Origin of the sequence: Pseudomonas sp. NGC7, assembly GCF_047159675.1 — a bacterium.
In the GTDB taxonomy this organism is placed as follows: Bacteria; Pseudomonadota; Gammaproteobacteria; order Pseudomonadales; family Pseudomonadaceae; genus Aquipseudomonas; species Aquipseudomonas kermanshahensis.
On sequence record NZ_BAAFZY010000001.1, the window covers coordinates 5,356,782 to 5,472,124 of the forward strand.

95 protein-coding genes, 6 tRNA genes and 1 other RNA gene (2 of these 102 cut by a window edge) are annotated in these 115,343 nt (G+C 61.5%); 39 read left to right on the plus strand and 63 right to left on the minus strand.

The features are described from left to right. The 6 genes in view from ACMCNM_RS23940 to ACMCNM_RS23965 are tightly spaced (at most 30 nt apart) and all read left to right on the plus strand, a layout consistent with a single transcriptional unit that may run on beyond the window. Nucleotides 1-201 carry the end of a CDP-alcohol phosphatidyltransferase family protein gene (locus ACMCNM_RS23940; protein ID WP_027595449.1) on the plus strand. 405 nt of this gene lie to the left of the window's left edge, so only the last 201 of its 606 coding nucleotides appear in the window; its start codon lies off the left edge, out of view; its stop codon occupies nt 199-201. 30 nt (nt 202-231) lie between these two features. Continuing rightward, complete coding sequence (locus ACMCNM_RS23945; protein ID WP_085273923.1) at nt 232-1,989, plus strand: bifunctional alpha/beta hydrolase/class I SAM-dependent methyltransferase; 1,758 nt, start codon at nt 232-234, stop codon at nt 1,987-1,989. After that, nucleotides 1,986-3,308: a phosphatase PAP2/dual specificity phosphatase family protein gene (locus tag ACMCNM_RS23950; protein WP_412765551.1), complete on the plus strand. Its 1,323-nt coding sequence runs from the start codon at nt 1,986-1,988 to the stop codon at nt 3,306-3,308. The genes ACMCNM_RS23945 and ACMCNM_RS23950 overlap by 4 nt, the downstream gene beginning before the upstream one ends. Further along, nucleotides 3,305-3,736, plus strand: a complete 432-nt coding sequence (locus ACMCNM_RS23955; RefSeq protein WP_099455317.1) for a hypothetical protein — start codon at nt 3,305-3,307, stop codon at nt 3,734-3,736. The genes ACMCNM_RS23950 and ACMCNM_RS23955 overlap by 4 nt, the downstream gene beginning before the upstream one ends. 10 nt (nt 3,737-3,746) lie before the next feature. Next, on the plus strand, nt 3,747-4,370 hold the full coding sequence (locus ACMCNM_RS23960; protein WP_027595452.1) for a lysophospholipid acyltransferase family protein: 624 nt from the start codon (nt 3,747-3,749) through the stop codon (nt 4,368-4,370). Nucleotide 4,371: 1 nt separating this feature from the next. After that, nucleotides 4,372-5,304: a phosphatidate cytidylyltransferase gene (locus ACMCNM_RS23965; protein ID WP_027595453.1), complete on the plus strand. Its 933-nt coding sequence runs from the start codon at nt 4,372-4,374 to the stop codon at nt 5,302-5,304. Between the two features lie 277 nt (nt 5,305-5,581). On the opposite strand, the gene ACMCNM_RS23970 is transcribed toward ACMCNM_RS23965, so the two are convergent. Beyond that, complete coding sequence (locus ACMCNM_RS23970; protein ID WP_081717523.1) at nt 5,582-5,752, minus strand: DUF3077 domain-containing protein; 171 nt, start codon at nt 5,750-5,752, stop codon at nt 5,582-5,584. Between the two features lie 66 nt (nt 5,753-5,818). On the opposite strand from ACMCNM_RS23970, the gene ACMCNM_RS23975 reads away from it, so the two are divergent. After that, nucleotides 5,819-6,163: a cupin domain-containing protein gene (locus ACMCNM_RS23975; protein WP_003251579.1), complete on the plus strand. Its 345-nt coding sequence runs from the start codon at nt 5,819-5,821 to the stop codon at nt 6,161-6,163. A gap of 230 nt (nt 6,164-6,393) precedes the next feature. On the opposite strand, the gene mmsB is transcribed toward ACMCNM_RS23975, so the two are convergent. Then, a complete protein-coding gene (gene mmsB / locus ACMCNM_RS23980; RefSeq protein ID WP_027595454.1) occupies nt 6,394-7,281 on the minus strand; it encodes a 3-hydroxyisobutyrate dehydrogenase in 888 nt (295 codons plus the stop codon). Between the two features lie 10 nt (nt 7,282-7,291). Next, entirely contained in the window at nt 7,292-8,818 is a 1,527-nt protein-coding gene (locus ACMCNM_RS23985; protein WP_085273919.1) for a CoA-acylating methylmalonate-semialdehyde dehydrogenase, read from the minus strand. A 132-nt stretch (nt 8,819-8,950) separates the two neighbouring features. Between ACMCNM_RS23985 and ACMCNM_RS23990 the strand changes: the two genes are divergently transcribed. Beyond that, the gene (locus tag ACMCNM_RS23990) at nt 8,951-9,901 is read left to right on the plus strand and encodes a LysR family transcriptional regulator (protein WP_027595456.1); all 951 of its coding nucleotides are present in this window, start codon (nt 8,951-8,953) and stop codon (nt 9,899-9,901) included. 237 nt (nt 9,902-10,138) lie between these two features. Here the strand turns inward: ACMCNM_RS23990 and ACMCNM_RS23995 are convergent, their stop codons facing one another. From ACMCNM_RS23995 to mrcB, 19 genes are all read right to left on the minus strand, one after another. After that, nucleotides 10,139-10,627 carry an OmpA family protein gene (locus tag ACMCNM_RS23995; protein WP_412765552.1) on the minus strand — a complete coding sequence of 163 codons (489 nt, stop codon included), beginning with the start codon at nt 10,625-10,627 and terminating at the stop codon, nt 10,139-10,141. A 4-nt stretch (nt 10,628-10,631) separates the two neighbouring features. Further along, a complete protein-coding gene (locus tag ACMCNM_RS24000) occupies nt 10,632-11,900 on the minus strand; it encodes a diguanylate cyclase domain-containing protein (RefSeq protein WP_186677973.1) in 1,269 nt (422 codons plus the stop codon). After that, nucleotides 11,897-12,463: a YfiR family protein gene (locus ACMCNM_RS24005; protein WP_412765553.1), complete on the minus strand. Its 567-nt coding sequence runs from the start codon at nt 12,461-12,463 to the stop codon at nt 11,897-11,899. The genes ACMCNM_RS24000 and ACMCNM_RS24005 overlap by 4 nt, the downstream gene beginning before the upstream one ends. Nucleotides 12,464-12,541: 78 nt before the next feature. Further along, nucleotides 12,542-14,617: an exodeoxyribonuclease V subunit alpha gene (gene recD / locus ACMCNM_RS24010; protein ID WP_412765554.1), complete on the minus strand. Its 2,076-nt coding sequence runs from the start codon at nt 14,615-14,617 to the stop codon at nt 12,542-12,544. Then, nucleotides 14,614-18,291, minus strand: coding sequence for an exodeoxyribonuclease V subunit beta (gene recB / locus ACMCNM_RS24015; RefSeq protein ID WP_412765555.1), 3,678 nt, complete (start codon nt 18,289-18,291; stop codon nt 14,614-14,616). Before recB ends, recD begins: the two co-directional genes overlap by 4 nt. After that, a complete protein-coding gene (gene recC, locus ACMCNM_RS24020) occupies nt 18,288-21,770 on the minus strand; it encodes an exodeoxyribonuclease V subunit gamma (RefSeq protein ID WP_412765556.1) in 3,483 nt (1,160 codons plus the stop codon). The genes recB and recC overlap by 4 nt, the downstream gene beginning before the upstream one ends. 344 nt (nt 21,771-22,114) lie before the next feature. Then, a tRNA-Ala gene (locus ACMCNM_RS24025) sits at nt 22,115-22,190 on the minus strand. A 6-nt stretch (nt 22,191-22,196) separates the two neighbouring features. Beyond that, nucleotides 22,197-22,273: transfer RNA gene (locus ACMCNM_RS24030), tRNA-Ile, on the minus strand. A gap of 467 nt (nt 22,274-22,740) precedes the next feature. Next, a tRNA-Ala gene (locus tag ACMCNM_RS24035) sits at nt 22,741-22,816 on the minus strand. A 24-nt stretch (nt 22,817-22,840) separates the two neighbouring features. Continuing rightward, nucleotides 22,841-22,917, minus strand: a tRNA-Ile gene (locus ACMCNM_RS24040). Between the two features lie 401 nt (nt 22,918-23,318). Further along, nucleotides 23,319-23,930 (minus strand): protein-methionine-sulfoxide reductase heme-binding subunit MsrQ, encoded by a 612-nt coding sequence (msrQ, locus tag ACMCNM_RS24045; protein ID WP_412765557.1) that lies wholly within the window; start codon nt 23,928-23,930, stop codon nt 23,319-23,321. Continuing rightward, nucleotides 23,930-24,943, minus strand: coding sequence for a protein-methionine-sulfoxide reductase catalytic subunit MsrP (msrP, locus tag ACMCNM_RS24050; protein WP_412765558.1), 1,014 nt, complete (start codon nt 24,941-24,943; stop codon nt 23,930-23,932). Before msrP ends, msrQ begins: the two co-directional genes overlap by 1 nt. 79 nt (nt 24,944-25,022) lie before the next feature. Next, nucleotides 25,023-25,874: a CDP-diacylglycerol--serine O-phosphatidyltransferase gene (gene pssA / locus ACMCNM_RS24055; protein ID WP_027594991.1), complete on the minus strand. Its 852-nt coding sequence runs from the start codon at nt 25,872-25,874 to the stop codon at nt 25,023-25,025. A 149-nt stretch (nt 25,875-26,023) separates the two neighbouring features. After that, entirely contained in the window at nt 26,024-27,040 is a 1,017-nt protein-coding gene (gene ilvC / locus ACMCNM_RS24060) for a ketol-acid reductoisomerase (RefSeq protein WP_027594992.1), read from the minus strand. 55 nt (nt 27,041-27,095) lie between these two features. Continuing rightward, nucleotides 27,096-27,587, minus strand: coding sequence for an acetolactate synthase small subunit (gene ilvN / locus ACMCNM_RS24065; protein ID WP_003250040.1), 492 nt, complete (start codon nt 27,585-27,587; stop codon nt 27,096-27,098). A 1-nt stretch (nt 27,588) separates the two neighbouring features. Next, nucleotides 27,589-29,313 (minus strand): acetolactate synthase 3 large subunit, encoded by a 1,725-nt coding sequence (locus ACMCNM_RS24070; protein ID WP_027594993.1) that lies wholly within the window; start codon nt 29,311-29,313, stop codon nt 27,589-27,591. Between the two features lie 408 nt (nt 29,314-29,721). After that, on the minus strand, nt 29,722-30,054 hold the full coding sequence (locus ACMCNM_RS24075; RefSeq protein WP_186683293.1) for a YqcC family protein: 333 nt from the start codon (nt 30,052-30,054) through the stop codon (nt 29,722-29,724). Then, nucleotides 30,054-30,842: a tetratricopeptide repeat protein gene (locus tag ACMCNM_RS24080; protein WP_412765559.1), complete on the minus strand. Its 789-nt coding sequence runs from the start codon at nt 30,840-30,842 to the stop codon at nt 30,054-30,056. Before ACMCNM_RS24080 ends, ACMCNM_RS24075 begins: the two co-directional genes overlap by 1 nt. A 15-nt stretch (nt 30,843-30,857) precedes the next feature. Continuing rightward, nucleotides 30,858-33,179: a penicillin-binding protein 1B gene (gene mrcB / locus ACMCNM_RS24085; protein ID WP_027594996.1), complete on the minus strand. Its 2,322-nt coding sequence runs from the start codon at nt 33,177-33,179 to the stop codon at nt 30,858-30,860. A 116-nt stretch (nt 33,180-33,295) separates the two neighbouring features. Between mrcB and ACMCNM_RS24090 the strand changes: the two genes are divergently transcribed. After that, nucleotides 33,296-34,858, plus strand: a complete 1,563-nt coding sequence (locus ACMCNM_RS24090) for an AAA family ATPase (protein ID WP_412765560.1) — start codon at nt 33,296-33,298, stop codon at nt 34,856-34,858. Nucleotides 34,859-35,094: 236 nt separating this feature from the next. After that, nucleotides 35,095-35,373, plus strand: a complete 279-nt coding sequence (locus ACMCNM_RS24095; RefSeq protein ID WP_027594998.1) for a TfoX/Sxy family protein — start codon at nt 35,095-35,097, stop codon at nt 35,371-35,373. A 213-nt stretch (nt 35,374-35,586) separates the two neighbouring features. Here ACMCNM_RS24095 and ACMCNM_RS24100 read toward each other — a convergent pair whose 3' ends face one another. From ACMCNM_RS24100 to ACMCNM_RS24115, 4 genes are read right to left on the minus strand one after another with little or no spacing between them, the layout of a single operon-like run. Then, nucleotides 35,587-36,474, minus strand: coding sequence for a ChaN family lipoprotein (locus ACMCNM_RS24100; protein WP_412765561.1), 888 nt, complete (start codon nt 36,472-36,474; stop codon nt 35,587-35,589). 12 nt (nt 36,475-36,486) lie between these two features. Continuing rightward, nucleotides 36,487-37,254 carry a heme ABC transporter ATP-binding protein gene (locus tag ACMCNM_RS24105; RefSeq protein ID WP_099430469.1) on the minus strand — a complete coding sequence of 256 codons (768 nt, stop codon included), beginning with the start codon at nt 37,252-37,254 and terminating at the stop codon, nt 36,487-36,489. Further along, nucleotides 37,254-38,237, minus strand: coding sequence for a FecCD family ABC transporter permease (locus tag ACMCNM_RS24110; RefSeq protein ID WP_412765957.1), 984 nt, complete (start codon nt 38,235-38,237; stop codon nt 37,254-37,256). The genes ACMCNM_RS24105 and ACMCNM_RS24110 overlap by 1 nt, the downstream gene beginning before the upstream one ends. Nucleotides 38,238-38,287: 50 nt before the next feature. Then, on the minus strand, nt 38,288-39,172 hold the full coding sequence (locus ACMCNM_RS24115) for a heme/hemin ABC transporter substrate-binding protein (protein ID WP_412765562.1): 885 nt from the start codon (nt 39,170-39,172) through the stop codon (nt 38,288-38,290). 149 nt (nt 39,173-39,321) lie between these two features. Here ACMCNM_RS24115 and ACMCNM_RS24120 point away from each other — a divergent pair, with 149 nt between their 5' ends. After that, nucleotides 39,322-39,639, plus strand: a complete 318-nt coding sequence (locus tag ACMCNM_RS24120) for a Rieske (2Fe-2S) protein (protein WP_186683304.1) — start codon at nt 39,322-39,324, stop codon at nt 39,637-39,639. On the opposite strand, the gene sfsA is transcribed toward ACMCNM_RS24120, so the two are convergent. After that, nucleotides 39,629-40,342: a DNA/RNA nuclease SfsA gene (gene sfsA / locus ACMCNM_RS24125; RefSeq protein WP_099455337.1), complete on the minus strand. Its 714-nt coding sequence runs from the start codon at nt 40,340-40,342 to the stop codon at nt 39,629-39,631. The two genes, ACMCNM_RS24120 and sfsA, sit on opposite strands and share 11 nt — an antisense overlap. Then, the gene (locus ACMCNM_RS24130; protein ID WP_027595005.1) at nt 40,342-41,514 is read right to left on the minus strand and encodes a pyridoxal phosphate-dependent aminotransferase; all 1,173 of its coding nucleotides are present in this window, start codon (nt 41,512-41,514) and stop codon (nt 40,342-40,344) included. The genes sfsA and ACMCNM_RS24130 overlap by 1 nt, the downstream gene beginning before the upstream one ends. 210 nt (nt 41,515-41,724) lie before the next feature. Here ACMCNM_RS24130 and dksA point away from each other — a divergent pair, with 210 nt between their 5' ends. The 13 genes from dksA (at nt 41,725) to ACMCNM_RS24195 (ending at nt 60,432) form a co-directional block, all read left to right on the plus strand. Further along, nucleotides 41,725-42,171 carry an RNA polymerase-binding protein DksA gene (gene dksA, locus ACMCNM_RS24135; RefSeq protein ID WP_027595006.1) on the plus strand — a complete coding sequence of 149 codons (447 nt, stop codon included), beginning with the start codon at nt 41,725-41,727 and terminating at the stop codon, nt 42,169-42,171. Nucleotides 42,172-42,234: 63 nt separating this feature from the next. Then, nucleotides 42,235-43,122: a tRNA glutamyl-Q(34) synthetase GluQRS gene (gene gluQRS / locus ACMCNM_RS24140; RefSeq protein ID WP_412765563.1), complete on the plus strand. Its 888-nt coding sequence runs from the start codon at nt 42,235-42,237 to the stop codon at nt 43,120-43,122. 224 nt (nt 43,123-43,346) lie between these two features. Then, nucleotides 43,347-43,523, plus strand: a complete 177-nt coding sequence (locus ACMCNM_RS24145) for a hypothetical protein (RefSeq protein WP_003250005.1) — start codon at nt 43,347-43,349, stop codon at nt 43,521-43,523. After that, nucleotides 43,507-46,482 carry a sensor histidine kinase gene (locus tag ACMCNM_RS24150; protein ID WP_027595008.1) on the plus strand — a complete coding sequence of 992 codons (2,976 nt, stop codon included), beginning with the start codon at nt 43,507-43,509 and terminating at the stop codon, nt 46,480-46,482. Before ACMCNM_RS24145 ends, ACMCNM_RS24150 begins: the two co-directional genes overlap by 17 nt. A 4-nt stretch (nt 46,483-46,486) precedes the next feature. Beyond that, complete coding sequence (locus ACMCNM_RS24155; RefSeq protein WP_027595009.1) at nt 46,487-47,926, plus strand: sigma-54-dependent transcriptional regulator; 1,440 nt, start codon at nt 46,487-46,489, stop codon at nt 47,924-47,926. A gap of 808 nt (nt 47,927-48,734) precedes the next feature. Next, nucleotides 48,735-50,123: a polynucleotide adenylyltransferase PcnB gene (locus ACMCNM_RS24160; RefSeq protein ID WP_027595010.1), complete on the plus strand. Its 1,389-nt coding sequence runs from the start codon at nt 48,735-48,737 to the stop codon at nt 50,121-50,123. Continuing rightward, complete coding sequence (gene folK, locus ACMCNM_RS24165) at nt 50,120-50,599, plus strand: 2-amino-4-hydroxy-6-hydroxymethyldihydropteridine diphosphokinase (RefSeq protein ID WP_412765564.1); 480 nt, start codon at nt 50,120-50,122, stop codon at nt 50,597-50,599. The genes ACMCNM_RS24160 and folK overlap by 4 nt, the downstream gene beginning before the upstream one ends. A gap of 250 nt (nt 50,600-50,849) precedes the next feature. Then, nucleotides 50,850-51,650, plus strand: a complete 801-nt coding sequence (gene panB, locus ACMCNM_RS24170; protein WP_099455340.1) for a 3-methyl-2-oxobutanoate hydroxymethyltransferase — start codon at nt 50,850-50,852, stop codon at nt 51,648-51,650. Continuing rightward, entirely contained in the window at nt 51,647-52,510 is an 864-nt protein-coding gene (gene panC / locus ACMCNM_RS24175) for a pantoate--beta-alanine ligase (protein ID WP_412765565.1), read from the plus strand. Before panB ends, panC begins: the two co-directional genes overlap by 4 nt. Before the next feature lie 143 nt (nt 52,511-52,653). Beyond that, a complete protein-coding gene (pgi, locus tag ACMCNM_RS24180) occupies nt 52,654-54,318 on the plus strand; it encodes a glucose-6-phosphate isomerase (RefSeq protein ID WP_027595014.1) in 1,665 nt (554 codons plus the stop codon). A 259-nt stretch (nt 54,319-54,577) separates the two neighbouring features. Then, nucleotides 54,578-56,512 carry an acetate--CoA ligase gene (gene acs, locus ACMCNM_RS24185; protein ID WP_412765566.1) on the plus strand — a complete coding sequence of 645 codons (1,935 nt, stop codon included), beginning with the start codon at nt 54,578-54,580 and terminating at the stop codon, nt 56,510-56,512. Nucleotides 56,513-56,553: 41 nt separating this feature from the next. Next, nucleotides 56,554-57,423 (plus strand): oxygenase MpaB family protein, encoded by an 870-nt coding sequence (locus ACMCNM_RS24190; RefSeq protein ID WP_412765567.1) that lies wholly within the window; start codon nt 56,554-56,556, stop codon nt 57,421-57,423. Nucleotides 57,424-57,501: 78 nt separating this feature from the next. Further along, the gene (locus ACMCNM_RS24195) at nt 57,502-60,432 is read left to right on the plus strand and encodes a DUF748 domain-containing protein (RefSeq protein ID WP_186683022.1); all 2,931 of its coding nucleotides are present in this window, start codon (nt 57,502-57,504) and stop codon (nt 60,430-60,432) included. Nucleotides 60,433-60,561: 129 nt separating this feature from the next. Here ACMCNM_RS24195 and ACMCNM_RS24200 read toward each other — a convergent pair whose 3' ends face one another. Continuing rightward, complete coding sequence (locus ACMCNM_RS24200; RefSeq protein ID WP_027595018.1) at nt 60,562-60,975, minus strand: VOC family protein; 414 nt, start codon at nt 60,973-60,975, stop codon at nt 60,562-60,564. Nucleotides 60,976-61,035: 60 nt separating this feature from the next. Between ACMCNM_RS24200 and ACMCNM_RS24205 the strand changes: the two genes are divergently transcribed. Further along, on the plus strand, nt 61,036-61,338 hold the full coding sequence (locus tag ACMCNM_RS24205) for a putative quinol monooxygenase (protein ID WP_027595019.1): 303 nt from the start codon (nt 61,036-61,038) through the stop codon (nt 61,336-61,338). A 79-nt stretch (nt 61,339-61,417) separates the two neighbouring features. On the opposite strand, the gene ACMCNM_RS24210 is transcribed toward ACMCNM_RS24205, so the two are convergent. From ACMCNM_RS24210 to rlmE, 16 genes are all read right to left on the minus strand, one after another. Then, a complete protein-coding gene (locus ACMCNM_RS24210; protein ID WP_012274238.1) occupies nt 61,418-61,768 on the minus strand; it encodes a BON domain-containing protein in 351 nt (116 codons plus the stop codon). Between the two features lie 263 nt (nt 61,769-62,031). Next, nucleotides 62,032-64,137, minus strand: a complete 2,106-nt coding sequence (gene pnp, locus ACMCNM_RS24215; RefSeq protein WP_027595020.1) for a polyribonucleotide nucleotidyltransferase — start codon at nt 64,135-64,137, stop codon at nt 62,032-62,034. Between the two features lie 247 nt (nt 64,138-64,384). Further along, a complete protein-coding gene (gene rpsO / locus ACMCNM_RS24220; RefSeq protein WP_012274241.1) occupies nt 64,385-64,654 on the minus strand; it encodes a 30S ribosomal protein S15 in 270 nt (89 codons plus the stop codon). Between the two features lie 147 nt (nt 64,655-64,801). Then, nucleotides 64,802-65,719, minus strand: a complete 918-nt coding sequence (gene truB / locus ACMCNM_RS24225; protein WP_027595021.1) for a tRNA pseudouridine(55) synthase TruB — start codon at nt 65,717-65,719, stop codon at nt 64,802-64,804. A 3-nt stretch (nt 65,720-65,722) separates the two neighbouring features. Next, nucleotides 65,723-66,121, minus strand: a complete 399-nt coding sequence (rbfA, locus tag ACMCNM_RS24230) for a 30S ribosome-binding factor RbfA (protein WP_027595022.1) — start codon at nt 66,119-66,121, stop codon at nt 65,723-65,725. A 116-nt stretch (nt 66,122-66,237) separates the two neighbouring features. Next, entirely contained in the window at nt 66,238-68,766 is a 2,529-nt protein-coding gene (infB, locus tag ACMCNM_RS24235) for a translation initiation factor IF-2 (RefSeq protein ID WP_027595023.1), read from the minus strand. Nucleotides 68,767-68,793: 27 nt separating this feature from the next. Further along, nucleotides 68,794-70,275, minus strand: a complete 1,482-nt coding sequence (gene nusA, locus ACMCNM_RS24240; protein ID WP_027595024.1) for a transcription termination factor NusA — start codon at nt 70,273-70,275, stop codon at nt 68,794-68,796. Nucleotides 70,276-70,334: 59 nt separating this feature from the next. Then, nucleotides 70,335-70,793 (minus strand): ribosome maturation factor RimP, encoded by a 459-nt coding sequence (rimP, locus tag ACMCNM_RS24245; protein WP_033694237.1) that lies wholly within the window; start codon nt 70,791-70,793, stop codon nt 70,335-70,337. 130 nt (nt 70,794-70,923) lie between these two features. Next, nucleotides 70,924-71,000, minus strand: a tRNA-Met gene (locus ACMCNM_RS24250). Nucleotides 71,001-71,099: 99 nt separating this feature from the next. Next, nucleotides 71,100-71,185 (minus strand) — tRNA-Leu (locus ACMCNM_RS24255). Nucleotides 71,186-71,205: 20 nt separating this feature from the next. Further along, nucleotides 71,206-71,601 (minus strand): preprotein translocase subunit SecG, encoded by a 396-nt coding sequence (gene secG / locus ACMCNM_RS24260; protein WP_412765568.1) that lies wholly within the window; start codon nt 71,599-71,601, stop codon nt 71,206-71,208. Between the two features lie 4 nt (nt 71,602-71,605). Then, entirely contained in the window at nt 71,606-72,361 is a 756-nt protein-coding gene (tpiA, locus tag ACMCNM_RS24265; RefSeq protein WP_027595027.1) for a triose-phosphate isomerase, read from the minus strand. Nucleotides 72,362-72,426: 65 nt separating this feature from the next. Continuing rightward, nucleotides 72,427-73,767: a phosphoglucosamine mutase gene (gene glmM / locus ACMCNM_RS24270; RefSeq protein WP_027595028.1), complete on the minus strand. Its 1,341-nt coding sequence runs from the start codon at nt 73,765-73,767 to the stop codon at nt 72,427-72,429. A 16-nt stretch (nt 73,768-73,783) separates the two neighbouring features. Then, nucleotides 73,784-74,635: a dihydropteroate synthase gene (gene folP, locus ACMCNM_RS24275; protein ID WP_027595029.1), complete on the minus strand. Its 852-nt coding sequence runs from the start codon at nt 74,633-74,635 to the stop codon at nt 73,784-73,786. An 8-nt stretch (nt 74,636-74,643) separates the two neighbouring features. Next, nucleotides 74,644-76,548 carry an ATP-dependent zinc metalloprotease FtsH gene (ftsH, locus tag ACMCNM_RS24280; RefSeq protein WP_027595030.1) on the minus strand — a complete coding sequence of 635 codons (1,905 nt, stop codon included), beginning with the start codon at nt 76,546-76,548 and terminating at the stop codon, nt 74,644-74,646. A 203-nt stretch (nt 76,549-76,751) separates the two neighbouring features. Continuing rightward, nucleotides 76,752-77,378, minus strand: a complete 627-nt coding sequence (gene rlmE / locus ACMCNM_RS24285; protein WP_027595031.1) for a 23S rRNA (uridine(2552)-2'-O)-methyltransferase RlmE — start codon at nt 77,376-77,378, stop codon at nt 76,752-76,754. A 102-nt stretch (nt 77,379-77,480) separates the two neighbouring features. On the opposite strand from rlmE, the gene ACMCNM_RS24290 reads away from it, so the two are divergent. Continuing rightward, complete coding sequence (locus ACMCNM_RS24290; RefSeq protein ID WP_027595032.1) at nt 77,481-77,789, plus strand: YhbY family RNA-binding protein; 309 nt, start codon at nt 77,481-77,483, stop codon at nt 77,787-77,789. A gap of 12 nt (nt 77,790-77,801) precedes the next feature. Here ACMCNM_RS24290 and ACMCNM_RS24295 read toward each other — a convergent pair whose 3' ends face one another. The 8 genes from ACMCNM_RS24295 to grpE all read right to left on the minus strand — a co-directional run bounded on the left by ACMCNM_RS24295 (nt 77,802) and on the right by grpE (nt 88,222). Then, nucleotides 77,802-78,251 (minus strand): MFS transporter, encoded by a 450-nt coding sequence (locus ACMCNM_RS24295; protein ID WP_081717511.1) that lies wholly within the window; start codon nt 78,249-78,251, stop codon nt 77,802-77,804. Further along, complete coding sequence (greA, locus tag ACMCNM_RS24300) at nt 78,229-78,711, minus strand: transcription elongation factor GreA (RefSeq protein WP_008098898.1); 483 nt, start codon at nt 78,709-78,711, stop codon at nt 78,229-78,231. Before greA ends, ACMCNM_RS24295 begins: the two co-directional genes overlap by 23 nt. After that, nucleotides 78,708-81,929 carry a carbamoyl-phosphate synthase large subunit gene (gene carB / locus ACMCNM_RS24305; protein WP_027595035.1) on the minus strand — a complete coding sequence of 1,074 codons (3,222 nt, stop codon included), beginning with the start codon at nt 81,927-81,929 and terminating at the stop codon, nt 78,708-78,710. Before carB ends, greA begins: the two co-directional genes overlap by 4 nt. 106 nt (nt 81,930-82,035) lie before the next feature. Next, nucleotides 82,036-83,172 carry a glutamine-hydrolyzing carbamoyl-phosphate synthase small subunit gene (carA, locus tag ACMCNM_RS24310; RefSeq protein ID WP_027595036.1) on the minus strand — a complete coding sequence of 379 codons (1,137 nt, stop codon included), beginning with the start codon at nt 83,170-83,172 and terminating at the stop codon, nt 82,036-82,038. A gap of 323 nt (nt 83,173-83,495) precedes the next feature. Beyond that, the gene (gene dapB, locus ACMCNM_RS24315) at nt 83,496-84,299 is read right to left on the minus strand and encodes a 4-hydroxy-tetrahydrodipicolinate reductase (RefSeq protein WP_027595037.1); all 804 of its coding nucleotides are present in this window, start codon (nt 84,297-84,299) and stop codon (nt 83,496-83,498) included. A 13-nt stretch (nt 84,300-84,312) separates the two neighbouring features. Continuing rightward, entirely contained in the window at nt 84,313-85,443 is a 1,131-nt protein-coding gene (dnaJ, locus tag ACMCNM_RS24320) for a molecular chaperone DnaJ (RefSeq protein ID WP_027595038.1), read from the minus strand. Between the two features lie 197 nt (nt 85,444-85,640). Beyond that, on the minus strand, nt 85,641-87,566 hold the full coding sequence (gene dnaK / locus ACMCNM_RS24325) for a molecular chaperone DnaK (RefSeq protein WP_085274240.1): 1,926 nt from the start codon (nt 87,564-87,566) through the stop codon (nt 85,641-85,643). 101 nt (nt 87,567-87,667) lie between these two features. After that, entirely contained in the window at nt 87,668-88,222 is a 555-nt protein-coding gene (gene grpE / locus ACMCNM_RS24330; RefSeq protein WP_186683017.1) for a nucleotide exchange factor GrpE, read from the minus strand. 193 nt (nt 88,223-88,415) lie between these two features. Between grpE and recN the strand changes: the two genes are divergently transcribed. Further along, nucleotides 88,416-90,089, plus strand: coding sequence for a DNA repair protein RecN (gene recN, locus ACMCNM_RS24335; RefSeq protein ID WP_099455350.1), 1,674 nt, complete (start codon nt 88,416-88,418; stop codon nt 90,087-90,089). Nucleotides 90,090-90,159: 70 nt separating this feature from the next. Here recN and fur read toward each other — a convergent pair whose 3' ends face one another. Beyond that, a complete protein-coding gene (gene fur / locus ACMCNM_RS24340; protein WP_027595042.1) occupies nt 90,160-90,564 on the minus strand; it encodes a ferric iron uptake transcriptional regulator in 405 nt (134 codons plus the stop codon). A 97-nt stretch (nt 90,565-90,661) separates the two neighbouring features. Here fur and ACMCNM_RS24345 point away from each other — a divergent pair, with 97 nt between their 5' ends. Beyond that, complete coding sequence (locus tag ACMCNM_RS24345) at nt 90,662-91,195, plus strand: outer membrane protein assembly factor BamE (protein ID WP_412765569.1); 534 nt, start codon at nt 90,662-90,664, stop codon at nt 91,193-91,195. A 57-nt stretch (nt 91,196-91,252) separates the two neighbouring features. Here ACMCNM_RS24345 and ACMCNM_RS24350 read toward each other — a convergent pair whose 3' ends face one another. After that, on the minus strand, nt 91,253-91,687 hold the full coding sequence (locus tag ACMCNM_RS24350; protein ID WP_027595044.1) for a type II toxin-antitoxin system RatA family toxin: 435 nt from the start codon (nt 91,685-91,687) through the stop codon (nt 91,253-91,255). Nucleotides 91,688-91,850: 163 nt separating this feature from the next. Between ACMCNM_RS24350 and smpB the strand changes: the two genes are divergently transcribed. Next, nucleotides 91,851-92,333 (plus strand): SsrA-binding protein SmpB, encoded by a 483-nt coding sequence (gene smpB, locus ACMCNM_RS24355; RefSeq protein WP_012312633.1) that lies wholly within the window; start codon nt 91,851-91,853, stop codon nt 92,331-92,333. 134 nt (nt 92,334-92,467) lie between these two features. Here smpB and ACMCNM_RS24360 read toward each other — a convergent pair whose 3' ends face one another. Next, a complete protein-coding gene (locus ACMCNM_RS24360) occupies nt 92,468-93,235 on the minus strand; it encodes an FCD domain-containing protein (protein ID WP_099455351.1) in 768 nt (255 codons plus the stop codon). Between the two features lie 254 nt (nt 93,236-93,489). On the opposite strand from ACMCNM_RS24360, the gene ACMCNM_RS24365 reads away from it, so the two are divergent. The 3 genes from ACMCNM_RS24365 to ACMCNM_RS24375 all read left to right on the plus strand — a co-directional run bounded on the left by ACMCNM_RS24365 (nt 93,490) and on the right by ACMCNM_RS24375 (nt 99,257). Beyond that, nucleotides 93,490-95,160 (plus strand): lactate permease LctP family transporter, encoded by a 1,671-nt coding sequence (locus ACMCNM_RS24365; RefSeq protein WP_085274242.1) that lies wholly within the window; start codon nt 93,490-93,492, stop codon nt 95,158-95,160. Between the two features lie 63 nt (nt 95,161-95,223). Next, nucleotides 95,224-96,369: an FMN-dependent L-lactate dehydrogenase LldD gene (gene lldD, locus ACMCNM_RS24370; protein ID WP_027595047.1), complete on the plus strand. Its 1,146-nt coding sequence runs from the start codon at nt 95,224-95,226 to the stop codon at nt 96,367-96,369. A 77-nt stretch (nt 96,370-96,446) separates the two neighbouring features. Beyond that, the gene (locus ACMCNM_RS24375) at nt 96,447-99,257 is read left to right on the plus strand and encodes an FAD-binding and (Fe-S)-binding domain-containing protein (protein ID WP_412765570.1); all 2,811 of its coding nucleotides are present in this window, start codon (nt 96,447-96,449) and stop codon (nt 99,255-99,257) included. A gap of 425 nt (nt 99,258-99,682) precedes the next feature. Here ACMCNM_RS24375 and ACMCNM_RS24380 read toward each other — a convergent pair whose 3' ends face one another. Further along, the gene (locus ACMCNM_RS24380) at nt 99,683-99,931 is read right to left on the minus strand and encodes a hypothetical protein (protein WP_412765571.1); all 249 of its coding nucleotides are present in this window, start codon (nt 99,929-99,931) and stop codon (nt 99,683-99,685) included. A 419-nt stretch (nt 99,932-100,350) separates the two neighbouring features. On the opposite strand from ACMCNM_RS24380, the gene ACMCNM_RS24385 reads away from it, so the two are divergent. The 4 genes from ACMCNM_RS24385 (at nt 100,351) to ACMCNM_RS24400 (ending at nt 103,106) form a co-directional block, all read left to right on the plus strand. Beyond that, complete coding sequence (locus ACMCNM_RS24385) at nt 100,351-100,635, plus strand: hypothetical protein (protein WP_085274245.1); 285 nt, start codon at nt 100,351-100,353, stop codon at nt 100,633-100,635. Between the two features lie 97 nt (nt 100,636-100,732). Continuing rightward, nucleotides 100,733-101,124: a transfer-messenger RNA gene (gene ssrA / locus ACMCNM_RS24390) on the plus strand. Between the two features lie 244 nt (nt 101,125-101,368). Next, a complete protein-coding gene (locus tag ACMCNM_RS24395; protein ID WP_412765572.1) occupies nt 101,369-101,614 on the plus strand; it encodes a helix-turn-helix transcriptional regulator in 246 nt (81 codons plus the stop codon). A 103-nt stretch (nt 101,615-101,717) separates the two neighbouring features. Next, the gene (locus ACMCNM_RS24400) at nt 101,718-103,106 is read left to right on the plus strand and encodes a YfjI family protein (protein ID WP_412765573.1); all 1,389 of its coding nucleotides are present in this window, start codon (nt 101,718-101,720) and stop codon (nt 103,104-103,106) included. A gap of 169 nt (nt 103,107-103,275) precedes the next feature. Here ACMCNM_RS24400 and ACMCNM_RS24405 read toward each other — a convergent pair whose 3' ends face one another. From ACMCNM_RS24405 to ACMCNM_RS24420, 4 genes are read right to left on the minus strand one after another with little or no spacing between them, the layout of a single operon-like run. Further along, the gene (locus ACMCNM_RS24405) at nt 103,276-104,187 is read right to left on the minus strand and encodes a restriction endonuclease (protein ID WP_412765574.1); all 912 of its coding nucleotides are present in this window, start codon (nt 104,185-104,187) and stop codon (nt 103,276-103,278) included. Between the two features lie 28 nt (nt 104,188-104,215). Next, on the minus strand, nt 104,216-107,401 hold the full coding sequence (locus ACMCNM_RS24410; RefSeq protein ID WP_412765575.1) for a type I restriction endonuclease subunit R: 3,186 nt from the start codon (nt 107,399-107,401) through the stop codon (nt 104,216-104,218). Next, nucleotides 107,401-108,753 carry a hypothetical protein gene (locus ACMCNM_RS24415; RefSeq protein WP_412765576.1) on the minus strand — a complete coding sequence of 451 codons (1,353 nt, stop codon included), beginning with the start codon at nt 108,751-108,753 and terminating at the stop codon, nt 107,401-107,403. The genes ACMCNM_RS24410 and ACMCNM_RS24415 overlap by 1 nt, the downstream gene beginning before the upstream one ends. After that, nucleotides 108,750-110,726, minus strand: coding sequence for a type I restriction-modification system subunit M (locus ACMCNM_RS24420; RefSeq protein WP_412765577.1), 1,977 nt, complete (start codon nt 110,724-110,726; stop codon nt 108,750-108,752). Before ACMCNM_RS24420 ends, ACMCNM_RS24415 begins: the two co-directional genes overlap by 4 nt. 1,270 nt (nt 110,727-111,996) lie before the next feature. Between ACMCNM_RS24420 and ACMCNM_RS24425 the strand changes: the two genes are divergently transcribed. Next, the gene (locus ACMCNM_RS24425) at nt 111,997-112,341 is read left to right on the plus strand and encodes a hypothetical protein (protein WP_412765578.1); all 345 of its coding nucleotides are present in this window, start codon (nt 111,997-111,999) and stop codon (nt 112,339-112,341) included. 21 nt (nt 112,342-112,362) lie between these two features. Here the strand turns inward: ACMCNM_RS24425 and ACMCNM_RS24430 are convergent, their stop codons facing one another. Further along, entirely contained in the window at nt 112,363-112,992 is a 630-nt protein-coding gene (locus ACMCNM_RS24430) for a recombinase family protein (RefSeq protein ID WP_412765579.1), read from the minus strand. A gap of 172 nt (nt 112,993-113,164) precedes the next feature. Next, nucleotides 113,165-113,857, minus strand: coding sequence for a hypothetical protein (locus ACMCNM_RS24435; protein ID WP_412765580.1), 693 nt, complete (start codon nt 113,855-113,857; stop codon nt 113,165-113,167). Nucleotides 113,858-114,142: 285 nt separating this feature from the next. On the opposite strand from ACMCNM_RS24435, the gene ACMCNM_RS24440 reads away from it, so the two are divergent. Further along, entirely contained in the window at nt 114,143-114,508 is a 366-nt protein-coding gene (locus ACMCNM_RS24440) for a hypothetical protein (RefSeq protein WP_412765581.1), read from the plus strand. Nucleotides 114,509-114,948: 440 nt separating this feature from the next. Next, nucleotides 114,949-115,343, plus strand: the start of a protein-coding gene (locus ACMCNM_RS24445) for a tyrosine-type recombinase/integrase (RefSeq protein ID WP_412765582.1). Its footprint extends 778 nt past the window's final position; only the first 395 of its 1,173 coding nucleotides appear in the window; the start codon lies at nt 114,949-114,951; the stop codon falls past the right edge of the window.

Consider the following 115,343-nt stretch of genomic DNA (forward strand, 5'->3'; position numbering starts at 1 on the left):
CCGCTGGCAGGCGCCTCGCGCCGCTACGACGGGCCGATGGGCAAGAGCGACCGGGCATTCGCCTTTGGCGTGCTGGGCACCGGCGTTGCGTTCGGCCTGCTCAACGCCACCTGGCTCAACGGCCTCTTGCTGGTCATCTTCGCGCTCTCGCTCTATACCCTCTACAACCGGGTTCGCCAAGGGCTGGTCGAAGCCCGCTGAGCCCATCGCCGCCGGACAAGGATTCTCGCCATGCGCCAAGCGCAATCGCTGCATTTCTCTACCCATGACGGTGTCGAGTTGCACTACCGTCATTGGCCCGCGACACGCAATGAACACCAGCCGCGCCGCGCCGTGGTGATGTTCCACCGTGGCCACGAACACGGCGGGCGCATGGCCCACCTGGCCGACGAACTGGACATGCCGGGCTACGATTTCTTCGCCTGGGATGCCCGCGGCCACGGCCAGTCGCCGGGCGCCCGCGGCGACAGCCCAGGGTTTGCCACCAGCGTGCGCGACGTGCAGACCTTCATCGAGCATCTGCAGACCGTGCACGGCATCGCCGAGCACGACATGGTGGTGCTGGCGCAAAGCGTCGGCGCCGTGCTGATCGCCACCTGGGCCCACGACTACGCGCCCAAGGTACGCTGCCTGGTGCTGGCCTCGCCGGCGTTCAAGGTCAAGCTGTATGTGCCCTTCGCACGGCCCGGCCTGAAGCTGCTCAAGGCCGTGCGCGGCAACTTCTTCGTCAACAGTTACGTCAAGCCGCGCCTGCTTACCCATGACCCCGAGCGGGTCATGTCGTACGTGGCCGACCCGCTGATCAGCCGGCCGATTTCGGTGACCATGCTGCTGGGCCTGTACGAAGCCGCCGACCGTGTGGTGGCTGACGCCCAGGCTATTCAGGTACCGACGCAGTTGCTGGTCTCTGGCGCGGACCTTGTGGTCGAGCGCAAACCGCAGGAGCGCTTTTTCGAGCGCCTGGGCAGTGCACGTAAAGAAATGCACATCCTCCCGGGCTTTTTCCATGACACCCTCGGTGAACGCGACCGCGCCCATGCGCTGAAGCGCATCGAGCGCTTCGTCGCACATTGCTTCGACAGCCCTGTTACCGCGCCTTCTCTGCTCGATGCCGACAAGGTCGGCGCCAGCTGCGCCGAAGCCGAAAGCCTGGCCGCGCCCTTGCCACGCAACTCGCCGCGCGACCTCTACTGGCGCGCCACCCGTGCCAGCCTGCGCCTGGGCAAAGGGCTGGCCGAGGGCGTGAAGCTGGGGTTCGACACCGGCTTCGACTCTGGCAGCACCCTCGACTACGTCTACCGCAACCAACCGACGGGCAAAGGCAAGCTGGGCCGCATGGTCGACCAGAACTACCTCAACGCCATCGGCTGGCGCGGCATTCGTCAGCGCAAACTGCACGTCGAAGAACTGCTGCGCGAGGCCATTGCCCGCCTGCGCGCCGAGCAGCGGCCGGTGCATATCGTCGACATCGCCGCCGGCCACGGCCGTTACATCCTCGAAGCCTTGGAGGAACTCGAACAACGGCCGGACTCCATCCTGCTGCGCGACTACAGCGAACTGAACGTGCAACAAGGCAGCGCATTGATCGCCGAAAAAGGCCTGGCCGAGGTTGCTCGCTTCGTCCAGGGCGATGCCTTCGACCGCGCAAGCCTCGCCGCGCTGCAGCCTGGGCCTACGCTGGCCGTGGTGTCTGGCCTGTACGAACTGTTCCCCAGCAACGCGTTGGTGAGCAATTCCCTGGCCGGCCTTGCCGATGCCGTCGAAGCAGGCGGTTACCTGGTCTACACAGGCCAACCTTGGCACCCTCAACTGGAGATGATCGCGCGTGCCCTGACCAGCCATCGTGGCGGCGAGGCGTGGGTGATGCGCCGGCGCAGCCAGGCAGAGATGGACCAACTGGTCGAGGCAGCGGGCTTCCGCAAGCTGGCCCAGCGCATCGACGAATGGGGCATCTTCAGCGTCAGCCTGGCGCAACGGGTGCGTGAATGAACCCAACGCGTGAGCCCGGGCTGATTCGGCGGGGCGTGTTCTGGCTGTTGCTGCTGGGGCCGTTCTTCTTCCTCAGCTATGGGCTGGTGAACACTCACACCGCCAGCCGCAGTGATGTCGGCAGCCTGGTGTTCGGCTGGGAGCACGGCATGCCGCTGTGGCCCTGGACGATCATCCCGTACTGGTCGATCGACCTGCTGTACGGGTTGTCCTTCCTGCTGCCACGCACGCGCCAAGAGATGGACCGGCATGCCCTGGCGCTGCTCACGGCACAGGTGATCAGCGTCAGTTGCTTCCTGCTCTGGCCGCTGCGGTTCACCTTCGAACGGCCAGAAATGGCTGGGCTGTTCGGCTGGCTGTTCGATGTGCTGATGGGCTTCGACAAGCCTTACAACCAGGCACCTTCGCTGCACATCGCGTTGCTGGTGATCATCTGGACGATGTTCGCCCGGCACGTGCAGCGCCAGCCCTGGCGCTGGGTGATGCATGGCTGGATGGCGTTGATCGGCGTGTCGGTGCTGACCACTTGGCAGCATCACTTCATCGACGTGCCCACTGGGGCATTGGCAGGGTTTGTCTGCTTATGGCTATGGCCGTGGCAAGGTCGCCTGCCATGGCAGCAGGCCCGCCTTGCGCACGATGGCAAATGCCAGCGGCTGGCGCTGTGTTATGGCGTTGGGGCCTTGCTGTGCGCGGGGCTGGCGTACGCGGTGGGCGGTGCCGGGTTGTGGCTGTCTTGGCCAGCCGTGGCGCTGTTGTGGGTGGCACTGAATTACGGTTTGTTCGGCGCGGGTGGTTTTCAGAAGGGCGCCGATGGGCGCTTGTCCAGCGCCGCGACCTGGCTGCTGCTGCCCTATCTGATCGGGGCGTGGATCAATTCCAGGGTCTGGACACGGCGCCATCCGCAGGCGGATGAGGTGTGTGACAGGGTATTCCTGGGGCGGATTCCTGGCCGTGGTGAGGGCGCGCAGTTCGCTGCCATCGTCGACCTTTGCGCCGAACTGCCGTGCCGCACTGGGGCCGCTCTCACCGCTCAGAACTACCGCTCGCTTCCCACCCTGGACCTGATCGTGCCCGACAGCAACCTGTTGCACGAAGCTGCAAACGCTATCGAGCAGTTACGCCAGCAAGGCCCTCTGCTGGTCTGTTGCGCTCTGGGATATTCGCGCAGCGCCAGCGCCGTGGCGGCCTGGCTGGTACTCACGGGGCGCTGCGCCGATGCTGACCAAGCTGAACAGCGGATACGCAGCGCACGCGCTGGCGTGGTCTTGCACGCGGCCCATCGACAGGCCTTGCAACAACTTGGCGCACAGCGATGAACCTGCATCTGACTGCCAGCCTACTGGCCCGGGGCCGCCAGCTGGAGCGCCTGTCGGACGGCATCACGCTGCTCGCCCTGGGCGTTGGCCTGGCGCCCTTGCTGGGCGCCGCGCTGCCGCCACTGGGCAGCCTGCTGTGCGCGCTGCTGCTGGCGCTCGGCGTGCTGCACAAGTACTGGGCCATCCGCGTGGCCCTGGACGCCGAACTGTTCGCCCACCTTGGCGCCAGCCAAGACCTACCTGCAGACACGCAAGCGCTGGACCGTGCCTTGTTCGACCTCAACCTGAAACCGCACGCCAAGGATAGCCGCGACTGGCCCGCTCGCAGCCAAGCCGCATTAGCCCTGCTGCGCCGCCAAGCCATGTGCCTGGGCCTACAACTGTTGCTGGCCTTGGCTACCCTGCTGACATTGCCCTTTACCGGATGACCACCGCCCCATGCTTGCGACCTTGACCGCTTTCGTCATCACTTCGGCCGCCCGGCTGATCACTGGCGCCCGTGCGTTATGGCTCGGCTGCACACCGCAGCCGGTGCAACGCCTGTACTTCGCCAACCACAGCAGCCACGGCGACTTCGTGCTGCTCTGGGCCTCGCTGCCAGAACCCTTGCGCAGGCGCACCCGCCCGGTGGCCGGGGCCGACTACTGGGCGAAGCCCGGTATTCGCGACTTTCTCATCCGCAAGGTGTTCAACGGCGTCTTGATCGACCGCCAGCGCGCAGAAGGCCAAGGCAGCCCCCTGCAGCCGATTCTTGAGGCCGTGGCCCAGGGCGATTCGTTGATCTTCTTCCCGGAAGGCACCCGCAACCTGGGCGATGAGCCGCTCATGCCATTCAGAAGCGGCCTGTACCATTTGGCTGCGGCCAACCCCGACGTCGAGCTGGTGCCGGTGTGGATCGCCAACCTCAACCGGGTCATGCCCAAGGGCCGCGCCCTGCCATTGCCGCTGCTGTGCACGCTGAGCTTTGGCGAACCTCTCCACCTGCTGGCTGATGAAAACAAGCAGGCCTTTCTCGAGCGGGCCAGCCAGGCCCTGCTGAACCTGGCGCCGAAGGATGCCTGACATGGACGACAATACCCTTTCGCTGTTCGCCGGCATCGGCGCCCTGCTGCTGCTCGCCAGCGTGATCGGCCGCCTGCTCAAGTGGCGTGCCGGCCCCGCGCCGCATGCGGTGATCGACAACCTCAACGCCCGCATCAACGCCTGGTGGGTGATGGTGCTGGTGATCGGCATCGCCTTCCTGTTCGGCAAGTACGGCGTGATCGTGCTGTTCTACGGCGTGTCGTTCTATGCGCTGCGCGAGTTCATGACCCTCACCCCCACCCGGCGCAGCGACTACCCGGCGTTGGTGGCGGCGTTCTATGTGGCGCTGCCGGTGCAGTACGTGCTGATCGCCATGGACTGGTATGGCTTGTTCAGTATTTTCATCCCGGTTTATCTGTTTTTGCTGCTGCCGATCCTTGCCAGTTTCGGCGGCGACACCACGCGCTTTCTCGAGCGCGCATCAAAGGTGCAATGGGGGCTGATGATCGCGGTGTATTGCGTGTCTTCGGTGCCCGCGCTGATGACCCTCGACATCCCCGGGTTCGAGGGCCGCAACCTGCTGCTGATCGCCTGGCTGATCCTCGTGGTGCAAATCAGCGACGTGCTGCAATACGTGTGCGGCAAGCTGTTCGGCAAACGCAAGGTGGCGCCCAACCTATCGCCCTCGAAAACCCTCGAAGGCCTCGTCGGTGGCGTGGCACTGGCCACACTGATCGGCGCCCTGCTGTGCTGGATTACCCCGTTCAACTTCTGGCAGGCGGCACTGATGGCCCTGACCGTGAACGCCATGGGCTTCTTCGGCGGGCTGGTCATGTCGGCGATCAAGCGTGACCGCGGGGTGAAAGACTGGGGGCACATGATCGAAGGCCACGGCGGCATGCTCGACCGGATGGACTCGGTGTGCTTTGCGGCGCCGGTGTTTTTCCACTTTGTGCGGTATTGGTGGGCTTGAGAAAGATGCGCCTCTTAGCAGGTAAACCTGCCCCCACAGGTGCAACGCCAATCCCTGTGGGAGATTCTATGGTTTTCAGCAAGCCGGTTTGCTCGCTTTGGTGACATATTCGTCCTGATTTTTCATCAGGGCGAATGCTACGCGAGGTGGGGCGATGTCTCCCACGGTCTGTACTGCTGCGAACAGTCAGAATCGGGCATTTAGTCCCACCACCCCTTCAAGTCTAACCATACAAGCGGGTTTACCCGCGAAGAGGCCGGCCCAACCGACACATAGCTCAGCCTTCTAACCCCTGCGCCGCATCATCCAGCAATGCTTTGGCCATACCACTCAGGTAGTGCGCCGCCCACATCAAGCTGCCCCCGCCCTGCTCCGCCAGGGCCGACTCCAGTGTCAGAGCTGCCGCTGATCCACATAGCGCAGTCAGGCACCTGGACGTCGAGCCCAGGCAACTGCGGCGCGGCCAATGGCCCTATGGTGTCGAGTCATTCAGCCAGTCACCAGGAGTTGTGCCATGTCCGATTTCATCACCGTCCTGCGCGAAACCTGCCCGACGCCGGTCGTGGACGCCACCAAGTGGAAGCGCATCGGCGGCGATCCGCACACCGTCAACCTGAACGCCTACCTGTCGGCCGACGGCAGCAAAATCATGGGTACCTGGATCTGCACCCCGGGCAAGTTCGAGGTCAACTATGACAAGTGGGAATTCTGCCACTTCCTCGACGGCTACTGCATCATCACCCCAGAAGGCGAAGAGCCGAAGCACCTGAAAGCCGGTGATGTATTCGTGATCGAACCTGGGATGAAAGGCACCTGGGAAGTGGTCGAAACCGTGCGCAAGTACTTCGTGTTCGCCTGATTCCTTAGGCTACACATCCCCCTGTAGGAGCAGCCTTGCGCTGCGAAAGGGCCAAACCAGGCATAGCAATTGTGTTGCCTTGGCTGGCCTCTTCGCAGCACAAGGCTGCTCCTACAAGAGGCTTCACCAGCACGTTCGGGCAAAAAAAATCGCGGATCAGGTGCCCTTCCCTCTGGTGCGCAGTTACAGAGGGAAGGCCGCCTGGCCCGCGATGAAATACACCTCGCTCGTCAATCCTGCTTGCGGTACCCCTCGACGATGGCCGAGAAGTCTTTGCCACCCTCCCCGCGCAGGCTCATTGCCTGATACAGCTGCTGTGCCACGGCACCCAGAATCACCGGTTGGTGCGCCTGGCGTGCAGCTTCGGTAGCCAGCCCCAAGTCTTTGAGCATCAATTCGGCGCCAAAGCCGCCGGTGTAACCGCGTGAGGCCGGTGCGGTCTCGATGATGCCGGGCCACGGGTTGTACGTGTCTGAACTCCAGCAACGCCCGGTCGAGCTGTTGATGATGCCGGCCAGCACCTTGGTGTCGATGCCCAGTGCGTTACCCAGGGCCATGGCCTCTGACACGCCGATCATCGAGATGCCCAGCAGCAGGTTGTTGCAGATCTTGGCAATCTGCCCTGTGCCGACCTCACCACAGTGCACGATGTTGCGGCCCATCTGCTCCAGCACCGGTTTGAGCGTGGCAAACAGCTCGGCACTGGCACCGACCATGAAGGTCAGGGTGCCGGCCGCCGCGCCGCCCGTACCACCGGACACCGGCGCATCGCCCATGTCGACGCCCTTGGCCGCTGCAGCCTTGGACACCTCGCGGGCGGTCTGCGGGTCGATGGTGCTGCAGTCCACGGTCGGCGTGCCGGGGCGTATGCCCGCCAGCACGCCATCATCGTTCAGGTAGACGCTGCGCACATGGGCTGCGGCCGGCAGCATGGTGATCACCAGCTCACTGTTGGCCGCCGCTTCCTTGGGCGATGGGCTGACCTGCCCGCCCAGTTCAGCGAGCTCGGCCAGCACGGTCTTGTTCAGGTCAAACAGGTTCAGCTGATGCCCGGCCTTGATCAGGTTGCGGGCCATGGGCGCGCCCATGTTGCCCAGGCCGATGAATGCAATACGCATGGCGAACTCCTTAGCGCAGGCTGATGGTGGTGTTCACACCGTCATTGACGCTGTCGTCATCGAACCAGCGGGCGGTGACGGTCTTGGTCTGAGTGTAGAACTGCACCACTTGCTTGCCGTAAGGGCCGAGATCACCCAGCTTGGAGCCGCGCGAGCCGGTGAAGCTGAAGAACGGTACCGGTACCGGGATCGGGATGTTGATGCCGACCTGGCCGATGTCGATCTCGCTCTGGAACTTGCGCGCAGCCGCGCCGCTCTGGGTGAACAGGCCGGTGCCGTTGCCGAACGGGTTGCTGTTGACCAGCGCGATGGCTTCATCGAGGGTGTCGACTTCCAAGGTCACCAGCACCGGGCCGAAGATTTCCTGGGTGTAGACCTGCATGTCGGTTTTCACCCCAGAGAACAGGGTCGGGCCAACGAAGTTGCCTTGCTCATAGCCCGGCACCGTGACGCCGCGGCCATCGAGTTCGAGCTTGGCGCCTTCCTTGATGCCGCTTTCGATCAAGCCCAGTACCCGCTCCTTGGCCCGCTTGGACACCACCGGCCCGACATCGGTGCCCGGCTCAGAGCCGGCATTGACCTTGAGCTTGCTCGCGGCCTCTTTGATGTCCGGCAGCCACTCGCGGGCCTTGCCCACCAGCACCGCCACGGAGGTTGCCATGCAGCGCTGGCCGGCAGCGCCAAAGGCCGCGCCGACCAAGGCGTTGACGGTTTGGGTGCGGTTAGCGTCAGGCAGCACCACGGCGTGGTTCTTCGCGCCCATCATCGACTGCACGCGCTTGCCGTGCTGGCTGCCCAGGTTGTAGACGTGGGTGCCGACTTCGGTAGAGCCGACGAACGAGATCGCCTTGATGTCTTGATGGGTGCAGATCGCATCCACTACCTGCTTGCCGCCATGCACCACGTTGAGCACACCGGCCGGCACGCCGGCTTCCAGCGCCAGCTCCACCAGCATCATGGTCGACAGCGGGTCCTGCTCGGAAGGTTTGAGCACGAAAGTGTTGCCGCAGACGATGGCCATGGGGAACATCCACAGCGGGATCATGGCCGGGAAGTTGAACGGGGTGATGCCCGCGCACACGCCAATCGGCTGGCGCAGGGTGTAGGTGTCGACGCCGCCGGCAACGTTCTCGGCGAACTCGCCCATCTGCAGGGTGCCGATCGAAGCGGCGTGCTCGACCACTTCCAGGCCGCGGAAGATGTCGCCTTCGGCATCGGCGAGGGTTTTGCCCTGCTCGGCGCTGAGGGTTTGGGCGATGCGTTTGGTGTGTTCGCGGATCAGCGCCTGCAGCTTGAGCATGATGCGCATACGCGCGCCGATTGGGGTGTCACGCCAGGTCTTGAAGGCGCGATGGGCAGCGGCCACGGCAGCGTCGACTTCCTCGACGGTGGCGAAGGGCACCCGCGCCAACACTTCTTGGGTGGCCGGGTTGACGATGTCGCGCCATTCGGTGGTCTTGGATTCGACCCATTGGCCATCGATCAGCAGCTTGACCTGCGCGACCTTGGTCTGGTCGGGGGATTGAGGTGCGTTCATCTGGGTTCTCCTTGGAATTATTGTCGGGTCGAGATCGCCAGCGCCGTGCAAACGCGAGGTGGCGTTCTGGGGCTTTTTTCGAGTATAGATGTGCAAACATCCAACAAGAACGCACAAAAAAACCGGATCATCATGCAAAAAGACCTCACATCCCTGAGCGCGCTCAACTGGGACGACCTGAAGTTCTTCCTCGAAGTGGCCCGCACCCGCAAAGCCAGTAGCGCCGCCAAGCGCCTGAGCGTCGACTACACCACGGTGTCACGGCGCATCACCTCGCTGGAGGGTGCGCTGGGCACGTTGTTGTTCGAAAAATCCCGGACCAACGGCTTCGTCCTGACCGCCGAAGGCCAGCGCCTGCTGGGTTATGCCGAGTCGATCGAAAGCACTTTGCACATGGCGTGCGAGCAGGTTTCGGGGTCGGGCGTGGCGTTGTCGGGGCATGTGCGCATGGGCTGCACCGAAGGCTTTGGCAGCTTCTTCGTCACGCCGCAATTAAGCCACTTCGTCGATGCGTATCCGGCCATTTCGGTGGATATCTTGCCGTTGCCGCACTTCATCAGCCTGTCCAAGCGCGAGGCGGATATCGTCATCGCCCTGGAACGCCCTGAACACGGCCCCTATGTGTGCTGCAAGCTGTGCGACTACCGGCTGCGGCTGTACGCAACCCAGACATACCTGGATAACCACGCGCCGATTCGGCAGGTCGGGGACTTGGCGAAGCACCCGTTCATTAGTTATGTGGATGACCTGGCGTTCAGTTCGGAGCTGTTGTACCTGGCCAACCTGATTCCCAATGCCAATGCGCATTTGCGCAGTACCAGCGTGATTGCCCAGTACACCGCGGCATTGCAGGGGCGTGGGCTGGCAATCTTGCCGTGTTTTCTGGCGGCGCAGGACCCGCGGCTGGTGACGGTGTTACCGGCGGAGATCGAGGTGACGCGGCAGTTCTGGATGTATTGCCGGGAGGACTTGAGGAAGCTGAAGCGGATAACCCTGTTGTGGGATTACATTCGCGAGGTGACCGAGGCGAATGCGCCGTTGTTGATGGGCGAGACGCGCGAGATGCGGTTTGCTCAGGGGTAGATCGACAAGGAGTCAGGGTGCCCCATCCTAACCAGTATTAGGCTCTGTACGAACGTTTTGTGGGAGCGGGCTTGCCCCGCGATGGAGTGCGAAGCGCTCCTATACCCGATATCAAATAGTGCAAAGACGCCGCGAATTCAGGCTTTGCTGCCGCGTTGCGGCAGATCGCGGGGCAAGCCCACTCCCACAACGACGGATGACCATACTTTTCGTACAAAACCTACAGGGGGGGTCTGTTCAGTAGGACGCCACGATGATCGATACGCGTCGATTTTCGGTGCGCCCGGCGGCGCTGCGGTTGTCCGCCACCGGCTGGGTGCTGCCCAGGCCGCGGGTCTGGATGTTCTGCGCGGGCATGCCGACGCCGATCAGCGTTCTGGCCACGCTCTGTGCGCGGCGCTCGGACAATTGCTGGTTATAGGTGGCCCTGCCCGACGCATCCGCGTGGCCATCCACCCGCACGCGTTGGAGACCTACGCCCAGCAACGCTTTGCCAATTCGCTCGACGATCGCCTGGCTCTGGCCATTGAGGCTGTCCAGGTCACTGCCGAACAGTACCTTGCCGGACAGGTCAAAGGCCCAACCTTCATCAGTCGGGGCAAAGCCTTCACGCTTGAGCACGGCGATTTGATCGGCAGTCAGCCCCTTGGGTGTGGTCTGGCAACCGGTAAGCGCCAGCATGGCAAGCAGCAACGCCCAAAGGGGAAAACGCAAACGATGAATCACGGGTTCAACTCCTGTTCTTGATTTCGGTGGCGGACCGTTCCGTCTGCGCCACTTGCCAATGGCCACGGTGCTTACGCTTGGCCTGGTACATTGCCGCATCGGCGGCGTCCAGAAGGCTGGCAGGGTCAGTGCCATCCTGGGGGTAAAAGGCGATGCCGACACTCAGCGAGGTGGCAATGCTGCTGCCACTGTCCAGCTGTACCGGCAGTTTCATGCTGGCGACGATTTTCTCGGCGATGAGTTCGGCGTCTGAGCGCGACTGCAGCGGCGTCAGCAACACCGCGAACTCGTCGCCGCCCAGGCGCGCCACCAGGTCATGCTCACGCAGTTGGGCGCGAATGCGGTCGGCCACGCTGATCAGCACTTCATCGCCCACGGCATGGCCGAGGCTGTCGTTAATCTGCTTGAAGTGGTCACTGTCGAGGAACAGCAGCGCCAGATGATCTTGCTGCCGCGCAGCGTTGCGCAGGCTGCGGCTGAGGCGGCCTTCGAAAAAGGCGCGGTTGGGCAGGCCGGTCAAGCTGTCGTGGCTGGCCTGGTGAGCAAGGGTCTGGTTTTCGCTCTGCAGGTGGCTGTGCCACACCTCCAGTTCATCGAGCAAGGCGTTGAAGTCGTTACTCAGCTCGTTAAGCTCGGCAATCGGGGCTTCTGGCACACGGCGGTCGAAACGACGTTCACGGCGGGCAGCATGGGCAACGCTGGCCAGGGCACGCAATGGGCGAACGATGTTGCCGAGCAGGCGCCGCGACAAGTACAGGGCGATGACGGCGCTGAGTACCATGCACAACAGGATCCCGCCCAACCCGCCGAGCAGGAACAACAACAGGCTACGGCCTTGGCCAATCAGTTCGATATGCCCGACCTTTTGCTGCTGGTGAATGATCGGCAGGTTGGCCGGCTCGTCCAGCAGCGCGGTGGCGACCTGGGTTTCCAGGTGCGCAAGCATGCCGCTGTCGTTGCGTTGCCAGTGGGCCAGTTGCTCGCCTTCATTGTTGAAGACCTTGGCGTCGGCCACCTCTTCGGTACTGGCAATCAGTGCCAGCGCCTCACTGGCCGCAACGCTGTCGTCGAATACCACGGCGGCTTCGACGGTGTAGGTGATCGAGCGGGCGATCAGGTGCAGGTTGTGGTTGGCATAGACCTGCAAGGCAAGCACGCCCAGCACGGTCAGCGAAATACCGACCAGGCCCACGGCGAGCAGGGCGACACTGAGGTGGCCACGGCCGAGCACTGAACGCAAGGTCGGGCGAATACGCCTGTTGGTCGTTTTCATGGCTGCGCACCTCGGCGCCGCGACAATTGCAGCACGCTGGGGTGGATGCGTACGCCGGAACGGGCCACGGAATCGAGGTTCACTTCAAAGGCGACCTGCTGGTCGCTGACCCGCAGGCAGAACAGGCTGCCGACCGTACACGGGTCGTCGGCCTCGCTGATGCTCAGCACTGGATGGCCGCTGACACGCTGGAACAAGCGGTCGCGCTGGCCCTGATCGAGTTTACCGATGTAGATGGCATCACAGGCCTGGGCAACCTGCGCATCGTCAGCCAGCAGCCGACGCACCTGCAGCGGCCGCCCGGACTCCTGCACGTGACCCTTGATCAGGTCGTCTGCGTATTCGGTGGGGCCGATCAGGCACAGGCGCAGGGGCACAGGCTCGATGGGCCAGCGGGCGTAACTGAAGATCCCCAACACCACTTGGGTAACAGCCTTGGCACGTTGCTGTGCCTGCACAGCGGTTGCTGAGGTTTCCGCCCAGGCAGGGCCTGCCAGTAGTAACAGGACCGCCAGCAACAGCGAAAGCGTACAGCGCGTCACTCGCCTTCCGGCCACGGTCATGTGGGAAATCTCTCGAAGTCCTTTCAGATGTTGGCGCAACGATAGCACATGGCCGCCAATCGTACCTGACGGCCAGTGTCAGACCTGTTCGAGCATCAGGCCGGAAATGCGCCGCACCTTGCGCGACACCGCCTCCTCGAAGATGCCCTGCCGTGGTTCGATCAGACTGAAGCAATGCTTGGCCCGGGTGATGCCGGTGTACACAAGCTCTTTGGTCAGCACCGGGTTAAGGGCGTCCGGCAGCACCAGGGCGGTATGGCTGAACTCCGAGCCCTGGGACTTGTGCACCGTCATGGCGAACACGGTTTCCACTTCGTTGAGCCGGCTTGGCAAGACGAAACGTACCCCACCGTTGCCATCGTTACGCGGGAAGGCAACCCGTAGCAGGGGCTCGCCCCGCTCGTCGGGCAGGCGCAAGGCGATGCCGATGTCGCCGTTCATCAGGCCCAGGCCATAATCATTGCGGGTCACCAGCACCGGACGGCCCTCATACCAAGGCTGCTGAGCGTCGATCAGCCCGGCGTTGTGCAGCACCCGCGCCACCCGTTCGTTAAGGCCTTCGACACCCCATGCGCCCCTGCGTACCGCGCAGAGCAGCTGGAAGTCCTCGAAACTGTGCAGCACCTTGCTTGCCCATTGTTCCCAGAGCGGGTCATCGAACGCGGTTGCCGGAGCCGGCCGATAGCGGCCCAGGGTCCGCAGGTAGCTGCGATAGCCTTGAGGCCCTTCTGCGCCGCGGTTGAGGCCGTCGAGCAGTAGACGGTCGAAGGCGCGATCGTGTTCGTTCTTCAGCGCCAGGCCGTTGACATCCGGCGGTGGCATCGCGAGCAGATTGCGCGCCGCATGGGATTCCTGACGGTTGACCAGCCGCGCCAACTGGCCAATCCCGCTGCCTTCGCCGAAGCGCCGGGAGAAACGCAGCATCACTACCTGCTGGGCCAGCGGATTGCGCTGCGCATCACCGGGTTTGAGACCACTGCCTTCCAGCGACTGGCCACCAATCTGCTCCAGCCACGCCTGGGTCGCGGGTGAGTAACAGCCGTCTTCGGCATCCCGGCACAGGTCACCCAATACCGCCCCCGCCTCGACCGAGGCCAACTGGTCTTTGTCACCCAGCAGGATCAGCCGTGCGCGGGGTGGCAGGGCGTCGAGGAGGTTGGCCATCATCTCCAGGTCGATCATCGAGGCTTCGTCGACCACCAGCACGTCCAATGGCAACGGGTTGCCCGCGTGATGACGGAAATGCCGCGACCCGGGGCGGCTGCCCAGTAGCCGGTGCACGGTGCTGACCTCGGTGGGGATCTGCCCGCGCACGGCGGCACTGACGTGCAGGCGCTCGACCTGCTGGCCAATGGATTCGGTCAAGCGCGCAGCGGCCTTGCCGGTCGGCGCGGCCAGGCGAATACGCAGAGGCCTGCCCTGCTCCACCGCCGGTGCCTGCAGCAAGGCCAGCAGGCGCACCACCGTGGTGGTCTTGCCGGTGCCAGGGCCGCCGGTGATGATGCTGAAGCCGGCGCGGGTCGCCAGGGCGCACGCCAGCTTTTGCCAATCAACCTGACCGGCCAGGGCACCCGCGTCGAACAGCTGTGCCAGGCGCGCCGGCAAGTCAGCCGGTGCGGCTTCATCCTGGCTCAGGCGCTGGCGCAAGTTCTGGTCGATGCGCCGTTCGTAGTTCCAGTAGCGGCGCAGGTACAGGCGCTCGCCGCTGAGCACCAGCGGCCGTGTCTGCTGGCCTGGCGTGTCGCCAGCGGCCACCAGTGAGCTGGCAGCGATGCGCTGGCGCCAGGCCTGAAGGTCCAGGTCTGCAAGCAATTGCGAAGGCAGCAGCAAGGGGCCGATCAAGGCGTCGCCTTCTGGCGGCAGCGACAGCGCAAAGTCCGGTTCGGCCAGGGTTTGCTGCAAGTCCAGGCAGACATGGCCGTGGCCCAGCTGATGGCTCGCCAGGGCAGCCGCCAGCAACAGCAAGGGGTCGCTGCCCGGGGCGCGTTCTTCGAGAAACGACACGAACGCGCGGTCGAGGGCTCGCAGCCAGCCACGCTCGACCCAACGGTCCAGCAGTTGCAGCAGGTCAGCGCTGACACGCTGCGGCGCCAGGGCCAGCAGGTGTTCGGCGTGCAGCGGCGTGGGCAGCAGGTCGGTGAGGGTTCGGCTCATGGTGCGGCTCCGGCAAACAGGTCCTGCTGTGCGGGTGCATGCTCGCCACGGAACAGCGCATCGAGGGCTTCGATCAGTGCCCGCGGCGGCTTGACGAAGTACACGCCATGACCGCTGCTGTTGGCACCGCGCAGGAAGATGAACAGGGCGCCGCCGACATGGCGGTCGTAATCGTAGTCAGGCAGGCGGGCGCGCAGTTGGCGGTGCAGGGCCAGCAGGTAGAGCACGTACTGCAGGTCGTAACGATGCTCGAGGATGGCCTTTTCCATGGCCTGGCTGTCGTAGGACTGGATGTCCGGGCCCAGCCAGTTGGATTTGTAATCGGCCACGTAATAGCGCCCGTCCAGCTCGAAGGCCAGGTCGATGAAGCCCTTGAACATGCCGTTGAGCAGCGTCGGCTGTGCCGCCGGCCGCGCCTGGCCTGGGTGCGTATAACGCGCCACCAGTTGATCGAGCTGTTCGGCGTCGACCTGATGGCTGGCGAACCAGAACTCCATTTCGATCTGGTAGTGACGCAGGTCCGCCAGGGTGAGGCTTACGTCGTGGGCCAGTACAGGCAGCGGTTCGTTCAGCAACTGGCGCAGCCACGGCGTCAGCGTCGGGATCCAGCCGGTCCAGTCACGGCGGTTGCAGCGCTGGCCGACCGTGCGCTCGATCAGCTCGGGGTTGCCGCTGACCTCCGCGAAGCCTTCTCGGCCGGCCCATTCCAGCAGGCCATGCAGGAAGGTGCCGGGGTTTGGCCCGCGTGGGAAGCGGTGGATATCCCCCCCTTCAGCCGGCACCTCACGCAGCAGCTGGGCGTCGAGGACTTCGTCATCCAGTAGTTGCTGAGCCTGTGAGCTGTCGGCACCGAGGGTCTGGTCCCCGACGCGCAAGGCACTATAGGACGCAATCCACCAGTGCTCGGCGGCAGCTCGCCGGGGCTTGCGCGCAGGCAGCAGCTCACGTTCGGCGTGCGGCGTGCGGTACAGCTGATCGTCGGCCAGCGGCAGCGGTGGGCACTCAATGTACGGGCAGCTTGATGCCAACGCCTGCAGCCAGTCCGCCAATTGCCCAGAGCCCGGCAACGCAAGGCCACCGCCAAGCAGGTAACCGAGGGCTGAACGGTGCAGTTGCGAGCTCTTCTGGTTGCCGCGCTTGAGGTCGGCGACGCCAAGCCAGCAGGCATGCTGGGCGCGGGTCAGGGCCACGTAGAGCAGACGCAGGTCCTCGGCCAGGCGCTCGTCGTCGGCGCGTGCGATCTGCTCCTGATCAGGGGTTAACGTCAGGTGCGCGTTGCCTTGGCTGTCATGCCAGGCCAAGGGCAGACGGGTACCGTCCACGGGCTTGCTGGTGCAGATGAACGGCAAGTAGACCAAGGGGTATTCGAGGCCCTTGGACTTGTGGATGGTCACCACTTTGACCAGTTGCTCGTCGCTCTCCAGCCGCAGGATCTGTTCTTCACCGGCCTGACCGGAACTGGCCAGGTGTTCGGCCAGGTGACGGATCAACGCTTGCTCGCCATCGAGCTCGCCCGCCGCCTGTTGCAGCAGCTCGGCCAGGTGTAGCAGGTTGGTCAGCACACGCTCGCCGTCACTGCGGGCGATGAGCGTGCGCGGCAGCTGGAAGTCGTGCAGCAAGTGGCGCAGCATCGGCAGCACGCCTTGGCGCTGCCAGGTATCGCGATAGCGCCGAAAACGCATGACCCAGTCTTCCCACACCCGTTCGTCCTGGTTCAGCTTGTCCAGCGCCGCCAGTGACAGGTCGAGGGTAAGGCTGGCCAGCGCGGCCTTGAGCAGGCGCTCCGAATCCGGCTCGGCGCAGGCCTTGAGCCAGGCCAGCAGGTCATGCGCCTCTTGGGCGGCGAACACCGAGTCCTTGTCGGACAGGTACACGCTGCGCACCTCACGCGCGGCCAGTTCGGCACGGATCATCTGTGCCTCGTGGCCGTCGCGCACGAGAATGGCGATATCCGAAGGCAGGAAGGGGCGCAGTTCACCTTCGCCGTTGCGGAAACCCGCCGTACCCTGCTGCCCACCGTTGAGCAAGGCGACAATATGGCTGGCGCAGCTGGCAGCCAGGTGCTGGCGGTAAAGGCTGCTCGATACCGGCTCTTCGCTCTGCAGGTGCCAGCATTGCAGGGCTGCGCTTGGCTGGCCGTCCACCAGCAGGTGCTCGCTACGGCCTTTGGCGCGGACCTCGATGAAGGGCAACGGGTTGTCTTGCGCTTCACGGAACAGAAACGCCCCTCGCCCCTGGCTTCTGGCCTCGGCCTGGAGAAACACCTGGTTGACCGCCGCGACCATGGCCTGGCTCGAACGGTAGTTGGTGTCCAGGCTGTGCAGACGCCCGGTGGTGGCGCGCCGGGCAGCGAGGTAGGTATAGATGTCGGCACCGCGGAAGGCATAGATCGCCTGCTTGGGGTCGCCAATCATGAACAGCCCGGTTTCAGGGCGGTTCTCGCTGATCTGGTAGATCCGCTCGAAAATCCCGTACTGGACCGGGTCGGTGTCCTGGAATTCGTCGATCAGCGCTACCGGGAACTGCTCACGAATCAACCCGGCCAGGCGCTCGCCGGCCTCACTGGCCAAGGCATGTTGCAGCCGCAGCAGCATGTCGTCGAAGCCCATCTCGGCGCGCCGGCGCTTTTCCACTTCGAAGCGCGCCGACACCCAGCCAGCAGCGTGTTCAAGCAACTGCGCATCCGGGCTGGCGAGGGCCTGCAACTGTTGCTGCAGCGTTTGCATGGCGTGCAGCCCGGGGTGATCGGGTGGCTCGCCAGACTTCCAGGCCTCGGCCATGCCCGCTGGCGTCAGGCGGGTGAAGCCGGTGCCAAGATCGAGCTCCACGGCCTGCTCGTCGCCGGCCCAGGCGCACAGCTTGTCGAACCAGGGTTCAAAATAGCGTGCCTGCATCTTGCGCCCGTCGGCCTGCTTGGCGGCCACGGCATCGCGGCAGATCTGCCGCAGTTCCTCGGCCCATTGTGCCCAGGGCGCCTTGAGTGCAGCCAACTGCTCGGTACGTTGCCCAAGCGCGTTTTGAATCAACGCTTCGGGCGCTTGCCCGTCCTGCTGTGCCCGTACCCGGCCGAACAGCGGGCGAATCCGCGGCAACAGCGCGTCGGGGCTGCCCCAATGCCCACGCACCCAGGCCAGGGCCTCACCTTGCATGCCATAGCAGAACCGGCGCCAGTAATCGCGCATGACCTGGCCCAGCAAATCGCTGTGATCGGTCTCGAGTGTCTGGGTGAACAGGCTGCCGCTGTCGAACGCGTGCTCGCGAAGCATGCGCTGGCACCAACCGTGGATGGTCGACACTGCGGCTTCGTCCATCCATTGCACGGCGATTTCCAGGCGGCTGGCGCAACGTGGCCAAGCCTCTTGCGGGTAATCGTCGCGCAACTGGTGCAGCAGTGGGTCGGCAGCGTCAAGCTCGCCACGGAAGAACCGCGCCGCCTCGGCCAAGCGGGCGCGGATACGTTCGCGCAGCTCTTTGGTGGCGGCGTCGGTAAAGGTCACCACCAGAATCTGCGGGGGCAGCAGTTCACGGCCGAAGGCCTGTTCGCCCCCGTGCCCGAGGATGAGCCGCAGGTACAGCGCCGAGATGGTAAACGTCTTGCCGGTACCGGCACTTGCTTCGATCAGCTGGCTGCCGTGCAAGGGGAAACTCAGTGCCAGGGGACGGTCCTGGGTCATGCGCCACTCTCCGGGTTGCCCAGGGCCTGCCAGGGTGCGTTGAACAAGGGCCGGTACAGGGTTTCGCACCAACCTTCAAAGGTTTCGTCGGCGGTGAGCGCGGCGAAGTCACGGAACTGCCGCGCCAGGGCGATGCTCTCGCTGCGCTCGCCAAAACTGTTGCGCTCATCGCCTTCATAGGCGCGAGCAGCCGCGGCCAGCGCTTTGTCGGCATCGTCCTGGGCCAGCCAGGCGAAGGCCGTTTTGGCGGCCACCGGCAGCGGCGCATTCATGGCGGCCTGGCGTGCAACCAACAGGTCGCCGAGCAATTGCGCCGCCTGGTCTTGCGGTAAAGGTGCCAGGAGCAAGGTCAGGTCACTGGCCACCAGCGCACTGTTCAGCGGATAACCCGCAGCGCAGGCAGCCAGGTGCATGACCCAGGGTGCGATCAACCGGTGCCATTTATAGTTGTTGCGCCCGGCACTGATGGTGTTCGGGACGGTGGTGATGCTTAGCAGGCTTTGATCATCAGCCTGGTACACCCGGCCTAGCCAGCCTTCCAGCCGGTGCGTGCCCTGTTCGTAATGCACAGGCAATGCGCCTTCGACCAGGTGTGGCCAACGCTGCAACAACTGACGATGGCGTTGCAGCAGGTCTGGCAGCGGCTGAATCAGATCGGCCTGCAACAGTGCGCCAAAACCGGCAAGCGGCAACACGCCACACGCTTGCAGGCGGCGCGCCTGCACCTGCAAGGCCTGCTCGGCATTCGCCGGGTCGGCCAGCGCGGCATTCAATAGGGTTTCACTGGCGCTGTAGCGTTGCAGGGTGTCGAGGACGAACGGCTCTTCATCCGGCGTCGGCGCCTCCAGGGCCTCGAAGAACACCTTCAGGCGCTGGCTGAAGAAGTGCCGCACCGGGTGGCGAAGAAAATCGTTCAGCTGCGTCAGGCTCAGTGCTTCGTCGTCGACGTAAGGAGGCAAAGCCGGCTCGACCTGGGTGGCGTCCTGCCCTTGCCGATGCAGCAGCTGCCATTCATGGGCGAAGCTGAACAACGGGCTGCCCTTCTGGAAGTAGCGCGGGCTGAACGGCTGCAGCGGGTGCTCCTGGGTCAAGGCGTGCAGCAAGCGCTCATCCGGCCCTTGGCCTGGCGCGTCATCTGCACCGGCCAAACGCCAGCCGGCAGCCACATGATCACGCAACTGGCCGATCAGCACCGAGGCGGGGCGCTCGCTGTTGTCGCGGATGCTGCGTCCGACCCAACTGACATAAAGCTGATCCCGTGCCGACAGCAGCGCTTCAAGCAACAGGTAACGGTCATCTTCACGGCGCGAGCGATCACCGGGGCGGTAGTCGCTGGCCATCAGGTCGAAGTCCAGCGGCTGCTGGGCGCGGGGGTAGTCGCCATCGTTCATGCCCAGCAGGCAGACCACGCGGAACGGGATGGCGCGCATGGGCATGAGGGTGCAGAAGTTCACCGAACCCGCCAGAAAACGCTGTGACAGCTTGCCTTGGTCAAGCCCCGACAACAACGCTTCTCGGACCACCGTCAGCGGTAGCGCATCTTGCAGGCCGACGGTTTCGCACACTTCCTGCCAGGCGTCGCGCAGGTCCTGCAACTGCATCAGCAGAAACTCATCGTGCTCACCCTCAGCCAGGAAAAACACCTGCAGCAAGGCATTCAAGCGCTCGCCCCAGTCCCCGACGGTCGCCGGCTGTGCCAGTGCCTGGCAGGCCACCTCAAGGGCGTCCAGCAGGGCTACCAAAGGGCCTATCAGTGCCGCATCGAGGCCACCGATTTCGTCATAGGGCTCAATGCCATCACACCCCTCCCCCACACCTACGGCATAACCCAACAACATGCGCCGCAGGCCGAAACGCCAGCTGTTCTGTTCCAGGCCTTCAGGCAGGCCGAGGCTGGCCCGTTGCTCGGCGTTCAGGCCCCAGCGGATACCGGCACCTTCAATCCAGCGATGAAGCGTGGGCAAATCGCTTTCACGGATACCGAAGCGGGCCCGTACTGCCGGCACGTCCAGCAGGTCGAGCACTTCACTGACCGCAAAGCGGCTGTCTGGCAGCTTGAGCAGGTGCTCCAGGGCAATCAGCAAGGGCTCGCGACCGCGCTGGCCTTGGTCGGTTAGGGTGAATGGGATGTAGCGCGGGTCGTTGCGCTGCAATTGGCCGAACACGGCGCGGATATGGGGTGCATAAGCGTCGATTGCCGGCAGCATCACGATCACATCGCGCGGGCGCAGCGTAGGGTCGGCGCTGAAGCGGGCCAGTAACTGGTCGTGGAGAATTTCCACCTCGCGTTGCGGGCTGTGCGCGACATGGAAGCGCATCGAACGGTCCTGCGCCAGGTCGACTTGCGGCCAGCGTTCGCGGGTTTCGGCCAGTGGGCGCAGTTCGAGGATGTCATCTTGCAGTTGGTTGAGCAGCGTGGTCGGCGAAGCTTCGCTGAACAGGTCGATGCGCCCTTCGCTGAATACGCCGCGGTAGCTGCCGGGGTCGTCATAGCTGTCGAGCAGGTTGATGTAATCACGACCCTGCTTGCCCCAGGCGGCCAGCAGCGGATGGGCATGCTGGTGTAGCGATTGGTCATCCAGCAGAAGCGGCATGCCTTGCTTGCGTTGTTGACGTTTGTACTGATGCCGCAGCAGGTCTTTGTCGGCGACGATATCGGCCCAGTGATGGCGACACGGGTTGTGAACGCAAAGCAGTACCTGGCTGAACCGGGCAAGCCCCGCCAAAGCCTCCAATGCTTGCGCTGGCAGGGAGGAGATACCGAACACGATCACGCGCGATGGCAGGCCGACAGGTGCCTGCTCCAGGCTGTTGATACGCTCGATGAACCGTTGATGCACACCTGCACGGCTTTGCGCCATGCCCTGCTCGCCGACATCGTCCAGCAGCGCCCGCCACAATTCGGCCTGCCAGCGATTGCCAGGGGGCAAAGGTTTACGCTCGCCACGGGCGGTATTAAGGATGTGCTCGCCGGCAGCCCAGTCCTTGAGCCAATCGGCTCGGTAGACTTGGTACTGGTCGAACAGGTCGGCCAGGCGCTCGGCAAGCTGGTAACGCTTGCGCAGGTCGCTATCGTCGGTGAGAAAACGGCGCAGGGGCTCGAAATGCGGGCGCTCGATCAACGCCGGAAGCAAGCGCATGAGGCGCCAGGTCAACGGTGCTTTGTCGAGCAGGGAAACTTCGGGGATCTCATCGCGGCCCAGCACTCGCCGGTAAAGCTGCCACATGAAGCTACCAGGTAGCTGCACATCGATCGCGGCGGCAATACCACAGCCGCCTAGGTCCCCTTCTTCAGGGTCTTCAGCCAGCGCCAGTTTTAGCCACTGGGCGATGCCGTTGCTCTGCACCAGGGCGATTTCGTTTTCCAGTGGCGCTAACGGGTAACGCCGCATCCAGCTCACCACCAAGCTGCGCAAATCGTCGAGGCGGTTGCCATGTACGATCATGAAGCCGGGATGGAGGGCGGTGGTGTTGACCATTGAGCATTCCCTGGAAGCGGTGGGTTCTGATGCGGAACCATATCACGGGGCATGCCCGGGGTTATGGCGGGCATGGCGACAAATCTTTTCCAGCCCAAAAGACAAAACCCCTACCTGCTCGCGCAGATAGGGGTTTTGCGAAATGAATCTTGACGATGACCTACTCTCACATGGGGAAACCCCACACTACAAATTTTACCTTAGCCTGATCCACTACCAGTGAAAGTAGTGTTCAGTCTATTTCTATCACATATCCGAATTTTTAAAGAACGATCTGACAAAAGCCAGAAATCAACATTCGAAGCGAATGCTCATTTCTGAGTTTGATCAAAGTACTGCAAGAGTGGTGGAGCCAAGCGGGATCGAACCGCTGACCTCCTGCGTGCAAGGCAGGCGCTCTCCCAGCTGAGCTATGGCCCCAAATACTGGTAGGTCTGGGCAGATTTGAACTGCCGACCTCACCCTTATCAGGGGTGCGCTCTAACCAACTGAGCTACAGACCTATATAGGGTCTTGATCGTCTTCGACAATGAATCAAGCAATTCGTGTGGGAGCTCATCAGCAGGCTGATGTCGTCGATTAAGGAGGTGATCCAGCCGCAGGTTCCCCTACGGCTACCTGTCTATTTCTATCACATATCCGAATTTTTAAAGAACGATCTGACAAAAGTCAGAAATCAACATTCATCAACGAATGTTCATTTCTAAGTTCTGATCAAGAACAAAGATTAGACCTATATAAGGCCTTGATCGTCTTCAACAATGAATCAAGCAATTCGTGTGGGAGCTCATCAGCAGGCTGATGTCGTCGATTAAGGAGGTGATCCAGCCGCAGGTTCCCCTACGGCTACCTGTCTATTTCTATCACATATCCGAATTTTTAAAGAACGATCTGACAAAAGTCAGAAATCAACATTCATCAACGAATGTTCATTTCTAAGTTCTGACAAGCGACTGCATACTGCGAAAAATGGTGGAGCCAAGCGGGATCGAACCGCTGACCTCCTGCGTGCAAGGCAGGCGCTCTCCCAGCTGAGCTATGGCCCCGTATTCTACGGCTGAACCATGTAATGGTAGGTCTGGGCAGATTTGAACTGCCGACCTCACCCTTATCAGGGGTGCGCTCTAACCAACTGAGCTACAGACCTATAACAGGGTCGCGTTACAGCATCGTCTTTATACAAGTGAATCAAGCAATTCGTGTGGGAGCTCATCAGCAGGCTGATGTCGTCGATTAAGGAGGTGATCCAGCCGCAGGTTCCCCTACGGCTACCTTGTTTTATTTTGAAGTTTTTCGCGAGAAACTCGTTTAGCTTCAAACACTTGACTCGCTGCGATCTCTCGTAGCGGGAGGCGAATCATACAGCGTTTAGTAGCGCTGTCAACCACCTTTTCAACCGCTGACGATCTTTCGATCGAAGCCCTTACAACACTACCTGAATTGATTAACTCGTTGATACTCAAAGAGTTTCTCGTTCCAATCACGCTGGAAGTGGGGCGCATTATAAGGGGATTCGAAACCCCGTCAACCCTTTATTTCAACAATGTTTCAAACCACCCTCCCCCGCTTGCTGATCACCCGAGGAACACGCCGTGCGACTGCAGGAATACGCAGCGCCATCAACACGGCACCAATGCCGGCATAGATCGCCCACTCACGCAGGTCCGAGCGCACGATCCACAGGAAATGCAGCAGCCCCAAGCCGAGAATCACGTACACGAGCTTATGCAGCTTCTTCCACCGCGCACCCAGCCGGCGCTGGCTATACCGGTTGGAGGTTACCGCCAGCGCCAACAACCCGAGGAAGCCAAGCGCCCCCACAATAATGTAGGGCCGCTTGCGCAGCTCGACAGCAAACTGCCCCCAGTCCAGCCCCAGAATAAAGAAGAGGTAACAGAGGATGTGCAGCACGATGTAGGCAAAACACCACAACCCTAGCTGGCGGCGCACGACGATCCAGCCCGACCACCCTGTCAGCCGCTGCAGCGGCGTCATGCTCAAGGTCACCAGCAGGAACGTCAGCGCACCCAACCCCAGCCGGTCCATCAGGATCTTCCCTGGGTCCGGCCCCAGCAGGTTCATCGCAGCTTCATACAACCACCAGAGTGGCAGCACACACCCCACTATAAAGATGGCCAGGCGCAACCAGGGATAGCGCATCAATAGTTCTTCCGCAGGTCGAGGCCGGCATACAGCGACGCCACTTCGTCAGCGTAGCCGTTGAACATTTGCGTTGGGCGTACGTTGGGGCTGAACAGGCCACTTGGCAGGCGCCGCTCACGCGCTTGGGTCCAGCGCGGGTGATCGACCTCGGGGTTCACGTTGGCATAGAAGCCATACTCATCTGGCGCCAGCCCCTCCCAGGTTGTTTGCGGGCGCTCGGCCACCAGGCTGATCCGCACGATCGACTTGATGCTCTTGAACCCGTACTTCCATGGCACCACCAAGCGCAACGGCGCGCCATTCTGGTTGGCCAGCTCGCGGCCATACATACCCACCGCCAGAATCGCCAACGGGTGCATGGCCTCATCTAAGCGCAGCCCTTCTCTATAGGGCCAGTCGATCAAGGCGAAGCCTGAGCGTTGCCCTGGCATATGCTGTGGGTCTTTCAATGTTTCGAAGCGCACGTAGCGCGCGTTGGATGTCGGCTCCACTTGCTTGAGTACTTGCGCCAGCGGGAAGCCAAGCCAGGGGATGACCATCGACCACGCCTCGACACAGCGCAGCCGGTAGATGCGCTCTTCGAGCTGATAAGGTTTAACGAAGTCTTCCAGGGCATAGCGCCCGGGTTTGCCGACCTCGCCATCGATCACTACAGACCAAGGCTCAGTCTGCAAGCTGCCGCCATTGGCAGCCGGGTCCCCCTTGTCGGGCCCGAACTCATAGAAGTTGTTGTAGTGGGTCGCGTCCTTGAAGGGCGTAATCGCCTCATCCTTGACCGTTACCGCCTGCCATTGCGTCGCCGCAAGCTTGTCACTGAACCAGGCGAGTGCAGCGCCCGCCTCGACATCGGCGTAGCGGCTGGCCTCGGCGGCATGCCCCAGGCTCGGTAGCGCGCCCAGGGCAAGGCCCGCCAGCGAGCCACCGAGCACGGTGCGACGAGAAAGATAGAGACCTTCGGGCGTGATCTCCGACGCCTTGCATTCGGATGACCTGGGAAGCTTGATGAGCATGGACGGCTCCATAGCACTGGATAACGGATGTACCAGTAAGACTATGGAGCCGGAGGGTTATTCCATCATTAAATCATTGTCACGACTTGCGACGGCGAGACCGCAGCAAGAACTGAATCGGCCCCGAAGCCGCGTAGGCAAGGAAGATCAGCAGCAGGATGCGGGGCGGGTCGCTGAATACCACCGCGAACACCAGGACCACCGCCAGGATGGCCACGAACGGCACACGCCCTTTGAGGTCAAGCTCCTTGAAGCTGTTGTACTTGATGTTGCTGACCATCAACATGCCAGCCGCCGCCACCAGCAGCGCCACCAGGAACGACAGCTTGGAGCCCTGGATACCGTAGTCACTGAAGGCCCACACGGTGCCCGCAACCACACCAGCCGCCGCCGGGCTGGCCAGGCCGATGAAGTAACGCTTGTCGGCGGTGCCCACCTGGGTGTTGAAGCGCGCCAGGCGCAAGGCAGCGCCCGCCACATAGATGAAGGCAACCATCCAGCCGACCTTGCCCATGTCACCCAACGCCCAGCCAAAGGCCAGCAACGCCGGGGCAACACCAAAGGCGACCATGTCCGACAGCGAGTCGTACTCGGCCCCGAAGGCGCTTTGGGTATTGGTCATGCGAGCCACACGGCCATCCAGGCCATCGAGCACCATGGCGACGAAGATGGCGATGGCGGCAAAGGCGAAGTACTTGCTTGCCTCGCGCGGGTCGCCAGCACTCAACGCGCTCTGCGCGCTCATCGAGTTGATGATGGAGTAGAAGCCGGCGAACAGGTTGGCGGTGGTGAACAGGTTAGGAAGCAGATAGATGCCGCGATGCCGGACCTTGCGCCCTTCGGCGTCATGGCCCTCTTCAATGTGCTCATCGACAGGTAGCAGGCTTTCGGCGTCGGAGGGCTTGTTCGGCTCTTCGGGACGTTCGCTCATGTAGGGTACCTTGCAACAGGGTGGAATATGTTCGACACGGGCCTGCGAAACAGGTTCTGACGGCAGGCCACTGGTCTGCTTTATACCAGATGCCGGCTGCCTAAACGAAAAAACGCGGCCGAAGCCGCGTTTTTCATGTTGCAAGAAACTTAGTTCTTGGCTTTGTCGACGATCTTGTTCGCCGAGATCCAAGGCATCATCGAACGCAGTTGCTCGCCGATGATTTCGATGCCGTGGGCAGCGTTGTTACGACGCTTGGCGGTCATCGATGGGTAGTTGGTAGCACCTTCGGAGATGAACATCTTCGCGTACTCGCCGTCTTGGATGCGCTTCAGAGCGTTGCGCATGGCCTTGCGGGATTCTTCGTTGATAACTTCTGGGCCGGTGACGTACTCACCGTACTCGGCGTTGTTGGAGATCGAGTAGTTCATGTTGGCGATACCGCCTTCGTACATGAGGTCAACGATCAACTTCAGCTCGTGCAGGCACTCGAAGTAGGCCATTTCTGGCGCGTAGCCCGCTTCAACCAGGGTTTCGAAACCGGCTTTGACCAGCTCGACGGTACCGCCGCACAGAACAGCCTGCTCGCCGAACAGGTCAGTTTCAGTCTCGTCCTTGAAGGTGGTTTCGATGATGCCGGTACGGCCGCCACCCACGCCTGCGGCGTAGGACAGCGCAACGTTTTTGGCGTTGCCCGAAGCGTCCTGGTAGATAGCGATCAGGTCAGGGATGCCGCCGCCCTTGACGAACTCGGAGCGCACGGTGTGGCCCGGGGCTTTCGGCGCGATCATGATCACGTCGAGGTCGGCACGTGGCACGACTTGGTTGTAGTGGATCGAGAAGCCGTGGGAGAAGGCCAGGGTTGCGCCTTTCTTGATGTTCGGCTCGATCTCGTTCTTGTACAGAGCGCCTTGGAACTCGTCCGGAGTCAGGATCATGACCAGGTCGGCAGCAGCGACAGCGGTAGCCACGTCGGCCACTTTCAGGCCGTGGGCTTCTGCCTTGGCAACGGTGGCCGAGCCTTTACGCAGACCGACGGTAACGTCTACACCGGAGTCTTTCAGGTTGCACGCCTGGGCGTGGCCTTGGGAACCGTAACCGATGATGGCGACTTTCTTACCCTGGATGATGGAAAGGTCGCAGTCTTTATCGTAGAAAACTTTCATGAAAATACCCCTGGTTATATCTCGGCCCCTGCGGAGCCATTGCTAATTTTTGAATTTAGATGCTGAGCACTTTGTCGCCACGGGCAATGCCGGTGACGCCACTGCGCACGGTTTCGAGAATCGATGCGGTGCCGATGGCTTGGATGAAGCTGTCCAGTTTGTCGCTGGTGCCGCTCAGTTGCACGGTGTACACACTGGCGGTCACATCGACGATCTGGCCACGGAAAATGTCCGTGGTGCGCTTGATCTCGGCCCGCTGGGCTCCGGTGGCCTTGACCTTGACCAGCATCAGTTCACGCTCGATGTGAGCACTTTCCGACAGGTCGACAAGCTTTACCACTTCGACAAGCTTGTTCAGGTTCTTGGTGATCTGTTCGATCACTTCGTCATGGCCAACGGTGGTCAGCGTCAGACGCGACAAGGTCGGGTCTTCGGTCGGCGCCACGGTCAGGCTTTCAATGTTGTAGTTACGCTGGGAGAACAGGCCAACGACGCGAGACAAGGCACCGGGTTCGTTTTCCAGCAGCAAGGAAATGATGTGCCGCATATCAGGTACGCTCCGTCTTGCTCAGCCACATGTCACGCATCGAGCCATCCTTGATCTGCATCGGATAGACGTGCTCGGTACGGTCAACCGCGATGTCGATGAACACCAGACGGTCTTTCATCGCGAATGCCTCTTCCAGCTTCGGCTTGAGGTCTTTCAGGCTGGTGATGCGGATACCCACATGACCATAGGCCTCGGCCAGCTTGATGAAGTCAGGCAGCGACTCGACATAGGAGTGCGAGTGACGGCCGTTGTACGCCATGTCCTGCCACTGGCGGACCATGCCCAGCACGCCGTTGTTCAGGTTGACGATTTTCACCGGCAGGCCGTACTGCATGCAGGTGGACAGTTCCTGGATGTTCATCTGGATACTGCCTTCGCCGGTCACGCACGCCACGTCCTGGTCCGGGAAGTTGAGCTTGACGCCCATCGCCGCCGGGAAACCGAAGCCCATGGTGCCCAGGCCACCGGAGTTGATCCAGCGGTTCGGCTTGTTGAAGCGGTAGTACTGCGCCGCGAACATCTGGTGCTGGCCCACGTCGGAGGTAACAAAGGCATCGCCTTTGGTCACTTCGCACAGGGTTTCGATCACGGTCTGCGGCTTGATGACGCTGCCATCCCCCTTGTTGTAAGGGAACAGGTCGCCGTCGCCACGCCATTCATCGATCTGCTTCCACCAGGCCTCTGCGGCGGCCTTGTCAGGCTGCTCGCCGATTTCCTTGAGGATGCCGAGCATCTCGGTCAAGACGCTGTCGACTGGGCCAACGATAGGCACGTCGGCCTTGATCATCTTGGAAATCGACGCCGGGTCGATGTCGATGTGGATGATCTTGGCATTCGGGCAGAACTTGGCCGGGCCGTTGACCACACGGTCATCGAAGCGCGCACCGACGGCAAAGATGACGTCAGCATTGTGCATGGCCATGTTGGCCGTGAAGCTGCCGTGCATGCCGAGCATGCCGAGGAACTGACGGTCAGTACCCGGGAAGCCACCCAGACCCATGAGGGTGTTGGTAACCGGCAGGTTCAGCGACTTGGCGATTTCGGTCAGGGCTTCGGAGCCGCCACCCAGAATCACGCCGCCGCCGGCGTAAACGATCGGGCGCTTGGCAGCCAGCAGCATCTCGGCGGCCTTGCGGATCTGGCCGGAGTGGCCACGGACCGCCGGGCTATAGGAGCGCAGCTTGACCTTCTTCGGGTAGACGTATTCGAACTTCTCGGCCGGGTTGGTCATATCTTTTGGAATGTCGACCACGACCGGGCCAGGACGGCCGGATTGCGCCAGGTAGAAGGCTTTTTTCAGAACTTCTGGGATCTCGGTGGCGTTTTTGATCATGAAGCTGTGCTTCACGATCGGCCGCGAGATGCCAATCATGTCGGTTTCCTGGAAGGCATCGGTACCCACCATGGTGCTAGGCACCTGGCCGGACAGAATGACCATCGGAATCGAATCCATGTAGGCGGTGGCAATGCCGGTAATGGCATTGGTCGCACCCGGGCCGGAGGTTACCAGCACCACACCGGCCTTGCCGGTGGCACGGGCGTAGCCGTCCGCCATATGGGTTGCAGCCTGTTCGTGACGAACCAGGATGTGTTCGACTTCCGGTTCCTTGAACAGGGCATCGTAAACATGAAGGAGAGCACCGCCAGGGTACCCGTAGATGTGCTTAACGCCTTCGTCACGCAAGAAGCGGACGACCATCTCAGCGCCAGATAAAAGCTCCACGTTGTTCACCTCTAAAACGCCAGAATACCGTCCCTAGTGGACGGGTCTTAATAGGTTTACTGCCAAGCAGAGCATGAGCGAACGTCAGCACTGACTGAGCAAGTATTGGGAGCGCCCCAGAGTGTTGCGGGGTTTTCCCACCCAGCGCGAGGTAACGCGTTGCGGGGTGTAACAGGTCGGCGCGGGTGTGCGCCTCATGATCTGCTTAGCGGGTCTGCTTCTGGCAGTCCCTCTACAGCGGAAGTTGGATTCTTGTGATTTGGCGGCTACAAGTCAAGAAAAATTATTGCCAATTTTTCCTCAAGATGAATTCCTGCCACCACTAAAAAGGATAGCAGCAGCAGAATTAAGAAGATTTCCATAAAAAAGGGCCACAATCTGCGGCCCTTGAAGGAAAAAGAGAAGAAATCAGGCTCCAGAAGCGATCAATTGATCGAACTCTGCTAGCAGGCGCCGTAGCTCGCGACTCTGCTCCGGGCGATCGGTGAACACCGTTTCAGCCATCATCAGGATGCCCGAGGCACTGGGCAGCGGGTGGCCAAGCTCGATGATGATCTTCATGCGGGGCAGGAAGATCCATTGCAGCCACTGCTCCAGGGTCATCGTATCGACCGCGAAGGGCACGGTGCTTTCCAGCGCTTCATCGCTGGGCGGCTCATCGTCCCACCAGCCTTGCACCTTCAACTCACGCTCGATCAGCAGTAGGTGGTCGGCGATGTCCAGAATGCGTTGCTCGATCATCAGGAATTCACTCGGGCCTTCTGCCGCGCCAGCGCCGCACCGGCACTGTCACCTTGTTTTTCACGGCACTGGGCAATGGTGTTCCACAGTTCGGCCTGCAGGTCGGGGCGGCCATTGGAGTAGGTCAGGGCGCGGCGAGCCAACTGCTCGGCCTGCGCTGCATCGCCCTGGGACAAGCGCACCTGCGCCAGGCGGAACAGCACCTGCGGCTCGCGCGGGGCGATACGCTGGGCACGCTCCAGGCTAGACGAGGCACCGTTGAAATCACCACTGACCTGCTGTTGCTGGGCAGTCGTCAACAGCGCCAGTACAGGCCCATCAAGCTGCTCGTCGGCCGACAGGCCGCCAGATGCGCCACCGCTGCGCGGGATGCCGGTCGGCGCACTGCTGGCTTTTGGCGTGCTGTTCATCGAGGCGATATCGAACGGCTCGTCGGCGATCGGATTCGGGTTGGTGGTGATCGGCCCGGTCGAGATCGGGCCCGGGGTAATCGGTGCGGTACTGATCGGCGCCGCCCCATTACCGGCTGGGAACGTCTGGATGCTCGAAGCACCGGCGCCCTGCGGGATCATCACCGTCACGCCCGAATCCTCAGGCAGCGACTGCGCTTGTGAGGTGCCGCTGTTCATGCCAGCCGCCGAGCGGTTGGCCGTTACGCGTTCACTGTTGGACACGCGGGTGCTCGAGTCGACCACCGGGATATTGCCACGCTGGACGCTGGAGCAACCCTGGAGCACAACCAACGCCGTCAAGGCAGGAAACAGCCACTTATTCACTTCACACCTCATCAATGCAGCTCGTGCTTAATTCATCCAGCCTTTGACCCAGTCCATGACCGATTCTGCCGGATTCTGCTCACCGCCACAGGCTGCGCCGGCGGGCGGTTCGCTTCCGCGAATATACGGCATCTGCACGGCTCCCGGACAGCTACCGTCAGAGCCTTGGCCGCTGTACGGGTCGATCCAGGCTTGCACGACGTTGTCCGGTTGCGGCATGTCCAGCGGCAGCGGGTCGGCCTTCTTCATGAAGCTGGTCCAGACCTGCAAGGCGCCAGTGGCACCGGTGAACGGCGTTTTACCGTTATCGTCGCGGCCCATCCAAACCACGGCCAGCAGGTCCTGGCTAAAGCCGGAGAACCAGCTGTCGCGCGAGTCGTTACTGGTACCGGTCTTGCCGGCCAGGGTCAGCGAACGCGGCAACACGTTGTACACCGAACGGCCGGTACCTTCGCGCATCACCCGCTGCATGGCGTTCTGCACCAGGTAGATGGACCCTGGGTCGAAGGTCTGCTGGATCTGGAACGGGTAGCGCTTGAGCGGCTCACCCTCGGCCGTCAACACGCTGCGGATACCGCGCATCGGCGTGTTGAAGCCACCATTGGCAATGGTCTGGTACATGGTCGCGACCTGCATCGGCGACATGCCACCTGCCCCCAGCAGCATCGCTGGGAAGGCTGGCCAGTCGACATTCACCCCCAGCCGACCGATGGTCTTGATCACGTTGGGCACGCCCACTTCCAGGCCGAGCTTGGCGGTCGACAGGTTGTAGGAGTTGGCCAGGCCTTGATACAGGTAAATGGTGCCATGCGGACGACGGTCGTAGTTTTGCGGGCGCCAGATCTGGCCGTTGGCGCCTTTGACCGAGAACGGCTCGTCCTGCACCCAGCTGGTCAGGGTGTACTTGCTCGGCTGTTCCAGCGCGGTCAGGTACACCGCCGGCTTGACCAGCGAGCCAATCGGCCGTACCGCGTCGATGGCCCGGTTGAAGCCGGCAAAGCCCGACTGGCGGCTGCCGATCAGCGCTTGCACCTCGCCGGTTTCCGGGTTGGTCACGACCATCGCCGACTCGACCTCGTCAGCGCCCTTGCGCCCGGCCAGGCGCTTGAACGTCTCGTTCATGGAGGTTTCGGCCTTCATCTGCAGGATCGGGTCGAAACTGGTGAAGATGCGCAGGCCTTCTTCGGTCAAGTCTTCGTCGCGGTAGTCTTGGCGCAGCTGGCGTTTGACCAAGTCGAGGAAGGCTGGGAACGAGCTGTCCGCCAGGCTGCCGCGCTTGGTCACACCCAACGGCATCTTCTTCGCCGCCTCGATCACGTCCTTGCTCGCCACGCCCTGCTCGGCCAGCAGGTCGAGCACCAGGTTACGGCGGGCCAGGGCGCGGTCAGGATAACGCCGCGGGTTGTAGTAGGACGGCCCCTTGACCATGCCCACCAGCAAGGCGATCTGGTGCAGCTTGAGCTCCGACAGCGGCTGGCTGAAGAAGAACTGGCTGGCCAGGCCGAAGCCATGCACCGCGCGTTGGCCGTCCTGGCCGACGAACACCTCGTTGAGGTAGGCCTCGAGGATTTCACGCTTGTCGTAATGCAGCTCCAGCAACACGGCCATCATGGCCTCGGTCAGCTTGCGGCTGAGGCTGCGTTCGCTGGTGAGGTAGAAGTTTTTCACCAACTGCTGGGTCAGGGTACTGCCGCCTTGGCGCATGGAGCCGGCCGAGGTGTTGACCCACACGGCACGGGCGATGGACTTGGGCGACACGCCAAAGTGGCTATAGAAGTCGCGGTCTTCGGTCGCGACCAGGGTCTCGAGCAGGTACGGTGGCACCTGATCGATCTTGATCAGGATCCGGTCCTCGAGGTTTTTCGGATAGATACCGCCGATCATCAGCGGCTCCAGGCGCACCACGTCGAGCTTGCCGCCATTGGCACCGGCCAGCCCCGCCACGTAATCGCCAGAGAAGCGCACGCGGACGAACTGCGCGGGTTCCATTCCCTCGTAGAACTGGAAGCCACGGGTATTGAGGTCGACGGTATTACCGTTGACCGCGGCCGCACCCGGGCCATTGGCCGCGCTTTCACGGCGATAGCCCAGGGCATCGAGTTCGGTGAGGAAGTCGTTCTTGCTCAGCTTCTGGCCGACGAACAGCTCCAGTGGCCGGGCGTAGACCTTGGCCGGGATGGTCCAACGCTTGCCAGAGAACTTCTCTTGGACGACAGCATCGAGGTAAACCGCGAAGCCGGCGAGGATCACCAGGCCGACCAGGCTGAGCTTCAAAGCCCAGCCCAGCCAGGCGCGAGAGCGGCCGGTCGGGCGTTTCTGAGGGGTACGAGCGTTTCGAGTTCGAGTCATGGCGGCGGATTATACGCACTTTGTAAAGGCTGGGCAGGCGCCCTCGGCGGTATGCAGGGACGGCACCATTGACCATAATGGCGCATTCGAATTCCCTGCCCCCGGAAGGATTTCCCGTGAGCCAAGCTCTTATCACTGCGTTGCAGAACCCAGCCCTCTACCCTCACCCCGTAGATGGGTTCCAACTCATCGAGACGCATATCTCCTGGGTCCTGCTCACTGGCGAGTACGCCTACAAGGTCAAGAAACCGATGAACTTCGGCTTCCTCGACTTCACCCAGCTGGATCAGCGCAAGCATTTCTGTAACGAAGAATTGCGCCTGAACCAGCGCCTGACCGACGGCCTGTACCTCGACGTGTTGCCGATCACCGGTAGCGCCGAAGCGCCGCAAATCGGCGGTGAGGGTGTAGCAATCGAATACGCCCTGAAAATGCGCCAGTTCCCCCAGGGGCAGATGCTCAGCACCCTGCAAGCCAACGGCGAGCTCAACGCCGAGCACATCGACCAGATGGCCCGGCAGATCGCCGAATTCCATCTGCAGACCCCCAAGGTCCCGGCAGCGCAACCTTACGGCTCGCCTGAAAGCGTGATGGCCCCGGTCGAGCAGAACTTCGAGCAGATCCGCCCGTTCCTCAGCGACAAGGCCGACCTGCTGCAACTGGACAACCTCCAGGCATGGGCACGCAGCAGTTTCGAGCGCCTCAAAGGCCTGTTCGAAGCGCGCAAGGCCAACGGTTTCACCCGCGAATGCCACGGTGACATTCACCTGGGCAACGCCACCCTGATCGACGGCAAGGTGGTGATCTTCGACTGCATCGAGTTCAACGAGCCGTTCCGCATGACCGATGTCTGGGCCGATACCGGCTTCCTGGCCATGGACCTGGAAGACCGCGGCCTCAAGTGCCTGGCGCACCGCTTCGTCAGCCAGTACTTGGAGCTGACCGGCGACTACGAGGGCCTGGAAGTGCTCAACTTCTACAAGGCCTACCGCGCCCTGGTGCGCGCCAAGGTCGCCCTGTTCAGCATGCCCGCCAATGCCGATGGCGTGCAGCGCGCCACCACCCTGCGCACCTACCGCAACTATGCCAACCTGGCGGAAAGCTACAGCGCCATCCCTTCGCGCCTGCTGGCCATCACCCACGGCGTCTCGGCGGTGGGCAAGAGCCACGTGGCGATGCGCCTGGTCGAAGCCCTGGGCGCCGTGCGTGTGCGTTCGGACGTGGAGCGCAAGCGCCTGTTCGGCGAGCAGCAGGCAACGCTATCTGGGCGGCAGGATGCCGGCATCTATGACCAGGATGCCAGCGCCGCGACCTATCAGCGCCTGCACGATCTGGCCGGCACCATCCTGCGCGCCGGTTTCCCGGTGGTGCTCGATGCCACCTACCTGAAACATGCTCAACGCCAAGCGGCGGCAGAGGTCGCCAGCGCGACCGGCGTGCCGTTCCTGGTCCTCGACTGCCAAGCCCCGGAGGCGGTGATCGCCAGCTGGCTGGCGCAGCGCCAGGCGGAAAAAACCGACCCGTCGGACGCTACTCTAGAGGTGGTCAAGGCTCAGCAGGCCAGCCGTGAGCCGCTGGATGCCACAGAACTGCAGCACGCCACCCGTGTCGATACGCAGGAAAGCGCCTGCATGGACCAGGTGATCGACCAGATCCGCCAGCGCTTGCCGGGCCTGTAAGGTCAGCATTGCAGCTTATCGCCGGCAAGCCCCACAGAAGTCCCACAGGCCTCAAGCGCAGTGGTGTCCCTGTAGGAGCTGGCTTGCCGGCGATAGGGCCGTAAGAGGCGGCTCCCCTCCCCAATCGTCGCACCCGATGGCAAAAGGCCGCGCATTTTCCAACCCCCGCTACACTCCTCTCTGACCTGCTCGCGATTTATCCCCCAACACCCGTTCAGCCATCGCAAGGAGGCTCGATGAACGATGAATTGCAGCATCTGAAGAATCTTGGCAAGACTTCTGCGCAGTGGTTGCATGCAGCCGGCATCCACAGCGCGTCGGATCTGCGCCGGCTCGGTGCGGTGGGTGCGTACCAAGCTGTGAAAACGCGAGGGTTCCGGGCCTCCAAAGTGCTGTTGTACGCGATTGAAGGCGCCTTGCTCGACATGCACTGGAACGATTTGCCGACCGAACGCAAGGAAGCGCTCAATCAACAACTGGACGCGAAGAACCCTGCGCAAAAAAACGCGAAATAAACCGAAGAAGGGGATTGACTCCGAAATGAGAATCGTTATGATTATCACAACTGGTCGCGAGACTGGTTGGATAACCTGAAAGCCCCTGGTTCGGACTCTCAGATTATCTCCTCATCAGGCTAATCACGGTTATTGACCCGGCTCTTTGCCGGGTCTTTTTTTGCCTGACGGTTTTGCACCGCGTGCGCGGTGACAACGCCGATACCCGTAACGTTACTTGCGCAGTTGAGCGCAGTAGTCCTGCTCCGGCGTCGCCGCCGTGTACCACACATAATCGGCCATGCCCGCCTCGGCTTCCTCGCCGACCTCGGCCAACAACACGACCACGCTACGGCCCTGCGCGCCAAGGTCAGCCAAGTGCAACGGCACACCCAGGTCCTTGCGTACGTGGTATGCGCCAGCCAATAGCAGGGCTGGCTGCGGCGCCTTCAGCAACTGCTCTGCCATCTGCCGGTCGCGCTGCTGTTGAACGGCAAGCATGGCCGGCAACTGGCTTTCCGGCAGCAAGCCGCAGTGCCCGGCCCGCACCTGTTCAAGCAACGCGGCCTTGACCCTAGGCGCATTGGACTGTGCGCCCGGTAACGACGCCGGGTGCCGGTAGGCGTGACGCATTTGCCCAGGTGAAAGGTTGGCGGCCAGCAGCGGGATGCCGTGCTGCAAGGCCTGCGTGACCAACGGGCCGTACATCTGCCAGTCCCAACCTTCTTCCCACGCTAACGCCTTGGGCACGTCTGCGGGCAACTGTGGCTGTGCTTCAAGTTTGTCGACCAGCGGCTGCTGCTCAGGCTGCAGCATCTCCATCAACAGGCTGCCCTGAGTGCGCCGGCCCTGCAGGGCCTGCAACAACCACAACTGCAGTGCGTGGTGGTCGGGGTTGTCATGCTTCTCCCCTACCAGCACACGCGGGGCAGCGGCCAGGCGCGTGACCAGTTGTTCCGGGCTGATGAGCTGCCCGCTGGCCAGGTCCTTGATTTGCCCCAACTGCGCGTGTTCGCGCCCTTCAGTACTCTGCCAGCCAGGCAATGGCGGCAGGCTGGCCTGGCATCCGCCCAGCGCCAGCACCAGGCACAGCGATAAACCGGACAGCAGTGGATGGCGCATCGGCAATGCCTCCTAGCGGGTGATGATCAGCGGGTGGCCGCGCTCCGGATGAGCCTGTACCAGCACATCGATACCGAACACCGCCTTCAATGCCCCAGGCGTGAGCACTTCGTCGGGGGAGGCCAAGGCATGGCAGCGGCCCTGCTCAAGCAACAAAATACGGTCACAGTAGCGTGCCGCCAGGTTCAGGTCATGCAGGATCACCAGCACCGCAGCGCCTCGGTCGGCAAAGCGGCGCACCGCTTGCAGGGTCGTGTGCTGATGCAGTGGGTCGAGCATCGACGTCGGCTCATCAAGCAACAGCGTAGTCCCCTGCTCACCTGGCCACAGCTGGGCCAGCACGCGCGCCAGGTGTACCCGCTGCCGCTCACCGCCCGACAGCGCCAGGTAGCTGCGCCCCTGCAGGTGCCAGGCGTCCGCTGCACGCAAGGCTGCTTCGACGATCTCGGCGTCGCGCACCTGGCCACTGCCATGCGGCATCCGCCCCATGCCCACCACTTCCTCGACCCTGAACGAGAAGCCCAGGCTGGACACTTGCGGCAACACCGCCAGGCGCCTGGCCCGCTCCTGCCCTGCCCAATCGGCCAACGGCCGGCCCTGCAAGGTCACATGCCCCTGGCCGGGCGCCAGCTCGCCACACAGCACCCCCAGCAAGCTGCTCTTGCCCGCGCCGTTGGGGCCGAGCACGCCCACCACCTGCCCAGGGGCCAATTGCAGGTGGATGTCGTGGAGTACCTCGTTGCTTCCCCGCCGCAGGTGCAGGCCCTCGACTTGCAACATCAGCTGCGCCCTCGCATCAGCAGAAACAGGAAAAACGGCGCACCGATAAACGCAGTGACAATGCCGATCGGCAGTTCGGCTGGCGCCAGCACCAGCCGTGCCGCCAGGTCGGCAAACAGCATCAGTACGCCGCCCGCCAACAGCGAGGCCGGCAACACCACACGGTGATCAGGCCCTGCCAGCAAGCGCACCAGGTGCGGCACCACCAGCCCGATGAAGCCGATCAGCCCCGCCGCCGCCACCGCCGCGCCGACACCCAGCGCGGTACAGAACACCAATTCGCGCTTGAGCCGCTCTACCTCGATACCCAGGTGCCGCGCCTCCGACTCCCCCAGCAGCAAGGCATTCAGCGCCCGCGCGCGCCGCGGCAACCACAGCGCCACGCCGGTAGCCACCATCAACAGCGGCCACAGCCGCTCGTAACTGGCACCGTTGAGGCTGCCCAGGTTCCAGAACGTCAGGGTGCGCAAGGTGGCGTCATCGGCCAGGTAGGAGAACAGCCCCACCGCCGCGCCGCCCAGCGCGGTCATGGCCACGCCGGCGAGCAGCATCGTGGCGATATTGGTCTGGCCGTCGCGCCGCCCCAGGCGATAGACCAGCGCGGTCACTCCAAGCCCGCCGATGAAGGCGCACAGCGACAGCAGATAAGGCGCCAGCACCTCCGGCATTCCGCCAAACCAGCTGCCGCCGACAATGGCCACTGCAGCGCCCATTGCCGCCCCGGCAGCGACGCCTACCAGCCCTGGGTCGGCCAACGGGTTGCGGAACAGCCCCTGCATGGCCACGCCGGACAGCGCCAGCACCGCCCCCACCGCCAGCCCCAGCAAGGTGCGCGGCAGGCGAATCTGGCCGAGGATCATTTCCGCCTGCTGCAGGCCATCACCGGCGATCGGCAGCCCCAACAAGCGCAGCCCAGCGCGCAAGGTATCGAACAGCGGCAGGCTGACCGGCCCCAGGGCCAGGGACAGCCACACCGCCAACAGGCACAGCACGCTCAGGCAGATGATCAATGTACGTGGCTGAACGCGTTGTCTCATTGAGCGAAACTGCCCTTGGCTGCCGGGTAGAAGGTGGCAGCCAACGAGCGCAGGGTCGCTGGCAGGCGTGGCCCAAGGCCGCCAACCAGCAGCGTCGGGTCGAGCGACACCAGGCGCTGTTCACGCACGGCGCGGGAGGCCGCCAGCGCTGGGTTTTCCTTCAGCAGCGCTTGCAGCGCCTGCTCGTCGGCCAACGCACGGTCGGAGAACACCACTACATCCGGGTCCAGCGCCGCCAGTGCCTCATTAGAGAAGTTCTTGTAGCCCTGATGCTCGGCCAGGTTGTGCGCCCCGGCCTCGCGTAGCAGCCAGTCACCGGCAGTGCCTTGCCCTGCGATCAGCGGCTTGGCACCGGCATGGCCCACAAGCAGCAACACCCCGGGCGCCTTCTGGCCTGCCTGGGCGTGTTTGACCTGAGCCTGCAACGCATCCAACTGCTGACGATAGCCCGCCGCCAACGCGGTGGCTTGTGGCTCGGCACCCAGCAACTGGCCCAGGTGCTTGAGGTTCTGATCGACCGCATCCAGTTCGGCCTTGCTGGAGAACAACTCCACCCGCACACCCGCCTTGCGAATCTGCGCCAACACGGGGGGCGGACCCATTTCTTCGGTGCCCACCAACACGTCTGGGCGCAGGCTGAGAATACCTTCGGCGGACAACTGGCGCTGATAGCCGACGCTCGGCAGCGCCTTCAGCGATGCGGGGTGCTGGCTGGTGGTATCGACACCGACCAGGCGTGATTCGCCGCCCAGCGCAGTGACCCACTCGCTCAGCGCACCACCGGCGCTGACCCATCGCTGCGGCAGTTCGGCAGCCAAGGCCTGGGTGGACAGCACAAGGCCTGCGCACAGGGCGATCAAGGCAGCGGGACGGCGCATCATCGGATTTCCTTCTGAAGGCGGGCCGCGCGCCTTGTGGCGGGCGGCGGAACTGCGCACCATAGACAGCCGGGCGCATCGAATGCGGGCAATTTGATAATTATTCGCATTGAAGCGTCAAGCCATCACGTGTTTCACGAGTCGTCCTTGCCATGCACTTCCTTTGTACCTCCAGCTCATTGGCCGAGGGCCACAGCCGCGCCTTCAGCGTAGACGGCGTCGACCTGTTCGGCGTGCGCCGCCAGGGCCAGGTGTACCTCTATCGCAACCGCTGCCCACACCGCAGCATCCCACTGAACTGGGCTGCAGATGCCTTTCTCGATGACAGCGCCAGCCTGATTCACTGCGCCCATCATGGCGCTTTGTTCCTGATAGAAAGCGGCGAATGCGTGGCCGGGCCGTGCGAGGGCGACAGCCTGCAGGCCCTGGGCTGCCATGAAGACAGCCAGGGCATCTGGCTCAAGGGTTGAGCAGTACAGGCAAGGGGCGGTCGATGACGATGCGTTCAGCATCCAGGTAAGTGCCGTACGCCAACACCTCCACGCCTTCAGCCACGGCGGCGCGCAAGGCCTGGGCGTAGCCCGCGTCGATTTCCTCGGCCGGGCGCACGGCGTCGACGCCGGTCAGGTTCACGCAGTACAACTGCACCGCACGCACACCTTGGCGAGCCAACGTCGCCAGTTCACGCAGGTGCTTGGCACCGCGCTGGGTGACGGCGTCGGGGAAGGCCGCGACCGCGGTGTCCGGGTAGCCCAGGGTCACGCTCTTGACTTCGACATAGGCCGGGCCGGTGTCGAACTCCAGGCGAAAATCGATGCGGCTGCCCTCTTCGCCATACGCCACTTCACGCCTGAGTGCGGTGAAACCGGCCAGCTCGCTGATAACCCCGGCACGCAGCGCCTCTTCAACCAACGCGTTGGCGCGCCCGGTGTTTACGCAGGCCAGGCGGCCCTGGGGCGTTTCACTGATCTCCCAGGTGCCTGGCAGCTTGCGCTTGGGGTCGTTGGAGCGGCTGAACCACACCTGCCCGCCTTCGCGCATGCAATTGAGCATGGACCCAGTGTTCGGGCAATGGATGGTCATTTGCTCGCCATTGGCCAGCTCGATGTCCGCCAAAAACCGTTTGTAGCGCCGCAGTAGGCGCCCCTGCTCGAGTGGAGGAAAAAACGCCATCAGCCTTGCCAGCTCCGTAGGCCGCGGGCGATACGCTGCACGGCCTGTTCCAGGCGCGGCAGGCTCTGGGTGTAGGCAAAACGCACATGATGCCCCGCCAGGTGGCGACCAAAATCCAGGCCGGGGGTAAAAGCCACGTGCTCGGTTTCGAGGAAGTGCCGGCAGAACGCAAAGGCATCGCCGCCGAAGGCGCTGATGTCGGCGTACAAGTAGAAAGCCCCCTCGGGCTCGACGGCGATGCCAAAGCCCAGCTCGCGCAGGGCTGGCAACAGGTAGTCGCGGCGACGGGCGAACTCGGCGCGGCGCTCTTCCAGAATCGCCAGGGTTTGCGGCTGGAAGCACGCCAGCGCAGCATGCTGGGCCATGCTGGGGGCGCTGATGTACAGGTTCTGTGCAAGCTTCTCCAGGTCTGCCACCGCGCCGGGCGGCGCGACCAGCCATCCCAGGCGCCAGCCGGTCATGCCGAAATACTTCGAAAAACTATTCAGGACAAACGCCCCATCGTCCACTTCCAGCACGCTGGGTGCGTCCATGCCGTAGGTCAGCCCGTGGTAAATCTCGTCCACCACCAGGTGGCCATGGCGTTCACGGGTAGCGCGCGACAGGCTGGCCAACTCGTCACGGTTCAGTACCGTCCCGGTCGGGTTGGCTGGCGAGGCGACCAGGGCCCCGACCGTGTCTTTGTCCCAATAGCGGTCAACCAGGTCGGCGGTGAGTTGGTAGTTGACCTCAGGCCCCACCGGCACCAGCTGCGCGCCGCCTTCGACCAGGCGCAGGAAGTGGCGATTGCAGGGGTAGCCCGGGTCAGCCAGCAACCAGTGCTTGCCTGGGTCTACCAACAGGCTGCTGGCCAACAACAGTGCGCCAGAACCGCCCGGCGTAATCAGAATGCGCTCAGGATCGACATTGACGCCGTACCGCTGCCCATAGAAGCCGGCGATCGCCTCGCGCAGCGCCGGCAGGCCACGGGCGGCGGTATAGCGGGTGTGGCCCGCGGCCAATGCGGCCTGGCCGGCCTCGACGATCGGCGCGGCCGTGGTGAAGTCCGGTTCGCCGATTTCCAGGTGGATCACATCATGGCCGGCCGCCTGCAGCTCGTTGGCCCGCGCCAGCAACGCCATGACGTGAAAGGGTTCGATGGCGCGGCTGCGCGCACTGTAAGGGTGGGCCATGACCTTCTCTCAATTGGGTCTAAACTGGAGATTCTACCTCTGCACGCTACCGAACGTGTGGCTCGCGCCGCTGTCCATTAGCAGGATCGGGCGGGGTAGCGCACCCCCGATCTATCTGGTAAGTTCGGCGGCTCGCAGTCGCAGGGCCGGCGGGTGCCGGAGATGGAGCATCCTGCGCATTGGATCAGATGAGTGAGAGGCGGTCTATTCATGTCCACCGTAGAAAAGCAAAAAACCAGTCAGTCCATGTACGGTGTAGAGCCCTATAAAGAAAGCAAGGGCGAGGAGTACATGGGGGAGCCCATGCGCAAGCATTTCACCAAACTTCTGGGTGCCTGGAAGCTTGAGTTGATGACGAGCGTGGATCAGACCGTGACCCACATGAAGGACGAAGCGGCCAACTTCCCAGACCCGGCCGACCGTGCCAGCCAGGAAGAAGAGTTCGCCCTGGAGCTGCGTAACCGCGATCGCGAGCGCAAGCTGATCAAGAAGATCGACAAGACCCTGCAGAAGATCCAGGACGAAGAGTACGGCTGGTGTGAGTCCTGCGGCATCGAGATCGGCCTGCGTCGCCTCGAAGCCCGCCCAACCGCCGACCTGTGCTTCGACTGCAAGGAAATCGCGGAGAAAAAGGAAAAAACAGTCGGCAAAGGCTGATCCTTTTCCCACCCAAACGGGGCGCATCTTGCGCCCCGTTTCATTTTCAGACGCACGACCGCCATGAACGACTCCAGCTACATCGGGCGCTTCGCCCCTACCCCCAGCGGCTTTCTGCACTTCGGCTCGCTGGTCGCCGCCCTCGCCTCCTGGCTCGACGCCCGCGCCGTCAACGGCCGCTGGCTGCTGCGCATGGAAGACACCGACCCGCCCCGGGAAATGCCCGGCGCCCGTGACGCTATCTTGCAGACCCTGGAGCGTTACGGCCTGGAGTGGGATGGCGAGGTGGTGTTCCAGAGCCAGCGCCATGAGGCTTATGCAGCAGTGGTCGACCGCCTGTTCAACATGGGCCTGGCCTACGCCTGCACCTGCTCGCGCAAACAGCTGGAAGGGCACAACGGCATTTACCCAGGCTTGTGCCGCAACGCCGGGCATGCACGCGAGGGCGCGGCGATCCGTCTGCGGGTGCCAGAGTTGATCTACCGGTTCACCGACCGGGTCCAGGGTGAGTTCCAGCAACACCTGGGGCGCGAGGTGGGTGATTTCGTCATCCAGCGCCGTGACGGGCTGTATGCATATCAGCTGGCGGTGGTGCTGGATGATGCCTGGCAAGGTGTTACCGATATCGTGCGTGGGGCCGACCTGCTCGACAACACACCGCGCCAGCTCTACCTGCAAGAGCTGCTGGGGTTCTCACAGCCGCGTTACCTGCATATTCCGCTGATCGTGCAGCCAGATGGGCACAAGCTGGGCAAGTCGTACCGCTCGCCGCCGCTGCAGCCGGAACATGCGACGCCTTTGCTGCTGCGCGCATTGCGGGCATTGGGGCAGGAAACGGAGCCGGAGTTGCTGCTGGCAACGCCGGCTGAAGTACTGGCAGTAGCCCGCACGCAGTGGCGGCCAGAGGCGATTGCCCGGCAGGCCTCTGTTCCAGAGGCTGATTTGCACTGACGCAGGTCCGGCCTCTTCGCGGGCAAGCCCGCTCCCACAGGTTCCGCACCGCTTCTGTGAGCGGGCTTGCCCGCGAAGAGGCCGGAACAGGCAACTTCCCCTCAAAATCAAAAGCCCAATAATTTCAAACCCTTGGCTAACCCTACCGATTCCCGCTAGCATCCCCCCACTCTTTTGCGCCAATAATAAGTCCAAGCCCGCAGCGCCCAACCATCGAGGCCAGCATGTACATCTATCGTTTGGTCCTGCTTCTGGTCGTGGGGATCTACCTGTTCTCCCCGGCCATCATGGACTGGTGGATCGAGCCGACCGGAGCCTGGTACCGCCCCTACCTGCTCTGGCTGATCCTGATCGTCGTCACCTTCATCCTGCAGAGCCAACGAGATGCCGATGAGCTTTAGCCTGACCCAGATGATCCTGATCAGCGCCGCGTACCTCATGGTGCTGTTCGGCGTGGCCTGGATCAGCGAGCGTGGGCTGATACCCCGCTCAATTATTCGCCACCCGCTGACCTACACCCTGTCGCTGGGCGTGTATGCCAGTGCCTGGGCCTTCTATGGCTCGGTCGGCCTGGCCTACCAGTACGGGTATGGCTTCCTGGCCTGCTACCTGGGGGTCTCCGGGGCCTTCCTGCTGGCGCCGGTGCTGCTTTACCCGATCCTCAAGATCACCCGCACCTATCAGCTGTCGTCGCTGGCCGACCTGCTGGCGTTTCGTTTCCGCAGCACCTGGGCCGGCGCGCTGACCACCCTGATCATGCTGATCGGGGTACTGCCGTTGCTGGCCCTGCAAATCCAGGCGGTGGCCGACTCGATCAGCATCCTGACCGGCGAGCCGGTCAAGGCCAGGGTGGCATTCGCCTTCTGTGCGCTGATCATTTTGTTCACCATCTTCTTCGGCTCGCGGCACATCGCCACGCGCGAGAAGCATGAAGGGTTGGTATTCGCCATTGCCTTCGAATCGGTGATCAAGCTGCTGGCGCTGGGCGGCATCGGCCTGTACGCCTTGTACGGTGTGTTTGGCGGCCCGCATGGGCTGGAAGTGTGGCTGCTGCAGAACCAGACCGCCCTGGCCGCGCTGCACACACCGCTGCAGGAGGGGCCATGGCGCACCCTGCTGCTGGTGTTCTTCGCCTCGGCCATCGTCATGCCGCACATGTACCACATGGCCTTCACCGAAAACCTCAACCCGCGCTCGTTGGTCAGCGCCAGCTGGGGCCTGCCGCTGTTCCTGCTGCTGATGAGCCTGGCCGTGCCGCTGGTGCTGTGGGCCGGTCTGCGCCTGGGCGCCAGCACCAACCCGGAATACTTCACGCTGGGGTTGGGCATTGCTGCCAACAATAAAGCACTTGCGCTGCTGGCCTATATCGGCGGGCTGTCAGCGGCCAGCGGGCTGATCATCGTCACTACCCTGGCGCTGTCGGGCATGGCCCTCAACCACCTGGTGCTGCCGCTTTACCAGCCGCCGGCCGAAGGCAACATCTACCGCTGGCTGAAATGGACCCGCCGCGCGCTGATCGTCGCCATCATCACCGCCGGCTTCATGTTCTACCTGACCCAGAACAACCACCAGAGCCTGGCCAACCTGGGCATCGTCGCCTTCGTCGCCACCTTGCAGTTCCTGCCGGGCGTGTTGTCGGTGCTGTACTGGCCTACCGCCAATCGCCGCGGTTTCATCGCAGGCCTGCTGGCCGGCACCCTGGTGTGGCTGGTGACCATGCTGCTGCCGCTGCTGGGCAACCTGCAGGGCTTCTACATTCCGCTGCTGGACATGATCTACGTCCTCGACGACACCAGCTGGCACATGGCGGCCATCGCCTCGCTGGCGGCAAACGTCTTGCTGTTCACCCTGATTTCGCTGTTCACCAATGCCAGCAGTGAAGAAGCCAGCGCCGCCGAAGCGTGCGCGGTGGACAACGTGCGCCGCCCGCAGCGCCGCGAGCTGCACGCGGCTTCGCCACAGGAATTTGCCACTCAGCTGGCCAAGCCACTGGGCGCCAAGGCTGCGCAGAAAGAAGTCGAACAGGCCCTGCGCGACCTCTACCTGCCCTTCGACGAGCGCCGCCCCTATGCGTTGCGCCGCCTGCGCGACCGCATCGAGGCCAACCTGTCGGGCCTGATGGGGCCGAGCGTGGCCCAGGACATGGTCGAGACCTTCCTGCCCTACAAATCCGGCAACGAAAACTATGTCACTGAAGACATCCACTTCATCGAAAGCCGCCTGGAAGACTATCACTCGCGCCTGACCGGCCTTGCCGCCGAACTCGACGCCCTGCGCCGCTACCACCGCCAGACCCTGCAGGAACTGCCCATGGGCGTCTGCTCCCTGGCCAAGGACCAAGAGATCCTGATGTGGAACAAGGCCATGGAAGAGCTGACCGGCATCGCCGCCAAGCACGTGGTCGGCTCGCGCCTGGTGACCATCGGCGAACCTTGGCGCGGCCTGCTGCAGGGCTTCATCGACGTGCCCGACGAACACCTGCACAAGCAACGCCTGGCCCTCGACGGGCAGCCCCGCTGGCTGAACCTGCACAAGGCCGCCATCGACGAGCCATTGGCGCCGGGTAACAGTGGCCTGGTGCTGCTGGTCGAGGACCTGACCGAAACCCAGGCCCTGGAAGACAAGCTGGTGCACTCCGAGCGCCTGGCCAGCATTGGCCGCCTGGCGGCCGGCGTGGCCCACGAAATCGGCAACCCGATCACCGGCATCGCCTGCCTGGCGCAGAACCTGCGCGAGGAACGCGAGGGCGATGGCGAGATCACCGAGCTGTCGAGCCAGATTCTTGAACAGACCAAACGGGTGTCGCGCATCGTCCAGTCGTTGATGAGCTTCGCCCATGCCGGTGGCAGCCATCAGAACAGCGAAGAGCCGGTGTGCCTGGCCGAAGTGGCGCAGGATGCCATTGGGCTGCTGGCGCTGAACCGGCGCAATTTCGAAGTCCAGTTCTTCAACCTCTGCGACCCGGAACACTGGGCCGAAGGGGACCCGCAGCGCCTGGCCCAGGTGCTGATCAACCTGCTCTCCAACGCCCGCGACGCCTCACCGCCCGGCAGTGCCGTGCGTGTGCGCAGCTCCGTCTTCGAGCACACCGTCGACTTGATTGTCGAAGACGAAGGCAGCGGGATCCCGAAGAGCATCATGGACCGCCTGTTCGAGCCCTTCTTCACCACCAAAGACCCGGGCGAAGGAACCGGACTGGGGCTCGCTCTGGTCTATTCCATCGTGGAAGAGCATTATGGGCAAATCACCATCGACAGCCCTGCCGACATCGAACGGCAACGTGGCACCCGGATCCGCGTGACCCTGCCCCGGCATGTCGTAGCGACGTCCCCTGAAATTCGAGACCGTCGAGAGAATTGAATCAATGCCGCATATTCTGATCGTCGAAGACGAAACCATCATCCGCTCGGCCCTGCGTCGCCTGCTCGAGCGGAACCAGTACCAGGTCAGCGAAGCCGGCTCGGTGCAGGAAGCCCAGGAACGCTTCAGCATTGCCACCTTCGACCTGATCGTCAGCGACCTGCGCCTGCCAGGCGCGCCTGGCACCGAGCTGATCAAGCTTGGCCAAGGCACCCCAGTGCTGATCATGACCAGCTACGCCAGCCTGCGCTCGGCGGTGGACTCGATGAAAATGGGCGCGGTGGACTACATCGCCAAGCCCTTCGACCACGACGAGATGCTCCAGGCCGTGGCGCGCATCCTGCGCGACCGGCAAAACGCGCCTGCTGCCGCACCGGCTGCAGAACCGCGGGGCAACGGCAAGGCCGCCGCGGCCGACAAAGGTAATAGCGCGTCTGCCAATGGCGAGATCGGCATCATCGGCTCGTGCCCGCCCATGCAGGACATGTACAGCAAGATCCGCAAGGTCGCGCCGACCGATTCCAATGTCCTGATCCAGGGCGAATCGGGTACCGGTAAAGAGCTGGTCGCCCGTGCCCTGCACAACCTGTCACGCCGGGCCAAGGCACCGATGATCTCAGTGAACTGCGCGGCCATCCCCGAGACCCTGATCGAGTCCGAGCTGTTCGGCCACGAAAAAGGCGCCTTCACCGGCGCCAGCGCAGGGCGCGCCGGGCTGGTCGAAGCGGCGGACGGCGGCACCTTGTTCCTCGACGAAATCGGCGAATTGCCCCTCGAAGCCCAGGCGCGCCTGTTGCGTGTGTTGCAGGAAGGCGAAATCCGCCGGGTGGGCTCGGTGCAATCGCAGAAGGTCGATGTGCGCCTGATTGCGGCCACCCACCGCGACCTGAAAAACCTGGCCAAGGCCGGCCAGTTCCGTGAAGACCTTTATTACCGCCTGCACGTGATCGCCCTGAAGTTACCTGCCCTGCGCGAGCGTGGCAGCGACGTCAACGAAATCGCCAGTGCCTTCCTGGCCCGCCAGAGCGCACGGATTGGCCGGGATGACCTGCATTTTTCCGCCGATGCCGAGCAAGCGATTCGTCATTACAGCTGGCCGGGTAACGTGCGCGAGCTGGAAAACGCCGTGGAGCGTGCGGTGATTCTGAGCGAGAGCGCAGAAATTTCCGCCGACCTGCTGGGTATCGACATCGAGCTGAGCGACCTGGAAGACGACGACATCCTCGACAACGCCCTGGCCGTGGCCAGTGCGGGCAATGCCAGCCATGAGCCTACCGAGGACTTGTCGCTGGAGGATTACTTCCAGCACTTCGTGCTCGAGCACCAGGACCACATGACCGAGACCGAGCTTGCCCGCAAGCTTGGCGTCAGCCGCAAATGCCTGTGGGAACGCCGCCAGCGCCTGGGTATCCCGCGGCGCAAGAGCAACGCCACCAGCGAGTAACACGCTTTGGGCCTGACCGGCCCTTTCGCGGGCAAGCCCGCTCCCACAGGTTCTTCACCGCCTTTGAGAACGGTAAAGAACCTGTGGGAGCGGGCTTGCCCGCGAAAGGGCCGGCAAAAACCACTACGCACACCCCAGGTAACACATCAGTACCCGCGAAAATCTGTTACCCAAGCTTTCAGGCGTAACAGTTCCCGAGGTGTACGGTAACGAAACCCCGCCATTTTCAGCCTGCCAAAAACCTGCGAAAACCTCCAAGCCCTTGATTTCATTGGGTTTCGAAAAGTTGGCACGGCACCTGCTATATGCTTAGTACAAAAACAATAACAAGCACTGCAACTCAGAATAAGAACAAGACGAAACGGCTCACGCACAATAAAAACAAGACGGCGGAGGCGCAGCTAACTGATTCTTTTGGAGAGGATGCGTGTTTGGGGCTTGCCCCACGACCAGGCAGAGAACAACAAAAACTGCACTAAAAAGCAGCGCCTGAACTGGTTGGATCGACAGATCAACGTGACATCAGCGGCCAAAGCAATCCGTTTGCTCTTTACCCCTGGATTAGGGGTCGTCCACAAGCTTTGCGATTTGTGGACAGGGCACTCAACAAAAACAAGAAGCCCAGCAAAAAAATAATAAGAGCACGCAACGACTTCTTGGGGAGCTTAGGCTCCCCTTGTCGTTTCTCCCTTCTGGCAGGCATCCTGCTACCCGCCTACACCATTCCTTGAGTAAATGCTAGAATCCCCGCCCATCATGCGGCCATTCTCCTATTCTTGGCCGAACATTCCTTCAAACAGTGCATCCCATGCTGAAGAAGCTGTTCCAGTCGTTCCGCCCTCCCGTACCGGGCCAGCACCACAGGCGCACCACGCCTGAGGTGATCAACAAGAGCCAACACTCGCTGCAACGCCACCAGTTCAGCCGCCACGCGGTGAACATCGTAGAGCGCCTGCAGAGTGCGGGCTACCAGGCTTACCTGGTCGGTGGCTGTGTCCGCGACCTGATGCTTGGCATCACCCCAAAAGACTTCGACGTCGCCACCAGCGCCACCCCTGAACAGGTCCGTGCCGAGTTCCGTAACGCGCGTATCATTGGTCGCCGCTTCAAGTTGGTCCACGTGCATTTCGGCCGTGAGATCATCGAAGTCGCCACCTTCCGCGCCCACCACTCGGAAGACGATCAAGGTGATACCCACCGTTCGTCGCACAACGCCAGTGGTCGCATCCTGCGTGACAACGTGTACGGCACCTTGGAAGAAGACGCGCAACGCCGCGACTTCACCATCAATGCCCTCTACTACGATCCGGTCAGCGAACGCATCCTCGATTACGCCAACGGCGTGCACGATGTGCGTAACCGCCTGCTGCGCCTGATCGGTGACCCGACTCATCGCTACCAGGAAGACCCGGTGCGCATGCTGCGGGCCGTGCGTTTCGCTGCCAAGCTCGACTTCGGCATCGAAAAGCACACGGTCCAGCCGATCCGCGAACTGGCGCCGATGCTGCGCGAAATCCCCCCGGCACGCCTGTTCGAGGAAAGCCTCAAGCTGTTCCTCTCCGGCCAAGGTGCGATGGCTTTCGAAATGCTGGTCGACCTGCAGCTGTTCGAGCCGTTGTTCCCGGCCAGCGCGCACGCCCTGGACGAGCGCCCTACCTACACCCACACCTTGATCAGCCAGGCGCTGAACAACACCGATCTGCGTGTGAAGCAGGGCAAACCGGTCACCCCGGCCTTCCTCTTCGCTGCGCTGCTCTGGCCCGCCCTGCCGGCCCGTGTGCTGCACCTGCAAAACCAAGGTGTGCCACCGATCCCGGCCATGAACGGCGCGGCTCACGACCTGATCGCCGAACAGTGCGCACGCATTGCCATCCCGAAGCGTTTCACCCTGCCGATCCGCGAAATTTGGGACATGCAGGAACGCCTGCCACGTCGCAGCGGCAAACGTGCCGACCAGTTGCTCGACAACCCGCGCTTCCGTGCCGGTTACGACTTCCTGCTGCTGCGTGAAAGCGCGGGTGAAGAAACCGACGACCTCGGCCAATGGTGGACTGACTACCAGGATGCCAATGACAGCGAGCGCCGCGAGATGATTCGCGAGCTGGGCAGCCGTGACGAAGGCACCGGCGCTGGCCCACGCAAGCGCAAACGTAGCGCCAGCAAGCGTAAGCGTGGTGGCGAAGAGGCGTTCGAGTGACCACGCGCGCTTACATCGGCCTGGGCAGCAACCTGGACGAGCCTGCAGAACAACTGCAGAACGCTTTCCAGGCGCTCGACCAGGCCACCGGCACCTGCCTGGTGGCCACTTCGAGCCTGTTCACCAGTGACTCGCTGCTGCCTGGCCAGCCGCGCTACACCAATGCCGTGGCTGCGCTCGACACCTCGCTCGAGCCGCTGGCGCTGCTCGATGCCCTGCAGGCCATCGAAAATGACCAGGGCCGTGTGCGCAAAGAGCGTTGGGGCCCGCGCACGCTCGACCTGGATATCCTGCTGTTCGGCGACCAACTGATCGACGTGCCGCGGCTGCAGGTGCCGCACTACCATATGCACGCCCGCGCCTTCGTGCTCTACCCATTGGCCGAACTGGTGCCCGCAGGCTTCTGCCTGCCCGATGGCCGCGACCTCGCCCAACTCATCAGCGCCTGCCCGTTCGTCGGCCTCGAGCGCCTGTAATTCGGGCGCTGCAGACGGCGGTAACGCCAGTAACACCCTGATCGTAACAATGCGGTAACAGGGTGATTGACTTCCCCCACCTCGCTCACGACTATAGGCGTCCCGTGTGGCACCCAAGTGCCGCATACCCGTATTTAGGCCCGGACGGACCTGTGCCCGAACATCACGCGCGATGATGTGCCGCTCCGGAAGATGACTACACGCGTTGTATGCAGTCGTTTTAACAGCGCCTGAACGAGGATTTTCCTACATGCCTGAAGTAACCCTGACCACCCTGCATGGCCTGAAGGCCAAGGGTGAAAAAATCACCATGCTGACCTGCTACGACGCGACCTTCGCCAAGGTTGCCAGCCAGGCCGGTGTCGAAGTGTTGCTGGTGGGCGACTCGCTGGGGATGGTCCTGCAGGGCCATGACAGCACGCTGCCTGTCACCACCCAGGAAATGGCCTACCACACTGCCTGCGTCAAACGTGGCAACGATGGCGCGCTGATTCTGGCCGACCTGCCGTTCATGGCCCACGCCACCCCCGAACTGGCCTTTGCCAACTGCGCCACGCTGATGCAGGCCGGCGCCCACATGATCAAGCTCGAAGGCGCTGCCTGGCTGGCCGAGACCATTCGCCTGCTGGCTGAACGTGGCGTGCCGGTGTGCGCGCACATGGGCCTGACCCCACAAACCGTCAATGTGCTGGGCGGTTACAAGGTGCAGGGCCGTCAGGAAGCCCAGGCGCGGCAGATGCGTGCCGACGCCATTGCCCTGGAACAGGCCGGCGCGGCCATGCTGCTGCTGGAGTGCGTACCGAGCGAACTGGCGGCAGAAATCACCCAGGCCGTGAGCATTCCGGTCATCGGCATTGGCGCCGGTAGCGCCACCGACGGCCAGGTGCTGGTCCTGCACGACATGCTTGGCCTGTCGCTGAGCGGCCGGGTGCCGAAGTTCGTGAAAAACTTCATGGCCGGCCAGCCGGACATCGAAAGCGCCCTCGCCGCCTACGTGACGGCGGTCAAGGACGTAAGCTTCCCTGCCAGTGAACACGGGTTCAGCGCATGAACACAGTCAAGACTGTCCGTGAACTGCGCGCCGCCGTTGGCCGTGCGCGTGGCGAAGGCAAGCGCATCGCGTTCGTGCCGACCATGGGCAACCTGCACAGCGGCCATGCCGCGCTGGTGACCAAAGCCGCCCAGCGGGCCGACTTTGTCGTTGCCAGTATCTTCGTCAACCCGCTGCAGTTCGGCGCCAACGAAGACCTCGCCACCTATCCACGTACCCTTGCAGCCGACCAGGAGCGCTTGCTCCAGGCCGGCTGCAACCTGCTGTTCGCGCCAACCGTCGAAGAGATGTACCCCGACGGCATGAGCGTGCAAACCCGGGTCAGCGTCCCCAACCTTTCCGAAGGCCTGTGCGGCGCCAGCCGGCCAGGGCATTTCGAGGGTGTGGCGACAGTGGTCAGCAAGCTGTTCAACATGGTCCAGCCAGACTTGGCCGTGTTCGGCGAAAAAGACTTCCAGCAGCTGGCAGTGATCCGCGCCATGGTGCGCGACCTGAACATGCCCATCCAGATCATCGGTGAGCCGACCGTGCGCGCCGACGATGGCCTGGCGCTGTCGTCACGCAATGGTTACCTCACCCCCGAGCAGCGTGTTACCGCACCTGCGCTGTACCGCACCCTGCAGCACATCGGGGCGGCCATTGGCCGTGGCCAGCGTGATTTTGCCGCGCTGGTGGCCGACGGCCAGGCGCAACTGGCCGCCGCCGGGTTCCGCCCGGACTACCTGGAAGTGCGCCATGCCGTGAGCCTGCGCCCGGCCATGATCGATGATCGCGACCTGGTGGTGATTGCCGCCGCTTACCTGGGTAACACCCGGTTGATCGACAACCTGTACCTGCACGTGGAAGACAAGACCGCGTAAACCTTCGGGGGCTGCCTCGCGGCCCCTTCATAACCCCTCACGCCCCCATTCCCCCCGCGCCGCCAATGCCTATAATGACTGCCTGCAACTGACAGCCGTGGCCAATGTCCAAGGCCTCACAACGCACCAAGGAACCCTGAGCAATGGCGTATTACCGTACTCCCCATGATGTGACGGCCCTGCCCGCCTGGCAGGCGCTTCAGCAACACCGCGACGCCATGCAAGACTTCAGCATGCGTGAAGCCTTCGCCGCCGATGCCAAGCGTTTTGATCAGTTCTCCCTGAGCAGCTGCGGCCTGTTCCTCGACTACTCGAAAAACCTGATCACCGAGCAAAGCCGTGACCTGCTGGTGAACCTGGCCAACGAAGTCGGCCTGCAGGATGCGATCAAGTCGATGTTCAGCGGCGAGATCATCAACGCCTCCGAAGGCCGCCCGGTGCTGCACACCGCCCTGCGCCGCCCGGTGGGCGACAAGCTCAGTGTCAACGGCGTCAACGTGATGCCGGAAGTGCACAAGGTGCTCAACCAGATCACCGAGCTGGTCGGGCGCATTCACGATGGCCTGTGGCGCGGTTACAGCGAAAAGCCGATCACCGACGTGGTCAACATCGGCATCGGCGGCTCGTTCCTCGGCCCGGAACTGGTCTCCGAAGCGCTGCTGCCCTACGCACAACGCGGCGTACGCTGCCATTACCTGGCGAACATCGACGGCAGTGAGTTTCACGAACTGTCGGCCAACCTGCGCGCCGAAACCACCCTGTTCATTGTTTCGTCGAAATCGTTCAACACCCTCGAAACACTGAAGAACGCCATGGCCGCGCGCACCTGGTACCTGGCCCAGGGCGGCTCGGAAGCAGAGCTGTATCGCCACTTCATCGCCGTTTCCAGCAACAAGGCCGCCGCCGTCGCCTTCGGTATCCGTGAAGAGAACATCTTCCCGATGTGGGACTGGGTAGGTGGGCGCTATTCGCTGTGGTCGGCCATCGGCCTGCCGATCGCCTTGGCCATCGGCACCGCCAACTTCAAGGAGCTGCTGTCGGGTGCCTACACCATGGACCAGCACTTCCAGACCGCGCCGTTCGACAAGAACATGCCGGTGCTGCTGGCCCTGCTGGGCGTCTGGTATGGCAACTTCTGGGGCGCCCGCAGCCACGCGATCCTGCCGTACGACCACTACCTGCGCAACATCACCAAGCACTTGCAACAGCTGGACATGGAGTCTAACGGCAAGAGCGTGCTGCAGGACGGCACGCCGGTGCATACCGAAACCGGCCCGGTGATCTGGGGTGGCGTGGGCTGTAACGGCCAGCACGCCTACCACCAGTTGCTGCACCAGGGTACCCACCTTATTCCTGCTGACTTCATCGTGCCGGTGGTGAGCTTCAACCCGGTGGCCGACCACCATCAGTGGCTGTACGCCAACTGCCTGTCGCAGAGCCAGGCGCTGATGCTCGGCAAAACCCGCGATGAAGCCGAGACCGAGTTGCGCGCCAAAGGCCTGAACGAAGCCGACATCGAGAAGCTGGCCCCGCACAAGGTGATCCCGGGCAACCGCCCGAGCAACACCCTGGTGGTCGAGCGCATCAGCCCACGCCGCCTGGGCGCACTGGTGGCGATGTATGAGCACAAGGTCTTCGTGCAGAGCGTGATCTGGGGCATCAACGCCTTTGACCAATGGGGTGTGGAGCTGGGCAAAGAGCTGGGCAAAGGTGTCTACCAGCGCCTTGTCGGCAGCCAGGAAGACAGCGCCGAAGATGGCTCTACCCAGGGCCTGATCAACTACTTCCGCGGCCGTCACCGCGGCTGACCCACCCGCCACACGGTCGCTCTTTGTAGGAGCGGCCTTGTGTCGCGATGGGCCGCAGAGCGGCCCCAAAAAAATGGGTACATTACCGCTGAATGATGCTTCATCGCTGAAATCCTGGGGCCGCTTTGCGGCCCATCGCGACACAAGGCCGCTCCTACACGGCCGGCGTCGACCTTAAGGAACACCACCTCTAGCTACACTGTCCAATCGAATAGCCGTTGCAGTCCATCGCCCCCGACAAGCGCAAGGACCACCCGCCATGTTCGATATCCGCGACTACCCCCAGGCCCTGGCCGTCAGCCAGTCCGCCGCCCTCACTGACGACGATTACCGCCGCCTCTACCGCCAATCGGTGGAAGACCCCGACACCTTCTGGGCCGAACAGGCCAAACGCCTGGACTGGATCAAACCCTGGTCGAGCGTGCAACAGTGCGACCTGAAAACCGGCCAGGCACGCTGGTTCGACGGTGGCCAGTTGAACGTGAGCTACAACTGCATCGATCGCCATCTGGCCAAGCGTGGTGAACAGACCGCCCTGCTCTGGGAGGGCGATGACCCGCAAGACGCCAAAGCCATCACCTACCGCGAACTGCACCGCCAGGTCTGCCGCTTGGCCAACGCCCTGAAAGCACGCGGCGTGAAAAAAGGCGACCGGGTGTGTATCTACATGCCGATGATTCCCGAGGCCGCCTTCGCCATGCTCGCCTGCACCCGGCTGGGCGCCGTGCACTCGGTGGTGTTCGGCGGCTTCTCGCCCGATGCCCTGCGTGACCGCATCCTCGATGCCGACTGCCGTACCGTGATCACCGCCGATGAAGGCATCCGCGGTGGCAAGCGCATTCCACTGAAGCTGAACGTGGACAAGGCCCTGGCCAGTTGCCCGAATGTCAGCAGCGTATTCGTTGTCCGGCGCACGGGGGGTGATGTGGCCTGGACCGAGGGCCGCGACCTCTGGTATCACCAGGTGACGGAACACGCTGGCGACGACTGCCCACCTGTACCGATGGCGGCCGAAGACCCACTGTTCATCCTCTACACCTCCGGCAGCACCGGCAAACCCAAAGGCGTTCTGCACACCACTGCCGGCTACCTGTTGCAGGCCACCATGACCTTCAAGGTGGTGTTCGATTACCACGAGGGCGAAGTGTTCTGGTGCACTGCCGATGTAGGCTGGGTCACCGGCCACAGCTATATCGTCTATGGCCCGCTGGCCAATGGCGCGATTTCGCTGATGTTCGAAGGCGTACCCAACTACCCCGACACCTCGCGCTTCTGGCAGGTGGTCGACAAGCATCAGGTCAACATCTTCTACACCGCGCCAACGGCCTTGCGCGCCCTGATGCGCGAAGGCTCCGAGCCACTCCAGAGCACCTCACGCAAAAGCCTGCGCCTGCTCGGCAGCGTCGGCGAGCCGATCAACCCGGAAGCGTGGGAATGGTACTTCGAAGAAGTCGGCCAAAAGCGCTGCCCGATCGTCGATACCTGGTGGCAGACCGAAACCGGCGGCATCATGCTCACGCCCCTGCCCAGCACGCTACGGCTCAAACCGGGTTGCGCGACCCAACCGATGTTCGGCGTACAGCCGGTGCTGCTGGATGAAAAAGGCACCCCCATTGAAGGCCCTGGCGCTGGCGTGCTGGCCATCAAAGCCAGCTGGCCCGGGCAGATTCGCAGCGTTTATGGTGACCACCAGCGCATGGTCGAAACCTATTTCAAACCCATGCCCGGCTACTACTTCACCGGCGACGGCGCACGCCGCGATGCCGACGGCGACTACTGGATCACCGGGCGCATCGACGACGTGATCAACGTCTCCGGCCACCGCATCGGCACCGCCGAAGTGGAAAGCGCCCTGGTGTTGCACGACAGCGTCGCCGAGGCCGCAGTGGTCGGCTACCCCCATGAACTCAAAGGCCAGGGTGTGTATGCCTTCGTCACCCCCATGAACGGCGTCGACCCAAGCGAGGCGCTCAAGGCCGAACTGCTGGCCTTGGTCAGCAAAGAAATCGGCAGCTTCGCCAAACCGGAACTGATCCAGTGGGCACCGGCGCTGCCCAAAACCCGCTCGGGCAAGATCATGCGGCGTATACTGCGCAAAATCGCCTGCAACGAGCTGGAAAACCTGGGCGATACCTCGACCCTGGCCGACCCGAGTGTGGTTCAGGGCTTGATCGACAAACGTCTCAACCATTAGCTGGCGGCCCCTTTCATGGCCGCCCTGAACGACAGGTCGCCATGGAAGCCCTTCGCCGCCGCATCGAAACCCAGGTCATGAGCCTTACCGGGCTGGCCCTCGGCCAGCTCGACCTGGAAACGCCCAAGGGCGACCCTGGGCTGTTTGGCCCGCAGAGCATCAGCTGGCAAGTGCACGGCGATTTCCCAAGCATGCTGGTCGGCGGTATCAGTGCCCTCATGCTGCAACTGCTGCACCCGCTGGCGTTGGCCGGCGTGTGGGACCATTCGAACTTTCGCCAAGACCTGCTCGGCCGCTTGCGTCGCACCAGCCAGTTCATCTCCGGCACCACCTTTGGCTCGACCCGCGACGCCGAGTGGCTGATCGAAAAAGTCCGCACCATCCACCTGCAAGTCACCGGCACCGCCGCCGATGGCCGCCCGTATGCCGCCAGCGACCCGGTGTTGCTGACCTGGGTGCATGTGGCCGAAGTCAGCAGCTTCCTCGCGGCCCACCTGCGTTACCGCAACCCGCACCTGCCCAGCGCCGAGCAGGATGCCTACTACAACGAGATTGCCCTGATCGCCGAACGCCTGGGCGCGCGCGATGTGCCGCGCTCCTGTCAGCAGGTCGAGGACTACCTCAGGCACATGCGCCCGCAGCTGCAGTGCGATGCCCGTAGCCATGAGGTGGTCGACATCCTGCTTGCCGCCCCGGCGCCCAGCCGCCTGGCACAACCTGTCGGCAAGCTCATGCTGAACGCCGGCATCGACCTGTTGCCCGACTGGGCCCAGGCCATGCTCGGGCTGCAGCACGGGCCATTGCAGCGGCGGCTGATCCGCCTCGGCCTGCAACGCACTGCGCCGGTTTTGCGCTGGGCCATGCGCGATGGTTCGGCACACCGGGCGAAACGGCGAATGGGCATCGAATGAGGCGAATCGGTCGCCTCAGCGGAACTGATTTAACCTGCCATACTCCAAGCACTCCTGCTTAGACAGACGAAGCGACACATGTACAAAGGATTGATTCGCGCCCTCGGCGCCATGGTGGCTCTCGTAGCCCTCTACAGCCTGCTCGGCTTCCTCATTCTCCCCGGTGTCGCACTGCGCATTGCCAATCAGCAATTGGCGCAATATGCCACCGTGCCTGCTCACCTGCAGCGCATCGAGCTCAACCCCTTCAGCCTCGAACTGACCCTGTGGGGCCTGCAAATTGGCGAACCTGGCAAGGAACAGGTCGGCTTCGAGCGGCTCTATGCCAACCTTGCGCTCGACAGCGTGTGGAATGGCGCCTTGCACCTGACGGCGGTAGAGCTCGACAAACCGCGCAGCGAAGTGCTGTTCGCCAAGGGCGGGCAGCTCAACCTGACCCAGTTGTTCAAGCTGCCCCCCAGCGAAGCCAAGCCCGAGCAGCCGCCCAGCGACCCATTCCCGCTGCGCATCGGCAGCATCAAGCTCAACGAAGGTTACCTGCACTTCCAGGACGAGCGCCCGAGCGAGCCGATCGAGTTTCTGTACGACAACATGAACCTGGAGCTGAAAAACCTCAGCACGCTCCCGGACGACAATGCCGACATGACCCTGGTAGCGAAGGGCCCGTACGGCGGGCAGATCGACTGGAGTGGCACAATCAGCCTTTCGCCCATTGCTTCCGAAGGCACCCTGAAGGTCACCGACGGCAAGATGAAGGCGTTCTGGCCGTATGTGCGTGACGCCGTGCCACTGGTGCTGGAAGAAGGCGTCATCAGCCTCGACACTCATTACACCTTCAACCTGTCCAAAGAGACCGAGCTGCTGCTGGACAACACCTCGGTAAAAGTGGCGCCGTTCGCCATCAAGGCTCCGGATGGCCGCCAACTGGTACGCCTGGCCAACCTCGAAGTCAGCGACACCTCTATCGACCTGGCCAAGCAAAAAGTCATCGTCGGCAAGATTCGCAGCGACAAGCTCGAAACCTGGGCCGCGTTGGAAAAAGACGGCCAGCTCGACTGGCAGAAGCTGTTCGCCAGCCAACCGGCCAAGGCCACGCCGAAAGAAAAGGCCGAGCCCGCCGCCGCCGAACCTACGCCTGCAGAAAAAGCCGCCCAAGCGCCGAGCAAGCCGTGGCAAGTGCTGCTCAAGGACGTCCAGCTGCGCAACTACAACGTGCACCTGGCAGACCGTAGCCAGAAAGAACCGGTGGCACTGGATGTCGGCCCGCTCAATGTCGACCTGCAAGGCTTCGACAGCCTCAACCAGTCGCCTTTCACGCTCAAACTCGACACCGGCGTGGGCAAACAAGGCAAATTGCAGGCTGCCGGCCAAGTGAATCTGGCGCCTGTCTGGGCCAAGCTGGATGTCAGCACACGCGACATCGACCTGCGTGTGGCCCAGGCCTACATCAGCCCGTTCATTCTGCTGGAGCTGCGCAGCGGCATGCTTGCCAGCGACCTCAAGGTCGACCTGAAAAGCACCGAGCCACTGGCCTTCAACGTCACCGGCAAGGCCCAGGTCAACCAGTTGCATACCCTCGACACGATCAAGAGCCGCGACTTCGTGAAATGGCAGCAGGTGAACGTCGATGGCCTGTCCTATGTGCACGGTGATGCCCTGTCGATCGACAAGGTGACCTTGCTGCAGCCCTATGCTCGCTTCATCATCAACGAAGACCGCACCACCAACGTCAACGACCTGCTAATACCGCAGCCGGCCGATGCGCCGGCAGCCAAGGCCGCGAAACCGGCCAGCAGCGACAAGCCGTTGGGCATCCATATTGGCCAGATCGACATCAATGACGGCTCGGCCAACTTCGCCGACCTGTCCCTTACGCCCAACTTCGCCACCGCCGTGCAGCAGCTCAACGGCCAGATCGGCACCATCGACAACCGCAAGCCGAACCCGGCCAAGGTGGACATCAAGGGCAAGGTCGACCGCTATGCGCCGGTCACCATCAAAGGCGCGCTCAACCCGTTCAACCCGCTGGCCAGCCTGGATATCGCCACCAGCTTCAAGCGGGTCGAGCTGACCACGCTGACGCCCTACTCCGGCAAGTTCGCGGGCTTCCGTATCCGCAAGGGGCGGCTCAACCTCGACCTGCATTACTTGATCACCAACGGCCAGCTCAAGGCCGAGAACAAAGTGGTGGTCGAGCAACTGCAGTTGGGCGAGAAGGTCGACAGCCCAGATGCCGTGGACCTGCCAATCCGCCTGGCGGTCGCGCTGCTCAAGGACACCGAGGGCAAGATTTCCATCGAGTTGCCGGTGACCGGTGACCTCAACAACCCGCAGTTCAGCGTCATGCCGATCGTCTGGCAAACCCTGCGCAACCTGGTGCTGCGCGCGGCCCAGGCACCCTTCAAGTTTATCGGCGGGCTGATTGCTGGCGGAGGCTCCGAAGACCTTGGCACTGTCGCGTTCGCCCCGGGCTCGAGTGAGCTCACGGGCGATGCCCAGTCCTCCCTGGACAAACTGGCCTCGGCGCTCAAAGAGCGCCCGGAACTGCGTCTGGAAATCGAAGGTACCAGTGCGCAGACCAGCGACGGCCCGCTGATCGCCCAGCAGCGCCTGGACCGCGAATACCAGGCCACCTGGTACAAGATCCTGCAACGTCGTGGCGACAAGGTGCCTGCCAATGCTTCGATGCTGGTGGTCGACGACAGCGACAAGCCGGCGATGCTCGAAGGCATCTACCGCACCCGCCTGAAGCAGCAACCACCGGCCGAATGGGAACAGCTTGGCCGCGACGAGCGCACTGCCAAGCTGCGCGAGGCGGTGATCAAGTCCTGGGCCGAAAGTGCCGCGTTGCTACGCACGCTGGGCCAGGAGCGGGCCAGCAGCATCAAGGACTACCTGGTGGACAAAGGCAAGCTGGAAGATGACCGGGTGTACTTCATCGACACGACCCTGGGCAAGGCCGAGAGTGATGGCCGGGTAATTACACCGATGCACCTGGATGCCGAATGAGCCAGTGCTCGCCCCTTCGCGGGTAAACCCGCTCCCACAGGATCTGCGCTAGATTTGGAGGCTACACAGTTCGGGTGGGAGCGGGTTCACCCGCGAAGAGGCCAGTACAGTCACCGCAAGGCCATGCATTCAAACCAGCCGCTGCCCCGACACTGCCGGGTGATACAGCGGTTGCACCTTGTTCCCCGCCGGGTCCAGCAAATGGAAGCTGCGCGCCCCGTCACCGTGGTTGAACGGGCGGTCCAGCAGGGTCACCCCGTGCGCCTTGAAGTACTGGTACCAAGCCTCCAGCTCCTCCACGCTGTCGACGATGAAGCCGTAGTGATCGAGCGTCTGCAAGCCATTAGCGGCCCCGGCGCCGCGCCCCAATGACAGGTTGTCGTTACCGCAGGTCAGGTAGACCAGGTCTTCATTGGCACGGTTGAGCACCTCCATGCCCAGCACGTCGACGTAAAAGCGCTCGCACTCCTCAAGGTTGGGTACCAACAAGGCAATATGGCGCAAGCCGTTCAAGCGACCAGGGCGTTCAGGCAATTCAGACATTGGCGCGACTCCATTTTTGTATACAATTCACAGAAGAATGTAAAACAAAAGGAGTGCCATGTGTATAGCCTGTTTATCAAGACACGCGTGAAGCCCGGTTGCGCCGAGGCTTTTCTGACGGCCATCAAGGTCAATGCCGCTGCATCAGTGGCCAACGAGCCAGGGTGCCTGGTGTTCGACGTCTCCCAGGACCGCCTAGACCCCGAGGTCATCTACCTCTACGAGATCTACCAGGACGACGCCGCCTATGAAGCACACACCCAGACGGCACACTTTCGCGACAGCCGCCCACTGGTTGAGCCGCTTATCGCCGAGCAGGACTGCTTCGAAAGCGATGTAATCGCCCGCAACCCGGGCTTTTGAAGCAGCCAAAGAAAAGCCCCGGCAGGTTGCCGGGGCTTTTTGTGTTGGTGGCCAAATCCTTTTGGCCGAGGGACGTCCCTTATTCGGACTTCAGGCCATCAGCCGAAACGGCCTGAACACCTTTGATCTTCTTGGCGATGGCAACTGCCATCTCTTTCTGCGCGTCAGTCACTGCCACATCAGAGGACAGCGATACGACACCTTTGTTGGTTTCAACCTTGATGTCGCTGCCAGGTACACCTTTCTCGGTCATCAGGTCAGCCTTCACCTTGGTGGTGATCCAAGTATCGGAAGTAGCTTCCTTGGCTTTGGTCACCTCACCGGCCGCCAGCGTCATAGGGGCCTGGGTGGACTGTTGCGCAAATGCCGCATTAGCCATGGTCAGGGTCAGAGCGGTAGCAGTAGCGGCAGCAATGGCGAACTTCTTCATGTGAGTCACTCCTGTTTTTCGAAAGGTCTGCGCCGTTGTTCCTGGCTGCAGGTATGAAGGTAGTTGCATGTGCTGTGCCAGCTTTTCCGCTTCGCTTAAACGCTTATAAATCAATGACTTAGCATTTTCATACAGCTGCATGAGTCGTGCATTTTGCAACCTGCGAGGTAAACCTGCGTGCAAGATGCAACTGTACAAAAGGTTCCCGTCAGGCGAAAAAAAAGAGCCCCGAAGGGCTCTTTTTTCTATTGCGCGTCAGTCGCTTAGACGCCGGAGGCCTTGGCCGCGGCAACGTCTTTGATCGACAGCTTGATACGGCCGCGGTTGTCCACGTCCAGTACCAGCACTTCGACTTCCTGACCTTCTTTCAGAATGTCGGTGACTTTCTCGACGCGAGCATCGCTCAGCATGGAGATGTGCACCAGGCCATCTTTGCCAGGCAGGATGTTGACGAAGGCACCGAAGTCAACGATGCGCTCAACCTTACCTACATAGATCTTGCCGATTTCGGCCTCGGCAGTGATGCCCAGGATGCGCTGACGGGCTGCTTCAGCTGCTTCCTTGGTTTCGCCGAAGATCTTGATCGAGCCGTCGTCTTCGATGTCGATCGAAGCCTTGGTCTCTTCGCAGATGGCGCGAATGGTGGCGCCGCCTTTACCGATGACGTCACGGATCTTGTCGGTGTCGATCTTCATCGCGATCATGGTCGGAGCGTTGGCCGACAGCTCGGTACGCGACTGGCCGATGATCTGGTTCATCTGACCGAGGATGTTCAGGCGCGCTTCCAGGGCTTGGCCCAGGGCGATTTCCATGATCTCTTCGGTGATGCCGTTGATCTTGATGTCCATCTGCAGTGCAGTAACGCCTTTGGCGGTACCGGCAACCTTGAAGTCCATGTCGCCCAGGTGGTCTTCGTCACCCAGGATGTCGGTCAGGACCGCGAATTTCTCGCCTTCCTTGACCAGGCCCATGGCGATACCGGCAACCGGCGCCTTCATCGGCACACCTGCGTCCATCAGTGCCAGGGAAGCACCGCAGACCGAAGCCATCGAGCTGGAACCGTTGGACTCGGTGATTTCCGAAACCACACGGATGGTGTACGGGAACACGTCAGCGGCAGGCAGCATGGCCTGGACCGAGCGACGGGCCAGACGGCCGTGGCCGATTTCGCGACGGCCAGCACCGCCCATACGACCACACTCGCCAACCGAGAACGGCGGGAAGTTGTAGTGCAGCATGAAGGGGTCTTTCTTCTCGCCTTCGAGGGTGTCCAACAGCTGGGCGTCACGGGCAGTACCCAGGGTCGCAACGACCAGGGCCTGGGTTTCGCCACGGGTGAACAGCGCCGAACCGTGAGTCTTCGGCAGGACGCCGACTTCGATGTTCAGCGGGCGAACGGTCTTGGTGTCACGGCCATCGATACGCGGCTTGCCGTTGACGATGTTCTCGCGAACGGTGCGGTATTCGATTTCGCCGAAGATTTCTTTGACTTCGGAAGCCGATGGCTGGCCTTCTTCACCGGAGAACTTGGCGATCGCCTGATCGCGCAGCTCGCCCAGGCGCGCGTAGCGGTCGGCCTTGACGGTGATGGTGTAGCCCTGCGAAACAGCCTCGCCGAATTCAGCGCGGATGGCGTTGAACAGCTCGGTGTTGGCAACGGCAGGTTTCCAGTCCCAGGTCGGCTTGGCAGCTTCGGCGGCCAGCTCTTTGACAGCCTGGATAACAGCCTGGAATTCGTCGTGGGCGAACAGAACAGCGCCCAACATCTGGTCTTCGGTCAGCTCTTGGGCTTCCGATTCAACCATCAGAACGGCGTCGGAGGTACCGGCAACGACCATGTCCAGGCTCGAGGCAGCCAGTTGCTCGTAGGTCGGGTTCAGCAGGTAGCCGGTGCTTTCGTGGAAAGCAACGCGCGCGGCGCCGATCGGGCCTTCGAACGGAATGCCGGAGATTGCCAGGGCAGCCGAGGTACCGATCATCGCAGCGATGTCCGGATCGGTCTTCTTGCTGGTGGAAACCACGGTGCAGACGACCTGGACTTCGTTCATGAAGCCTTCAGGGAACAGCGGACGGATCGGACGGTCGATCAGGCGCGAGGTCAGGGTCTCTTTCTCGGAAGGACGGCCTTCACGCTTGAAGAAACCACCTGGGATCTTGCCGGCGGCGTAGGTCTTTTCCTGGTAGTGGACCGACAGAGGGAAGAAACCCTTGCCTGGATCGGCTTGCTTGGCACCCACCACGGTCACCAGCACGGTGACGTCGTTGTCTACAGTGACCAGCACTGCGCCGGTGGCCTGACGGGCAATACGGCCCGTTTCGAGAGTAACGGTCGATTGACCGAACTGGAATGTCTTGATTACCGGGTTCACGGTTTCCTACCTTTTCAGTGGCTCTTGGGGGAACTGGTTTCTTGCGAATTCTTGGGCAGAACGGGGAATCGGCCCCATTGACCGTCCAGATACAACACGAGGCTGGGAGCCTGGCCGAAGCGCGGAAAACCGCACAACGTAACCAGGCTGCCAGCCTCGGAGATACGCATGGCGCGCCCAAAGACAACGCTGCCAGGCAGCGTTGCCAATGCATGAGACGCCATGCACACCACTGACCAGGCCGCTATTAGCGACGCAGGCCCAGGCGACCGATCAGGGCGCTGTAACGAGTGGTGTCTTTGCCCTTCAGGTAGTCCAGCAGCTTACGACGCTGGTTAACCATACGGATCAGGCCACGACGCGAGTGGTGGTCTTTACCGTTGGCCTTGAAGTGGCCTTGCAGCTTGTTGATGTTCGCGGTCAGCAGAGCAACCTGAACTTCCGGGCTACCAGTGTCGCCAGCTGCTTGCTGGAAGTCGGTAACGATTTGAGCTTTTTCTTCAACGCTGAGGGCCATTTGGCTTCTCCTGATAACGGATCCCGCGAACGGGGTCCAATAGGCCAGGGACAAATCCCTGTATTAATAAGAAAGGTGTGACCGTGCCTACTGACAGCCACCCTTGATTCCGTAGGGTTCAGCCGAAGCCTCGCCCTGCGGTTTCGGTCATTCCGACCGAATCAACCGACGTGGCGCAATGCGCCCGTCTTCACTCACTTCACCGATACCGATGAAGCGCGCGTTGTGATCTTGTACCCGGACCATGCCAAACTGCGGCGCATCCGGCGCGCGTACTGCCTGCCCATGCAGCCAGTAGAACGCACTGTGTTCAGACAGGCTGACCATTGGCCAGTCCTGCAACCCGCTGTCGGAAGGCATCAGGAAGCGATCAAGCGCTTCGTTGCCGCCTTCGGCATGGGCCTGTTCGAGTGCTTCGAGGGTCACCGTCTGTGCCAGTGCGAAGGGCCCGGCCTGGGTCCTGCGCAACTCTGCGACATAGGCGCCACAGCCAAGGGCTTCGCCGATATCCTCCACCAGGGTGCGGATATAGGTGCCTTTGCTGCATCCTACACTGAGCCGTGCACGGGTGCCTTCGCACTCGAGCAACTCCAAGCGGTTAATAGTAACAGAACGCGCCTCGCGCTCCACTACCTCTCCAGCACGTGCCAGTTTGTACAGCGGCTGGCCATCGCGCTTGAGTGCCGAGTACATCGGCGGTATCTGGCTGATCGGGCCGCGAAAACGTGGCAGCAGGGCCTCGATGTCGGCACGACCAACGGTCACCTCACGGGTCTGCAAAACCTCGCCTTCAGCATCGGCAGTATTGGTAGTCTGCCCCATCTGCATGACGGTTTCGTAGCCCTTGTCGGAATCGAGCAAGTACTGCGAAAACTTGGTCGCTTCACCGAAGCACAGTGGCAGCACGCCGGTGGCCAGCGGATCGAGGCTGCCGGTGTGGCCAGCCTTCTCCGCATTGAGCAACCAGCGGACCTTCTGCAGTGCCGCGTTGGAGGTAAAGCCGAGCGGCTTGTCGAGCAGGATGATGCCGCTGACGTTGCGGCGAATACGTTTGACCTGGGCCACCGCTTACTCCTTGGTGTCCAGCTCGTCGGTATCCTTGTGCAGGCGGTCTTCGGCCACTGCACGCTCGATCAGCGCCGACAGGTGTACACCGCGGCTGACGCTTTCATCGAAGTGGAAATGCAGCTGGGGGACGCTGCGCAGTTGCATCGAACGCCCCAGGTGCAGACGCAGGAAGCTGGCAGCGCTGTTCAGCGCCTTCAGCGACTGCTTCACGGCGTCTGGCGTTTCCTCGCCCATGACGGTGATGTACACCTTGGCATGGCCCAGGTCGCGGCTGACGTCCACGGCAGTGATGGTCACCAGACCCACACGTGGGTCCTTGACTTCGCGGCGGATCAGTTCAGCCAGCTCGCGCTGCATCTGATCACCGATACGTTGGGTACGGCTATATTCTTTGGCCATTCTTGCTACCTGTAACTTAAAGCGGCAAACGCCCGGTCAGGCTGATGCCTGACCGGGCGCTACCTATAAAGGCGCCGCCAACCGCCCTGTAGCGGGGGCTTGCGGCAAGCTCGCCCTTAGAGGGTACGAGCCACCTGGACTTTCTCGAAGACTTCGATCTTGTCGCCGACCTTGACGTCGTTGTAGCTCTTGACGCCAATACCGCACTCCATGCCCGAACGTACTTCGGCAGCGTCGTCCTTGAAGCGACGCAGCGATTCCAGCTCGCCTTCGAAGATCACAACGTCTTCGCGCAGTACACGGATCGGACGGTTGCGGTACACGGTACCTTCGATGACCATACAGCCAGCGATGGCGCCGAACTTCGGCGAACGGAACACGTCACGTACTTCGGCGACACCCAGGATGTTCTCGCGAACATCGCTGCCGAGCATGCCGGTCAGGGCTTTCTTGACGTCTTCGATGATGTCGTAGATCACGTTGTAGTAACGCATATCCAGACCTTCCTGCTCGACGATCTTGCGCGCACCGGCATCGGCACGCACGTTGAAGCCGAACAGCACCGCGTTGGACGCCAGCGCCAGGTTGGCGTCGCTCTCGGTGATACCACCTACGCCGCCACCGATCACGCGAACCTGAACTTCGTCGTTGCCCAGGCCGCCGAGCGAACCCTGCAGTGCTTCCAGGGAACCACGTACGTCGGTCTTGAGGACGATGTTGAGGGTCTTCTTCTCTTCTTGACCCATGGTCTCGAAGATGTTTTCCAGCTTGCCAGCGTGAGCACGGGCCAGCTTGACCTCGCGGTACTTGCCTTGACGGAACAGGGCAACTTCACGGGCTTTCTTCTCGTCAGCCACCACCGACAGCTCGTCACCGGCTTCCGGGGTACCGTCCAGGCCAAGGATCTCGACCGGGATCGACGGGCCAGCTTCCTTCACAGGCTTGCCGTTCTCGTCGAGCATGGCACGTACGCGGCCATAGTTGGAGCCGCACAGGACCATGTCGCCCTGACGCAGCGTACCGTCCTGAACCAGGATGGTCGCCACTGGGCCGCGGCCCTTGTCCAGGCGCGATTCGACGACGACACCACGACCTGGGGCGGTCGGGGTAGCGGTCAGTTCGAGGATCTCGGCCTGCAGCAGAACGGCTTCGAGCAGTTCGTCAACACCGGTACCCATCTTCGCCGAAACCTTGACGAACGGCGTGTCACCACCCCAGTCCTCGGAGGTTACGCCTTCGACGGACAGCTCGTTGCGAATGCGGTCGAGGTCAGCACCTGGCTTGTCGATCTTGTTCACTGCGACAACCAGTGGGACGCCAGCAGCCTTGGCATGCTGAACGGCTTCACGGGTTTGCGGCATCACGCCGTCGTCCGCCGCCACCACCAGGATGACGATGTCGGTCGCCTTGGCACCACGAGCACGCATCTGAGTGAACGCAGCGTGGCCCGGGGTATCGAGGAAGGTGACCATGCCGCGGTCGGTTTCCACGTGGTAGGCGCCGATGTGCTGGGTGATACCGCCGGCTTCGCCAGCAGCAACCTTGGCACGACGGATGTAGTCGAGCAGCGAGGTCTTACCGTGGTCAACGTGGCCCATGACGGTAACGACCGGGGCACGCGATTCGGTTTGGCCTTCGAACTTCAGCGATTCGGCCAGGGAGTCTTCCAGGGCGGTATCGCTGACCAGGGTCACCTTGTGGCCCAGCTCTTCTGCGATCAGCTGAGCGGTTTCCTGGTCGAGCACCTGGTTGATGGTAACCGGGGTGCCCATCTTGAACATGAACTTGACCACTTCAGCGCCCTTGACGGACATCTGGTTGGCCAGTTCCGAGACCGTGATGGTCTCGCCGATGGTCACGTCACGGATGACGGGGCCGGTCGGGTTCTGGAAGCCGTGAGCATTACGCTTCTTCAGCTTGCCCTTGCCACCACGACCACGACGAGCGCCATCGCTCTCTTCGTCGGTGGTACGCGGAGCAGCACGCGGAGTCGGCGCCTTTTCCTTTTCCTTGACCTTGACCTTGATCGACACACGAGGCGCTTCGCCACGACGACGGTCGTCATCGCGAGTGCGGCTTTCGTTGCGACGGGTCTCGTCTTTTTTGCGTTCGGCGGCACGTGCGGCGGCATCTTCCGATGCAGGCGCGTCAGCGACTACAGGTGCCGGGGCAGGTGCAGCAGCGCTAGCAGCGGCAGCCGGTTTGGCAGCTGGGGCCGCAGGGGCGGCATCAGCGTGACGACGGGCCTGCTCTTCGTTGCGCTGGCGAACTTCGGCGTCAACCTTGTCGCGCGCAGCGTTTTCGGCCGCACGGCGCTCTTCTTGCTCGCGTTTTTGCTCAGCCTGGATTTCTTCCGGGCTGCGCTGAACGAATACTTTCTTCTTGCGTACTTCTACGCTGATGCTTTTGCTACCGGCGACACGCAGCGTGCTGGTGGTCTTGCGCTGCAAGGTAATCTTGCGCGGCTCTTCCGCCTTGCTCTTGTGGCTGCTTTTCAAATGAGTCAGCAGGGTCTGCTTCTCATTGTCGGTCACTACCTGACCGGCGTCGGTGTGCGGCAGACCTGCCTCACGCATCTGCTGCAGCAGGCGCTCTACCGGTGCCTCGACCTCTTGGGCCAGTTCTTTCACCGTGACTTGCGTCATGCACTTCTCTCCTCAGGCCGCGCCTAATTACTCGAACCAGTGGGCTCGGGCGGCCATGATCAACTTGCCGGCACGCTCTTCGTCGATGCCGTCGATGTCGAGCAGGTCGTCAATCGACTGCTCGGCCAGGTCTTCGCGGTTAACCACGCCGCGCACCGCCAGTTCCGCCGCCAGGTCCTTGTCCATGCCCTCAAGGGAGAGCAGGTCTTCGGCCGGATGGGCGTCTGCCAGTTTTTCTTCGGTAGCGATGGCCTTGGTCAACAAACGGTCCTTGGCTCGAGCGCGGAGCTCATTGACGATATCTTCGTCAAAGCCATCGATGTTGAGCATTTCTTCCAACGGTACGTAGGCAATTTCTTCGAGGCTGGTAAAGCCTTCGTCGACCAGCACTTGGGCCAGCTCCTCGTCGACTTCCAGTTCATCGATGAAATTGCGCAGGATGTCACCGGTTTCTGCTTGCTGCTTGGCCTGGATGTCCTTTTCGGTCATCACGTTCAAGGTCCAGCCGGTCAACTGACTGGCCAAACGAACGTTCTGACCGCCACGACCAATGGCCTGGGCAAGGTTGTCTTCGGCGACGGCGATGTCCATGGCATGGGCATCCTCGTCAACGATAATCGCCGCGACTTCAGCCGGCGACATAGCGTTGATGACGAACTGCGCCGGGTTATCGTCCCAGAGGACGATATCCACACGCTCACCACCCAACTCTCCGGATACGGCTTGGACGCGCGAACCGCGCATGCCGATACAGGCACCTTGCGGGTCGATACGCTTGTCCTTGGAGCGGACGGCGATCTTGGCTCGCGACCCCGGATCACGGGATGCAGCCATGACTTCAATGAGACCCTCGGCAATTTCCGGCACTTCGATGCGGAACAGCTCGATCAGCATCTGTGGCGCAGTGCGCGACAGGATCAGCTGAGGGCCACGGTTTTCAGTGCGGATTTCCTTGAGCAGTGCACGCAGGCGCACACCCACACGGAAAGTCTCGCGGGGAATGATGTCTTCGCGAGCCAACAAGGCCTCGGCGTTGTTGCCCAGGTCAACGATGACGTTGTCGCGGGTAACTTTTTTGACGGTACCGGAGATGATCTCACCCACGCGTTCGCGGTAGGCATCGACCACCTGGGCGCGCTCGGCCTCACGGACCTTCTGCACGATGACCTGCTTGGCGGTCTGGGCGGCGATACGACCGAACTCGATAGACTCGATCTTCTCCTCGATCACGTCACCGACCTTGGCTTCAGGGTGGGTCTCGTGGATCTTGCTCAACCAGGTCTCGATCGCCGGATCATCAAGATCGGCTTCATCGACCACGGTCCAGCGACGGAAGGTCTCGTAGCTACCGGTGTGGCGGTTGATTTCCACACGCAGGTCGACTTCGTCCTCAAAACGTTTTTTGGTTGCAGTGGCCAGGGCCACTTCCAGCGCTTCGAAAATGACGCCGGGCGGTACACCTTTTTCGTTGGATACCGATTCAACAACCAGCAGTACTTCTTTGCTCATCGTACGCCTCGCCTTGCGCAAGCCATTGGGCCCGGATAGTCCGCCGGGCCCGGCACGTCTCAGTCAAAACTGGGAATAATATTGGCCTTGTCGATCGAGTCGATCGGCAACAGGAACTCTTGATTGTCCACCTGGACCACCACATCCTGCTCCTCCACACCGCGGAGAAGGCCCTGGAAGTTACGACGACCCTCGAAGGGTGAGCGCAGCTTGATCTTCACTTGTTCGCCGGCATGCGAGGCAAACTGTTCCAGAGTGAACAGCGGGCGATCCATGCCTGGAGACGACACTTCAAGGGTATATTCACTGCTGATCGGATCTTCCACATCAAGAATGGCGCTGGCCTGACGGCTGACTGCTTCGCAGTCGTCAACCAGGATCCCGTCTTCCTTATCGATGTAGATGCGCAGTACCGAATGCTTACCCTGGGAAACGTACTCGATCCCCCAGCACTGATAGCCCAGACCCTCGACAACCGGGGCCAACAAGGCCTGCAACTGTTCTAGCTTGCTCGACACCTGAACCCCCTCGTGCATGCTGTGCAAATAAAAAATGGGCGAAGCGCCCATCCCTGAAAGCGCCGTTGGACAACGACGCCGAAAACTGTTCGGCTAGCAAAAAGCCCCTGAAAAGGGGCTCCGCTGAAGCTGGTTGCGGGGGCTGGATTTGAACCAACGACCTTCGGGTTATGAGCCCGACGAGCTACCAAGCTGCTCCACCCCGCGACAAAGCTGGGGCGAAAGTATAAGACTGAACCCAGTGCTGGGTCAATCCGACCTCCACCTACAAGAAAGCCCGCATAAAGCGGGCTCTCTTGCTTCAATTGGTACCGAGAAGGGGACTCGAACCCCTACACCCTATGGGCACAACCACCTCAAGGTTGCGTGTCTACCAATTCCACCACCTCGGCAATACTACATTTGAAACCCGTTACTTCTGCTCTTGTGCCGGAGGAGGTACATCACCCGTTGTAGGGGCAGTTTCGCTCTTCTGCTGTTGGAGCACCGGTACATCATCATTTACTGCCGGCTTCTGCTCTTTCACTTCCAATACTGCTGGATCTGGAAGGCCCGCCTGGTTCAGCTTGTGAGCTTGTTCCTTGGCGAAGTATCCTAACCCAAGTGCTGTCAAAAAGAAAGTGGCAGCGAGTATTGCAGTGAATTTACTTAGGAAGGTTGCAGAACCTTGGCTTCCGAACACAGTGTTTGAGGCCCCTGCGCCGAAAGATGCACCTGCTTCCGCACCTTTACCCTGTTGTAACAGTACCAGCACTACTAGCGACAGCGCTGCCAACAGATGAAAAACAACGATGACTGTTTCCAGCATTTGTTCAGTTTCCTGCGGCGCGACAAATTGCACCGAATTCGTCTGCGTTCAGGGACGCTCCACCAATGAGCCCCCCATCGATATCCGGCATGCCGAACAGTTCGGCCGCATTGGCCGCCTTCACGCTGCCGCCGTAGAGCAGCTGCACCTTCGCAGCCACTTCAGCATCTTCTGCCGCCAGCTGACTACGGATGGCGGCGTGCACATCCTGAGCCTGCTGTGGCGTGGCCGTTAAGCCAGTGCCGATGGCCCATACAGGCTCATAAGCAATTACTGCATTGGCAAAAGCCTTAACACCGAACGCTTCGATGATACTGCTTAGTTGACGCCCAACAACTTCGAGTGTCTTGCCAGCCTCGCGCTCTTCAAGGGTTTCCCCTATGCACAGCACCGGCTTCAAACCTTTAGCCTGTGCGGCTGCAAACTTGCGGTTAAGCACTTCGTCGGTTTCACCAATGATCTGGCGACGCTCCGAATGCCCAACCAACACCAACTTGCAGCCCACTTCGGCCAGCTGTTCCGGACAAACTTCGCCGGTCAGCGCACCCTGTTCGGGTTGTACAGCAGAATTCTGTGCGCCGACAGTTATTTCTTTACCTGCCAGGCCATCAATCACTTGATTGATGAACAAGGCCGGCGGAAACACCGCGACTTCCACTCCGCTCGGCAGGGCGAGATTGCTCAAGCCCTCGGTCAGCTCAGCGACGCTGGCGCGGGTACCGTGCATCTTCCAGTTACCAGCTACCATAGGGCGACGCATGCTTTACCTCGTCGGTCAAAGTGGGCGCAGATCTTACCCAACCAGATCTGCGCTGGCAAGCGCCTTCAGACACAAACTTCGCCGACCAGTTTCGCCAGCGCTTCGGCATGGGCGCGAACCTGACTTTCGTCATCGCCTTCGACCATGACGCGCACCAACGGCTCGGTACCCGACTTGCGCAGCAACACACGCCCGCGACCGGCCATCGCCTCGGTCACCTTGGCACTGGCTTCCTTGACTGCAGGGTGCTCCAGCGGGTCGACCTTGCTTGCCCCGTAGCGCACGTTGATCAGCACCTGTGGGCACTTGCGCAAGGCCTGACGGGCCTGGGCCAGGGTCTCGCCGCGACGCTTGAGCGCCATCAGCACCTGCAGCGCGGCAATGATCGCATCACCGGTGGTGGTGTGGTTGCAGCACACGACATGCCCGGAGTTTTCGCCACCGATCAGCCACTCGCGCTCGAGCAGTTCGGCCATGACGTAACGATCGCCGACCTTGGCCCGCACAAACGGGATATCCAGATCCTTGAGCGCGAGCTCAAGGCCCAGGTTGCTCATCAGCGTACCCACTACCCCGCCCTGCAGCTTGCCGCGGTCGTGCAGATCACGCGCGATGATGAACAGCAGTTCGTCACCGTCGATGATGGCACCGGTGTGGTCGACCATCAGCACCCGATCGCCGTCGCCGTCAAAGGCGATGCCCAGGTCAGCATGACCAACCAGCACGGCCGCCTGCAGCGACTCGATATGGGTCGAACCGCACCCTTCGTTGATGTTCAGGCCATCTGGCTGAGCATGCAGAATGGTGACGTCAGCACCCAGCTCGCGGAACACGCTCGGCGCGACCTTGTAGGTGGCACCATGGGCACAATCGACCACCAGCTTGAGGCCTTCGAAGCTGGTGCTCGAGGGCACGCTGCTCTTGCAGAACTCGATGTAGCGGCCGGCGGCGTCGTTGATGCGCGAAACCTTGCCCAGCTTGCTCGACTCGACCACCGTCATGGGCTGATCGAGCAATTCCTCGATCATCAACTCGACTTCGTCAGGCAGCTTGGTGCCTTGCCCGGAGAAGAACTTGATGCCGTTGTCGTCGTGCGGGTTGTGCGAGGCACTGATGACGATACCGGCTTCGGCGTGGAACGTACGCGTAAGGTAGGCGATGGCCGGCGTCGGCATCGGCCCGAGCAGCATCACGTCGGCACCGGCTGCAGACAGCCCCGCCTCAAGTGCGGACTCGAACATGTAACCAGAAATACGCGTGTCCTTGCCCACCAGCACACGGCAATGGCCCTGCTTGCGGAAGGCCATGCCGGCGGCCCAGCCGAGTTTCAGCATGAAGTCCGGCGTGATCGGGTATTCGCCGACGCGGCCACGAATGCCGTCGGTACCAAAGTATTTTCTGCTCATAGCGGCTCCAATGTTCTTATTCGGCGTTTTGTACCGCAGCGATCATGCGCACTACATCGACAGTTTCGGCCACATCATGGACGCGAAGGATGCTCGCGCCCTTGGTCATGGCCAACGCTGCCAGCGCCAGGCTGCCGTACAGACGCTCGCCGACCGGACGATCCAGCGTCAGGCCGATCATGCTCTTTCGTGAAACACCCACCAGCAGTGGGCGCCCAAGGCGATAGAGCGCTTCCATGTGTTTGAACAGGCTTAGGTTATGCGCCAATGTCTTGGCGAAACCGAAGCCCGGGTCAAGAATGATTTTGTCTGCAGGGATGCCCGCCGCAGCACAGGCGGCCATCCGCTGTTCAAGATATCGCGTTACGTCGGCCGTCACATCATCGTAGTGCGGGTCGTCCTGCATATTGCCCGGCTCACCGCGCATATGCATCAGGCACACCGGCAGGCCGGTGTCCGCCGCCGCATCCAGGGCGCCATCGCGCTCCAGGGCACGAACGTCGTTGATCAGGCCAGCCCCCAGCCGTGCGGATTCACGAATGACCGCAGGCGTGGAGGTATCGACCGAAATGACCACGTCCAGACGACTGTTGATCGCCTCGACCATCGGTGCCACGCGTTCGATTTCTTCGATCACGGACACCGCACGCGCGCCAGGGCGCGTCGATTCGCCACCGATGTCGATCAGCGTGGCGCCCGCGGCAACCATGGCTTCGGCATGGCGCAGCGCAGCATCGCGCTGGCTGAAGCGCCCGCCATCGGAGAATGAGTCGGGGGTGATATTGAGAATACCCATGACATGGGTACGCGACAAATCAAGAACCCGGTTGCCGCAAGGCAACCGGGTTGGGTACTGCACTGAACTCATAGATGCCCTTAGTGTTGAGCCGCTGGGCCGCCGATTGGCGATTCCGGGCGGTCACCCTGAGCTGCAGGGTTGCCCGAAGCCGAGTCACCATCCCAATCCCGCGGTTCGCGAGGGGTACGGCCCGACATGATGTCGTCGATCTGGTCGGCGTCAATGGTCTCGTACTTCATCAGCGCTTCGGCCATGGCATCGAGCTTGTCGCGGTTGTCGGTGAGCAGTTGCTTGGCCGTGGCGTAGCACTGGTCGATGATGCTGCGCACTTCCGAGTCGATCAGCTTGGCGGTTTCACCCGAGACACTGGCGTGCTGGCTGCCGGCGCTACGGCCGAGGAACACCTCGCCCTCTTCTTCGGCATACATCAGCGGGCCGAGTTTCTCGGAAAGGCCCCACTTGGTGACCATGTTCCGGGCAATCTGGCTGGCGCGCATGATGTCGTTGGATGCACCGGTGGTGACGCCATCGAAGCCCAGGGTCATTTCTTCGGCGATACGGCCGCCGTACAGCGAGCAGATCTGGCTGATCAGCGCGCGCTTGGACAGGCTGTAACGGTCTTCCTCAGGCAGGAACATGGTGACACCCAGGGCACGACCACGCGGGATGATCGACACCTTGTAGACCGGGTCATGCTCAGGCACCAGTCGACCGACGATGGCGTGACCGGCTTCGTGGTAGGCGGTGTTCTGTTTTTCTTTCTCGGACATGACCATGGTCTTGCGCTCGGCGCCCATCATGATCTTGTCTTTGGCCAGCTCGAACTCTTTCATTTCGACCAGGCGCTTGTTGGAGCGCGCGGCAAACAGCGAAGCTTCGTTGACCAGGTTGGCCAGGTCTGCACCGGAGAAGCCTGGGGTACCACGGGCAATGACCGCCGGGTTGACGTTCTCGCCAATCGGCACCTTGCGCATGTGCACTTTAAGAATTTGCTCACGGCCACGGATGTCTGGCAGGCCCACAACGACCTGACGGTCGAAACGACCAGGACGCAGCAGCGCAGGGTCCAGCACGTCCGGACGGTTGGTGGCGGCAATGACGATGATGCCATCGTTCATTTCGAAGCCGTCCATCTCTACCAGCAACTGGTTGAGGGTTTGCTCACGCTCATCGTGACCACCGCCCATGCCGGCGCCACGGTGGCGACCAACGGCGTCGATTTCGTCGATGAAGATGATGCACGGGGCGTGCTTCTTGGCCTGTTCGAACATGTCACGCACACGGCTCGCACCGACACCGACGAACATTTCGACGAAGTCCGAACCGGAAATGGTGAAGAACGGCACTTTCGCCTCACCTGCGATGGCCTTGGCCAACAGGGTCTTACCGGTACCGGGTGGGCCAACCATCAGCACGCCGCGCGGAATACGACCGCCGAGGCGCTGGAACTTGCCCGGGTCGCGCAGGAACTCGACCAGTTCGCCGACTTCTTCCTTGGCTTCGTCGCAACCGGCGACGTCAGCCAGGGTGGTCTTGACCTGGTCTTCGGACAGCAGGCGCGCCTTGCTCTTGCCGAAACTCATCGGCCCGCCCTTACCGCCCGCGCCACCTTGCATCTGGCGCATGAAGAACATGAACACGGCAATGATCACCAGGATCGGGAAGCTGGCGACCAGCAACTGCGTCCAGATGCTCTGCTGCTCAGGCTGCTTGCCTTCGACGACCACGTGGTTGTCGACCAGGTCGCCGATCAGGCCGTTGTCGGTAATGGCCGGGCGCACGGTCTTGAAGTTGTCGCCGTCGGCACGCTTGCCGGTAATGATGTAGCCGTCGACGGTCACGCGCTCGACTTTCCCGTCTTTAACCTGCTGGATGAAGTCGGAGTAGTTGAGGGTCTGCGGCTCGTTAGGGCTGGAGAAGTTGTTCATCACTGTCACCAGGACAGCTGCGATGATCAACCACAGGATCAGATTCTTTGCCATGTCGTTCAATTCGCTACCCTCTGAGGCCGGCGCACGACGCAGCCGTGCCTCGCATGATATTCATCGCCCTAACTTACTACATTACCTACGCATCCGCAGGCACCGTCTGTAACCCTTTGTGAAACCTAGACTACACGAAGTTCGGACGATACAGACGGGGCGGCCGATTGGAATTAACTATCGACCACCCCGTGGCACGCCTTTCACACGCCTTTGAAACCTTTACCCAGCAGGTACTGCTCACGCGAACGATCCCGCGAAGACGACGGCTTACGCATCTGTACCTTGTCGAACTTGGTGCGCACGTCCTTCAGGTACATGTCGAAGCCTTCGCCCTGGAAAATCTTGATGAGGAAGTCACCACCAGGCTTGAGCACGCGGGTTGCCAGGTCCAGTGCCAATTCGCACAGGAACATGGCGCGCGGCATATCCACTTCAGGCGTACCACTCATATTGGGGGCCATGTCGGAAATCACAAGGTCTACGTGAGAATCACCGACTGCGTCGAGGATCTGCTGCAGGACTGCATCCTGGGTGAAGTCGCCTTGAATGAAGGTAACGTCAGGGATCGAGTCCATTTCCAGGATGTCGGAGGCGATCAGGCGCCCTTGGCCACCAATCAGACGACTGGTCACCTGCGACCAGCCACCCGGGGCTGCGCCGAGGTCGATCACACTCATGCCAGGACGGATCAAACGGTCCTTTTCCTGGATCTCAAGCAGTTTGTAGCTCGCACGCGAGCGGTAGCCATCCTTCTGCGCTTGCTTCACAAAAGGGTCGTTAAAATGCTCTCGCAGCCAGTTAGCGCTGCTTTTGGAACGTTGTACCACGGGGCACCTCGATGATATGCGTCGTGATTGACTGGGCGGAGCCAGGGGCCCTCGGGTAAAATGCCTGTCAATTTTACAGAATCAGACGGAAAGGGTCAGATTATGCCGCTCAATAACGAGCAGAAGAAGCAATACAAGTCCATTGGTCATGACCTGAAGCCGGTCCTGATCGTTGCTGGCAACGGTGTTAACGAAGGCGTTGCCGCCGAACTGGAACGCGCACTCGCCGATCATGAACTGATCAAAGTCGAGATTCGCTCCGAAGATCGTGAAGAACGTGCCGCCGCCATTGCCGAATTGTGCAAGGTTGGCCGCGCCGAACTGGTGCAGACCATCGGCAAGAAAGCGCTGATCTACCGGAAGAACCCACAGCCGAACAAACAGCTGTCCAACATCCACCGCTTCAAATAATAGCGGCTCCGATCAGTGGCGCGCCTGGCGCGCCCTGACCGGTACGGGTTGGGCCACCAGCACGATGCCGGAAAAGCCCAGTACCAGGAAACAAAACATCTGCCAGCGCTCGCCCACTGAAATGCCGTAGCGCAAGGTGTAATACCCCACGCAAGCACCGAAGCCGAGCAACAGCATCTGGCCACGGAACTGCCGCCACCAGGCAGACAGCCCCTCTACCCTCGCCAATACCGCCAGCTGGGTCAACAAGCCTAGCAAGGCCACGCCAATCAACCAGCGGTCGATCTGCCCAGCGACATCCTGCACCAGCAGGGGCGCCAGGCCAGTGACCTTGAGCGCGGGCACCAGCCCCACATGAAACACCCACAAGCCGCCGACCCAGAACACCTGGGCCAGCTGCCAGAGGATCCCTTCAAGGGATGGCGCCCGCAGGCGCCGATCAGATGTGTTTGACTTCGACAATCTCGTACTCGACCGTGCCACTTGGCGTCTTGACGACGACGGTATCACCTTCTTCCTTGCCGATGATGGCACGGGCAATGGGTGCGCCGCTCGAAAGCTTGCCCTGTTTCACGTCGGCTTCATCCTCGCCGACGATCTGGTAGGTCACTTCATCATCGGTTTCGGTGTTGGCCAGCACCACGGTGGTGCCGAAAATCACCTTGCCGGTGTGAGGGATCGTGGTCACGTCGATCACGACCGAGTTCTGCAGGCGGCCTTCGATGTCGCGGATACGCGCCTCGACCATGCCCTGCTCCTCGCGGGCGGCATGGTATTCGGCGTTTTCCTTGAGATCGCCCAGCTCGCGCGCCTCACCAATCGCCTGGCTCAGGCGCGGGCGCTCGGTCTTGCTCAGGAACAGGTGCTCTTCTTCCAGGGCGCGAGCGCCCTGGACGGTCATTGGGTACTTGGTAATGCTCATGCTTTAAGTCCTGCATGCAGATCTTGCAAGCGACGAACGGTCTTCTCAGGACCAAACTTCAACGCTTCGCAGATGGCTTCACCGGCCGCAATGGTGGTGGTGCAGTAAATCTTGTGCTGCAGCGCATTGCGACGAATCGAGTAGGAATCAGCGATCGACTGACGGCCTTCGGTGGTGTTGATGATCAGCGACACTTCGTCGTTCTTGATCATGTCGACCACGTGCGGGCGACCTTCGGTCACTTTGTTCACACGGCGCACTTTCAGGCCAGCCGCCTCGATAACCTTGGCGGTGCCGGCAGTGGCAACCACTTCGAAGCCCAGGGCGATCAGGTCACGGGCAACGCCAGCCACTTGTGGCTTGTCGTCGTCACGCACGCTGATGAACGCAGTACCGCCGGTCGGCAGCACTTCGCTGGCACCCATCTGGGCCTTGGCGAAGGCTTCACCGAAGCTGTCACCAACACCCATGACTTCACCGGTCGATTTCATCTCAGGGCCGAGGATCGGGTCAACCCCTGGGAACTTGGCGAACGGGAAGACGGCTTCCTTGACGCTGTAGAAGTTCGGGATGATTTCTTTGGTGAAACCGATCTCTTTCAGGGTTTTGCCAGCCATGACGCGGGCCGCGATCATCGCCAGCGAAGTGCCGATGCACTTGGAGACGAACGGTACGGTACGCGAGGCGCGCGGGTTGACTTCGATCACGTAGATCTTGTCGCCCTGCAGGGCCAGCTGCACGTTCATCAGGCCGACCACGCCCAGCTCCAAGGCCATTTTCTTGACCTGTTCGCGGACTTCGTCCTGCACATGAGCCGGCAGCGAGTACGGTGGCAGCGAGCACGCCGAGTCACCGGAGTGCACACCCGCCTGCTCGATGTGCTGCATGATCGCGCCGATCACCACGTCGGTGCCGTCGCAGACCGCATCCACGTCCATCTCGATGGCGCAGTTGAGGAAGTGGTCGAGCAGCACCGGGCTGTCGTTGGACACTTGTACCGCTTCACGCAGGTAGCGCTTGAGTTCGTCCAGTTCGTAGACGATTTCCATGGCGCGACCACCCAGTACGTACGACGGGCGCACGACCAGTGGGTAACCGATGCCGCCCGCAGCGCGGATCGCTTCTTCTTCGCTGCGCACGGTAGCGTTTGGCGGCTGCAGCAGGTTCAGGCGCTGAACCATCTGCTGGAAACGCTCACGGTCTTCGGCACGGTCGATGGCGTCCGGGCTGGTACCGATGATCGGTACGCCGGCTTCTTCCAGGGCACGGGCCAGTTTCAGCGGGGTTTGGCCGCCGTAGTGCACGATGACGCCTTTCGGCTTCTCGACGCGGCAGACTTCCAGCACGTCTTCCAGGGTCAGCGGCTCGAAGTACAGGCGGTCGGAAGTGTCGTAGTCGGTGGAGACGGTTTCTGGGTTGCAGTTGACCATGATGGTCTCGTAACCGTCTTCACGCAGGGCCAGTGCCGCGTGTACGCAGCAGTAGTCGAACTCGATGCCTTGGCCGATACGGTTAGGGCCGCCACCCAAGATCATGATCTTGTCGCGGGTCGACGGGTTGGCCTCGCACTCTTCCTCGTAGGTCGAATACAGGTAGGCAGTGTCGGTGGCGAACTCAGCGGCGCAGGTGTCGACGCGCTTGTAGACCGGGAACACTTCCAGCTTGTGACGGTGGCGACGCAGGTTCTTGTCGGTGATACCGAGCAGTACAGCCAGGCGCTGGTCCGAGAAGCCTTTGCGCTTGAGGCGCAGCATCAGGTTTTTGTCGATGGCCGACAGGGCCAAGGTCTTGACCTTCTCTTCTTCCTTGATCAGGTCTTCCATCTGAACCAGGAACCACATGTCGATGCCGGTCAGGGCAAAGATTTCTTCGCAGGTCATGCCCGAACGCATGGCGTCAGCGACATACCAGATACGCTCGGCACCCGGCACGGTCAGTTCGCGCTTGAGGATGCTGGCAGCTTCTGGGCTGGCCAGGTCGACTTTCGGGTCCAGGCCGCAGGCACCGACTTCCAGGCCGCGCAGGGCTTTCTGCAGGGATTCCTGGAAGGTACGGCCGATGGCCATGACTTCACCCACAGATTTCATCTGGGTGGTCAGGCGGGCGTCGGCTTTCGGGAATTTCTCGAAGGCAAAGCGTGGCAGCTTGGTGACGACGTAGTCGATCGACGGCTCGAACGACGCCGGGGTACGCCCGCCGGTGATGTCGTTTTGCAGCTCGTCGAGGGTGTAGCCGACGGCCAGCTTGGCGGCGATCTTGGCGATCGGGAAGCCGGTAGCCTTGGAAGCCAGGGCCGACGAGCGCGATACGCGCGGGTTCATCTCGATCACGACCATGCGGCCGGTGTTCGGGCAGATACCGAACTGCACGTTGGAACCGCCGGTTTCGACACCGATTTCACGCAGCACCGCCAGCGAGGCGTTGCGCATGATCTGGTATTCCTTGTCGGTCAGGGTCTGCGCTGGCGCAACGGTGATCGAGTCACCGGTGTGCACACCCATCGGGTCGAAGTTTTCGATCGAGCAGACGATGATGCAGTTGTCCTTCTTGTCACGGACCACCTCCATCTCGTATTCCTTCCAGCCGATCAGCGATTCGTCGATCAGCAGCTCTTTGGTCGGCGACAGGTCCAGACCACGGGCGCAGATTTCTTCGAATTCTTCACGGTTGTAGGCGATACCACCACCGGTGCCGCCCATGGTGAACGACGGGCGGATGATGCACGGGAAGCCGAGCTTCTCGAGGACCGCATTGGCCTCTTCCATACTGTGGGCGATACCGGAGCGCGGGCACTCCAGGCCGATGTCCTTCATCGCCTTGTCAAAGCGCGAACGGTCTTCTGCCTTGTCGATGGTGTCGGCGTTGGCACCGATCATCTCTACGCCGAACTTTTCCAGAACGCCATGGCGCTCCAGGTCCAGGGCGCAGTTCAGCGCGGTCTGGCCACCCATGGTCGGCAGCACCGCGTCTGGGCGCTCTTTTTCGATGATCTTGGCCACCGACTGCCATTTGATCGGCTCGATGTAGGTGGCGTCGGCCATGTCCGGGTCGGTCATGATGGTGGCCGGGTTGGAGTTCACCAGGATGACGCGGAACCCCTCCTCGCGCAGGGCTTTGCAAGCCTGGGCGCCGGAGTAGTCGAATTCGCAGGCCTGGCCGATCACGATCGGGCCAGCGCCGAGAATCAGGATGCTTTTGATGTCTGTACGTTTTGGCATGGTTGTCACTCAAATCCGCGGGTCAGTCGGCAAGCCGTCTTGAACAATCTGGGTCAGGCGCTTCCGGGCGCGGCGCAAGCCGGCCCGGGGCCTTGATGCAGGATGCTCAGCGGCGCTTGGCCATGGCATCGGTGAAACGATCGAACAGTGGCGCGACGTCAGTCGGGCCTGGGCTCGCTTCAGGGTGGCCCTGGAAGCTGAACGCGCTCTTGTCGGTGCGCTCGATGCCCTGCAGGGTACCGTCGAACAGCGACTTGTGGATGGCGCGGACGTTGCCCGGCAGGGTGGCTTCGTCGACGGCGAAACCGTGGTTCTGGCTGGTGATCATGACCACGCCGGTGTCCAGGTCCTGGACCGGGTGGTTGGCACCGTGGTGGCCGTGGCCCATCTTGACGGTCTTGGCGCCGGAGGCCAGGGCCAGCAGCTGGTGGCCGAGGCAGATGCCGAACACCGGGATCTCGGTTTCAAGGATTTCCTTGATTGCCTGGATCGCGTAGTCGCAAGGCTCCGGATCGCCAGGGCCGTTGGACAGGAACACGCCATCGGGGTTGAGCGCGAGCACTTCGCTGGCCGGGGTCTGGGCAGGCACCACGGTCACGCGGCAGCCACGGGCCACCAGCATGCGCAGGATGTTCAGCTTGACGCCGTAGTCGAAGGCAACCACGTGGTACGGCAGCTCGGAAGCTTCGATGGTTGGGTGGCTGTCGGTTTTCAGTTCCCACACGCTGGAGCGCCACTCGTAGCGCTCTTTGGTGGAGACGACCTTGGCCAGGTCCATGCCCTTGAGGCCTGGGAAGCCGCGGGCGGCGGCGATGGCGGCTTCTTCGCTGATGTTGTCACCGGCGAGGATGCAACCGTTCTGAGCGCCCTTTTCACGCAGGATACGGGTCAGGCGACGGGTGTCGATGCCAGCGATGGCGACGACGTTGTTGGCCTTGAGGTAGTCCGGCAGCGACTGGGTGTTACGCCAGTTGCTGGCCAGCAGCGGCAGGTCACGGATGACCAGGCCGGCAGACCAGACACGGTTCGACTCGGCGTCTTCCGGGGTAGTACCGGTGTTGCCGATGTGCGGATAGGTCAGGGTAACGATTTGCTGGGCGTAGGAAGGGTCTGTAAGGATTTCCTGGTAGCCGGTCATAGCGGTGTTGAACACCACCTCACCAACGGTCTGACCGTCGGCACCGATGGCTTCACCGCGAAAAATACTGCCGTCGGCAAGGGCGAGTATGGCTGGCTTTGTCAAGAAGACCTCCCGTAAATCAAGCATGAAAGGGCGATCGCAGGTTGCAAAAAAGCGGAGTGACGTATGGACACGTCACCCCGCTTTCATGTGCTGAATTCAATTCGCTGCGCGCTTTTAGTGGACACACTAAAGCTGTAGCTTACAGAAAAGTGCTTTTTGGGTCTACCGTATATGTGCCTCTAAAACACATGATTGCGACAGGGGGTGCCTTGCACCCCATCGCCGGCAAGCCGGCTCCCACCAGTCAGCACCAACCCGAAGGCTTGCACTCCCCCGTGGGAGCCGGCTTGCCGGCGATTGGGCCATCAGCTACACAGCAAGGATCAGTGCAGCCCCAGAACGTCCTGCATGTCGTACAGGCCCGGCTCGCGCCCGTCCAGCCACAGCGCGGCACGTACCGCGCCCTTGGCGAACGTCATGCGGCTCGACGCTTTGTGGGTGATCTCCAGGCGCTCGCCTTCAGCAGCGAACAGCACGGTGTGGTCACCCACCACATCACCGGCACGCACGGTGGCGAAGCCGATGGTCTTGCGATCACGCGCGCCGGTCTGGCCTTCACGGCCATACACCGCCACTTCCTGCAGGTTACGGCCCAACGCATTGGCAACCACTTCGCCCATGCGCAGCGCAGTACCCGACGGCGCATCTACCTTGTGACGGTGGTGCGCTTCGATGATCTCGATGTCGACATCATCACCCAGCACCCGCGCCGCCATGTCCAGCAGCTTGAGGCTGAGGTTGACGCCCACACTGAAGTTGGCAGCGAACACGATCGGGATTTCCTTGCCCGCGTCAGCCAGCAATTGCTTCTCTTCGACGCTGAAACCGGTGGTGCCGATGATCATCGCCTTGCCGTGCTTGCGGCAGAAGGCCAGGTTTTTCAGGGTTACCGAAGGGTGGGTGAAGTCGATCAGCACATCGAATTCGTCGGCAACCTTGGCCAGGTCATCGGACAGCAGCACGCCGATCCGACCGAGGGCCGCCAGCTCACCTGCATCAGCCCCGACCAGCGAGCTGTCAGGGCGATCGATCGCCGCCGTCAACCCGGCTCCTGGCGTTTGCTGCACGGCCTCGATGAGGGTTTTGCCCATCCGCCCTGCTGCACCCATCACTGCAATACGTCGCATCGCTATTTCCTTGTCAGAGATCGCCGAAGAAGCGCTTTACACCGTCGAACCAGCCACTGGCCTTAGGCGAATGGGAGCTGTCGCCTTCGAGCGAATCACGCAGCTCTTCGAGCAGCTCGCGCTGACGACGGCTGAGGTTGACCGGGGTTTCCACCGCCACACGGCACAGCAGGTCACCGGCACCGCCACCGCGCACCGGCGCAACACCCTTGCCACGCAAGCGGAACTGCTTGCCGGTCTGGGTACCTTCCGGAATCTTCAGCTTCACGCGGCCATCGAGGGTTGGCACTTCCAGCTCGCCACCCAGCGCTGCATCGGTATAGCTGATCGGCACTTCGCAGTACAGGTGCTTGCCATCACGCTGGAAGATCTCGTGCTCACGCACATTGATCACCACGTACAGGTCGCCAGTCGGGCCACCGTGGGTACCGGCCTCGCCTTCGCCCGACAGGCGAATGCGGTCGCCGGTATCGACACCTGCAGGCACCTTGACCGACAGCGTCTTGTATTCCTCGACACGGCCTTCGCCATGGCACGAATTGCAAGGGTCGGTAATGATCTTGCCCTGGCCATGGCAACGCGGGCAGGTCTGCTGCACCGAGAAGAAGCCTTGCTGCATACGCACTTGGCCAATACCGCCGCACGTCGGGCAGGTCGACGGGGTCGAGCCCTTCTTCGCGCCAGAACCGTCGCAAGGCGTGCAATTGACCAGCGTCGGCACGCGGATACTGACCGTGGTGCCACGCACCGCTTCTTCCAGGTTCAGCTCCAGGGTGTAGCGCAGGTCGCTGCCACGCTGGGCACCACCACGACCACCGCCACGGCCGCCGCCGCCACCGAAGAAGTCACTGAACACATCACCGAAAATGTCGGAGAAGTTGGCGCCGCCGAAGCCTGCACCACCGCCGCCCATGCTTGGGTCGACGCCGGCGTGGCCGTACTGGTCGAACGCCGCGCGCTTGCTGGCGTCAGACAGCACTTCGTAGGCCTCGTTGGCCTCCTTGAACTTGTCTTCCGACTCTTTGTCGCCTGGGTTGCGGTCCGGGTGGAACTTCATCGCCAGGCGGCGATAGGCCTTTTTCAGGTCAGCTTCACTGGCGCCGCGCTCGACACCCAGGACCTCATAATAATCACGCTTGGACATAGGTCATTTGCACCTTGTTGGGCGTTCGGCATCTGCGCCGCGCCATCAGCACCTGCCCAAACACCACGAATGGCCCTGACAGATGCTGTAAAAATTCTCGAATTCCAGATACGCCAACGCGGGAGCAAGCCCCCGCGCGGCGACATCCTACCAGCTCACCGACAACCGCCGGTGAGCTGGCCGACAACATGCAACGATTACTTCTTGTCGTCGCCTTTTACTTCTTCGAACTCGGCGTCAACCACGTCATCGTGCTTGGCTTCCGGCTCGGCCTGCTGCGCGCCGCCTTGAGGCTGTTCGGCCGACTGCTCGGCGTACATCTTCTGGGCAACCGGTGCCGACACCTTGGACAGCTCTTCGACCTTGGCGTCGATCGCGGCCTTGTCGTCGCCTTTTACAGCGGCTTCCAGGGCAACGACGGCAGCTTCGATGGCAGTTTTTTCTTCAGCGGTAACCTTGTCACCTGCATCTGCAACCATCTTGCGGGTCGAGTGAACCAGCGCGTCACCCTGGTTACGGGCACCGGCCAGCTCTTCGAACTTGCGGTCTTCCTCGGCGTTGGCCTCGGCATCACGCACCATTTTCTCGATTTCTTCGTCGGACAGGCCGGAGTTGGCCTTGATCACGATCGACTGGGTCTTGCCGGTGGCCTTGTCTTTCGCGCCGACGTGCAGGATGCCGTTGGCGTCGATGTCGAAGGTCACTTCGATCTGCGGAACACCACGCGGTGCTGGCGGGATGTCAGCCAGGTCGAACTTGCCCAGCGACTTGTTCTGCGAAGCTTGCTTACGCTCGCCCTGCAGCACGTGAATGGTCACTGCGCCCTGGTTGTCGTCGGCAGTCGAGAACACCTGCGACTTCTTGGTCGGGATGGTGGTGTTTTTCTCGATCAGCGCGGTCATCACGCCACCCATGGTTTCGATACCCAGGGTCAGCGGGCTGACGTCCAGCAGCAGAACGTCTTTGACGTCACCGGCCAGAACGGCACCCTGGATAGCGGCGCCCATGGCGACGGCTTCGTCCGGGTTGACGTCCTTGCGTGCTTCCTTGCCGAAGAAGTCAGCAACGGTTTTCTGTACCAGCGGCATACGGGTCTGGCCACCGACCAGGATCACGTCGTCGATCTTGCTGGCTTCGATGCCAGCATCTTTCAGCGCGATGCGGCAAGGCTCGATGGTGCGCTGCACCAGCCCTTCTACCAGCGACTCCAGCTTGGCGCGGGAGATCTTCACGTTCAGGTGCTTAGGACCGGTGGCGTCTGCAGTGATGTACGGCAGGTTGACGTCGGTCGACTGAGCGGAAGACAGCTCGATCTTGGCCTTTTCCGCGGCTTCTTTCAGACGCTGCATGGCCAGAGGGTCGCCCTTCAGGTTCATGCCGGACTCTTTCTTGAACTCCTCGACCAGATAGTCGATCAGCAGCATGTCGAAGTCTTCGCCACCCAGGAAGGTGTCACCGTTGGTCGCCAGTACTTCGAACTGGTGCTCACCGTCGACTTCGGCGATTTCGATGACCGAAACGTCGAAGGTACCGCCACCCAGGTCATAAACGATGACAGTGTGGTCGCCCTTGGCCTTGTCCATGCCGTACGCCAGTGCAGCAGCGGTCGGCTCGTTGATGATGCGCTTGACGTCCAGACCGGCGATGCGGCCGGCGTCTTTGGTAGCCTGGCGCTGGCTGTCGTTGAAGTAGGCCGGAACGGTGATGACCGCTTCGGTGACAGGCTCGCCGAGGTAGTCTTCGGCGGTCTTCTTCATTTTCTTCAGCACTTCGGCGCTGATTTGCGGCGGTGCCATTTTCTGGCCGTTGACTTCAACCCAGGCGTCACCGTTGTCGGCCTTGGCGATCTTGTACGGAACCAGCTGAATGTCTTTTTGCACGACATCCTCTTCGAAGCGGCGGCCAATCAGGCGCTTCACTGCGAACAGGGTGTTGTGCGGGTTGGTGACAGCCTGGCGCTTGGCCGACTGACCCACCAGGATTTCGCCATCGTTGGCGTACGCCACGATCGAAGGGGTAGTACGCGCACCCTCGGCGTTTTCGATGACTTTGACGTTACCGTTTTCCAGGATGGAGACGCACGAGTTGGTGGTCCCCAGGTCGATACCGATGATTTTACCCATGTTAACTCTCCCGAAACTTGAATTTGGTAGCAGCGACTACTTTGGCCAACTGCGGTAATACTTGAAGGCTTGACACCTAGATGGGGTTGCCCCGGCGGATTTCAAGCCTGTTCATTGATCGAAGGCTGAGCTGCGCTTGGCGCCTTGCTGACCACCACCATGGCGGGGCGCAGCAGGCGGCCGTTGAGCAGGTAGCCTTTCTGGAACACGTTCAACACGCTGTTCGGCTCTACTTCGCCGTTTTCCTGCATGGCCATGGCCTGGTGGTGCTCTGGATTGAACGGCTCACCATGCGGATCGACGACTTCGAGGTTGTAGCGCTTGAGGGTGTCCTGGAACATCTTGAGGGTCAGCTTGACGCCTTCACGGATGGCCTTGACCTGCTCATCTTCGTCACTGGAATGCGTCAGGGCCAGTTCCAGGCTGTCGATCACCGGCAGCAGGTCGCTGGAGAACTTCTCCAGGGCGAACTTGTGGGCCTTCTCGACATCCTGCTCGGCGCGACGGCGCACGTTCTGCAAATCGGCAACAGCGCGCAGCGACTGATCCTTGGCGGCGGCCAGCTGTTCCTCGAGCTCCAGAACACGGGCGCCGACAGCATCTGCACCGGTTTCTTCGACGTTAAGGTCTTTCTCATTCAGCTGTTCGTCAGCCATTGGGTCTCTCCTGCGCAAATTTCTGGATTACGAGCCAGGCTCGCCTTTGTTGTCGGCTATATGGGGCCGGAAAAACCAGCTTCAAGGGGCAGCGTGGTTTTCCGGGCCACATGAGAATCTCTAAGCGGGCATTGTCAGGGTGGAAAAAAGTACTGTATAAATAACCAGACCTGAACCTTCGGGAGCCGCCCCCATGCTGGTGCACCTGTCCATTCACAACTACGCCATCGTCGAACACCTCGACCTCGAACTTGCCCGCGGCATGTCCGTCATCACCGGCGAGACCGGCGCAGGCAAATCGATCATGCTCGACGCCCTCGGCCTGGCCCTCGGCGACCGCGCAGACAGCGGCGTGGTGCGCCCCGGTGCAGACAAGGCAGACATCCTCGCCACCTTCGACCTGGCAGACATCCCCGAAGCCCGCACCTGGCTGGCCGAGCGTGACCTGGACAACGACGGCCCGTGCATCCTGCGCCGGGTGATCACCGCCGAAGGCCGCAGCCGTGGCTACATCAATGGCACGCCTTGCCCGCTCAGCGACCTCAAATCGCTTGGCGAACTGCTGATCGACATCCACAGCCAGCACGAGCACCAGTCGCTGCTCAAAACCGACACCCATCGGCGCCTGCTGGACGAGTACGCCGGTGCCATCGACCTGGCCCGCCAGGTGCAATTGGCCGCCAAGCGCTGGAACCAGACCCGCCTGGAGTTGGAGCGCCTGTCCAATTCCGGTGACGAGCAACGCGCCCGCCACCAACTGCTGAGCTATCAGCTCGAGGAGCTGGACAACCTCGGCCTGGGCGAAAACGAGCTGGTACAGCTGGAGCAGGAACACAAAAACCTGACCAACGCCGAAGCCCTGTTCGGCATCTGCCGCCAGGTCATCGACCAGTGCAGCGAGAGCGACTCGGGCAATGTGCTCAGCGCCCTCACCTCCAGCCTCAATCGGCTGGGCGCCGCCACCAATTCACCCAAGGCACTGGGCGAAGCCGCCAACCTGATTGCCAGCGCGCAGATTCAGGTCGAAGAAGCCGTGGGCGAGCTCAACCGCTTCCTGGATCACTTCGACGCCGACCCCATGCGCCTGCAGGCCTTGGAAGAGCGCCTCGACACTATCTACACCCTGGCCCGCAAACACCGCGTGCACCCCACCGAACTGCCGCATCTGCAGCAGCGCTTGATGGAAGAGCTGGAAGGCTTGAACGCCAGCGACGAATCGATCGAGCGCCTGGGCGAAGAGCTGGCCGCCTATGCCCAGCACTATAAAGAGCGGGCTCGCGAGCTGAGCGCCTTGCGCCAGCAGGCCGCGCAACAGTTGGCGGTTGCCGTCGAGCAAGAAGTCCAACGCCTGGGTATGCCGGGTGGGCGCTTCTGCATCGAGCTTACCCCCAACGAAGGCAACGACCTGTCGCCCCACGGCCTTGAGCAAATCGAACTGCTGGTGAGCGCCAACCCCGGCCAGCCACTCAAAGGCCTGGCCAAGGTCGCCTCGGGTGGCGAGCTGTCACGCATCAGCCTGGCGATCCAGGTGATCACTGCACAGACCTCGCGCATCCCCACCCTGGTGTTCGACGAAGTCGACGTCGGCATCGGCGGCCCCACCGCCGAGATCGTCGGCCAACTGCTGCGCCGGCTGGGTGACCGCGGCCAGGTACTGACCGTAACCCACCTGCCGCAGGTCGCGGCACAAGGGCATCACCACCTGTTCGTGCACAAGGTGCGCCATAGCGACACCACCCACACGGCGGTGGCCAGCCTGGGTAAACGCGAACGGGTCGAGGAAGTAGCGCGCATGCTAGGCGGCATCGACCTGACCAAGGAATCCCTGGCACATGCACGCAAGATGGTAGTCAGCGGCAAGGCTTAGTGACTGGTCTACTCAAAAAGCACAAAGGCGACCCGAAGGTCGCCTTTGCTATTTATAACGATCGAAATCGTTACTTTTTCTTACGCACATAGAGGACCAGGTTGTGGTCCACCAGCTCGTAGCCATGCTCGGCCACGATCTCGCGCTGACGCCGCTCGATTTCAGCATCCATGAACTCGATGACTTCACCGTTCTCCACGTTGACCATGTGGTCGTGGTGACCGCCATCCGCCAGTTCGAAGACCGCATGACCGCCGTCGAAGTTGTGGCGAACCACCAGACCCGCCGCTTCGAACTGGGTCAGTACGCGGTAGACGGTGGCCAGGCCGACGTCCTCACCAGCTTCCATCAAGGCCTTGTAGACATCCTCGGCACTCATGTGACGCTGCTCGGTAGAATCGAGCATCTGAAGGATCTTTACTCGAGGCAGGGTAACCTTGAGACCGGCTTTGCGTAATTCGCTATTTTCAACCATGGTCAGCTTTCTCGCCGATGCTGCTTCGCAGCTTCTCTTAATACGGGTATGATCGGGGTTTACGTTGTCCAGCCAAGATAGTGGAAGTCGCCCACCGATGCAAAACACCAAGCTCTTGCTAACCAGCCTCACCCTAGTGGGACTGCTCGCACTCGCCGGTTGCTCGTTTCCCGGGGTTTACAAAATCGACATCCAGCAGGGCAATGTCGTCACGCAGGACATGATAGACCAATTACGCCCGGGAATGACCCGACGGCAAGTAAGGTTTATCATGGGCAACCCCCTGATTCAGGACACGTTCAACACCAACCGTTGGGACTACCTGTACAGCCTGCAGCCTGGTGGTGGAAAACGCCAGCAAGAGCGCATGAGCATTTTCTTCAACGAAAGCGACCAGTTGGTCAGCCTGTCTGGCGACTTCATGCCAGGTGTGAGCCGCGACCAGGAAATCCTCGGTGGCAGCAGCGACACCACGGTCAGCCCGGCGACCCAGCCAGACCAGGCCGCGCCACAGCCTGAAGAGAAACCGGCCAAACCCGGTTCGGTGGAAGAATCCATCCAGCGCGAGATCGACACCATCGAGACCACTCCGGTCCCGACGCCGGCACCGCTGGAAACCTCCCCGCAGTAAGCGCGGCGGTCATAAAAAAGCCCGGGCCTTGGCCCGGGCTTTTTTGTGCGCCACTACTCAGCTATTGAGCTGCTTGGCGCGCTGGCAGAAGGCATCTACCAAGGTGTTGGCGGCCTGATTGAACAGCGGCCCCAACGTGGCCCGCACCAGCGGCCCGGCATAATCGAAGGACAAGTCCAGGCTGATCTTGCAGGCCTTCTCGCCCAGTGGCTTGAACACCCACACACCGTGCAGCTGGGAGAACGGCCCCTCTTCCAGGTTCATTTCGATGGACTGCCCAGGCACCAGCACATTGCGCGTGACGAAATGCTGGCTCATGCCGCCTTTGGCAACCTCCAGCTTGGCGCGCATGTGCGTGTCACTGGCCTCGATGACCGTCGATGCCGAGCACCACGGCAGAAATTGCGGATAGCTGGCCACGTCATTGACCAGATCGTAAAGCGCCTGGGCGGGATACGGCAGCAGGGCGGAGCGTTGAATATGGGTAGTCATCCAGGCGTCACTTCCAAGGCTGGGTGGCGGCGCTTCGCAGCGTGCCAAAAGCAGGTTCTGTACCTACGACAGGGCCTGTATTGTCCGGTATTCATTGCGGTGGCTCAAGCACACCGAAATCCCATAGCCGACCACGCATCGAGTTGCCTATAATGCCGCCCCTATGGCTAAACAAAAGAAACATCCGACCGGGACCATCGCGCAAAACAAGAAAGCGCGACACGATTACTTCATCGAACACAAGTTCGAGGCCGGGCTGGTCCTGTCCGGTTGGGAAGTAAAGAGCCTGCGGGCCGGCAAGGCGCACCTGACCGACAGCTACGTGCTGCTCAAGGATGGCGAAGCCTGGCTGTTCGGCAGCCACATCACCCCGCTGACCACGGCCAGCACCCACGTCATCGCCGACCCTATCCGCTCACGCAAGCTGCTGCTGAACAAGCGCGAGCTCGAGCGGGTGGAAGCGGCCGTGGCGCAGAAAGGCTACACCTGTGTGGCCTTGGCGCTGTACTGGAGCAAGCACCTGATCAAGTGCGAGATCGCGCTTGGCAAGGGCAAGAAGGAATTCGACAAGCGCGACACCGTGCGCGAACGCGATTCCAACCGCGAGCTGCAGCGTGCCGTGCGTAACAAGGGCAAGGAAGACTAGATCTTCTTTAGCCTGTTCCGGCCTCTTCGCGGGGCAAGCCCGCTCCCACAGACAACCCACTGCCTTCAAATTCGGTGGGTTACCTGTGGGAGCGGGCTTGCCCCGCGAAGAGGCCCGTGCTGCAAACGCAAACCTCAGCGCCCGCTGCGCCGCTCCGCCCGCGCCACGCGCTGGGCCTCTTCGTGCGCCTCCTCCAGCACCTCCTGCACATACAAAATGTGCCGGCTGGAAACCTCCCGCGCATCCTCCGCCCTGCCCTCGACAATCGCCAGGTACAGCTCCCGGTGCTGACTGATCAGCATGTCCCGCGTTTCAGTCCGCTGCTGGTACATGCCACCGATATTGGTCACCACGTTCCGCTTTAGCAGGTCGAACAAACCGCGGATGGTATGCAGCAAGACCGCGTTATGGCTGGCCTCGGCTATCGCCAGGTGGAAGCGCGCGTCAGCGGCGCCCTCCTCTGCCCGGGTCACTTCGTCAACGCGGGTGTAGCAGTCCTGCAGCGTGTCAAAAGCCTCTTTCAGCCGTGCACGGTCAGGCTCGGTGGCGCGCTGGGCCGCGTAATACGCGCAGGACGCCTCAAGGGTATGGCGAAATTCGAGCAGGTCGCGCTGCGCTTCAGGGCTGTGCTCAAGCAGCTGCAACAGCGGGTCGCTGAACGTCGACCCCAGCGATTCAGCAACAAAGTTGCCACCGCCCTGGCGGCTGATCAGCAGCCCCTTGGCCACCAGCTTCTGAATCGCCTCACGCAGTGACGGGCGCGACACACCGAACTGTTCGGCCAGAACGCGCTCAGCCGGCAAGCGCTGGCCCGAGGTCAGCGTGCCTTCGAGAATCATCCCTTCCAACCGATCGACGATGTCGTCGGACAGGCGCCGTTGGCGGACCTGATCAAAAACCATCACATGCTCTCCACAAACCCCCGGCAAATTTCAGGGGGCCCTATTCTCGCCGATCCGCGCCGCGCACACACCCATCACCCTGGGTTTTTCCAAGGCCATCAGACGCCCACTCATCGGCACGCGACCAAAGTTTTGTGTCGGACAAATTGACACACCCACGACAGCGCTTTTAACCTAGCGCCCAGACATTGTAAATTGGTCTTACCAATTATCCAATGCCAGTGCTGACCAACAACAATTAGGGGCCACCCCATATGCAAACCTGGCAACAACTCTATAGCCCGCTTGGTAGTCTTGGCCTGTCCGCGCTGGCGGCGGTCATCCCTATCGTGTTCTTCTTCCTCGCCCTCGCCGTGTTCCGCCTCAAAGGCCACGTCGCCGGCAGCATCACCCTCGCGCTGTCGATCCTGGTGGCGATCTTCGCCTTCCAGATGCCTGTCGACATGGCCTTGGCCGCCGCGGGTTATGGCTTCCTCTACGGCCTCTGGCCGATTGCCTGGATCATCGTTGCCGCGGTGTTCCTGTACAAACTCACGGTCAAGAGCGGCCAGTTCGAAGTGATCCGCAGCTCGGTGCTGTCGATCACCGACGACCAGCGCCTGCAAGTGCTGCTGATCGGCTTCTGCTTCGGTGCCTTCCTCGAAGGCGCGGCCGGTTTCGGCGCCCCGGTGGCCATCACTGCCGCACTGCTGGTGGGCCTGGGCTTCAACCCGCTGTACGCCGCCGGCCTGTGCCTGATCGCCAACACCGCGCCGGTGGCCTTCGGCGCGCTGGGCATCCCGATCATCGTGGCCGGCCAGGTCACCGGCATCGACGCCTTCCACATTGGCGCCATGACCGGCCGCCAACTGCCGCTGCTGTCGCTGTTCGTGCCGTTCTGGCTGGTGTTCATGATGGACGGCCTGCGCGGCGTGAAAGAAACCTGGCCCGCCGCCCTGGTCGCCGGCCTGAGCTTCGCCGTTACCCAGTACTTCACCTCAAACTTCATCGGCCCAGAGCTGCCGGACATCACCTCGGCCCTGGCCAGCCTGATCTGCCTGACCCTGTTCCTCAAAGTCTGGCAGCCCAAGCGTTCGTTCGCACAAGCCAAAGGCAGCGTCGGTGCCGCCGTCGTGCAATCCGGCGGCAGCCAGCCAAGCCCTTACAGCTTCGGCGAGATCTTCAAGGCCTGGTCGCCGTTCCTGATCCTCACCGTGCTGGTCACCATCTGGACCTTGAAGCCATTCAAGGCCGCATTCGCGCCAGGCGGTGCGATGTACAACTTCGTGTTCAACTTCGCCATCCCGCACCTTGACCAACTGGTGATCAAGACCGCGCCGATCGTTGCCGCGCCGACCGCCATGCCAGCGGTGTTCAAGCTCGACCCGATCTCCGCCACCGGCACCGCGATCTTCCTCTCGGCGCTGATCTCCATGGCGGTGCTCAAGATCAACTTCAAAACTGGTCTGACCACTTTCAAAGAGACGTTCTGGGAACTGCGCTGGCCCATCCTGTCGATCGGCATGGTGCTGGCCTTCGCCTTCGTCACCAACTACTCGGGCATGTCCTCGACCATGGCCCTGGTCCTGGCCGGCACCGGCGCCGCGTTCCCGTTCTTCTCGCCGTTCCTCGGCTGGCTGGGCGTGTTCCTGACAGGCTCGGACACCTCGTCCAACGCCCTGTTCAGCTCGCTGCAAGCCACCACCGCACACCAGATCGGGGTCAACGACACCTTGCTGGTGGCCGCCAACACCAGCGGCGGCGTGACCGGCAAGATGATCTCGCCACAATCCATCGCCGTGGCCTGCGCCGCCACCGGCCTGGTAGGCAAGGAATCCGACCTGTTCCGCTTCACCGTCAAGCACAGCCTGTTCTTCGCCACCATCGTGGGCCTGATCACCCTGATCCAGGCTTACTGGCTGACCGGCATGCTGGTTCATCACTAAAGTGAAAGGGGCCGGGCGCCACGCTGCGCCCGGCATTCCCCTCAAGCAACGCTGCGAGAATCCATGATCATTTCCGCCTCTACCGACTATCGCGCCGCGGCCCAACGCAAGCTGCCCCCCTTCCTCTTCCACTACGCCGACGGCGGCGCCTACGCCGAGCACACGTTGCGCCACAACGTCTCGGACCTGGCCAGCATCGCCCTGCGCCAGCGCGTGTTGAAGAACATGTCCGAGCTCAGCCTGGAAACCCAGCTGTTCGACGAAACCCTGAGCATGCCCGTGGCCCTGGCCCCGGTCGGCCTGACCGGCATGTACGCCCGCCGTGGTGAAGTCCAGGCCGCACGCGCCGCCGCAGCCCATGGCATCCCGTTCACCATGTCCACGGTGTCGGTGTGCCCGATCGAGGAAGTCGCCCCGGCCATCAACCGGCCGATGTGGTTCCAGCTGTACGTGCTCAAAGACCGCGGCTTCATGCGCAATGCGCTGGAGCGGGCCAAGGCGGCCGGGGTCAAGACCCTGGTGTTCACCGTCGACATGCCCGTACCCGGCGCCCGCTACCGCGACGCCCACTCCGGCATGAGCGGCAAAAACGGGCCGATGCGCCGCGTGCTGCAAGCCATGACCCACCCTGAATGGGCGTGGGACGTCGGCGTGATGGGCCGCCCGCATGACCTCGGCAACATCTCCAAATACCGTGGCAACCCCACGGGCCTGGCCGACTACATCGGCTGGCTGGGCAACAACTTCGACCCGTCGATCTCCTGGAAAGACCTGGAGTGGATCCGCGACTTCTGGGAAGGCCCGATGATCATCAAGGGCATCCTGGATGCCGACGATGCCCGCGACGCGGTCAAGTTCGGTGCCGACGGCATCGTCGTGTCCAACCACGGCGGCCGCCAGCTCGACGGCGTGTTGTCCAGCGCCCGCGCCCTGCCGGCGATTGCCGACGCGGTGAAAGGCGACCTGAAGATCCTCGCCGACTCCGGCATCCGCAGCGGCCTCGACGTGGTGCGCATGATCGCCATGGGCGCCGACACCGTGCTGATCGGCCGCGCCTTCCTCTGGGCCCTCGCCGTGCATGGCGAAGCCGGGGTGAAGAACCTGCTCGAACTGTTCGAGAAAGAAATGCGCGTGGCCATGGTGCTGACCGGTGCCAAGTCGATCAGCGAAATCACCCGCGACTCGCTGGTCCGCGAACTGGGCGCCTGAACGCGCCCCCACGAAACACCGCCTGATTGACCGGGGCACGCGGCGCACCAGACGCCGTGGCCCCGCGAGGAGATTGCATGAGCCTGCCCGCTGCGTTCCTGCGTGATGTCGAGCGCCTGATACCTGCCGAACGCCGTTTCGATGACCCGACCTCCACCCTGGCCTTTGGCACCGATGCCAGCTTCTATCGGCTGATCCCCAAGCTGGTGGTGCGCGTCGAGTCTGAAGACGAAGTGGTCGGCCTGCTGCAGCTGGCCCAGCGCGAGCGCGTGCCGGTGACCTTCCGCGCTGCCGGCACCAGCCTGTCTGGGCAGGCCATCAGCGACTCGGTACTGATTGTGCTCGGCGACAACTGGAACGGCCGCGAGATCCGCGGCCAGGGTGAGCAGATCCGCCTGCAGCCCGGCGTCATCGGCGCCCAGGCCAACGCCTGGCTGGCCCCCTATGGCCGCAAGATCGGCCCAGACCCCGCCTCGATCAACGCCTGCAAAATCGGCGGCATCGTCGCCAACAACGCCAGCGGCATGTGCTGCGGCACTGCGCAAAATACCTATCACACCCTCGCAGGCCTGCGCTTGGTACTGGCCGACGGCACCCGCCTGGACAGCGAAGACCCGGCCAGCGTCGCGGCCTTTGAGCACACCCATGCCGACCTGCTGGAAGCCCTGGCCCGCCTGGGCCGCGAAACCCGCGCCAACACCGAACTGGCAGACCGCATCCGCCACAAGTACCGGCTGAAGAACACCACCGGCCTGTCGCTCAATGCGCTGGTGGACTACGACCAGCCACTCGATATCCTGCAGCACTTGCTGGTTGGGTCTGAAGGCACGCTGGGCTTCATCAGCGCCGTCACCTACGACACCGTGCCCGACCACCCGCACAAGGCCAGCGCCTTGCTGGTATTCCCCAGCGTCGAGAGCTGCTGCCGCGCGGTAACCGTGCTCAAGCGCCAGCCCGTTTCCGCCGTCGAACTGCTCGACCGCCGTAGCCTGCGCTCGGTGCAAAACATGCCCGGCATGCCCCTGTGGGTAAAAGGCCTGTCAGACAATGCCTGCGCGCTGCTGATCGAATCCCGCGCCGCCAGCCAGACGCTGCTGCACGAACAACTGCACCACGTGATGGCGTCGATTGCCGACTACCCCCTGGAGCAAAAGGTCGAGTTCAGCGAAGACCCAGCGGTGTACAACCAGCTGTGGAAAATCCGCAAAGACACCTTCCCCGCCGTCGGCGCCGTGCGCCAGACCGGCACCACAGTAATCATCGAAGACGTCACCTTCCCCGTCGAGCAACTGGCCGAGGGCGTCAACCGCCTGATCCAGCTGTTCGACAAGCACCACTACGACGAGGCGATCATTTTCGGCCATGCCCTGGAGGGCAACCTGCACTTCGTCTTCACCCAGGGCTTCAACAGCGCCGAAGAAGTCGCGCGTTACCAAGCCTTCATGGACGACGTGGCACAGTTGGTGGCCGTGGAGTTCGGTGGCTCGCTGAAGGCCGAGCACGGCACCGGGCGCAACATGGCGCCGTTCGTGGAACTGGAGTGGGGCCATGACGCCTACCAGTTGATGTGGGCACTCAAACGCCTGCTCGACCCCAACGGCATCCTCAACCCCGACGTGGTGTTGAGCACCGATCCGGACATCCACCTGAAAAACCTCAAGCCCCTGCCGGCTGCCGACGAAATCGTCGACAAGTGCATCGAGTGCGGCTTCTGCGAACCCGTGTGCCCCTCCAAAGGCCTGACCCTCAGCCCACGCCAGCGCATCGTCATGTGGCGTGATATCCAGGCCAAGAAACGCGCCGGCCTCGATACCCGCGAACTGCTCAAGACTTACCAATACCAAGGCCTCGACACCTGCGCCGCCACCGGCCTGTGCGCCCAGCGCTGCCCGGTCGGCATCAACACCGGCGAGCTGGTGAAGAAGCTGCGCAGCCAGGCCGCCGAGCACGAAAAAACCGCCGACTGGCTGGCCGACCATTTCCACACGGCCTTGAGTGGCGCCCGCCTCACCCTCACCGCCGCCAACACCGCCCGCAAACTGCTCGGCGCCCCACGCCTAAGCCGCCTGACCGCATCGCTGAGCAACGCCAGCAACGGCCGGCTGCCCCAATGGACGCCCGCCATGCCCCAGCCGCTGCGCGCCATCGACTTCGGCCCAGCGAGCAACGACGCCCGCCCCCGCGTCGTGTACCTGGCCGCCTGCGTCTCGCGCGTGATGGGCCCCGCCTATGCCGACCGCGAACAAAGCTCGCTGCTGGACAAGACCCGCGCCCTGCTGGAAAAAGCCGGTTACCAAGTCGTGTTCCCCGACAACGCCGACAGCCTCTGCTGCGGCCAGCCGTTCGCCTCCAAAGGTTACCCAGAGCAGGCCGAGCACAAGCGCCAGGAACTGATCAACGCCCTGCTGCACGCCAGCCGCGGCGGGCTCGACCCGATCTACTGCGACACCAGCCCGTGCACCCTGCGCCTGGTGCAAGACCTGGGCGACACCCGCCTGGACCTGTACGACCCCGTGCGCTTCATCCGCACCCACCTGCTGGACAAATTGGAGTTCACCCCCCAGGACGAGCCGGTGGCCGTGCACGTGACCTGCAGCACCCAGCACCTGGGCGAAAGCCAAGCGCTGATCGACCTGGCGCGGCGTTGCAGCAACCAGGTGGTGATCCCGGAAGGTATTCACTGCTGCGGGTTTGCCGGTGATAAAGGCTTCACCACGCCGGAGCTCAATGCCCACGCGCTGCGCAGCCTGAAGGATGCGGTGCAGTATTGCAGCGAAGGCATTTCCACCAGCCGCACCTGCGAAATCGGGTTGTCGAGCCACAGCGGCATCGACTATCACGGCCTGGTCTACCTGGTAGACCGCGTCACCCGCCCGCGTGTTATCTGAGGCCTAGCATCGGTTAGGGGTGGTGGGTGGTGTGTTCGCCAAGGCGTTTTCAGCGCCTGCGAGATCGAGCGCCGCCCGCGCGGCGCATCGCGAGCAACGCTCGCTCCTACGTTTGTTTCGGGCCAATTATTCCTGGGGCATATGCGCGCGACCGCCTTTGGTGCGTGGCGCGATATCGCGTCGAACAAACAAGGCGGTCGCGCGGGCAGGCACAGGCGTGACTGGCCCGAAACAGACGTAGGAGCGAGCGTTGCTCGCGATGCGCCGCGCGGGCGGCGCTCGATCGCACAGGCACCAAAAATACCCTGCTCACCCACTCCTACCTCAGAGCTAACACTGCCCTTGAAAGCTGCACGCCCCCCTGTAGGAGCTGGCTTGCCTGCGATGGGTCGCACAGCGACCCCACTGGCCTCAACTGACTAACATCATGGCTCGCGCGCCAACACCAGCTCAGCCAACGCCCTGCTCATCTGCACGTTATGCACCGAATTGACCAGCATGCCGATCCCCGGCTCACCGGCATTGCCGCAAATGTATTCGTCCAATGTGTCTTCAATGCCGCGCATCAGCTGAATGGCGTACAGCAACGCCTGCGGTGAAGGGACCTTGTTGTCGATGGTATAGAACGGACGTGGCGACGTTTGGCTGGGTGGATCTGGAACGAGTTTCTTCATGGTGATTTCTCCGAGCTCATATGCGGAGCCGTCACCCTCTTTCCTCTCACAGACAGAAGGCGGCAGCCGAACGCGGGGTGAGAGACCGGCGAACATCGGGATTCCGGCCAGGCCGAAGCCTGCCCACGAACGGCTGCCATAACACAGGCACGATGTAATCGCCGGGCTCTCACACCCGATCGCCAACCTCAGCGACCCAGGGAAACTAGCCCCAACGCCCATCATCGACAACAGAGAAACCGCTGCAGCGCCAGTAGGATAATTCCCAAACCCATCCACCACGAAGCATTTAGTTTCAAGTTCAGAATCCCCCTACAGCCGCATCATATCGCCCTGCCAGCATCCCGATTGAACCCACGCCAAATCTGCGCAGTCCACTTAACAGGCCCACCTTCCAGAGGCCTTAGAAGGAGACACCCATGAAAGGTACCGCGCTATCGGCCCTGTTCGCGGCCGCCACCTTGTTGGCATCGCCGGTGTTTGCCGCCGACGACCTCTGCACCACCAACCTGCAAAAGATCGATGACAGCATGGCCACTGCAGGCGCCACCTCCGAAGGCCTGGACAAAGCCCTGACCGAGCACGTCGACAAAGCCAAGGCCGCGCAGGCCTCGGGCGACACCAAAGAATGCATCGCCATCACCAGCAAAGTGCTGGAGCGCCTGGAAAAAACCGAGAAAGGCAGCGGCGGCAGCGGATCGTGACCCCTGGTGCGGGCGACCGGACCAGTTGTCGACGTCGCCCGCGCAATGGCGTATACTCGCCTCACGTGCCGTAAGGTGCGTTAGCTAGAGCTAGTGTGGGGCCGATTAGGATTCGACGCCGGTAGCGAAACTCTAGGTGCATGCCGAGTTGGTAACAGAACTCGTAAATCCACTGTTGCAACTTTCTATAGTTGCCAATGACGAAAACTACGAGGGTTACGCTCTCGCTGCGTAAGCAGCTGAGCCCGCTCTCCTGGTAGCTTCGGCTCCAGCAATCATCAGGGGATGCCTGTAAACCCGAAATGATTGTCATACAGAACAGGATCGTCGTGTAGCACGTTGGGGGCAAAGCGACTAAAACTTACCCAACTCATCCAAAGCACCCTGCCCGTCGGGCGGCTGCGGATTAAATCAGTAGACACGGCTAAGCATGTAGTACCGACAGCGGAGTACTGGCGGACGGGGGTTCAAATCCCCCCGGCTCCACCAAATACCCTATACAAATCAGGCACTTAGCGGTTTTCGCAAGTGCCTTTTTTGTGCCTGAATAGGTTGTTTGGGCTCGGTAATGCCAGCTTTATGGCAGCCTTCCTAGCCTGTTCCACATCTTCAGCTATGCCCCCGCCGCATCAACCGTCGTTCCGTTTTCCGACGATTTTTTGGTTTGAAATCGCGCCACAGGGGGCTGCCAGGGGTATTAAATCTGTGTCGGCTTATACACAGAGACCCACACATGCCGACACATGCCCCCAAGAAGTACCTGATCAGTCACGCCTCGCTACAGCACTGCTTTGACAAGAGCCGCTCCGGCCTCGAAAAGCTGCGCGAAACCGATCCCTGCTTCCCTCGCCCTATCAAATTTGGCTCGAGCAAACAGGCTGGCGTTTACTTCGTCGTCGCGGAGGTAGAGGCCTGGCTGGAGAGCAAGATCAGCGAACGTGATGGAGTCCCGAGCGAGAAGCCCAATGACCTCACATGAGCAAATACCGTCATTCTTGGCAGAGATGCCCGAGCCGGCACTTGCCTCATACCTGAACCCAGGAATTGGGCCAAAACCGCTCCCGATCGAGTTGGCCAGGGTCATGCCCTGGCGTGACGAACTACTGCCTGCCGCTCTTCAGGAGTACGTGCGGGATGTCGCTGAGCGCACCCAGTGCCCGCCTGATTTTGTTGGCGTCGCGCTTGTAGTGGCTGTCAGCGCCGTAGTCGGGCGCAAATTCACCATCCACCCAAAACAACACGATGACTGGATGGTCGTTCCCAACCAGTGGGGCGTCGTCATCGGTCGCCCATCCGCCATGAAATCGCCTGCACTCAAACACGCACTGCGTCCATTGCATGCACTGGAGTCCAGGGAACGAAAACAGCACGGCCAGGCGGAAGCCGAACACAAGGCAAGCAGCGAGCTGCTCGAAATGGAGCGCAACGCAGCCAAGGTCAAGGCAAAAAAACTTCTCAGTAGCGGCGACAAGAACGCTGCTTTGGAGGAACTGAACAGACTTTCCAGCGACATGCAAGCTCCTGTCCTGCGCCGGTACATCGTCAACGACTCCACTGTCGAGAAACTCGGCGAGCTGCTCAACGAAAACCCCAACGGCCTACTGCTTGTGCGTGACGAGCTGGGAGGCTGGCTGGCGACGATACAGAGCGAGTACGGTTCTGTTGCGCGAGCGTTCTACCTGGAATGTTTCGATGGCAACGGCTCATTCACCTACGACCGCATTGGGCGCGGCACCATTTTCATCGAGTCATGCTGTTTATCCTTGATCGGCGGCATTCAACCGTCACGAATCGCATCGCTGGTGCGCGCCGCGATCAGCGGTGAATTGGATGACGGCCTGATTCAGCGCCTGCAACTCGCCGTTTATCCCGACGATGTCCGCGAATGGCGTCTGGTGGACCGCTGGCCGAACAAAGCCGCCACTGAGCGCGTGGATTGGGTTGTCGAGCAGCTCGACCAAATACCCGATCAGCCTCGTTCTGCACTCAGGTTCAGCCCAGAAGCTCAGGAAATATTTAACGCCTGGTATACGCGTCACATGCAACAAAGCCGGAGCGACGAACTCCACCCGGCATTGCAATCCCATTATCTGAAAATGCCGCAGACCATTGCGGGATTGGCCCTACTGTTCGAACTGGTCGAAGGTGGACAAAGAGCCGTGGGCGCAGAGCCCACTACCCGCGCCATCAACTGGGCGGCCTACCTCATGAGCCATGCCCAGCGACTGTACGGCACAGCGATCAACGCCCCATTACTCGGTGCCAGGCTCATCCTGGAGCGTCAACAGAAATTACCCGAGCCATTTACGGCACGAGAGGTGCGCCAGAAGGACTGGACAGGATTGGGCTCGCAAGATGCCGTGAATAATGCGCTGACAGTTCTGGTTGAGCACGACCTCATCATTGGCTACGAGGTGGCTGGAGAAAAAGGAGGCCGCCCTTCGACGCGCTATGTCTGGAGAAAAACATAGCCTCGCTCCAATCGACTTACTCAGATAGTCGAAAATGCGACCTCCAAAACCTACGAAACCCTGTTCTGTAGGTTTTGTAGGCAGCCCGCCCCCTGGTAGGGGATAAGATCTACTAAGCCAACAGTGATATTCGGGCGAATTTCGCTAGACCGGCGACCAGCATTGCGCCTCACACCTCGGCGAAGTAATCACTATCGAGCTGCTTCACCTCGTACACCTGCTTGATGCTCACCCCCAAGTTGTTCTCCACCATCAGGCGCGCTAGCTCAACGCCGTCGATCAGCACCACTTTGATATCCAGCCCCAGCGCCGCTTCGCGAGCGCCGACGGAGAAATCCGAGGTGGTGATAAACACCCCTTTGCGTGCCCGCTGGCGGGTCAATGCGCCGATGAACTTGTCGATCTCCGGGCGGTGTACAGTGTTGCTCCAGCGCTTGGCCTGCAGGTAGATCACGTCCAAACCGAGCTTGTCCTCCTTGATGATGCCGTCGATACCGTCATCGTTGGTGGCCTGGGTCGCCTTGCCGGCCTCCTTGCGCGAGCCGCCGTAGCCCATGGCGAGCATCAGATCGACCACCAGTTGCTCGAAGAAGCTCGGCGTTGCGGCGCGCACCTGCGCTAGCAGCTCATCGGCGAGCGACTGCAGCAGCGCCTGGTGCGCCTCTGCCAGTTGCTCGTCCGGCGTCGTTTCGGCGGCATCGAGCGCTACCACGCCCGGCGCATCAGCTGCCTGCGGCTTGACCGTATGGAAGTCGGCAAACTCGGGAAACTGCTTAAGCCAGCTCACGGTGATGCGTTGCGGGCCGCTGACCAGGGCATCCCGGCCACGTGCGGTGATCTGCACCATGCCCTTGGCCGGAATGCACAGCAGGCCGGCCTTGTTCAGGTAGGTGCGCGCCCAACCTACACGATTGTTGATCACCGTTTGATTACCCGAAGGCAATCGCGCTTTGCGCTCGTCCTCGGTCAACTGGAACTGATCGGCAACGCGCTCGCGCAGCTCATGGAGTGCCAGCGGTACGCCATCCTGCACAGTTGCAAGCACCGGGCGCATCACACTTTGGAAATCAGGAATTGCCATTTCTACGTCCTTTCCCTGTTCGTTGCATTCAGATGCCGCGCATACCGCTCTCATCGAAGCCGGTTGCCGACTTCAGCATCTTCAAAATCACCAATGCAAAGGCTCGGCTCTTGGTCTGGTTATCCAACACCTCCAGCGACAGCTTCTCGTGATCGGTCATGGCATCCAGCACGGTGTCCAGCACGCGCTTGGGGAACAGGCCGTGCATGACTTGCTCGACCGAGTGGCTGTTTACCTGGGCCATCACATCCTCCTGGCGACTGATGCGATTAGCGATGCCGCTGAGAAACTGCAACTGATCCTCATCGCTCACCTCGGCGCCGAAGATATCGTTCAGCGCCTCGATGATCTCCGACAGCCGTTTTTTCTCCGGATCATGAGCGTTGCCGCCACCGATTCCGGTAAACGGGTCGAGGCCATAGTTGCCTTGCTCCTCGCTCAGGCGTAACTGATGCTCGGCACGTTTTCTCAGGCGGTAATGGCTCAATTGCAGCTCGCCCAGATCGACGTCATCTTGATCCAGGCGATCAATACGTAGCAGCGGATACAGGTGCTTGGCATACACGCACAGTTGCTCCAGCTCGCGATCTTCATAGGGGATGATCTGCGAAAGAAATTCGTACAGGCGCACAAAGCTCTGCAGATTCTTCTTGAACAGGTCGAGTTGATCCACCTGCTCGCCGGCCTCCTTGACTGCCGCCTCAGCTTTCTTCAGGCCCGCACTGTCGCCATTGCGTTCGGCGTTGCGTTTGAAGTCCAGCGCCTGCTGACGTGCTTCCTGGGCCAGCTTGTAGCGCTTGGCAAAGCGCTCCTTGGCCGGTGTGCAGTAGTAGCTGAGCTTGCTGGCGGCGGCCTTGGGGTCGAAGAAGGCGATGGCGAACGCCGTCACCTCTTCCCAGTGGTAGATGCCCTCGGCATCCAGCTTCTTCTGCAGGTCATAGATGATCTGCGGGTCGGTCACGTCGGTCAGCTCAGCCTTGGTGTAGTACGGCAGGAAGGCGTCGAGAATATCCTTGGCGTCGTTGAAGAAGTCGAGAATGAAGGTCGGCTTGCTGTCGCCAAAGGTGCGGTTCAGGCGCGACAGGGTTTGCACGCAGTCCACGCCCTGCAGTTTCTTGTCCACGTACATGGCGCACAGCTTGGGCTGATCGAAGCCGGTCTGGTACTTGTTGGCGGCGATCATCACGTTGAAGTCCTGGGTGTCGAACGCCTCCGCCAGGTCACGCCCGTTCAGGCCGGGGTTAAGCAGGCTACTGCTTTCGGTCACCTCTTCGGGGATCACCCCGTCCGGCATCACGCTGCCGGAGAAAGCCACCAGCGGATGCACATCGCTGTAGCCCATTTCCTTGACGTAGGCTTGCACCGCCATCTGGTAACGCACCGCCTCCTGGCGGCTGCTGGTGACCACCATGGCCTTGGCCTGGCCGCCCAGTAGGTGGCGGATATTGGAGCGGAAGTGCTCGACGATCACCTCCACCTTCTGGCTGATGTTGTACGGATGCAGACGCACCCAGCGCGCCAGCTTCATGCGCGCCTTTTTCGAGTCCACCTCCTCGTCGTCGCCGTCCGGGTGGGCGATCTTCCAGGCCGTACTGTAGGTGGTGTAGTTCTGCAGCACATCGAGGATAAAGCCCTCCTCGATGGCCTGACGCATGGAATAAAGGTGGAACGCCTCCGGCTTGTTGTGGGCACTAGGCGGCAATGTCGGGTCGGGTAAGCGGCCAAACAGCTCCAAGGTCTTGGCCTTGGGTGTGGCGGTAAAGGCGTAATAGCTGATGCGCTCATTGGGCGCGCGGGCGGCCACGGCGGCGTCCAGTAGCTCTTCGGCGCTGATTTCTTCGGCCTCCGGGGCAACGCTGCCGAGAATCTGCCTGAGCTTGCTGGCCGACGACCCCGTCTGCGAGGAATGCGCCTCGTCGGCGATCACCGCATAGCGCCCGCCAGCCAGCTTGGGATACCTGTCCAGCGCATCGAACAGCGCGGGGAAAGTCTGGATGGTGACGATGATGATGCGCGTCTGCTCGGCCAGCGCCTCGGCCAGTTGCTCGGACTTGCTCTGGCTGCCAACATCGCGGGTGATGCACTTGACCACGCCCTGGGCATGCTCGAACTGGTAGATGGTGTCCTGCAGCTGCTTGTCCAGCACGGTGCGGTCGGTAATCACTATCACCGAGTTGAACAGGCGCTGGCCCTCGGCATCGTAGAGCGAGGCCAACTGATGCGCCGTCCAGGCAATCGAATTGGACTTGCCCGAGCCGGCGCTGTGCTGGATCAGGTAGCGCTTGCCCGGCTCCTCGTTGCGGATGGTGTCGATCAGCGTGTTGACCACCTCCCACTGATGGTAGCGCGGGAAGATCAAGGTTTCTTCGGTCACGTGATTGCCATCGGCATCCTCTTTCACGCTCTTTTGCAGGTGCAGGAAACGGCCCAGAACCTTGAGCCAGGCATCCAGCAGGAACAGACGCTGCCACAGGTAGCCGGTGGCGTACTGACTGTCGTCCGGGGCCGGTGGGTTGCCGGCACCGCCGTCGAGGCTGCCGAGGTTGAACGGCAGGAAGAAGGTCTCCTTACCGGCCAGCTTGGTGGTCATCGCCACTTCATCCTGGCTCACGGCAAAATGTACCAGCGCGCCGCGCTTGAAGGTGAGCAGCGGCTCGGGCTTGCGCGTCAGCGGGTCTTTGACCGGGCGATCCTGGCAGTACTGGCGCTTGGCGTTATCCACCGACTGCTTGAACTGGCTTTTCAGCTCCAGCGTGGCAGTAGGGATGCCGTTGACGAACAGCACCAGATCCAGCCGTGGGTTGTACTGACCTTCACGGCAGTGGGGCGAATAGGACACCTCTGGCACCACGCGCAGGCGGTTGCACTGGTAGCGCGCCAGCGTTTGCGGGTTCATGCCGTGGTCGGGCTGGAAGCTGCATGCCTCAATCTTCACCCCCGGCAGCTTGAAGCCGTGGCGCAGCACCTCCAGGGTGCCGCTCTGCTCCAGCTCGCGCACCAGCTTCTGCACCAACACCGCTTCCGGGTTGTTCGGGTTAGCCTTGGCGAACTTGTCCCAACGCTCCGGCCAGGCGGCCTTGAAGTAAGCGAGAAAGTCCTCGGTATAGAGCGCCGTGCGCCGGTCGTAGCCGCTGGCCGGGCCGGTGAGCCACCCCTGGGCGACCATGGCGGTGATGATGTCCTGCTGGAACTGGGCTTCCTTGCTGTCCGCCATTAAACGGCCTCTAGTGTGAATTCGGGAATTGGCGCGCTGGCCGGTGGTTGCCAGCCGCGTACGTCGATTTTGCCGGTGACGGCGGCAGAGATTAGGGCGGAGCGGCGTTCTCGAAGTAGCCTAACCGCATACTCACAATCGGATATTCCTTGATCGAATCGCGACGCTACCGCTTTGATTTCTCGTAATAGCTCTTCCTGCTCTTTGCGGGGAGGAGCAATAATCACCAGATTCGCAATAATCTCGGAGTTCAGTCCTGACAGGATTGCCCCTCGTTTAACAAGACCCAACTGGGTTGAAATATAACCAGCCTCATGCAGAAGTAACTCCAGATAATCAGGGCTCATCATTTGTTCCTGAGCCCTGACTCGGATGGTGTCCGAGTCAATAATTCCTGCTTGCGGTAAAAATGAAACCCTTCGGCAGTTTCCTAAGCTGCCCTTTCTTGTAAGTACGATATCTCCTACCTCAAGGTGGTAGTTCGAGAGCGCGAAATAGCGTTGCTCCGAAATCCATCTATTTCCAGAGGAGAAATCTCCAGAAATAGTGTTTTCCTGACCGTAAACCTTGTATCCCGTATCAGACTCATCAAGCTCAAGCAGCATTCCACCAAATGGCCCCATCTGGATTCCGGTGGCATCAATCACAAGCTGTTTGAGTCGTTTGATTTCCCAATGCACCGGCACCTCGCCCAGCCAATCCACTCCAGAGTCTTTCATCGACACCGTCGGGTCGAGGCCTATGGTGACGGCGTGGGAGATCACGGCCTGGCGCTTTTCCTTGAGCAGCTCGATCAGGCGCTGCTGCTCTTCGATCAGTGCATCGATGCGGGCGGTTTCGTGGTCGAGGAAGCGGGCGATTTGGGTTTGCTCTGCCTCAGGAGGAACACCCAGCACAATATTCTTCATGTCAGAGAAATTGGTGCTCCAAAGGTCAGCAACTATCCCCTTACCCCAACGGTAATACTCCTCTTGAAATAGCTCGCTTCTGAGCAAGTGATGAATAAACGGGCCATGTAGCCCTGTTGGGATCAATACGGTGCAGATCAACGAAACTGAGCCATCCAATGGCGAAAGTCCGGAAGACCCCTTACGGTCAGAGCGGCTATTGATAACGAAATCGCCAGCCAACACCTTTTTTCTATTGTCCCCATCCTGCGTTTTGGCTGCGCTTTCAAGCCGGGGGACAATCCCCAACTTGGTCACTGACAAAGGTTCGAACTCAGTATCACTGGCCCTTTCTCGACGCTCATCGAAGTAACGGCCAAGACGTTTTAGTACCCAGTGCTCAGGTACGTCTCCCAACCAGATAAAGCCTGACGCCTTATATTTCGGATAACTGGGAAACGTCATGCCGACAGCCCCTCAATCATCTGCTTGATGCGGTCGGTGCAGGCTTTCAGGTCGCGGTCGATGTCTGCCAGCGGGCGCGGTGGCTGGAACACGTAGAAGTGCCGGTTAAAGGGAATCTCGAAGCCGACCACACCGACTTCGCCGTCCTGTTCATCACGCCTGCTCTCTTCGATCCAGGCATCCGGTACATGGGGTTTCACTTCGCGCTCGAAGTAGTCATGCACCGACTCGCCCAGCGGCACGTTTTCAAAGTCGCGCAGGCCGCTATCGGCTTCCGGCTGGCCCTTGCTGGTGCAGATATCCGCCTTGGGGTCGCGCTCGCTCAAGCCGCTGAGGATGGCTTTCAGCTCGGGCGTGCTGGGAGATACATCGTGAGCGTTGAGCGTCTTTTTCAGCAACTTGCTGAACTGCTCGCGGTTGCGATGTAGCACGCTGGCATCCATGGTTTGCAGCACGTCAGTCAGGCGTTGCTGAGCCGGCGCGTCCATCTTCTGGATGGCCTTTTCTTCCAGTACCTTTTTAATCCGCTGGCTGCTTGTCTGAAAGCTCAGGCGCAGCGGGCGCTCGACGGTGATTCGCCGGTAGCCGAAGGCTTCGACAGGGAAGATCTTGCTCTGTGCGGTTTCCTCGAAGCGGCCATACAGGCGCACCAGTTCGTCGATCTGCTCCTCGGTGATGTAGTGGCGCTTGCTGCCCAGCGACTTGCGCATCTTGGCAAAGTGCTGGCTGCCGTCGATCAATTGTATCTTGCCCTGGCGCACGGCGGCCTTGTGGTTGCTCAGCACCCACACATAGGTGGCAATGCCGGTGTTGTAGAACATGTCGGTGGGCAGCGCGATGATCGCCTCGACCAGATCGTTCTGCAGCAGGTAACGGCGGATCTCCGACTCGCCCGAACCGGCGCCGCCGGTAAACAACGGCGAGCCGTTGAGGATGATGCCGATGCGCGAACCGCCTTCACGCGGGTCACGCATCTTGCTGACCAGGTGCAGCAAAAACAGCAGTGAGCCATCGGAAACACGCGGCAGGCCGGGGCCGAAGCGGCCGTTGAAGCCTTTGCTGCTGTGCTCGTCGGTAATCTTCTTCTGCACCTTCTTCCACTCCACGCCAAACGGCGGGTTGCTGAGCATGAAGTCGAAATGGCTGTCGGCCAGTTGGTCATCTGACAGGGTGTTGCCCAGCTTAATGCTGGTAACGTCCTGCCCCTTGATCAGCATGTCCGCCTTGCAGATGGCGTAAGACTCGGGGTTGAGCTCCTGGCCATGCAGGGAGACGGTAACCTTTTCGCTGATCGACTGAATGTACTCGTCACCCTCGGAAAGGAAGCCTCCGGTGCCCGCCGTCGGGTCGTAAATGGTGACGATGCGGTTGGGTGCCAGCTTATGGTCTTGATCGGTGATCACCAGCGAGGTGGTCAGATGCACGATATCGCGCGGGGTGAAGTGCTCCCCGGCGGTTTCGTTGGAGCTTTCCGCAAACTTGCGGATCAGCTCTTCGAAGATGATGCCCATGCCGAAGTTGCTGATGCGCTCGGGGCTCAGGTCAGTCGCAGCGAAGCGCTGTACCACCTGATACAGCAGGTTGGCAGCGGAGAGCTGCTGCACGAAGTCTTCAAAGTGGAAGTGCTCGAAGATCTCGCGGGCATCCTTGCTGAAGGACTGCACATAGCTCATCAGGTCGGCGGCGGTCTGGGTGTCGGACAGGGTGCCGAGGGTCAGCTTGGAGGCATTAAAGAACTGCTGACCGGCCGCCCGCAGCAACAAGCGCTCGCGCACCAGGTCGGGCCGGCCTTCCTGCGCACAGGACGCACTGATCACCGCGTCCTTGGTTGGCTCCAGCACACATTCCATGCGCCGCAACAAAGTGAACGGCAGAATGATACGACCGTACTGCGACTGCTTGAAATCACCGCGCAGCAGGTCGGCAATCGACCAGAGAAAGGCGGCCGTCTGGGAATGGTTTTCCGTGTTCACGCAACTGTTCCTTGGCGTACAGGCAAAAACCGCAAGCTTAACCTGTTGAGGGGCTGGCTGTACCGAGCCATAAGCGACTTGTGCAGCGCATAGACTGCGGGAATTGGATCTGCCAGACGTTCCATGACGCGCTGGAATCGCTTCGTCGTCATCCGTTGCCCATTGACCGCTCTGCCTCTGCGCTAAGAAAGACGCACCGTCATCTGCCGACCGTTTCTCGTCGCAGCCGGAGCCTTGCACTTACGCCCTTGATGCCAGATCGTCATCTGACGCTGATTTGCCGCTACCACTGAGTCACCCCGCGAATAGGTCACTCCCTCAGGCGTGGCGTCATACTGGACGTCACCCCTTCACAACGCCAACTACCTGGAAAACCCGTAAAAACGCTGAATCCCAGCATTCATACGGGTTGCAGCAACAACACCCCTTCACAACGCCAATTCCCTGGGAAAAGCTCGTAAACGCTGAAGCCCAGTATTCATGCGGCTTGCAGCGACAACACCCCTTCACAACACCTCTTAACGACACCCCTTCACAACGCCAACTACCTGAAAAAAGCTCGCGAAAACGCTGAACCCCAGTGTCCATGCGGCTTTCAGAGACAACACCTCTTCACGACACCCCTTCAAGCAAATCGGTAAGTTTCTCTATGGGAGGTGAAGCGTCAGACTCCCATAAGCAAGAGATGGGAGGTGAGCCCATTTTTTACGATGTGTCGCGAAGCGGAACCAGGCCCCTCCCAAAAGGCACCTGATCAGAGATTTGGGTTTTCTGAGGTCGAGGCGAGACTGAGCCCACCTACACCGAAGGGGATCCACCATGAATCTGTTCGCGGCCGTTGCTAACCTGATTGCCTCAATCGTCCAACCTACAAAACCGCTTTACACCACAGTGGTATTCTGTGGTTCGATCACGGTGGCTCGTTCGCAGACTGAATCAGCGCCCGCCAGTTGCCGGCGCTAGAACGTTGAATCAGCGTGCGAAACTGCTGTGAATTTCTGTACAGTGAACGAGTCTCTTAGACTCTGATGCCCACCAGCACGGGAGAAGAACATGGATCGGTTTGAGCTACTGATCTACTCAGTGTTCAGCGTGCTCTGCGCCTTGGGGGTAACAGCCGCGATTGGTTACAGGATCGCCGCTTACCTGGACAAGCAGCACGACAACAGCAGACACAGCGGAACACGCCCGAACTCGACTGCCGATTAATTGGATCAAGTGAGCGATCAGGGCACGTTCAAGCACGTGTCAAGTCAAGGAGGATGACACCGTGAGCACAGTTGAATGCCAGTGCTGTAGGAAGATGATGGTTCCGAAGGTGATCACCAGCGCGCCGTTCTACGTCAGCGGAGTCCCCCTAGGCGGCGGTGATCCCGAGTCATCCGTATGTCCCTTCTGCCTGTCGCCGAAATGGATGCTCACCGAGCGCCAGGCTCTGGCCGCTGGCAGGGCCAATGCAGAGTTCTACGGCATTATGGTTCTCGCCCTGGTAAACATCGTTGCCTTCGTCCGCCTCGGAGAGCTGGGGGGCGGGATAGTGCTTGCTGTATCAGTCGCAGCCTTCCTCCTACGCAGCAGAATTATCAGCGCGCTGCAGCAGCGTTTGAGGCGTTAAACCAGCTCGCCTCGCCCCCCTTCAAATTACATTGCTGCAGGCCATCTGATCGCGAACTTTAAGCACCGTGGTGGTGCTGCAATCTGCATGGCGAGCAGTCGCGCGAATACCCAGGCCAGCGCCCAACAGTTCACCGATGCGCTGATGTAGGTTCTTGTCAGCCGGCCGACCTTTGTAAGCGCCGGAGGCTTTTGCCCGCAGAATGCCCTGGGCCTGACGCTCACGACGCTGCTCATAGTCCTTGCGCGCGATAGCCGCCATCATCTCAATCATCATGCCGTTGATAGCGGCCTGCATTCGGTCAGTGAATTCGTCACCAGCCGTGTCTCTCATGCTGTGGTGGCTGGTCGGAAGATCCAGGGCGACAATGCGCAGCCCCTTGGAATCAATCGCAGCCTTGAGTGCCTGCCAATCAGCCACCGGCAATCGGGAAAGCCGGTCGATGCTTTCCAGCAGCAATACGTCCCCCTTGTGGGCGTCCGCTATCAGTCTCAACAGCTCTGCTCGGTCAGTTCTGGCCCCACTGGCGTTCTCGATGTATTGCGCAGCGATGGCTTTGCCATGGTCGGCAGCGAACTGCTGCAGAGTGTCACGGGCGCGATTGGCGTCTTGCTCGGCAGTGGATGCACGAAGGTAGGCGCGTACGAACATGAGATTTCCTTTCGCGTATCAGTTTGGATGGTGTTTTTCGGGCGTATCAGTTAGACCGTTACTTACAAATTCGAGCACCAGGGAAATCTTGCTCTCGGACGTATCAGCTAAGGCATACCCAAAAAGATCGCCGCAGATTTGCGAAAACCCACAGCGATACATCGCAGCAGAATTATTTCCCTACGAAGTAGAACACTCTGCCCTGATTGAAGATTGCCGCAGGGATCGAGTTTTTCCTCAGCCGCTGGCCAGGGTGGTAGATGTAGATCCACTCAGGCAGATGCTGCGATGCAAGCAGCATGGCTTCCGACGTTGTCATGTCGTTCTTGTAGGCATCTAGCGTGAACTGGTTATCACGTATGAATATCGGCCCGTAGCTGAGTGGCGATCTCAGAAAGCTCGGCGATTTAGCAATCTCGTCCCTGTATGCAATCGACCGCTCCGCATAGCTATCTGCCAGGGATACATAGCTGAGGTGATGACCATCAGGATATTTACCGGTCTGCATTCGCAACTTCGATAGGCCATTGGCAAAAACTCTCTTGCGAGCATCTTCGACCTTACGCAATGCGAGAGCAGACGCAGCCTCCGGCGAGCTTGCCTGGTCAGCAGGTACCCACGCTACAACCTGAGTTGCACGCACCGGATCGCTCGACCCACCCAACAGCATCAAGCCCAAGCCAATTCCCGCTGCTGCGCCACCACTCAAGCTTGTAGGTGGCGAAGCGAAGCTAACCGCGCTTAATCCAGCATCCCCGAGCACTGTTCCAGAGCCGCTGGCTGGGCTCGCCCTTTCAACGGCCCCTGCCAACTCGATTGGAACGTCACGCTGCCCTGAAATCCCCATGGCGGTCAGAACATGCATAGCATCCGACCATTTTTCCCTCGGTACATCTCTCGGCTCAGGAAGCTGCGCAGTGCTAGTCCCCCGGGTGCCAGAACACCCAACCAGAAGAGCTACTGTCGCGGCCAGCAAGCCGATTCGGATCGTGGTTGATTTGTTACCCATGGCGCCACTCCCTGTTTTGATTGCCACAGCTTATGAAGGCCCTCTGGAAACCCAACTCCATCTGTACTCGATTTGTGCCGGCTTGGGTTTTCCATGAACTGGCATAGGGTGCTATGCAACTCAATGCACCGGAGATCCACCATGGAATTTCGTCACCTCGGTAACGGGCAGACGTTTCCTCCCATAGCACCCAACGGCCAGATTTACGCCGTACCTGTTACAAAGGAAAACCAAGTAGAAATTTTCTGCCTGACATCTGAAGGAATTGTTGGATGCGGTGTTACGGCCAACTGGGCCGATATCACTGGCGCCTACTACGACGATGAGTCTTGGGAAATCATCCTTCGCAATTACATCGGCAGGGGAATGCGCTTCCGGCGGGGAGTGCCCTGCGGAATCGTCGAAGACGGCCACGAAACTCTCAAAACCAATATCCAAGGGTTCGCAATTCCAGTTTGCGTAATGAGCCGCATCGCATTTGAGCAGAAAAAGCTGCATCCGACGTGACTTTGGCCTTGGGCTTTGAGAGCAGCCAACAATCTGGTTGCGTCATGCGGCTTGGGCATGCCCCTGGTTGGGGGATTTCCAGACTTCTAATTTCCGTCGATTTTGTTGCCTGAAAGCGAAACACAAGCCTGGGAGCCGTCCGTAGGCTGTATCCGAGTAGTCAAAGGGAGTCGGATATGAGCAACAGTACCGTTAGACGCTGTTTACGCGAGCAAGCCGAGAACGACAAATCGATACGTGGCCGCTGCGCACTCGCTACCCCTGAATAACCAGGACTGACGCCCCATGCGCTACGTAACCGTCAGGAAATTTGCTGCCGAGTCTGGCTACAGCGAGGACGCGATCCGCTCCAAGATCCGTGATGGTGTATGGCGGCTTGGTGAGATTTGGTTGAAAGCGCCGGACGGCCGGACGCTTATCGATATGGAAGGATATGAAACATGGGTAGAGGCGGGAGTGGGGTCAGGGCAGTCTCAGACTCGAGCATCGAGATCACGTTCATGTTCCGGGGTGTTAGGTGCCGCGAGCGCGTTGCGCTCAAGCCCTCCGCCACTAATCTGAAGAAGGCCCAGCAGCACAAGGCGGCGATCGAGCATGCCATCGCCCAGGGGACGTTCGACTATTCCGTCACGTTCCCAGGCTCTCCCAGGGCAGCCAAGTTCGCACCGGAAACCAGCCGGGAGACGGTTGGTGGCTACTTGACCAGGTGGCTGGAAGCGAAGAAGAAGCACATCTCCAGCAGCACTTTCGAAGGCTATCGAAAGATCGTCGAGTTGCGACTCGCTCCTTCCCTGGGCCACCATCTTGTCCTCGATCTCAAGCGGAAGATGGTCAA

What these genes read in the sequence shown, in the direction of transcription:
- ACMCNM_RS24145 (WP_003250005.1), top strand. Translation starts at nt 43,347, where the DNA reads ATGTACATCTATCGTTTGGTCCTGCTTCTGGTCGTGGGGATCTACCTG.
- msrQ (WP_412765557.1), bottom strand. Translation starts at nt 23,930, where the DNA reads ATGCGCTATCCCTGGTTGCGCCTGGCCATCTTTATAGTGGGGTGTGTG.
- infB (WP_027595023.1), bottom strand. Translation starts at nt 68,766, where the DNA reads ATGACGCAAGTCACGGTGAAAGAACTGGCCCAAGAGGTCGAGGCACCG.
- lldD (WP_027595047.1), top strand. Translation starts at nt 95,224, where the DNA reads ATGATCATTTCCGCCTCTACCGACTATCGCGCCGCGGCCCAACGCAAG.
- ACMCNM_RS24005 (WP_412765553.1), bottom strand. Translation starts at nt 12,463, where the DNA reads ATGACCGTGGCCGGAAGGCGAGTGACGCGCTGTACGCTTTCGCTGTTG.
- ACMCNM_RS24095 (WP_027594998.1), top strand. Translation starts at nt 35,095, where the DNA reads ATGAACGATGAATTGCAGCATCTGAAGAATCTTGGCAAGACTTCTGCG.
- ACMCNM_RS24435 (WP_412765580.1), bottom strand. Translation starts at nt 113,857, where the DNA reads ATGCATGTTCTGACCGCCATGGGGATTTCAGGGCAGCGTGACGTTCCA.
- gluQRS (WP_412765563.1), top strand. Translation starts at nt 42,235, where the DNA reads ATGAACGACTCCAGCTACATCGGGCGCTTCGCCCCTACCCCCAGCGGC.
- grpE (WP_186683017.1), bottom strand. Translation starts at nt 88,222, where the DNA reads ATGGCTGACGAACAGCTGAATGAGAAAGACCTTAACGTCGAAGAAACC.
- pssA (WP_027594991.1), bottom strand. Translation starts at nt 25,874, where the DNA reads ATGAGCGAACGTCCCGAAGAGCCGAACAAGCCCTCCGACGCCGAAAGC.
- ACMCNM_RS23990 (WP_027595456.1), top strand. Translation starts at nt 8,951, where the DNA reads ATGCAAAAAGACCTCACATCCCTGAGCGCGCTCAACTGGGACGACCTG.
- ACMCNM_RS23955 (WP_099455317.1), top strand. Translation starts at nt 3,305, where the DNA reads ATGAACCTGCATCTGACTGCCAGCCTACTGGCCCGGGGCCGCCAGCTG.
- glmM (WP_027595028.1), bottom strand. Translation starts at nt 73,767, where the DNA reads ATGAGCAGAAAATACTTTGGTACCGACGGCATTCGTGGCCGCGTCGGC.
- dapB (WP_027595037.1), bottom strand. Translation starts at nt 84,299, where the DNA reads ATGCGACGTATTGCAGTGATGGGTGCAGCAGGGCGGATGGGCAAAACC.
- sfsA (WP_099455337.1), bottom strand. Translation starts at nt 40,342, where the DNA reads ATGGCGTTTTTTCCTCCACTCGAGCAGGGGCGCCTACTGCGGCGCTAC.
- ACMCNM_RS24100 (WP_412765561.1), bottom strand. Translation starts at nt 36,474, where the DNA reads ATGCGCCATCCACTGCTGTCCGGTTTATCGCTGTGCCTGGTGCTGGCG.
- ACMCNM_RS24405 (WP_412765574.1), bottom strand. Translation starts at nt 104,187, where the DNA reads ATGGCAATTCCTGATTTCCAAAGTGTGATGCGCCCGGTGCTTGCAACT.
- ACMCNM_RS23985 (WP_085273919.1), bottom strand. Translation starts at nt 8,818, where the DNA reads ATGAACGCACCTCAATCCCCCGACCAGACCAAGGTCGCGCAGGTCAAG.
- ACMCNM_RS24440 (WP_412765581.1), top strand. Translation starts at nt 114,143, where the DNA reads ATGGAATTTCGTCACCTCGGTAACGGGCAGACGTTTCCTCCCATAGCA.
- ACMCNM_RS24160 (WP_027595010.1), top strand. Translation starts at nt 48,735, where the DNA reads ATGCTGAAGAAGCTGTTCCAGTCGTTCCGCCCTCCCGTACCGGGCCAG.
- ACMCNM_RS24410 (WP_412765575.1), bottom strand. Translation starts at nt 107,401, where the DNA reads ATGGCGGACAGCAAGGAAGCCCAGTTCCAGCAGGACATCATCACCGCC.
- ACMCNM_RS23945 (WP_085273923.1), top strand. Translation starts at nt 232, where the DNA reads ATGCGCCAAGCGCAATCGCTGCATTTCTCTACCCATGACGGTGTCGAG.
- nusA (WP_027595024.1), bottom strand. Translation starts at nt 70,275, where the DNA reads ATGAGCAAAGAAGTACTGCTGGTTGTTGAATCGGTATCCAACGAAAAA.
- recD (WP_412765554.1), bottom strand. Translation starts at nt 14,617, where the DNA reads ATGAGCCGAACCCTCACCGACCTGCTGCCCACGCCGCTGCACGCCGAA.
- ACMCNM_RS24345 (WP_412765569.1), top strand. Translation starts at nt 90,662, where the DNA reads ATGCAAAACACCAAGCTCTTGCTAACCAGCCTCACCCTAGTGGGACTG.
- rpsO (WP_012274241.1), bottom strand. Translation starts at nt 64,654, where the DNA reads ATGGCCCTCAGCGTTGAAGAAAAAGCTCAAATCGTTACCGACTTCCAG.
- rbfA (WP_027595022.1), bottom strand. Translation starts at nt 66,121, where the DNA reads ATGGCCAAAGAATATAGCCGTACCCAACGTATCGGTGATCAGATGCAG.
- ACMCNM_RS24000 (WP_186677973.1), bottom strand. Translation starts at nt 11,900, where the DNA reads ATGAAAACGACCAACAGGCGTATTCGCCCGACCTTGCGTTCAGTGCTC.
- ACMCNM_RS24105 (WP_099430469.1), bottom strand. Translation starts at nt 37,254, where the DNA reads ATGTTGCAAGTCGAGGGCCTGCACCTGCGGCGGGGAAGCAACGAGGTA.
- ACMCNM_RS23950 (WP_412765551.1), top strand. Translation starts at nt 1,986, where the DNA reads ATGAACCCAACGCGTGAGCCCGGGCTGATTCGGCGGGGCGTGTTCTGG.
- ACMCNM_RS24195 (WP_186683022.1), top strand. Translation starts at nt 57,502, where the DNA reads ATGTACAAAGGATTGATTCGCGCCCTCGGCGCCATGGTGGCTCTCGTA.
- ACMCNM_RS24360 (WP_099455351.1), bottom strand. Translation starts at nt 93,235, where the DNA reads ATGGTTTTTGATCAGGTCCGCCAACGGCGCCTGTCCGACGACATCGTC.
- msrP (WP_412765558.1), bottom strand. Translation starts at nt 24,943, where the DNA reads ATGCTCATCAAGCTTCCCAGGTCATCCGAATGCAAGGCGTCGGAGATC.
- recC (WP_412765556.1), bottom strand. Translation starts at nt 21,770, where the DNA reads ATGGTCAACACCACCGCCCTCCATCCCGGCTTCATGATCGTACATGGC.
- ACMCNM_RS24155 (WP_027595009.1), top strand. Translation starts at nt 46,487, where the DNA reads ATGCCGCATATTCTGATCGTCGAAGACGAAACCATCATCCGCTCGGCC.
- ftsH (WP_027595030.1), bottom strand. Translation starts at nt 76,548, where the DNA reads ATGGCAAAGAATCTGATCCTGTGGTTGATCATCGCAGCTGTCCTGGTG.
- ilvC (WP_027594992.1), bottom strand. Translation starts at nt 27,040, where the DNA reads ATGAAAGTTTTCTACGATAAAGACTGCGACCTTTCCATCATCCAGGGT.
- ACMCNM_RS24375 (WP_412765570.1), top strand. Translation starts at nt 96,447, where the DNA reads ATGAGCCTGCCCGCTGCGTTCCTGCGTGATGTCGAGCGCCTGATACCT.
- tpiA (WP_027595027.1), bottom strand. Translation starts at nt 72,361, where the DNA reads ATGCGTCGCCCTATGGTAGCTGGTAACTGGAAGATGCACGGTACCCGC.
- ACMCNM_RS24395 (WP_412765572.1), top strand. Translation starts at nt 101,369, where the DNA reads ATGCCGACACATGCCCCCAAGAAGTACCTGATCAGTCACGCCTCGCTA.
- ACMCNM_RS24415 (WP_412765576.1), bottom strand. Translation starts at nt 108,753, where the DNA reads ATGACGTTTCCCAGTTATCCGAAATATAAGGCGTCAGGCTTTATCTGG.
- ACMCNM_RS24080 (WP_412765559.1), bottom strand. Translation starts at nt 30,842, where the DNA reads ATGAGGTGTGAAGTGAATAAGTGGCTGTTTCCTGCCTTGACGGCGTTG.
- carB (WP_027595035.1), bottom strand. Translation starts at nt 81,929, where the DNA reads ATGCCAAAACGTACAGACATCAAAAGCATCCTGATTCTCGGCGCTGGC.
- recB (WP_412765555.1), bottom strand. Translation starts at nt 18,291, where the DNA reads ATGACCCAGGACCGTCCCCTGGCACTGAGTTTCCCCTTGCACGGCAGC.
- ACMCNM_RS24115 (WP_412765562.1), bottom strand. Translation starts at nt 39,172, where the DNA reads ATGATGCGCCGTCCCGCTGCCTTGATCGCCCTGTGCGCAGGCCTTGTG.
- ACMCNM_RS24385 (WP_085274245.1), top strand. Translation starts at nt 100,351, where the DNA reads ATGAAAGGTACCGCGCTATCGGCCCTGTTCGCGGCCGCCACCTTGTTG.
- folP (WP_027595029.1), bottom strand. Translation starts at nt 74,635, where the DNA reads ATGAGTTCAGTGCAGTACCCAACCCGGTTGCCTTGCGGCAACCGGGTT.
- dksA (WP_027595006.1), top strand. Translation starts at nt 41,725, where the DNA reads ATGTCCACCGTAGAAAAGCAAAAAACCAGTCAGTCCATGTACGGTGTA.
- smpB (WP_012312633.1), top strand. Translation starts at nt 91,851, where the DNA reads ATGGCTAAACAAAAGAAACATCCGACCGGGACCATCGCGCAAAACAAG.
- recN (WP_099455350.1), top strand. Translation starts at nt 88,416, where the DNA reads ATGCTGGTGCACCTGTCCATTCACAACTACGCCATCGTCGAACACCTC.
- dnaK (WP_085274240.1), bottom strand. Translation starts at nt 87,566, where the DNA reads ATGGGTAAAATCATCGGTATCGACCTGGGGACCACCAACTCGTGCGTC.
- fur (WP_027595042.1), bottom strand. Translation starts at nt 90,564, where the DNA reads ATGGTTGAAAATAGCGAATTACGCAAAGCCGGTCTCAAGGTTACCCTG.
- ACMCNM_RS23960 (WP_027595452.1), top strand. Translation starts at nt 3,747, where the DNA reads ATGCTTGCGACCTTGACCGCTTTCGTCATCACTTCGGCCGCCCGGCTG.
- ACMCNM_RS24365 (WP_085274242.1), top strand. Translation starts at nt 93,490, where the DNA reads ATGCAAACCTGGCAACAACTCTATAGCCCGCTTGGTAGTCTTGGCCTG.
- dnaJ (WP_027595038.1), bottom strand. Translation starts at nt 85,443, where the DNA reads ATGTCCAAGCGTGATTATTATGAGGTCCTGGGTGTCGAGCGCGGCGCC.
- ACMCNM_RS24290 (WP_027595032.1), top strand. Translation starts at nt 77,481, where the DNA reads ATGCCGCTCAATAACGAGCAGAAGAAGCAATACAAGTCCATTGGTCAT.
- ACMCNM_RS24350 (WP_027595044.1), bottom strand. Translation starts at nt 91,687, where the DNA reads ATGACTACCCATATTCAACGCTCCGCCCTGCTGCCGTATCCCGCCCAG.
- ACMCNM_RS24210 (WP_012274238.1), bottom strand. Translation starts at nt 61,768, where the DNA reads ATGAAGAAGTTCGCCATTGCTGCCGCTACTGCTACCGCTCTGACCCTG.
- ilvN (WP_003250040.1), bottom strand. Translation starts at nt 27,587, where the DNA reads ATGCGGCACATCATTTCCTTGCTGCTGGAAAACGAACCCGGTGCCTTG.
- ACMCNM_RS24150 (WP_027595008.1), top strand. Translation starts at nt 43,507, where the DNA reads ATGCCGATGAGCTTTAGCCTGACCCAGATGATCCTGATCAGCGCCGCG.
- ACMCNM_RS24130 (WP_027595005.1), bottom strand. Translation starts at nt 41,514, where the DNA reads ATGGCCCACCCTTACAGTGCGCGCAGCCGCGCCATCGAACCCTTTCAC.
- ACMCNM_RS23965 (WP_027595453.1), top strand. Translation starts at nt 4,372, where the DNA reads ATGGACGACAATACCCTTTCGCTGTTCGCCGGCATCGGCGCCCTGCTG.
- ACMCNM_RS24380 (WP_412765571.1), bottom strand. Translation starts at nt 99,931, where the DNA reads ATGAAGAAACTCGTTCCAGATCCACCCAGCCAAACGTCGCCACGTCCG.
- ACMCNM_RS24200 (WP_027595018.1), bottom strand. Translation starts at nt 60,975, where the DNA reads ATGTCTGAATTGCCTGAACGCCCTGGTCGCTTGAACGGCTTGCGCCAT.
- acs (WP_412765566.1), top strand. Translation starts at nt 54,578, where the DNA reads ATGTTCGATATCCGCGACTACCCCCAGGCCCTGGCCGTCAGCCAGTCC.
- ACMCNM_RS24400 (WP_412765573.1), top strand. Translation starts at nt 101,718, where the DNA reads ATGCCCTGGCGTGACGAACTACTGCCTGCCGCTCTTCAGGAGTACGTG.
- pgi (WP_027595014.1), top strand. Translation starts at nt 52,654, where the DNA reads ATGGCGTATTACCGTACTCCCCATGATGTGACGGCCCTGCCCGCCTGG.
- greA (WP_008098898.1), bottom strand. Translation starts at nt 78,711, where the DNA reads ATGAGCATTACCAAGTACCCAATGACCGTCCAGGGCGCTCGCGCCCTG.
- ACMCNM_RS23975 (WP_003251579.1), top strand. Translation starts at nt 5,819, where the DNA reads ATGTCCGATTTCATCACCGTCCTGCGCGAAACCTGCCCGACGCCGGTC.
- secG (WP_412765568.1), bottom strand. Translation starts at nt 71,601, where the DNA reads ATGCTGGAAACAGTCATCGTTGTTTTTCATCTGTTGGCAGCGCTGTCG.
- ACMCNM_RS24120 (WP_186683304.1), top strand. Translation starts at nt 39,322, where the DNA reads ATGCACTTCCTTTGTACCTCCAGCTCATTGGCCGAGGGCCACAGCCGC.
- mmsB (WP_027595454.1), bottom strand. Translation starts at nt 7,281, where the DNA reads ATGCGTATTGCATTCATCGGCCTGGGCAACATGGGCGCGCCCATGGCC.
- ACMCNM_RS24430 (WP_412765579.1), bottom strand. Translation starts at nt 112,992, where the DNA reads ATGTTCGTACGCGCCTACCTTCGTGCATCCACTGCCGAGCAAGACGCC.
- ACMCNM_RS24190 (WP_412765567.1), top strand. Translation starts at nt 56,554, where the DNA reads ATGGAAGCCCTTCGCCGCCGCATCGAAACCCAGGTCATGAGCCTTACC.
- mrcB (WP_027594996.1), bottom strand. Translation starts at nt 33,179, where the DNA reads ATGACTCGAACTCGAAACGCTCGTACCCCTCAGAAACGCCCGACCGGC.
- panB (WP_099455340.1), top strand. Translation starts at nt 50,850, where the DNA reads ATGCCTGAAGTAACCCTGACCACCCTGCATGGCCTGAAGGCCAAGGGT.
- panC (WP_412765565.1), top strand. Translation starts at nt 51,647, where the DNA reads ATGAACACAGTCAAGACTGTCCGTGAACTGCGCGCCGCCGTTGGCCGT.
- ACMCNM_RS24075 (WP_186683293.1), bottom strand. Translation starts at nt 30,054, where the DNA reads ATGATCGAGCAACGCATTCTGGACATCGCCGACCACCTACTGCTGATC.